Raw genomic sequence first — 101,204 nt, forward strand, 5'->3', positions numbered from 1 at the left:
AGATCTTAGCTGATAGATGATAGCTTTTAGCTGCTTGCTGATAGATGATAGCTGATAGCTGATAGCTGATGACCCATAAATTACGTTATGTTACATAGACTGAAATAAATTAAAGTGGGCGTAATCATACGAACTAGCCCACTTTTAGAAGGGTTTTGAGGTCTTAATTTAGCTCTGAATCTACCCAAAATTTAGTGCCTTTTAGTACGGCTTGTAATGCAAGGCCATTTTCGGTTAATGAATAAACAGTTACTTGATCTGCAATGGCTTCGGCAACAAGTGCACCGCCTTTATCTTGGTATTTTGCCGCTGCATCGGCATTGCCACCGAAGGCCCAACCATTTTCAATAAAACGATTTAACGCAGCTTGATTATGAAAAACCATTACAACGTTAAAGTCTTTAACACCTAAACCAAGTCCTAAACCAGCTTCACCCATATTCATATAAGTGGATTTACCCGTCAAATTATTTTTAACCACACCATAGCCGCCACCAAAGCTGGCTAAAACAACATTAACATTAGCATTATCAAATACTGCATAACCAGCGGCATTTTTAATTTGCTCTTTAACATCTGGTTTTTCTTTGTATAATTTACTGAGTGTATCTGCTCGCATATTTTGCACTAGATTACGCTTTTCAGTTGGAGAAGCACTACCTGTTGTAGCACAACCAGACAGGACTAATGTTAGTGCAACTAAACTTAAAACTATTAACTTTTTCATATGCCTTCCTTAAACCAGCAACATTGCTTTGATATTATCTGATCAGCTTAACAATATAATCATTCACTAAGTCCAATACTAGACAGTATCGGACTTTAAAGTTAAACTGTAACTACTTTATTTTATTAGAAATAACTATATTATGCTTGTTGCTTTGGTCGATACATTAAAACAATTACGGTATCAAATTGCCCATCTTGAAGATGATACAATGCAATCAGAATACCCAGAACTTGCCACCTTTATACAGCAAGTTGGCTTGACTGTCGCTGAATCTAAGCAAGAATTAGTATTTTTGTATCAATTTTTATATGTTTATGGTCGAAAATCAGAAGCGACCTATAATCGTTTTCGTAACGAACTCGAACGCTTTTACCTATGGTCTTGGTTAGTCGCAGAAAAATCAGTATTTGAATTAAAACGTGAAGACATAGAAGCCTATGTCGATTTTATGGTCGAACCCGATAAAAGCTGGGCGATGACTTCAGTGCAATGGCGCTATAAAGATGAGCAAGGGATCCGTAGATTAAACGAAAATTGGCGCCCTTTTATGCTCAAAGAATCTATTGCTAGCCAACAAACATTAGCTGCCATGTTTACTGCTTTAAATGTATTTTACAAGTTTGCTATTTTAGAAGAAAAAACCTTTGCTAACTTTGTACCGGTTGTAAAAAAGAATAGCCCTTATTTAGTTGTGCAATCACAAATAAAAATTCCTGATACCTTGAGTGATATTCAATGGGAATATGTATTTGGTGTCACACGTGATAAGTGTGAGCAACAACCTGATCTTGAAAGAAATTTATTTACCTTAGCGTGTTTAAAAGGTCTTTATTTACGGATCTCTGAACTATCAGAGCGACCACAATGGTCGCCTGTTATGTCTCATTTTTGGCAAGATAATGATGGCTTTTGGTTTTTAAGAATTATGGGTAAAGGAAATAAATTACGTGATGTCACACTCAGTGAAGATTTTGTAACTTATTTAAAACGTTATAGGTTGTACCGAGGTTTACCAGCCCTGCCCCGCGTTGATGAATCTGATCCATTGGTGCATAAAATTCGTGGTCAAGGCGGAATGACCGTTCGACAAATTCGTCGCTTAGTTCAACAAAGTTTTGATTTAGCCAAACAATCTTTACTTGATGATGGCTTTACTGATGATGCCGAGCAACTAGAATCGGCAACAGCGCATTGGCTCAGACATACTGGTGCTACGCATGATGCACAAACTCGCCCTTTAAAACATTTATCAGAAGATTTAGGACATGCAAAAATTGCCACCACCGATCAAATATATATTCAGACAAATATCAAAGAACGAGCAAAATCTGGACTTAAAAGGAAAATCTAAATGGAATATGTTGTATTAGCTGCAGTGGGTTTAGCCTTTTTAATTTATTCATTATCTATGCATCAATTAGAGCGAGCTGAAATTACCGGACCTATGTTTTTTGTTATTATCGGTGCGTTGATCGGGTTTATGCTACCAAGTAAAACGGCATATTTAACCAGAGACTTAGATCACTTATTACCTTTAATAGAATTAACACTGAGCATATTTTTATTTACTGATGCGGCAAAAACCAAACTGATGGTTTTAAAACACAGTTTTCAATACCCTAGCCTATTACTTTTTATTGCTTTACCACTTACTTTGTTTGCTGGAATTATTATTGCGAGTTTAATGTTTACCCAGCTGACACTTATTCAAGCTGCACTAGTTGCAATAATATTAACGCCGACAGATGCAGCGCTTAGTAAAGGATTATTAAATAGCAGCGCGGTGCCTGAAAAAATTCGTGAAGGGATCAATACTGAAAGTGGTTTAAACGATGGTTTATGTGTGCCAATATTTTTAGTCTTGATGTTGTTAGCAAAAGAGCCTGCATCTACATTTTCGGTTTTTGATACGGTCATTGTTTTTGCGCGTGAATTAGGTGTGGCTATTCTGGTTGCAGTTGCTGCAATGGGATTGATCATTCCCTCGATTAAATTTGCCATGCAACGTCATTATTTTTCAAATAATAGTAGCCCATTTTTAGTGGTTGGTATGGCAATGGCCATTTTTTCAATCGCACAAAGTTTGCATAGCAGTGGTTTTATTGCGGTGTTTGTTGCTGGATTAATTTTTGATAGATTTACCGATCAGGCTTTACGCTTAAAACTCGTTGAAGATAGTGAACACATCGCGGACTTTACTGGTTTGTTGATCTGGTGTTTATTTGGTTTTGTATGCAGCTATTTAGTTTTGCCAGAATTATCATGGGCACTTACTGTATTTGCACTACTGAGTACAACGCTTATTCGAATTATCCCTGTGATGTTGTCATTACAATTTACTAAATTAAAAATGAAAGAACGTTTTACTTTTGCTTGGTTTGGCCCGAGAGGCTTAGCATCTATTGTATTTACTTTAATGGTGATCGATAGCGGCATCGAAAATAAATACCTTATAGCTACGATTGCTATGACAACTATTTTATTTAGTGTTTTTATTCATGGTATGAGCACCAAGCCTATTGCTGATAGTTATTTAAAATAAAAAAACGATATAAAAAATGCCGCAATCCTTTTTAAAAGCGTGCGGCATTTTTATATTAAATGTTATTGCTTAGCTTATCTGCTAGTAGTTCTATTGGGTGTTTTGGTTTGAATTTTTCATAGCGTTTAACTTGGCTACGACAAGAAAAACCGGTTGCTAATAATTGCTCAGGTTTATTTTTCTCTACAACACCTTGCCAACTCATTTCATATAATGCTCGAGAGTTTTTTTGGTTTTGCGCTTCATGGCCATATGTACCTGCCATACCGCAACACCCTGTTGCTGTTGTATTAAGTTTTAGGCCTAAGTCAGTAAAAATTGTTTGCCATACATTCGCCGCTTTTGGTAATGCGGTTGTTTCAGTACAATGACTTACTAACGTAAATGTTATATTGCTATCAACTTTGTTAGCTAATGATTTAAAAGATTGTGTTGCTAACCATTCATGAGCAAGTAGCACTTCAAATTCACCACGTTCATCACCTAAAATAGAATTATATTCATCCCGATAACACATTACTAATGATGCATCTAAACCTACAAGTGGTGCATTTATTTCAGATAATGAATTTAAAAATGTTGCTGCATTTTTTGCTGTGATCTTAAATTCATTTAAAAAACCTTTAACGTGTTGCGGTTTTCCATTTGGCTTAAACGGTAACAGTATTGGCTTCTTGCCTAGTGCGGAAATTATTTTTATAAAACTTTCTACCAGCTCAGCTTCATAAAAACTGGTAAACGGATCTTGCACAATTAGTACATACTCACTTTGTTGCTCGGGAGATAAGCCTGAAAGTTGTGCAAAATTAAATTCGTGCGTTTTATTAATTCGTTTTGTTAAACGTGGTGAACTAAGCACGGGTGTATCAACATAGCCAACAGATTTTTTTATTAATGAGCTGACTAATTTAGTTTTTACAATTGGATTTATTACATTTGAAAATTTGGCCATTAATGGTGCACTGGCTTCAATATTACCGACTAGATAATCTTTAAGTGGGCGCGCGTAGTAACTGTGATAATAATTTAAAAAACGTGATCTAAAAGTCGGTACATCAACTTTTATTGGGCACGCTGTGGTACATGCTTTACACGCTAAACACTCATCCATTGAGGCTTTAACTTCATGAGAAAAATCATATACGCCTTTCTTTTTATCGCGGCTATGTTGAAAACGTTCCCACCAGGTGATCACTTCACCTTTATTAAGTTCTTTTTCAACCTCAATTAAATCAATCTCTTTTGCTTCTTGTAATCGTAACCATTCGCGCATTAAACTTGCGCGACCTTTAGGTGAATTACGACGATCACCGGTTACTTTATATGATGGGCACATTGGAGAGTTTTCATCATAGTTAAAGCAAATACCATTACCATTGCATGTCATTGCATTATTAAAACTAGTTTTAACATCAACCGAAATTTGTCTGTCGAACCACGAACGCTTTTGATCGTCAACGCTAACTAGTGAGTCCTTACTTTCAATTGGAGTACATATTTTACCGGGATTAATCCTATTGTTAGGATCAAAAGCTGATTTTATAAGTCGTAATTGCTTAAATAAATGCTCACCAAAAAACTCAGGGCCATATTCACTTCTATACCCTTTGCCGTGCTCGCCCCACATTAAACCACCGTATTTAGCTGTGAGTTTAACAACTTCATCAGAGATCACTCGCAGTAATTTTTCTTGTTCGGGATCACACATATCAAGTGCCGGTCTAACATGTAATACACCGGCATCAACATGACCAAACATGCCATATTGTAAATTATGGCTATCGAGCAAAGCTCTAAATTCAACAATATAATCTGCAAGATTCTCAGGTGGTACGGCGGTGTCTTCAGCAAACGCCAAAGGTTTTTGTGCGCCTTTAACATTACCTAACAAGCCAACTGATTTCTTACGCATGGCATAAATTTTTAAAATATCAGCCTTACTGCTGGTAAGTTGATAACCAATTACGCCATTTTTTTGTTGTGCAACGCAATCATCGAGTAATGCACATAGCGATTCAACTTTGTCTTTTATGTCATCAGGCGATACAGCATTAAACTCAACCATGTTAAGCCCTTGCATATCCTTATTTGGCACATCGGTTATTAAGTCCGATACTGAATGCCAAATTATATCTTCACGTGCAAGATTTAAAACTTTGCTGTCAACGGTTTCAACTGAGGTAGCACGAGCATCGACCAAAAACGGTGAATGACGCAGTGCCGAATCAAAGCTATCATACTTGATGTTGATTAAGGTTTTGAATTCAGCAATAGGAGTGATGTTTAATTTAGCCTCAGTAACAATACCAAGCGAACCTTCTGAGCCAGTTATTAGCCTACTCATATCAAAGGTTTGTAAGTCTTCACTTAGCACATGTTCTAGGTCATATCCGGTTAAAAAGCGATTTAAACGTGGAAACTTGGCTAAAATTGCATCCCGCTCAGACAAACAAATATCAAGCACTGTTGCGTACAGTTTACCGATTGTAGTGTTTTGTTCGGCAATTAGTTTGGCTTTATCAATGTCAATTGGTGTCGTTGACATTTGTGTGCCATCGACTAAATAAGTGGTAAGTCCTAAAACATGATCGCTAGTTTTACCATACACCAGTGAGCCTTGTCCTGATGCATCGGTATTAACCATTCCGCCGATTGTTGCGCGATTACTCGTTGATAAATCAGGTGCAAAGAAAAATCCATAAGGGCGTAAAAAATCATTTAGTTGATCTTTAATCACGCCCGTTTGCACTCTAACCCAACCTTCTTCAGGATTAATTTCGAGGATTTCTCGCATATAACGTGATAAATCGACTACGATCCCGGGAGTTAATGATTGACCGTTGGTGCCTGTACCACCGCCGCGAGGTCCAAAAGTCAGCGATAGATAAGGGTCTTGTGCAGCAGTTTGCAGAGCAATTTGAATATCTTTTTCAGTTTTAGGAAAAATAACACTTTGCGGTAACTGCTGGTAAATACTGTTATCAGTTGATGCAGTTATACGAGTGGCATAGCTTGCATCAGTGTCGCCAGTAAACCCTTGTTTAATTATAGTTTTTAAGTAACTTGCGACTAAATCGGTCGCGGCATCTTGTTGGCTAATAGTTGCTATCATGACGGTAGTAAATTAAGGCATTTGTTCGATTATATCATGCTAAAGAGCAATAGAAATTGAAGATTTTACAGTTTGTAACACTCTTTTTATCGTAAAAAGACTGTGATTACTTATACTCATAGTAGATGCTTAATTGCGAGGGAATTGAAATGAAAAAATGTGTATTAGTTTTAGTCGGCAGTTTATTTATGTTGCTGGGATTATTTTTTGCTATTGTACCAGGCCCTTCTTTGATCTTTTTTATTGCAGGGCTTATGTGTTTCTCTTTTTATTACCCTAAAGCACGCCATTATTTAGCAATTTGCCAAAAAGCGCTGACAAAATCTTGCGCGTTCTTAGATAAGAAGTTAGCCCGATAAAAGTTATAAATAGGCTATAACATATTGAGTAAACAAAAATGCCAGCAATAACGCTGGCATTTTTTATACTTTAACGATTATTTTGCTAATTTTTTAGCAAGGTATAACCAAGTTTCAAGTACTGTATCTGGGTTTAGTGAAACAGAATCAATGCCCTGCTCTACTAACCACGCAGCAAAATCTTCATGATCTGATGGACCTTGACCACAAATACCAACATACTTTCCTTTTGCTTTGGCAGTTTGAATTGCCATAGAAAGTAGTTTTTTGATTGCAGGGTTACGCTCATCAAATAAATGGGCAATTAATCCTGAGTCACGGTCTAAACCAAGCGTAAGTTGCGTTAAATCGTTTGAACCGATTGAAAAGCCATCAAAATGTTCTAAAAATTCATCAGCAAGTAATGCATTTGATGGAAGTTCACACATCATGATTACTTTTAAGCCATTTTCGCCACGTTTAAGACCATGCTCTTCAAGTAATTCAATAACACGTTTACCTTCTTCAAGGGTACGTACGAATGGGATCATGATTTCAATGTTGGCCATATCCATGTCGTTACGAACACGTTTGATTGCTTCACACTCTAGTGCGAAACAGTCACGGAAATCTTCCGAAATATAACGTGCTGCGCCACGGAAACCAATCATTGGGTTTTCTTCTTCAGGCTCGTATTGTTGTCCGCCAACTAAGTTAGCATATTCATTTGATTTAAAATCAGACATACGAACAATTACACGCTCTGGTGCAAATGCACAGCCTAAGGTCGAAATACCTTCAACTAATTTAGCAATATAGAATTCAACCGGTGATTCATAACCTGCAATCATCTGTGTGATTTCAGCTTTTAACTCATCTGTTTGAGCATCAAAATTTAGCAATGCTTTAGGATGCACACCAATCATACGGTTGATAATAAATTCAACGCGCGCAAGACCAACACCTGAGTGTGGTAAGCGTGCAAAATCAAATGCACGATCTGGGTTACCAACGTTCATCATGATTTTCATTGGTAGTTCAGGCATTTTATCGACACGTGAAGTGAGGATTTCAAAATCTAAAATACCTTCATAAATAAAGCCAGTGTCGCCTTCAGCACATGATACGGTTACTTCTTGGCCAGCTTTAATTAGGTCAGTTGCATTACCACAGCCTACAACTGCTGGAATACCTAACTCACGGGCAATAATTGCCGCGTGACATGTACGACCACCACGATTAGTTACAATCGCTGCAGCACGTTTCATGATAGGTTCCCAATCTGGATCAGTCATGTCGGTTACTAAAATGTCACCTTGTTGAACTTGATCCATTTCTTTAATCGAATCAAGTACACGAACAACACCTGAGCCAATTTTATGACCGATGGCACGTCCTTCAACGACAACAGCACTGCTGCCATTTAGTTGAAAACGCTCCATAACATTCGTATCTTCGTTTGAACGAACTGTTTCAGGGCGAGCTTGTACAATGTATAGCTTGCCGTCATTACCGTCTTTTGCCCACTCGATATCCATCGCGCGGCCATAATGTTTTTCGATGATCACAGCTTGCTTTGCAAGCTCTTGAACTTCGGCATCGGTAATTGAGAATTTATTTGAAAGGGCTGCATCTACATCTACGATTTCTACTTGTTTACCATGCGCTTGATCGGCAGAGTAAATCATTTGAATCGCTTTTGAGCCAATATTACGGCGCACTACAGATGGCTTACCTTTATCAAGTGTTGGTTTATGAACATAAAATTCATCAGGGTTTACTGCGCCCTGTACAACCATTTCACCTAGACCATAACTTGAGGTGATAAACACGACATCTTCGAAACCTGATTCAGTATCAATACTGAACATAACGCCAGACGATGACTTATCAGAACGTACCATGCGTTGAATACCCGCAGATAATGCTACGCCGCGATGATCATAACCCTGGTGAACACGGTATGAAATGGCACGGTCATTGAAAAGCGATGCGAACACATGCTTGATGGCGACCATTACTGAGTCGATACCACGTACATTTAGGAAGGTTTCTTGTTGACCTGCGAATGATGCATCAGGCATATCTTCAGCTGTTGCTGATGAACGTACTGCGAATGAAACATCGTCTGCTGCATTGCCGTGGAGTTGGCTGTATGCGTCGCGAATGGCTTGGTCTAAATTAGGTTGGAATGGGGTGTCGATAATCCACTGACGAATATCAGCGCCGACTTTTGCTAGTGTATTTACATCTTCCACGTCCAGTGTGTCTAAAATGTCGTGGATCTTTGCATTTAGTCCTGATTGCTCAAGAAACTCATTAAATGCGTCTGCGGTAGTAGCAAAACCACCTGGGACTTGTACACCAGCGTTTGCTAGGTTAGAAATCATTTCGCCGAGTGAGGCATTTTTGCCGCCAACACGAGGAACATCTTGCATACCAAGCTCTTGATACCAGAGAACGTATTCTTGCACGGATCTTTCTCCAAAAAACAAATTGTAGTAATAACTGTGAGAGTTAAGAAAGAAAACCTTCTAAAAAGGTCACCTTCATTCTACACTGGCAATAGACCTTACGTAAACCGTAGGGAGGCTATTTTAACTATTAAACGTAATAAAAAGGTTAATATGAGAACTGCATTTTATATTTCTGACGGTACAGCTATCACTTCTGAAGTATTTGGCCACGCCACTTTGTCATTATTTCCCGTTGAATTTAATCATAAAACTATCCCTTTTGTTGAAACTGAAAAAAAAGCGAACGAAATAAAAGCATTGATCAATGCAACGGCACAACGCGAAGGCGAAAAACCATTGGTTTTTTTTACTTTTGTTAATCACAATTTAAGTGAAATTATTCGCTCATCGACCGCCGTTACTTATGATTTCTTAACTACATTTAGTGAGAAAATTGAGCAAGAACTAAAAGTAGCGCCTGTGCCTAAAATTCATCGTACTCATTCAATGCATGAAAAAAGTTATGACTTTAGAATTGATGCCGTGAACTATGCGCTTACTAATGATGACGGCGCTAATATTAGTAACTATGCTGAAGCCGATATAGTTTTGGTCGGCGTAAGCCGCAGTGGTAAAACGCCAACTAGTTTATATTTAGCGCTACAGTATGGTATTAAAGCAGCTAATTACCCTATCACTGAAGAAGATTTAGATTCGGGTAACTTACCACAGTGCTTAGTAGCCTATAAGCATAAGCTGTTTGGTTTAACGATTGATCCAGTCAGGTTGGCTGATATTCGCCAACGCCGTATGGCTAATTCAAAATACGCATCACTTAAGCAATGTCGAATCGAAGTACGCGAAGTTGAAATGCTGTATAAAAAACATAAGCTGGCGTATTTAAATTCGACCCATCACTCTGTAGAAGAAATTTCCGCTAAGATCATTTCTGATACTAACCTTGAGCGACGTAAGTACTAACTTCAATATAGCTAATTATAGTTACACAAGGTATAAAAATAATATCGGACATTAAAAAAGCCGCAGATGCGGCTTTTGATTTTTTGGGCTAACTCTACTTACGTGCGTCTTTTAATAAATCTGCAACTAAGAAGCCAAGTTCTAATACCTGATCAGCATTTAAACGTGGGTCACACTGTGTGCGATAACGCTGTGCTAGATCGTCATCAGATAATCCGTAAGCACCACCAGTACACTCAGTAACATGTTGGCCAGTCATTTCTAAATGAACACCACCTGCATACGAGCCCTCAGCTTTATGAACTGCGAAGAACTGGCTGATCTCACGCAAAATATTGTCAAAGCTTCGGGTTTTATACCCTGATGTCGCTTTTTCAGTATTCCCGTGCATTGGATCAGAACTCCAAATTACTTTACGGCCTTCTTGTTGAACGCGACGTACTAAGGCCGGCAACTTTTCAGGAAGTACATCAGCACCCATACGTGTAATTAATGTTAAGCGCCCTGGGATGTTATCTGGATTAAGCGTATCAATTAAACGAATTAAGTCGTCAGGATCCATTCCTGGGCCAACTTTTACCCCAATTGGATTTTTAATACCTTTAAAGAATTCGATATGTGCATGATCAAGTTGGCGAGTACGTTCACCAATCCAAACAAAATGTGCTGAGCAGTCATACCAATCGCCAGATAGATGATCACGGCGAGTAAGCGCTTCTTCATACCCCAGTAATAACGCTTCATGAGAGGTGTATAAATCAGTCTCTTTAAGGCTTGGTGCAATTGTTGAGTTAATACCGCACACTTCCATAAACTCAAGCGCATCTTGAATCTTATCCGCAAGTTGTTGGTATTTTTCTTTAAGTGGGTTTGCGGCAACAAAACCCATGTTCCAGCGATTTACCTGATGTAAATCTGCAAGTCCACCTTGTGCAAATGCGCGTAATAAATTTAATGTTGCTGCACTGTGATGATAAGCCGTCATTAAGCGTTGTGGATCGGGAATACGCGCTTGTTCAGTGAACTCAAAATTATTTACGATATCACCACGGTATGAAGGTAAAGATACCCCATCAATGGTTTCTAAATCTGCTGAGCGTGGTTTAGCATATTGCCCTGCCATGCGCGCAATCTTAACTACAGGGCACTTACCGCCATAAGTTAGTACGACTGCCATCTGTAATATTGTTTTAAATGTGTCACGAATATTAGCGGCATTAAAGTCACTAAATGATTCAGCACAATCACCACCTTGAAGTAAGAAGGCACGGCCTTCACAAACGTCTTCTAGTTGTTTAAATAAACTACGGGTCTCTTCTGCGAAGACCAGTGGCGGTGCACTCTTTAATTGGCCTTCAACAGTTTTCAGCGCTTCTTGATCTGGATACTGTGGCTGCTGAAGTATTGGGAGCTCTCTCCAGCTATTTGGGTTCCACGACTGCATATTAATTTCCTCATTCCTACATTTACCTGATAGATGAAAATTAACGTATGCAGTGCCCCTGTTCAAGGACTATATTCGCTAATTATCAATTATTTAGTTATGAGATAAATATTATTGATGATTTGCACTGTTCTGCCACCTTTTTATTTTTTAAAATATGCACAGGGTGTTTTTTAACTTATTAATATAAAACATAAAATTAAATAACACAGCGAGACAGTAGTAAATTAATCAAGTGCCTACTCTACAACTAAAAATAAGAACACATCATACTTATATTGCAATCCTACGTAACCTTAACTTTACAGTTAAAATTAGATTATTTTTTATATCAAATGGCTGAAGTTTAAAATATGTGCTAAGGGTGCTGAGTAATACAGAGGTATAGCTAAATTAAATGAAATTCAGTTTGCCTGATGCCGCTTGTTACTAGCTTGTTTGATTCATGTTGGCACGTATCTCAAACTACTGATAGTTGTCAATTCAAGCCTAAATGATACTGCAATTTAATTAAGCAATAGTATGTAATTGTAATATTCGAGCGCTGATTTTGACTCCAACACCTATACATCTTATTGGCCTATTTCTCAGCGTTCATACAACATTTTATAATGTCTGATTTGAACTAGATAGATTTAGCAGCTTGTTATCACTGTAGTTCAGCTCTTTAACTATATCGACGTTTGCTTAAGCTTAATGTTATAAAGTCTTTATGCGCTGTTTATCTTTGTGCTTACAGCCATCAACTTACTCACTGTAACTGCACGACTGATAATTTGTAAGCTATTTCAAATTAGATAATCCCCTGAAGTAAAATTGAAATAGTCTGCCTAAGAGTAATTTATAGAATTAGTCACATCAATAAACTCCCGTAAATTATTGCATTGATATACCAGTATCCATTGGCAACTGAAAACTACAATAGAGTTAGTCCTCACCCTTTAATTACACAACTTATACTTGAGGTAAATACCTCTATCGCATCGGAGATTATACAATTGCAGCAACATGATGTACTTAATCATCAGCTCAAAGGCAATATTTAAACATACTTATTTAGAGATGATCGAACTTTTAAGTTAGAAAAACTATCAACCTATCCGTTATAAGGTCCTTACCAAGAATAAAGAACACATCATACATTAATTGATTTATAGTATATACTTAACATCGAGTAAAATTAAACGATAAATAAACAGGTGATTGTGCGCTGCTTTGTTTTTAGTTTAACTGCGGCTATGGTAGACTATTATCATCTATATTGTATGATGTGTTCTTATGGTAACTAAAGTACAAATTCGCAGTCAGTTCGATTTACTTAGTGATTTAACTAATCACTTTATTGATGATTTAATGCAATGCGATTATTCAAAGGCTGATTATTATCAATTGCCTGATATTGATAGTAACGATGAAAAGATAGTCCCTCAATCGATCAATGTTACGAAAATTACAGGTGCTACGGGCCAAAAGTTGATTTTAAATTCATTTAACGATATCTATAAAAAATCAGGCTTAAGTAGTCGTGTTTTAAAACGTCACCCTGGGTTACTGGTAATAAAAAATGCGGATCAAAAACAACTTGTTGCTCGAATTCAACAATTAAATAAAGCTAAAGCTGCATTTAAAGAATGTATTCTAGCCATTGATAATAATGATGCTCGCTTTGAAGCGGTTCATAATGCGATACCAAATTTAATAACACTCGCCGCGTACCGTAAAATTCATTTTGAAGTAAACTCCCCTTTTTCTGTTCGTTTTACCTGGATGCATAAACACGCGACTAAAACACTGACAAAAAAGATGGCACTAGCCATGCTCGAAAAATCAGCCGGTTATTCCAATCCTAGAATGATAGATCAACTCAGTTGGCAAACACTCGTTGCTCAAGAACAATTACGTGTCGCTAGTTTAGGAGATAAAGATAAGTTACGAATAAGACGCCCCACCCGCGTTAGCCCACAAGTAAATGTGAGATACACCGCGCAAAATCGTTATCATGTTAGTGCCGCACTACCTTTTATTTTGATAAACCCTGAACCGGATGTAAAACTAGGTACGTTATCAGATTATCAAAAACCACAAAGCCATCCGCGTAAACGAGAGTATGATTTTCTTGTTGATAGATTATATTTGGAACAAGTTGATAAATAATTATGTTAAAAAGGCCGCTATATAGCGGCCTTAGTCAGAATAAGCTTAAGCGGTAAGTTAATCTTTAACTATTTCTTCAATTTTATCTTCGTCGATTAAAACTGCATTTTCAACTATGCGTTTACCACCTTGAATTTCAATACGTTTGTTATGCTTATTCAAAGTAAGTATTTCATCACAAAACTGATCTGAAGGATGCATCTCGTATGTATAATCGACAATGTTGCCAGTTTTATCATCTTTAACATTAGTAATGCTATATTCTGAAATAGCACCTTTTTCGATAAGATCTTTCATCGTAGTGGTCATATCACGACGCAATGCTTTTAATTTATTTTCAGTGATATCGTCAGTTGAATAGATTGAGCCATATTTTTCCATGATAGATAACAATCTAAAATGATATGTTTTTCCTGGTGCCGCATAGCGCCAAAGATGATAAAGACGCAACATCATCCAGCGAGATAATCCGCGCTTTAATTCTTGCGCGCTATTGAAATAGTAACCTTTGTATTCAAGGTTATCGATCATGTTATGGACAAACGCATTCAAGCACGCAACACATTTAACATTACCGCCCTGCCCTTTTTTACCACTAAAGTGCAAAGAAGAAAGAAAGTTCATATTTGATTCGTAAAATGAATCATCAATATTGGTATTTTTAGTATCTGTCGCTGAATACTTAAACGATAGCTTAGAACCTTGCAGTGCTTCTAATGCTTCTTTGATTTGTGGGTAAGGCATTGATTGCCCAACAGCTTTAAGTTCTTGCGCTAATTCGTTCATCGAAAAAACCACGGCATATTGAATACCGGACTTAAAATTGATTTTAACAATTTTACCTTTAGAAGCTAAACGGATTAATGCACGTTCTACTTTTTCTTCACGATCTGATGGCCAAACTAAATATTCAACATCTTCACCGTCTTTACGGGTACTTACTACCGCTGGAGTAATTTTAATTTCACCATCATACAAAATGCCATCCACTTTTTCGGATATTTTTCGAGTAATAATGGTTTTTTTAGGCGCTTCTTCGAGTGGTAATTTTTTATGGCCTGAGCGAACAAAACGTCCCCACAAATCATAATGATTAAAAGTATTCGAATAGGCCCTTAGTCCATGCGCTGCATTTTCTAATGAAACTCGCACATCTTTATTGTCTGTAAATAATGCGAGGCTTTCGTTATCTATTGCACTTTCCACCCCGTGGATCTGACCCCGTAATGTATCGGGTAAGTTATCTACCGAGATGTTGACCTTTCGGTTCATTGTTCTTATTTCCAATTTTATTGCGACAGCTAATAACAACACATTAAACAGAAAAAGTTAAATGTTTAAGTTAGTACAAAACTGATCTGGGATTAAAATATATGTTCAGATCACTATTTTACTAAGTAACCTTAATGATCTTGATTTTCAGATCAGTTTTTTACTAACACTACGGTTATAAGTCTAAATTTTACTAACTCACGCATATTTTTGTCCGTGTATTTTTGTTTTTTAACCAAAAATACACGACATAAATCTAATTTTTACTAATGCCTGTGGATAATCATCGAATCAGTTAGCATAGATCTGATCTATACCTACTACAGATCAGATCTATACTAATTGAACAGCCTATTTATCCCGATCGTAAGTGGATAAGTTCTTAATTATCTTAGTAAAAAACTGATCTCAACAGCGGTTTTTGTGCGTAAACCTGTGTTCAAACTGTGCATAACTTAAGTCTCAGATTCAGAGTTAGTAAAATTACGATCTGTCAGTTACTAAAGATCTGATCTTAACCAAGTATAAACCTGATCCACTTTTTTTACTATTATTTATATATATCAAAAACTTAGATGTGTATTTTATGCCCTTAACCTTTACTACCTTATACATTTAACCACCTTTAAACTTCTTTATTTATACTAAGCAATTTTAAAATTACAAATTAATTCTAAATGTCTTGTTATTAAAAGCCATGTCGTCATAAATAGTTGTTTACAGTCAATTGAATGGACATTATACTTAATACCTAACTTTGAGGAATAAAGTATGTCAATTCATAATAATGCGCTATCCACCTATCGGCTTTTAAAAGCAACTGCAGAAGTCGCAGAAAAATCATTAGCAGGACGTATTCAGCATTATCGTGCCCACTTAAAATCTGAAGAAAAAGAGCTTCGAACTTACACTCAAAAAGCAGCAGCAGATCTGTTAGGCTGTAACAATCGTACCTTAAAACGTCGCCATGACAATGGTGATTTTGATGAGCTAAACATCAAACGCGGTGCAAACGGCCATTACGCTTACACTTTGGTAAATATATTTGCTATGGCAGATATAATGGATATTCAGCCAGATCACCGCAATGTTGACGATAAATTACAAGTTATTGTTATCAACTCTCTAAAAGGCGGCTGTGGTAAAACAACCAGTATGGTAAATATTGCTGCAGCCCTAGCTACGACTAACATTAAACGTTACCGTATTGGTATTATTGATTTAGATCCGCAAGGGTCATCATCAAGTTTTTTCCCACCCAGTGAACCTGAACCGATCACGGTCGGTGATTTAATGCGAGATTGCATTGATTTAGATCCAGATGAAACTTGGCAGCAACTTGTTACAAATGCTTTTTTGCCTACGCATATCCCAAATATACGCATTTTGCCTTCTGGTATGGATGACTTTTACTTTGAACATGAAACTGCAACGTTGCTAAAAGATAGTTCAAGTTATGAAAAAACCCGTCATTACCATAAACTATTAGAAAAAGTTATTGATCCGGTCAAGGATCAGTTCGATATCATTTTAATTGATACAGCTCCATCTCTTAACTTCATGTTTTATAATGCTTTAATGGCATCTACGGCAATGCTGATCCCGGTGCATCCTGAGGCCGTTGATTTCGATGCTAATAACAAATATTTAAAACGTTTAGGCGAGATCTATCATACCGTTGCATCTTTAGGTCATGAAGGCTGGGACTTTATGCAATTTTTAGTAACTAATTACGTAAAAGGCAATCATTCACAGCGTGACATCGTTAAAGATGTACGCAGTGCATTTGGTCGTCAGGTAATGAGTTACCCAATTAACCACAGCTCGGCAATTACAGCGAGCTCTTCGTCATTCAATACTATTTTTGATCAAAAAACATCTGACAGCTTAGCAAGTAGAGAATCACTGATCAGAGCTCAAGAAAATATAAAAGATGTTGTTGATGAATTAGAAATGCTGATCCGTTCAAACTGGCAATCAACACAATCTCAATTGAATGAAACTAAGTAAGGTAGTTAACAAAAAATGGCTAAAAAACGTAAAAATGACACCAGCTTAGATCCTTTTGCTACTTCAATTGGTAATAGCAATCTTGATGAATTACTAGAACAAGCAAACGCAGGCGATGTGATCAAAATGCCTGCACCAAGCGATCCTAATCGTCAGATCACACTCGTTTGCAAAGTGATCCCGCATGCTGAAATAGAAAGTACCACCAAGGTGTACGCAAAAAATCGTCGTGTTCAAGTATTACTCAATGAAAAGTCTGTCGCTGATATACTCCCTGCAATAGCCGAGGATGGTCGTAACCAACACCCCGCCCTATGTTGGGACAAAGGTGATGAAACGCTGGTATTAGCCGGCTCACGTCGTCGTATGGCATGTATAATCGGCAATGCTGACTACATGGTTCTTAGTTCGAGTGATTTTACAGATTTAGATGCTAAGATTTTAGCGGTATCGTCAGACCAATATATTGCCCCTAGCCTCTGGGAACTTGGACAAGCATATCAACAAACAAAAGATGAGTTAGTTGCACAGGGAAAAAAAGGCTCTTACCGTGAAGTAGCCGCCATTGAAGGTGTATCGCATACAGCTATTGCTGATGCAATTAAAGCCTTTGAGAAGCTTCCTGCTGCTGTACTTGCCCTTTATCCAACAGCGAATCATGTTGGCCGTGAAGTAGCTAAAAAACTGATTGCAGCAAAAGAACGTGATGAGCATAGTTTTAATCAGCAAGTAAATCATCTGACACACGATAATAGCTTAGAAGAGATAATTGGTGATGATAAGCGTGCAATGGCGATCACTAAATTGCTTACCGCTGAGCCACAGTCAACTCAACGTCGAGAAGCACTACTAGAAAATAATTACATTAGCTTGCAACGTAATTTAAAAAGTGGTGATTTATCAATCAAAATTGATAATAAAGTGATGACTGACAAGCGCTTAGAACAGCTAACTAAGTTATTAAATGCATTTAACTAGTTAATAAAAATCTGATCTGAAGGCTTTTTTTGTTAGTAAAATTCTGATCCCAAACTGTGTTTTGTTAGTAAAATAATGATCTGAAATATCAATAAACCTTACTATTGAGCTCATAGATCATTTTTTTACTAACTGATTAGCTATATTTTTCACTCTTACCGCTATTTTTTTATAACTTAGTAAAAATGTGATCTGTAAACGCGCTTAATTATTAGCAATATGTTTATAACTTGTGGGTTTATTGTTGGTTAGTTGTGTTTAACTATTAAATTCAGCTGTTTTTGTATTGAGATCATTTTTTTACTAACTTATCAGCTCCAACCAGTCTTTTTAATCATTTTAATGCTTTAGCTCGACGCCGATAAATCATATACTGGTAAAATTATTTTTATTTTTTACTGCCCTGAGCAATATGTCTGCTAACTTATCTAAGAATGACCTACTCGCTATTTTTGAAGAGATCAAGCAAGAGCAAGCGACTCAATTTCCTTTATCTGAACGATTTATTAAACAGCTGTTTAAGCCTCATGTGCTCAGTAAAGCAAAAGAGTACGTTGCAAATGGTCAAATTAACTGGTTAGAGCATAATCATGATTTCTCTGTCATTGATGCCTCGGTGTTTGGAAATCAAGGCAGTACTTTTACCCAACACATAGAGATAAAGAAGTTAGCCAATGGTTTTGCAGTTGATCGACACTGTTCATGTAATGCCAAAACTAACTGTCGCCACTTGGCTGCTGTATTGTTAAAGCTGAAGATTGATCATTCTGGTGATTACGGCCAAGACTATATAATGAATGATTGGTTTGAAGAGCTAACAACACTTAAGCAAAACCAGTCAGCACAAGCTAAAAATGTACTTTTATTTGTGCTTGATGTAGAAAACAATCGGGTTATTTTAACACCAAAAATTGCCGCTTTCTCTGCAGAACATCAGTATACCCTCGGTAGAAACCTTACTGATCAGCAGCTTAATAGTTTTGTAACACCATCCGATTTACTCGAAACTGATTTTCGTTTATACAGTTGGATCCGTTCTCAAAATGCACTTGGTAATTTAGAGCTTAGAGGGCAATGGGGATTTAACGCATTACAGCAGTTGATTGCTTCTCAGCGTTTGTTTTTTGGGCGTTCTCGTCAGTCGATTAAAGCTGATAGTGCTGAAGATCTGAGTTTTTCGTGGTCACACAAAAAAGATCTTATTCAATTAAATGTAAGTTTAACGGGTAAACAATCCTGGTTCTTACTTAAAACCACACCACCAACTTACCTTGATACAGAGTCACTACGCATAGGCCGTTTACGTACGCCACTAAGTGGTGAAGAAGTTGCTCATATCAGAGCGATCCCAGCCATTCATACAGCTAATTTTGATCGTGTCTATAAGCAATTAGCTGCAAATTTTGGTGACGGTGTGATACCCCATTACCAATCATCTGAACGTAAAAAAATAAAACGGGTAGCAGATACTTGCGCGGTTATTGATGTTAGTAATAGCAATAACCAATTAAAGCTTACGCTTACCTTTAACTATCAAGATGGTAATTACGCTCCAAACTCAGCACCAGCAAATATTCTCAATGCATCGCTTGAAAATACCGTTATCACAGAGCTCACAAATTTAGGCTTTGAACTATGTAAAGGGGCTTTACAAAATGAGTTTGTTTTTAATAAACAATCAGTTATTCATCAGCATTGGTTTAAATACGAGGTTTTGCCTAAACTTCGTCAGCGTGGTTGGAAGGTAACTGATAAAAAACTAGTGATTAAAAAATCAATCACTAATGTCAGCTTGGATGTTAAACGTGGCAAAGGTCATCAAATTGTTAGTAAAATAATGATCTCAAACGCTAAAGCTGCCACCGTATTAGCAAACGATAATTCAGAATTTCAATCACTTAATCGTCAAAGCGAACTTTTTTATTATTATGCAAATGGTAAACAGTTTGGAGTAATAACAAAACCAGCTTTTGATACGCTTACTGATTTTAAAGATCGTTTTGAGTTTATAAAAACACGCGATGAATTACTTATACCTTTATCATTTTTAGTGCATTTAATAAAGATGAGCTGTTTTGCGGTTAACTTAGTCGACGACAGCTTAGAGTCTTATTTAGCTGAGCTAGATGCACCAACTACTGCCACTACAGTGTTACATGGCTTGAATGCGGGCGTGCGGCTTCGCGAGTATCAACAGCAAGGCGTTCAGTGGCTACAGTTCTTAAAACGCCATCAGTTAGGCGGAATACTAGCCGACGACATGGGATTAGGCAAAACCTTACAAGTTATTGCATTTTTAGCTAACGCACGGCAACGAGAGCAAGCAGGCCCAACGTTAATTGTCTGTCCAACGAGCTTGGTAAGTAATTGGCAAAATGAAATGGCTAAATTCGCCAGTAGTATTAAAGTGACGACCCTATTTGGTAGCGCGCGGATTGAGCAATTACAACATTTAGCCCAGGCAGATTGCATTCTTACTACTTATCCATTACTCAAGCGTGATATCGCTTACTACTCACCGTTGTATTTCGAGAATATTATCCTTGATGAAGCGCAGTATATAAAGAATGACAGTGCGCAAGTATCTCGTTTAGTTAAGCGTTTAAATGCTCAATTTAACTTATGTTTAAGTGGTACACCGATTGAAAACAATTTATTTGAATTGAAATCATTGTTAGATTTTGCAATGCCTTCCTTGCTTGGTTCACAGGCTCATTTTAAGCAGCATTTTCAGACTCCGATTGAGCGTGACGCTGATAGTGATCGTGCTAAAGAGCTTAAATCACTGATCTTGCCTTTTATTTTACGTCGAACTAAAGCTGAAGTAGCACAAGAGCTACCACCGAAAACAGAGTTGATCAAAGAGTTTGAATTCGAAGCACAGCAAAAAGATATTTATCAAAGCATTACTGATTCTCTAGAAGAGAAAATGGTCGACCTGTTTGCTTCCCAAGGCGCGCAAAAGAGCAAATTAGCCTTTTTAGAGGCGTTATTAAAGTTACGACAAATATGTTGTCACCCGCGTTTGATTGACGAATACACCTCAGCTAGAAGTGCAAAACTTGACTGGTTGAGTAGCCATTTACCAGTGATGTTAAGCGAAGGTCGTAACATTATTATTTTTAGCCAGTTTACTTCTGCATTAGATATTATTGCGCAGCAGTTAGCATCATTGGAGATCAATTTCAGCCTGCTTACAGGGCAAACGCGCCATCGCGATAAAGTGATCGAAGAATTTACCAGTGGTAAAACGTCGGTATTTTTGATCAGTTTAAAAGCTGGCGGTACAGGGCTTAATCTTACTCAGGCGGACACTGTGATCCATTTCGATCCTTGGTGGAATCCAGCAGTAGAAAAACAAGCGACAGATCGTGCTTATCGAATCGGTCAAACAAATCCTGTTTTTGTTTATAAACTGATAATGGCGAATTCAATTGAGCAAAAAGTATTTAAAATGCAACAACATAAGCAAGCGCTTGTTGATGCATTATTTACTGAAAAATCAATGAGTTTTACAAAGTTTGACGAACAACAAATGCTTTCTTTGATAAAAAGTTAGCATTATTTCAAATTAGCCTGATTTATTTTGAACTAAATTAGCGTGAGGGCGTCTACTTCTTTGCTTGTTGTTGAATTGCAGTTTACACAAGCATCATTGTTGATTTCCCCCTATTTGGTTACTAGTTTTAGTAATGATTGAGCCAGCCCATTTTGAGCTGGCTTTTTTTATGCCTGCTATTTGGTTCACGAGTTATTTTCAACAAATTTAAATTTATTTTGAACTAAAGTAGTTTGAGGGCGTCTACTCTTTTGCTTGTTGTTGAATTGCAGTTTACGCAAGCATCATGTTGATTTCCCTATTTGGTTACTAATTTTAGTAATGATTGAGCCAGCCCATTTTGAGCTGGCTTTTTTTATGCCTGCTATTTGGCGTATGCAGTATTATTTTTATCAATTTTAAATTTATTTTGAACTAAAGTAGTCTGAGGGCGTCTACTCTTTTGCTTGTTGTTGAATTGCAGTTTACGCAAGCATCATGTTGATTTCCTAGTTTTAGTTACTTATTTTAGTAATATTAGGCCAGCTCACCTTGAGCTGGCTTTTTTTATGCCTGCAATTGTGAGCTGCTGCATTATTTCAATAAATTTAAATTTATTTTTGAACTAAGTTAACTTAGGGGCGTCTACTATTATGCTTGTTGTTAAATTGTAGTTTCCGCAGGCATCATGCTGATTCCCAAGTTTTAGTTACTTATTTTAGTAATATTAGGCCAGCTTACCTTAAGCTGGCTTTTTTTATATTTCACTCTTTTTACTTATCCCTTTAATAAAAGATTGCTGTAATAGTACGTAATGTTTATTTTGCCTTTTTATTTCTAAAATACTGTTATCTAGCCGCAATTGTTTGCGGATAAATCTATGAATTCATTAAATGTTAATTTTTTGTTTCATTTTGATTTGGTTGTGTCTATTATGGAGAATTGATTGTAATATCAATAGTTAGACACATACCTCGTCATTCTTTAAAGGTAGTGATAATGGCTTATTTAATTAATAAACATACAAGCGAATATTGTTTTTTATATGCGCATCATAGTTTTGGGCGGTTTCAATATTCTGTAGATACACTTGTCAACGATCTAAGCGTGTCGAAAATACACACCATTATTGAGTGGTTGAATGGGAAGTGGTATATCCGTGACTTAAGCCTGAATGGTACTTGGTTAAATCATAAGCGTTTGGTGAAGGATGACTCTGAAGAATTAAGTATTGGCGATAAGATTTATTTTGCCGGTAATTCAGAGGTTACTTATGTAGTTAAAGATCTCAGTCCACCTACAGATCAATTAATTAAGTTAGATGACGAGCAAAGTAAAACAGCCGAGACAATTAAGCTTAATCATTACCACCTATTGCCAGAGCAGCAACCTGATAGCGTGGTTGTTTTTGAGCAAAGTAGCGGCCAATGGTTGTTAGAATCATTACACGATGATGAGTTTACGATACGAGAAGTCTTAGAAGATCATAGTATTATTACCTTAGGTGGCGAACAATGGATGTTTCTTTCTAGCCATCTGGAAGTTGCAACCCAGATGAGCTCCGTACCACAATTGTATATAAGTGATTTAGACTTTATTTTTAACCTAAGTTTGGACGAAGAAACATCAGAATTAAAAGTTCAACATCACAATAATAATAAAGATTTTGATTTGCATGTTCGCTGCCATCACTATTTAACCTTAAATTTAGCGCGCTATAGAGCTTTAGATGCTAAAAAAGGAGTATTACCAGCTAACCAAGGTTGGGTAAATACGGAGCAATTAGTGAAAGATTTAGGTGTCGACATGCGCTATTTAAATATACAGATACATCGTGCTCGTAAGCAGTTTTCAGAAGTTCTAGTCAATGTTCATGATGCTGAAAATATAATCGAAAGACAATTGCGAAAAGTGCGGTTTGCTGGTGCATCCTTTATGATTTATAAAGGGTGTGAATTAGAGAGTACCTCGGATGTCGTTAGAGCATGAAACAGTATTAAAATTTAATAAAGTCATCACTAACTATAAATTAATTAAGCTACTTAACCAAGGAGGAATGGGAAGTGTGTATCTTGCAGAGGATACACGTTTAAAGCGCTATGTTGCGATTAAATTATTAAAGCCTACTGAGCACTCAGTAGAACATAGCGATCCCTTGGTTGAAGCACAGCTGCTTGCCCGTTTAAATCACCCAAATATTGTACAAATACACGATGTACTTTTGTATGAGCAGCAAATTTGTATTGTAATGGAGTACTTAAAAGGTAAAACATTACAGCAGTTTCAACATCAGCACGTCACCACACTCTCCGAAAAGCTTAATTTATTAGCACAACTGTGTGCTGGTCTAACCCATGCCCATAGTCAAGATGTAATGCATTGTGATTTAAAACCTAGCAATATTTTAATTGATAAAAATGAATTGAAAATCACCGATTTTGGTATTGCAACATTACAAAATAAGCCGCTTGGTGAGCAACGTGATGAATCCAGTTTTGGCAGTGCTAGTGCGATGTCCCCTGAGCAGCTTAATAAACAGCCGTTAGATTTTCGCAGTGATTTATTTTCTTTTGGTATGCTGGCCTATATGTTTATTAGTGGCCGTCATCCATTTGGTGAAGGATCTGCGCAAACGATTGCTAATAATATTGCCAACGGTAAAGCGTGTAATGCACATGAGATCATTCCCAAGTTACCTAATGAATTATGTGATTTACTAAATCAATTATTACAACGAAAAAAAGACCGCCGCCCTGTCGATGCCCAAAGTGTAGAGCGTAAGTTACAAGCCGTTATTATAGCTATTAAACAGCAAGAAATTTTGGCGCAAGACACAGTTCCACTAGAGCAACTCGCATTACAAAAAAAACCGCCTAAAAAGACTGTTTTTTTAGGGACTTTGCTTTGCATAGCCGTGGTTGCAACAGGCTTAATGTATAAGCTGCAAGTACATAAACCAGCAGAGCACTATGTTGCATTTTTACCTCCGGTGGTAAAATCAGCCGCACTGTTATCTGCAGATACAAATATGCTCAAAGCCACAATTGATGATGCTATTAGGCAAAGTATTATTAATAGTAAGCAGTTAAATCTTATTTCGCAGGATGAGGTTGCGCCTATTGTACAAAGCGGCAAGGCTAAACTTACTTTTGTAGATAAGTTACATAAATTAAAGCAAGCAACGGGAGCACAAGAAGTGGTGACCGCTGAGCTTAATTGTATGCAACCACAATGCTATTTAACGTTAGTTCGGCTCGAGGCGCCAAATTGGACGGTAAAAGCGCGCAAGCAATGGCCGATTATTACTGATAACTATAGTCAAATGTACCATTCAAGCAGTCAGCAATTAACAGCTCTTTTTCCTGATTTTGATAGTAAATATATTGCAATGGCGCAACTTAGTGACAAAGTACAAATTGAGCATATAGAGCTTTATCAAAAAGTGCAGCAAGTAGGTGATTACACTGAGCAATTATTTATGCGTATTAAAGAGGCTATTGAACAAACCCCGCAGTTATATGCCAATTATGAGTTACTACGTGAAGTCGCACTGAGTTTGTATCAGCAATCACAGCAAACAGAGTATTTAGATATTGCCAATAAGTTACTTTTTAACTCACCAACTGCGTATCAAAACACCCCTGCATTTGCTAAAAATGCAATGCTAATCGCGGTTGCTAGACAAGATTGGTTAGCGGCTAAACAGTACTTGACTAAAGCTGAGCAAGTTGGAGCTAATACATTAACGCTTTATGAGTTACAGGGAACCCTTTACTTACAGCAAGACCAGTTACCTGAAGCACAACAGGCATTTGAACTTGCATTAAAAATACGCGTCAGTCCAATTATAAAGCTGAATTTAGCGCAAGTACTGTGGTGGCAAGGTCAAATTGAAGAGGCAAAGCAGCTGCTTAATGAAGTTATAAACGTTAGTCCTCAAAACTACATGGCAAATCAATTATTGGCCGATATTGCTCTTACCGAAGGGGACTTAGTAATTGCAATAAAGCAATATAAACAGGCTATTGAGATTAAACCTGATAGCATAGATTTAAGTAACTTAAGTATTGCGTATTCGTTACAAGGAGAGTTTGAGCATGCATTAGTAGTTGCCCAACAGGCGGTTGATATAAACCCAGAGCATATCAGCTTTCGCCTTAACCTTGCTGATATTGAAAAAGCTTTAGGGCTTAGTGAATCATACCCAGCTAATTATTTAAAGGTAGTTGAGCTTACGCAAAATCAACACACCCTTGATAGTTATTTAGAAGTCGCGCAAGCATATAGCCAACTTGGCGAAGCTAAACTAGCCTTACAAGCATTAAATAAGGCAATTAGTATTGCGTCAGATCACAATGAATATGTGTTCACTGCAGCGCTTGTGTATAGTGTGATTGGTGAATATCAGTCAGCATTAATGTATATAGAAAAGTCATTAGTGATAGGCTATCACCCGATGTGGTTTAATTTACCCTGGTTTAAACCTTGGTGCCAAAAAGAAGAGTTTATTGCGTTAATACTGCAATATGACCCTTCTTTTAGTTGTGCTAGCGTTTTAAATTAAAGGGTATTGCCAGGCCTACGAACAACAATTTTTGGATCTTGTGACATATAAATCTTGCCCGAAGGTACGTGTTTAGCTGTATACCTAAACGAAATAGGTAAATACTCAGTTTCTTTGCCTTCGGTTACTTCAACAACTTTTTCAAGGTTGTCTTTATCAACACCTAAAAATTCGTAGGTTGGTTCTACTTGAGCAATTGTTAAAACTAAAGTGTTGCCATCTGTGATCTCGGTAGAGATATTATATTGGCAATTGCTATCTGCACCACAATATTCAACGCCATTCCCATAAAATTCCCAATCGGCAGCCACTGATGGATCTAGGCTGATAATAAGCTCTACATATTGTTTTTTCTCAATGCTTTTTGCATCGTTATTTTTAGCATTATTAAATAAAACACTTAGTGATTCAGTTGGGTTTGTTTCGCTATTGAAAAACGTTAACCAATTTTCTTGAGTATGAGGTAAAACAGTTAAAGTTTTAACGGAAAAGTAGTTATCTGCTTTACATTGCACTTCAATATTTGGGGTATTGATTTCGTTCATTTTTTCAGTCCTTGTATTGTTGTATAAGTAAAAACCACTTGTTGGTTTTTATAATTATTCTGAGTGTAGAATAAAATAGTTTATATAACGAATTAAGATGAGTATTTTGTAATGTCCTGTAATAATTTTTAGGGTCATAAAAAAGTAAAAAAACCTATCTTGGTATTTTTAGATTGGCTATCATGAACTGTCTTTTGGCTAATTAAAGTTTATTTATGTATATACAGTTACTTACAGACATTGATTGGGTAAGTGTTGGAATTGGTTTTAGTGTTGGCGCGGTGCTTTTTAGTGTTATTAATGCAAGCCGTAGTAAGCGATTAACAGCAGAGCTAAGTGAGCAGCAGCAACAACTAGCTTTATTGCAAACACAGTCCAATGAAAAACAGCAGCAATATACTGCCTTGATAGATGAACACGATTTACTTAAACAAAGCCACCAAGAACAACGCGACGAAACTCAGCACTATAAAACCCGCTTCACTGAGCAAGAAAAGCAAAGCCAGCAATACAATCATTATTGGCGCAAGGCTGAAGCTGATTTAACAACACTACGAAGCGAATACAATGCCCGTGATGTTGAGCTCAATAATATGCGCACTATGCTTGAGCAAAAGCAAAGCCATTTTGAGCAGCAGTTACAACATATTAAAGAAAGCAAAGAGCAGCTTAAAAAAGAGTTTGAAAACCTTGCTAATCAAATACTCGAAGAAAAATCGCAAAAATTTAAAGTCCTTAATCAAGAAAGTATTGAGCAGCTGTTAAAACCTGTCCAAGGTGAGCTAAAAGGCTTCAGGGATAAATTGGAATCAATTCATGTTGAAGATGTAAAACAACGTGAAGCTCTGAAAATAGAGTTATTACATCTACAAGCGAAAAGCCAAGCAATCACTGAGCAAGCAGACAGGCTCAGTAACGCATTGCAAGGGCAAAAGAAAACCCAAGGTAATTGGGGCGAATTAATGCTTGAAAACGTGTTAGACAGCGCAGGACTGCGCGCTGGTACTGATTATAAACGCGAGGTATCGTTTAATACCGAAGAAGGCCGCCTGCGCCCTGACGTGGTGGTGTATTTGCCTCAAGGTCGGCATTTAGTGATTGACGCTAAAACTTCGCTAAACGCTTACACTCGCTACGTAAATGCAGATAATGAACTGCAGGCTCAACAAGCAATTAAAGAGCATGTTGAGGCTGTAAAAGCGCGTATTAATGAGCTGGCGAGTAAATCATATGATCGCTTACCTGGGCTTAACTCTCCTGAAGTGGTGGTGATGTTTGTGCCGATAGAATCAGCTTTTGTTGAAGCCCTTAAATACCAAAGTGATATTTACCAACAAGCGATAGAAAAGAACATTCTGGTTGCCACCCCCACTACCCTCTTAACCAGCTTAAATATCGTGAAACAGTTATGGCGCTTTGAGGAGCAAACTAAATACTCCAAAGAATTGGCAAACCGCGCCGAACGTTTTTATAACAAGCTCAACGGCTTTTTAACCAGTATGGAAGGCGTTGGTAAGCAACTAGATAAAGCCAAAGAAAGTTATGACAAAGCGTTTTCGCAGTTATATCGCGGAAAAGGCAATTTAATTAAACAAGCATCTGAATTTAAAGAGTTAGGGGTGTCGGTGCAAAAAGAGTTACCTCAGGAAAGTGTTGAGAGAGCTCACCTTGAATTGGATCAATAGAGAAAATGAAACAGCTGTTAAACAAAGGAATTGCAACGCTAAAATCGGTATCAGATAAGTTTACTGATGAGCTTAATAAAGGCTATGTTTTAGCCAAAGAAAAGGTCAATGGATTACCTATTTTCATATCGTTAGAACATTGTGGAAAAGTAAGTCCGATATCATTTGACGAAAAGCACTATTTTGTAATTCCTTTTGAATTATCAGAGTATAAGTTTGCTTTACATACTATGCGTTGTTTACCTAACGGTGTACCAGAAGTGAATAATCTACCCAAGCGGCGCATTTTTCATTTTCCTAATGAGCATGCTGAAGCTGGGCTTAGGCTGTACATGTTAAATAGTACTAATGAAATAATGCTACAGCAAGCTGCAGAGCGCACTAACACCTTGCAATCACTTGCCAATGACATCGACGCGTTAGATCGAAAGCTTACTTATGGCATGTTATTAGTAGGCGGCCTTGCTGCCATTGCAAACCCTGCTATTGGTGCGGCGATTGCTGCAAAAGCGGTCTTACCTAGTTTTACTGGGCTATTTAATAAATATGGTATACGCGCATCTGGCGATAAGTTATCACAGTATCAGCTCGAAAAAGCAGTAAAAGAAGCACAAAATAGTATAATACAAGAGTTTGAAGCCTCGAATACAGTGCAAGTTATTAACCCTATTTTACAAGAACTAGCACTTACATTAAGAACAACCGAAGCGGAACATGATCCCTTAACTAGTTTTAACTTAGCTGATGGATCTATTCCTGAATTAGCTAATGATACTTGGCGAGAGCTGACTGAAGCAGCTATTTGTCATGTTTATAAAGAAGTTTATGATGACTCGTCGCTACATAAACAAGCGCACTTAGATGCTAAAGATTTAAGGTGGTTAAAATTACTGTTTGACGTGAATGAAGCAAAGTAGATAAGGCAAGCAAGCGATGAACATTGGTATTTATATTTACGATGATGCCGAAGTGCTGGATTTTTCAGGCCCATTCGAGGTGTTTAGTACCGCTAAACGACTCGCTAATAACGATTGGCAGGTGTGTCTTATTGCTGAAAACAATACACCTGTTATGGCGCGCGGTGGTTTTAGTGTAAACCCCCATTACAGTTTTGTTGATCACCCCGCTATTGATTTGCTCATTGTTGTTGGTGGTGTACACACTGTTGAACTTGAAAAACCTGCCGTAATAAACTGGATACGAGAAACCGCTGGTGCTACTGCTAAAGTTGCCTCAGTGTGTACAGGCGCTTTTTTACTGGCCAAAGCGGGTTTACTCGATGGCTTAACGGTTACCACGCATTGGGAAGATCTTGCGGATCTCGCTAATATGTTCCCTCGGTTAAATGTGATCAGTAATAAGCGCTGGGTATCACAAGATAAATTCACCACTTCAGCGGGTATTTCTGCAGGAATTGATATGAGCTTGCAATTAGTTGCTGAGCTGGGGAGCCCTGAGCTTGCAGAGCTTACGGCAAAACAAATGCAGTACCAGTGGCACAAAAAAATTTAACTGTTCGGTAACTGTTCACTGATAAAGTTATGCATATAATCTCTAAGACAAACCGCTTTTTTACTAAGTAAACGACCACTTGGCCAAATGGCATAAATTTCTCGCGGCAGGCTTTGCCATAGTGGCAATACTCTAACTAACTCTTTTGTTTGTAGCTCATTTATAATTTCAAAGCGCGGTAACAAACCGATACCTTGATGATCCGCAACTTGATATTTTACAAAGCCAGTATCGTTATAAATGCTTTTAAAGCGGCACATGTGTGTGTAAGTAGCACATGATTGCGTGTTCGTTAATAGCCATTTATTTCTAAGTGTTGTACCAATTAAACGGTGATGTTTTAAATCGTTCGGTTCAACAAGTTTTGCTGCATTTGTTAGGTACTCAGGTGATGCGACTAAGATAGAGTCGGCTTCTGCGAGCTTTTTTTGCTGTAATAACGAATCAGCTTGAGGGCCGATCCTGAGCGCTAAATCAGCTTGGTTTTTAATAATATCGTCAAGTTGATTACTTAAAATCAGCTCCAACTGAATATCAGGGTATTTCTTGCAAAACGACAACCACATCGGCTTTAAAAAACCATGACAGATATTCAGTGGCGCGAGCACTTTTAGCTTACCACTAAGTTGTTCTTTTTGTTGATTGAGTTGATAACGAGTTTGTTCAAATTGCTCAACTAAGTTGGCATAACTTTGATAGTACACCTGTCCTTGTTGTGTGAGTGTGCATTGGCGTGCAGAGCGATGCAGCAGTTTTTGCCCAAGGCGAGATTCAAGGCGCTGTAAACGCCGCGTAACTGTTGCCGCAGGCAGCGATAAATACTCCCCCGCTTGAGACAATCCTCCTTGTTGTACTATGTGCACAAACAGCACTATATCATCTAGCATGATTCCACTTTTGCAATTTAAGTTTGATTAAAGCTTTATATTTAACATTTTAGTAAGTCTATATCATTGCTCTTAGGTTTTCTTGTTAAAGAGTATTTTTATGGAACACAGTATTAATTGGGTAGCTGTTATTGTTATCGGTGTAGGCGCAACAGCAGTGCTTGATAGTTGGTCGCTATTACTTGCGAAAGTGTTTGGCGTGCCATCTTTAAACTTTTGTATGGTCGGTCGCTGGATAAGCTTGATGCGAAGTGGTCAATTTAAACATACAGCAATAAACAAAGCGCCATCGCAAAAAGGCGAATGCGCAATCGGTTGGTTTATCCATTATGTAATAGGCGTTATTTTTAGTTTTACTTTTTTATTGGTTATGTCAAATGACTGGCTAGTATCCCCCCGCCTAATACCCGCCCTTATATTTGGTTTAGCCACAGTATGTATGCCTTTTTTTATTATGCAACCTGCGCTTGGGCTGGGTATTGCTGCGAGTAAAACGCCAAGACCAGCGTCGGCCAGAGTTAAAAGCTGTGTATCACATTGTGTATTTGGTGCAGGAATTTATATCAGCTCGCTTGTTTTATTGCTATTTTGAGGAGCTACTATGTCTGCTGATTATTGGTTAAATCGTTGGAAAAACAATGATATTGGTTTTCATGAAAGCCGAGTAAATCCATACTTAGATCGTTATTTTACTAACTTGAAAATTCCTCAAAATGGCCGAGTTTTCGTGCCTTTATGTGGTAAAACAAACGACATTGCATGGCTACTCGAGCAGAATATACAGGTTGTGGGCGTTGAGCTCTGTGAAAGCGCCATTAAACAACTATTTGGCTCTTTAAATGTTACACCTACAGTAACGGTGCACGACAAGTTTAAACTGTATAGTGCGGATAATTTGGCTATTTGGGTGGGAGATATTTTTGCACTAACCGCCAACTTACTTGGATCTGTTGATGTTACATATGATCGCGGATCATTAGTAGCCCTGCCTTTTACACTACGTAAAAAATATAGCAGGCATGTAGTGATGATCACACAAAAAGCACCACAGCTACTTATTTGTTGTGTATATGATCAGTCTAAACGCGATGGCACACCATACAGTATTAGCGCTCAAGAGGTATTTGATCACTATCACCATGCTTATTCGCTACAACTAATTAGATGTGAAGCTATTGCGAATGGAGTTAAAGGCGTTGTACCGGCAAATATAGTTGTTTGGCAGTTAAACAAAAAAGATTAAACTTTATGTTGTATATTGCATGTAATGTTTGGGGTCAATGGATGAATGCTTGCGATGAACGTTCTGATCTTATATGCAAACTTTGCTAAAGTATCTGTAGTTAACCTTGCTCAGTTTTACGAGCGAATCATTTTGTCACTTCCTCAACCATTTGAACAAATACAATAACTAATAACAGCACTTTTAGGATCATATAATGAATATAATCAAAACCTCAGGGCTTGTCCTGTCGGTATTGGCTGGGCTGTCGCTATCAGGCTGTTCGGTAACACACAACGTCACGGCTACAACAACGATGAATCAAATTAGCAATCCACTGTCGCTTGAACAAATCTATAAAGATAAATATTTCAAAGCGCAGCGTAGCACTTACTTTAAATGGCTTGATGATGGCACCGGCTACACCGTGCTTGAAGAACGTGGAAGCGAAAAAGATAAAAAAGACGACGCTGAAAATGCCAAAGCAGATGACGAAAAAGAGCACGGTGTAAAAGGCAACGACATTGTATTTTACAACGCCGATGGTACTGGCCGCAAAGTTCTAGTTGAGTTTGAAAAACTACTGCCAGAGGGCGCAGATGAGCCATTTGCAATCGAAAGCTACCAGTGGTCAAAAGACGGCAAATGGTTGATGGTATTTACCAATAGCGAGCAAGTGTGGCGCTCTCGCAGCCGTGGTGATTTTTGGCTCTTAAACCTTGAAACCAATAAATTACAGCAACTCGGCGGTGAGCAACCAGAACCTAAAAAACTGATGTTTGCTAAATTCTCACCAGACAGCTCAAAAGTAGCTTACGTGCGTGATAACAACATTTATATGCAAGCGGTTGGCAGCAACAAAGTAACAGCGCTTACAACCGATGGCAGCGCTAAAATCGTTAATGGTAACTTTGATTGGGTTTACGAAGAAGAATTCAGCATTGCTGATGGCTTTCGTTGGAGCCCAGATAACAAATCAATCGCCTATTGGCAGCTTGATACCAACGGCGTTAAGTTTTTCACCATGATCAACAACACCGACGAGCTTTACCCTACTTTAAAAGAGTTTCCTTACCCAAAAGCCGGTGAAACTAACTCGGCAGTACGCGTGGGGGTTGTTAGCCTTGCTGATAAGAAAACCCGCTGGGCCAAACTTGAAGGCGATAATCGCGACCGCTATATTCCTCGTATTAGCTGGGCAGGCACCGGTAAGGAATTAATGATCCAAGACTTAAACCGCCCGCAAAACCACAACAAGGTTTGGCTGTTCGATTGGCAAAAACAGCAATTGACCAAAATTTTAGAAGATAAAGACGATGCTTTTATCGAGTGGTTTTACAAAGCCAACTGGTCAAAAGATGGTAAGTTCTTTATTTGGCACAGCGAGCGCGACGGCTGGCGTCACCTTTATCGTGTATCTCGCGATGGTAAAACCATTATCGATTTAACCCCAGGTGATTACGATATTGTTGATATGCTGGCGCTAAACGAAGATAAGAACGTGATGTATTTTACCGCTTCGCCAGACGATGCAGGTCAACGTTATTTATTTAGTACGTCTTTGGATGGTAGTAGTAAACCTGTACGCGTAACGCCTGCTGAATTTCAAGGTTCAAACAGCTATTACATGTCTAAAGATACCTCATGGGCAATGCACACTTACTCACAATTTGGCACGCCGCCAACTAAAGAGATCATTAAAGTAAGCGATCACAGTAATGTTAAAACCTTAGTTGAAAATAAAGAGCTGAAAGAAAAACTGGCTGAGCAAAGCTTACCAAGCCATGAGTTCTTTAAAGTGAATGCGAGCGATGGCACTGAGCTTGACGGCTACATTATGTTCCCTGAAAACATGGATAACAGTAAAAAATACCCAATCGTTTTTTACGTGTATGGCGAACCGTGGGGCTCAACAGTGCAAGACCGCTTTGAAGGCGACAGCTACTTGTATAAATCACTATTAACGCAAAAAGGCTTTATTGTGGCATCGGTTGATAACCGTGGCACGCGAGCACCAAAAGGCCGTGATTGGCGTAAATCGATTTATAAAAAAATCGGCTCAGTCACTGTACAAGACCAAGTTGATGCGCTTGATGCCATGGCAAAACGCTGGGATGTAATAGACACCGACCGTGTTGGTGTATGGGGTCACTCAGGCGGTGGCAGCTCAACCCTTAATTTATTGTTCCGCCATGGCGATAAGTTTAAAGTAGGTATTGCCTCAGCACCGGTGCCAGATATACGTTTATACGACACTATTTACCAAGAGCGTTATGCGGGTAACCCAAATACCGATCCTGAAAGTTACGACAACACCTCGCCAATTACCTTTGCCAAAAACCTAACCGGTAAGCTATTGCTTATTCACGGCACAGGGGATGATAACGTTCATTACCAGGGCTCAGAGCGTTTAATTAACGAGCTTGTTAAGTACAACAAACAGTTTGAGTTTTTCTCATATCCAAATCGCTCACATAGCTTACGAGAAGGCAAAGGTACCACCTTGCACTATCACACTATGATGGCCGATTTTTTTGAAAAGAACTTATTGAATAAGTAATCGCTTTAAAAAAGTTAGATGCTAAAAAGCCACACACTAACAGTTAGTGTGTGGCTTTTTTAATCAAAATGGTGTGAGGTTTATAAAATAAAGTTAAAGGTCAAAGGTTTGAGTCGTTTTAGTGTTAAACGTACTTTACGCAAATAAAAAAGTAGCATCCGTGCCACTACAAGTGCGATATTAAGAAAAATTAAGAGCTTGGTTGCGAAGGTTGATACTTACTAACGAGAATTTGCTGCAAACTTTTTAGTGCCCGCTTTATAGCTTGTAGCATGTTCCTTCCTTTGGTATTTACATTTATGCTTGGCAAACCAGGTAGAAGAATATTGATTTTGCATTGCTGCAAAGTACCCAGCCGCTCGTTTAATAGATCATTAATTTGAATATCTACTTTACGAATATTTAAAGCATGTTTTGCCAACTGGCTTTTCACTAATTTCAAAATTGACATTTTTTCACTTGAGTTAATTGTTTTGTTTTTAACCGTAAGTTTTAGCTTCATGCAATTACACCTTTAGTAGCACCTGTGTTGCAGGCATGGATGTAATCTACTAACTTAGTAACAAAGGATAAAGCTGATTATTTCTGATTTAAAGACAGTTTTTTTGAATGATAACCAACATAAACTACAATCACTTATACTATTTTTGGCAAGTGAGTAAGCACGGCAGTATTGCTGCTGCCAGTAAAGTACTCAACTTAACGCCGCAAACGGTCAGCTCTCAAATTACCAACTTAGAGCAACGATTAGGTAAGCCACTGTTTATTCGCCAAGGCAGAGGGCTAAGACTAACTGAGTTTGGCCATGTCACTCAGCAATACACAGATGATATGTTTGCTATTGCCCATGAATGGCTAGAAACTACCCAAGGTGATATTGCGCAATTGTCACGAACACTAAAAGTAGGCATTTCGGATGTATTACCAAAATCATTAGTTTCTAAGTGGCTAGCCCCTTTAATTGATAACGAGCGTATTACAAACTTACATTGCATTGACGGTCAGCAAGATGAGCTGCTCGCGCAAATGACGGTTCATAAGCTCGACTTAGTTTTAGCTGATAAACCGCTTGATACCACATTACCATTTAAGGCTTTTTGTCATGAAATAGGAAAAAGCCAAATAGCTCTCTTTGGCAATGCAACATGGCACTCGCAATTATATAAACAGTTTCCACAATCTCTTAATAATAAGCCTTTAATTCTCCCTGCAAAAGGAAGCCCAGTCACACGTGCTATTCATTATTGGCTGCAAGAACAGGGTATTGAAGTATCAATAGCAGGCCATGTTGATGACAGCGCATTAATGAAAGCATTGGGTGAGCAAGGATTTGGGGTTTTCCCTGCGCCTATTTTGGTCAGAGCCGAAGTTGAGCGCCATTATGACGTTAGCTATATTGGTACAATTAATAATGTTTATCAGCATTATTATGCCTTTACTCCCGACAGGCTAATTAAAGACAGTATTTACGATGAATTTATTAAGCATGCCCAAATGACGTAAATTTTAGCTAATAGCTTTACACGCGTTAAAACACTAAAAAGCCAGACTTTAATTGCTCTGAAGTGTGGCTTTTTTAATCAAGTCGTAATGGGGGTTTACAAAGGTTGGGTAGAGTGCAACGAAACCCAAAAAAATTTGTAGGGATTGGCTGAGGGAATAAATGACCCATGGCATTTTAGTTATTGTTTCTATATTTTAGAGGTACTGTAAGGCTTTAATTTTTTTAGCTCTCTAGATTTGTTAACTAAACTTTCGATAAAAGGTAAATAGTTCTCTTCTGATGCCAGTACTTTTAATAATTTTTGAGCTATACCTTTTACTTCTTTAGTCCACTCCCTGTCCTCAATATCGTCAGTAACTTGTTGGAAAAACTGTATAGCTTGGTCTATGTCACCACTTATTAAACATACCATACCTCTATTATATTTTGACCATATAGAGCTATTCTCATTGAGTTTGTTAATTACATGCTCTTTTAAAGATTTTTTATCGGAAAATAAATTTCTAATGTGTAAAATTATAGGCTTTGCTTCATCTACTAATACTTGAACTTGATGTTTAAATTGTTCTTCTGATTCAAACTCAACAAACTTTATTTCTCTAAAAAAGCGTACATCAAATGAGTAATATTCTTTTGGATACCATTGAAAGCATACCGCAATATTGAGAGAGGTGCCTTTTTTCCACCTTGAGGGCTGGAATTCTATTACAGTTGTCCAAAGGCCATTATCATCAAGCCAGACTCTTGATTGTCCTTTTCTTTTAACTCCTATTGGTTTAAATGCTTCTCTTACAATTGTATTAATAATCTTTTGATGCGGTGAAATGGGCATGCTTTTCCCTCATATTGTTATCCTTTATGGTCAGTACAGCTTTCGTAATTTGTATTATTTCAATAGCACTTTGCGATAAGGACATGCTTAATAGTATAATTTAGCAATACGTGTTCAAATCATAGGTTAAACAAGTTTTGTCGTTTGTTGCCATTAAACATAGTTTAACTCAACTTCCCAACCATTTCTTTAACCACTAAAAACTGCACTTCTCTTAACATTCTTAACTCCGCTACGCGCACATCTGCAGGTGGCATATTTTCAACTTCTTGGTATAAGTTACTAAATTCACTCTCTATATTTTCTACAAAATAACTTAGCTGCTTTACTGCTGTAGAGTTTGGAATACCTAGCTCTTTTGCAAAAGCGATAACATCAGCTTTGTTGACATCACAGAAACGTTTTTTATCATTTATGGGAACAGGTAAGGCTTCTTCTAGAGGCTTTGCACCTTCTGGAACATAAATAATGGTGCTTAATAAATCATAAAACGGTGTTATTTGCGCAGACCCGTTTTCGTAATAAAAACTGATATTTTTTAAATGCGCATCCCCGTTACCGACTAATAAATTATAAATAATCCATTGATATAATTTAATGGCCGTTGCAGCTTTAGGACGTACGTTATTGAGTATTTTCTGGTATGTTTCAACCGTTGATGCAGAATATTTGGAGTGCCTGCTATAACTTAATAACTGGCAACTATCTATAATATGCTTACGCTCTTGATCAGGGTAACTTCCTGTACGGTCAAAGAAATAGGCTGGCTCGGCGTATAAATGAGTTCTACATTCGGTACATCTAACCCTAATCGTCCCGCTAGTTTCATCATAAACCACTCATTGCATGTCGTTTGCCAATATTGGTCTGGCTCAGAATGATCGGGTTTGAGTATATGTGTTGAAGGTGTGCCTTCGTTTCCTTCAAATAACTCATCACCGAGCTTAATAACCAGCATTTTATGTTGCGGCCCAGCAAGTGACATACGGCTACTTTGGCGGCTATTTAACAGTGCTCTGGGCAAGTTTTTGATACGACTAGATAACTCTGAAAAAGCTAATGGTATAGCGCTTGGGGCTGGAAAATCAATATGCTCTGGTAATAGGGTTAAAGCACCAGCAGATTCAATACCGGATGCAGTTAGTAGAGCAAATGAATCCTCATGATCAACTCTCACTTCTTTAGCTAACAATTCACGAGCATTTTCTTCTGGCAGTAAATTATCAAAAAACTGTTGCACAGGACGAGTAGTACCAGAATCAAGAATCACATGCTCTTGCAGTGGAATACTGGGAGTTATTGCAAATTTATTCGCCGAGTTAAGCCAAGCTTGATCATATTTAAAAGACCAAAAGCCGTTACTATCTTGTAATTGGCCCATTAGCTGTTTGCCAGCATAAACATCGAGTGATCTATTATTCATGGCCAGCCACCATGTTCTGGATTTGAGTTATTAATTTATTTTTAGCTTTTTCATCGTGTTGAGGTACAACTACGTCTATTTTTACCTCTAAACCTAAAGCTTCCATTAAATCGAACGCGCGGCCAATCGATAGCGAACCTGTGCCATTTTCAAAGTCACTCACTGTATTAATGCTAATACCGGAAAACTCCCCTGCTGTTTTTTGATCAAGTTTTTGGCTTTTTCTCACTATACTTGCCAATTTACCTAATTGTTTTGCTGACTTTATCGTGACTTCCATTACCTATCCAAAATTCACAGTATTCTGTGAATTATTCCAGAAATAACCATGAGATAGCATAAATTCATAATAAACTGTGAATTTATGGTGTTTCATAAATCTAACGGTATCAATCCAACAGTCCTTCTACCCATTCTAAAACTAGGCGTGTATCTCGGGTTTGAAAGCGCTGTTTATTGGGTATGTAATAACAAAACTCAGATTCAACCGCGTGAGTATTAAAGTTTTTAAGTAACTCGGTGTTTAAAAGTCGTTGCACAAGAGTGGTTGAGCAAAACACCAGTCCTGAGCCTGCCATAGCTTCTTGAATGCCAAATAGCTCTTGGTCAAAGGTTTTAATAATAAATAACGCAGGATCTAAGTTGTTTTGAGTAAGCCATTGTTTAAGTGGTGGCTCACTCAGGGCGTTGTTTTTCCATTTTGTGGTATACAGCGTAACAGGGCCATTTTGCCATGGGATATCGGCTGCTTTGTGTGAGCCAAATAGATTAAATTGTTCGGTTTTTATAATGTCATCTGCGTTTATATTGCGCTGCTGGCCAAAGCGAATGGGTAATGTGTGCAATTGTTTATCAACGGCTTCACTGGTTGATATATCTACCTCAAGATTAGGCTGGTTTATAGATAATTCCTGCAATGCGGGTATTAAGCGCAGGGCGGCCAGTGACGAGGTGGTGGTTATTTTAACTGTTGCCCCTGTGGCTTGCACAGTTGTCAGTGCTTGGTCGATGCGGTTAAAGCCGTCACTTGTGGCCGCACTTAAATATTCACCAGTGGGAGTGAGAGTGATCTTTCTTACTTGGCGGTAAAATAAATCCACATTTAAACGGCTTTCAAGATTATTTATATGGTGTGAAATCGCGGTTGGCGTGAGTGAGAGTTCATCAGCGGCGGCTTTAAAGCTGCCTAAACGCGCCGCAGCTTCAAAGGCTTTAAGCGCTTGTAGTGATACTTGCATAAGTGATATTCGCAAATGATGAAATTAATTATAGGTGAGTATAACTTACTTATAGTTTAGGTTAACTCGTTTGTGAAAAGCCGCTGTTAGTTAGATGATTACTGCACAATTACTAACAGGATAAACAGCATGACCACCCTATTACACATTGATGCAAGCATCAGAGCCGTTAAAAATGACAATCCAGATCACGATTCAATCTCTAAAAATATAGCTAAGCGTTTTATAGAGAGCGTTACTCAGCAGCAAAGCATAGATGAGTATATTTATCGTGATGTAGGTGTTAATCCGCCGCCTTTTATTACCCAAGACTGGATAGGTGCGGTATTTACCCCTGACGATAAAAAGACTGCAAAACAACAACAGTTACTGGCCTTGTCAGACACATTAATCGCTGAAATTGCAGCCGCTGATATTATTGTGATTTCCTCGCCTATGTATAACTACGGTATGCCCGCACAGTTAAAGGCGTGGTTTGATCAAGTTGTGAGGATCAACAAAACCTTTGATTTTGATCTGGCCCGTGGAGACTTTCCATTACAGCCTTTACTAGGCGGTAAAACATTGGTTGTGATCACCTCAAGCGGTGAGTTTGGTTTTGAGCAAGGCGGTATACGTGAGCATATGAGCCATTTAGTGCCCCATTTACGTACTTTGAGCAAATATTTAGGCGTGAGCACAATTCATGAAATTGCTTCTGAGTATCAAGAGTTTGCCGATATTCGTCATCAGCAATCGTTAAGTAATGCTTACAGTCAAGCAACAGAACTGGCACTACAACTTACCAATATGGCTATTTAGAATAGCTAAATATTACTCGCTTTCCTGTAGTATTTTTAGCCAAGTTGTAATGGGGGTTTACAGTCTATTTTATTTTTACAAATACGAATTTTCGGTTTTTGACATAAAAAGCGCGAGAATATTAACTCTCGCGCTTAAGTTATACATTTTTTGCTTTAATTAAATATCAAAGCGGTCTGCGTTCATTACTTTCACCCATGCATTAACGAAGTCTTGTACAAAGCGCTGTTTGTTATCGTCTTGAGCATAAAATTCAGCAAGGGCGCGTAAAATAGAGTTAGAGCCAAACACTAAATCTACGCGAGTAGCGGTCCATTTTGTATTGCCGGAGCTGCGCTCAATAATGTTATACGTGCTTTTACTTGCCGGTTCCCAGCGATAGTTCATATCGGTTAGGTTAACAAAAAAGTCATTGCTTAATGTGCCTACATTATCTGTGAATACACCATGCTGGCTGCCACTGTGGTTAGTGCCTAGTACACGCATCCCACCAAGTAGTACCGTCATTTCAGGGGCAGTTAACCCCATAAGTTGTGCTCGCTCTAAAAGTAGCTCCTCGGCTGAAACGGCATAATCTTTTTTCTGCCAGTTTCTAAAGCCATCATGAATTGGTTCTAATACATCAAACGACTCTGCATCGGTCATGTCGTCGCTCGCATCGCCGCGACCTGCTGCAAATGGCACAGTGATATCGACACCCGCGGCTTTTGCAGCTTGTTCAACTGCAGCAGTACCGCCGAGTACAATTAAGTCCGCTAAACTCACGGGTTTGCTTAAACTTGCTTGCACTTTTTCAAGAGCCGTTAATACCTTAGCAAGTTTTTCTGGCTCGTTACCTTGCCAATCTTTTTGTGGGTTTAAGCGAATGCGTGCACCATTGGCGCCACCGCGATGATCAGAGCCACGATAAGTACGGGCGCTGTCCCATGCAGTGCTGATCAAGTCACTGGTGCTAATGCCTGCATTTAGCAGTTTGTCTTTAAGCTCGCTAATTTCAGCATCAGATAAGGTGTAATCGACGCTTGGGATGGGATCTTGCCAGATCAAATCTTCACTTGGTATATCTGCACCTAAATAGCGAGATTTAGGGCCTAAGTCACGGTGAGTGAGTTTAAACCAAGCCCGTGCAAACACATCGGTGAAATAGTCAAAATCATTATAAAAACGTTCAATAATTTTGCGATAGCTTGGGTCCATCTTCATTGCCATATCGGCATCGGTCATAATCGGATTTAGGCGAATTGATGGATCTTCAACATCAACAGGTTTATCTTCCTCTTTAATGTTTACCGGCTCCCACTGGTTTGCACCCGCTGGACTTTTGGTAAGCTCCCATTCGTAATTTAACAGCAGATAGCAATAACCGTTATCCCATTTAGTTGGGTGAGTTGTCCACGCACCTTCAATGCCTGATGTCATAGTATCGCGGCCTATCCCACGCGTTTTATGGTTGTTCCAACCTAGGCCTTGCTCAAATACATCTGCGGCTTCAGGCTCTGGGCTAAGATTCTCTTCGCTGCCATTGCCATGGGTTTTACCCACCGTATGGCCACCCACCGTGAGCGCTGCGGTTTCTTCGTCATCCATCGCCATTCGAGCAAACGTTTCGCGTACTTGTGCCGCAGTTTTGAGTGGATCTGGCTGGCCGTTTACGCCTTCTGGATTAACATAAATTAACCCCATTTGTACTGCAGCTAACGGGTTTTCCATGGTGTCTGGTTTTGCTACGTTGTCGTAACGTTCATCACTTGGCGCAAGCCATTGCTTCTCCGCGCCCCAATAGACGTCTTTTTCTGGATGCCAAATATCTTCACGCCCGCCGGCAAAACCAAAGGTTTTTAAACCCATTGATTCATAAGCCATATTGCCTGCTAAAATAATTAAATCGCCCCACGATAACTTATTACCGTATTTTTTCTTGATAGGCCAAAGTAAGCGACGTGCTTTATCAAGGTTAGCGTTATCAGGCCATGAGTTCAAAGGAGCAAAGCGTTGGTTACCTGTACCGCCACCACCACGGCCATCAGCTAAACGGTATGATCCTGCTGAGTGCCACGCCATACGGATCATCAAGCCACCATAATGACCCCAATCGGCAGGCCACCAATCTTGGCTTTGTGTCATCAGATTTTTTAAATCGGTTTTAACGGCTTCAAGATCTAATTTTTTAAATTCTTCAGCGTAATTAAAGTCATCGCCATAGGGATTAGGTTTAGTATCGTGTTGATGAAGAATGTCTAAATTTAAGGCCTTTGGCCACCAATCAGTATTGGAATTAGACGATTGTGTGTTGCTACCATGCATGATTGGGCATTTACCCGCACCTGAATTGCTCATTTTTAGCTCCTTTATCGGAATATAAAACTCGGTCTATAACTCACTGTGTTTAAAAGCTTAGTTCATAACAATTAACTTGCTACTGAATGTAATATATTGATTGATAAACCCTGTTTAAGTTCATCCTTTGTACCAATATAGAAGATTAACGATTAAAAACTAGTGCTAAATCACGATTTAAAGCGATTGCAGCTATCGATTAATCTGATGTTTATTGTTAAAAAATAGTGGCAGTAAAATGGCCACACGTATATTGAGTTATTTGATAAGCTGTCTGAATTAATTATAAAAAAGAGTTATTAATTAAAAATGGTTAATTTGAAGTGTTTAGTTTGCTTTCTTATTTTGTTTTCAACTTTTAGCAGCGTTGCTGAGCAATCGTTTGAAATCCCCAGAAGTGCGGTTATAGAGCTTACCGATCAGCAGGCAAAGCTTAGCTATCCTTTATTTATAAAGCTCCCGCGCAGTTACAGTCGAAATAAAGATAAAACATACCCTGTTGTTTACCTCCTTGATGGCTCGTATGCGTTTCAAGTGGCATCCGGGGCGACGCATTTTGCTATGAACAGTGGCGCCATGAATGAAGCAATACTCGTTGCAATTGGTTATTCGCAAGGCTCTAAAGGGTCATCAAGCCGTATTAGAGATTACACACCAAGTAAAGCAAATGATTGGCAGCTCGAAACGGGTAAGGCCGAGCAACATGCTGCTTTTATTCGTGATAATGTGTTTGCTTATATGCAAAGTAATTACCGTGTGACCTCTAACCAACGTACTTTAGTAGGTAATTCATTGGGGGGCTTATTTGCTGCTCATGTACTTTTTACCCAGCCTAATATGTTTGAAAGTTACATTATTGGTAGCCCGTCGGTGTGGTTTGATAATGAGAGCATAATATCTCAGCCGATTACTAAAGCTAAGCAAGACGTTAGGGTTTACTTATCGGTAGGTAGTAAAGAAACACCTGAATTTGGCGAAGGGCAAGATATGATAACTGGAGCTAATAAGTTAGCGAGTAAAATACGTCAAGGGGATGCTAAAAATATACAGCTTGAGTTTTCTATCATTGAAGGAGCAAAGCATGCGACGGCATTTCCAACCACGCTGATCCAAGGTTTAGATTGGCTATACGCAAAACAGCGCAGATATTAATACCAATCGACTTAAATATTTAGCCTTTCTAGCGTGCTAAATAAAGCGCTAACGGCGTTATAAATTTCATGTAGAACAACCACTTATCAAAAAAATATCAAAATTTATGCCTTGTTATCACTCTATTTATCCGTCGCTATAAACTACCAATAACTTAACACGATTGGTATAAAAAAACCCACTGATAAATTAATATCAGTGGGTTTTTAATACGTTAAAACGTATTAACTAAAACAATCGTTTAGATACAAACGATGTTTTCAGCTTGTGGGCCTTTTTGACCTTGAGTAACAGTAAACTGTACACGTTGGCCTTCAGCTAGAGTTTTGAAGCCGTCACCGCTGATAGCGCTGAAATGAGCGAAAACGTCAGGACCTGACTCTTGCTCGATAAAACCAAAACCTTTTGCTTCGTTGAAAAATTTAACTGTACCAGTTGTAGTTGTAGACATAATAGATATCCTAGATATTAATAAAAGTGTGCCTAAAATCAGGCGGTTTAGCTGAAAAAACAAGTATTTAACTGAGGATAACGCGATGAATTATTACTAATAACAACGTGGTACGTACAAATAAACAGAATTTCTTTCAAACTTATAGTGCATTAACGGGTTATTACTAACCCATTAATTAAAAATTAGATGCTAACGATATTTTCAGCTTGCGGGCCTTTTTGACCTTGAGTAACAGTAAACTGTACACGTTGGCCTTCAGCTAGAGTCTTAAAGCCATCGCTTGAGATTGCGCTGAAATGAGCAAAAACGTCAGGGCCTGACTCTTGTTCAATAAAACCAAAACCTTTAGCTTCGTTAAACCATTTTACTGAACCAGTTGTTGTATTAGACATAATAGTATCCTAAGAATTAATAAAAGTGTGCCTTAATTTAGGCAATTTAACAGGAAGAAAACAAGCATTTAACTGAGGATAGCGCGAAGGATTATTACTAATAACAACGTGGTACTTACAAATAAACAGGGCTTTCTATCAACCCGATGCAGAGCAGGATAACAGTAACTTAAACCATATAACAAGCTTTATTTACTTTTCTTTTTAAAGCCAAGTTAATTTTGTGAACATATATTGATTAAATAAGAAGAGTCGTAGCCATGCTTACCGTCTCTGCATTCGCTTTGTTAAAGTGATCTAGGTATGGAGTGTAGACTTATTTTTAGTGGGATTAAATTTAGTTGAATGAGATAATATTTTTAATTGGGGAAGTGCGAAATCCCACACTCCCCCCCACGAAAAAAAGGAACTCAGCGCTCATTTGAACAGCGACAGACTCCTTATTTATTCAGCAATTGCGATCGCTATTTCTACTTCAGTTGCGGTTTTATAATATTCATAGTCGCTGGTATAAGTACGAGTGTAACGACAATCATCTGAGCTAAAGTATTGCCAAATTTCACCCCATAAATCAATTATAGCGTCGGGCATTTCGCCTTCGCCACTAAAGACTAAATAACTCCCTGCGTGCGTTGTAACTGTTACTGAATCACGAAGGTTAATTGATTGCTCATCGCTACAGGCAATGACATCAAAATCACCGGTCACATCGCTCTCGTAGTTAGTGTAAACACCAAAGACTTTACTGTCTTTTGTGAGTTTTGAGGTATATTTTTCGCCAAATTTTTGCCAAAGCTCAGCTATCTTTGCTGTGCCAGTATTCATTTCATTGGCATTGCATGTTCTTACTTTTAAGCCGGTTAAGGTCTTACTTGCTAGCTGTTTTACTTCCATTGAGACTATCCTTTAGCATTAATACTCAGTATTAACTTAACAGAAAAAGCATGAAGTATTTAATAAATACGCTATAAAAAGGGTTTATTTTTTGTTGGTGACTAAACCTTTTGTTGCAACGACTTCACTTTTTTGCAAACAGTTACAGCCCAGCTTTGATCACCTCGAGCACTTTACTCATTCGTTTTGCCAAAGGCCGATTACGGTGATAACACACATAAATAGATTCGCTGATCGGGTGCTGTAATGGATGGACGTTAATCAACTGTGGTTTACTAAATGCACTCACAGCATGTGCCGGTAGCACAGTAAAACCTAGACCAAGGCTGACAGGTTCAAGAATTAAATTAATTTGGTTTGAAAAACCAGAGCGCTTTATTTGATCAAGGTGTTCAAATTCCGCGTAGTTTTCGCTTAACAATAATTGCGCATGATGTTTTGCATCAGGGTGAGCAATGAAGCCAAGTTCGCATAAGTTTTGCCAGCTTGGAGTTTGGTAACCGGTTGGTGTAATTAATAATAGTGCATCTTGGCCGATTTTATGGCTGGTAACCTCGCTGAGTGTTGGGGCTTGAGTTAAAAAACCAATATCAGCATTGTGATTAGCAACGGCCTGTTCCACGCTTTCGTTTGGGGCAAAGCGATAATCAATAGTGAGTGCTTTATGTTGCCCTTGTAAATCAAGTAATTGATTATAAAACTTAAGCCCGCAACTGCCTGGTGATTGAATCTTTATATTGCCACTGTAGGGTGAGTCGTCATGCAGTTGTTGCTCTAAAAACTGCCACTCTTTTAGTAACTGGCTTCCTTTTTGATATAAGCCTTGCCCTTGTGCGGTAAGGGTAAACTGCTTGCCATGGCGTTCAAGCAATGCGCAATTAACCTGCTGCTCTAACTTTTTAATGTGTTGGCTTACGCCTGACTGGGTCATATAAAGGCGTTCTGCAGTTTGGGTAAAGTGATTTACTTCCACCAAGGTGCAAAAGGTATGTAACCATGTAGGATTTATCATTATAAAACGTACTCAAAATGATGATTAATGATAATTTTACTTAATACAGGTCGGTTCGTAAACTAACTCCATCAACTAAGCATAGTTAAACAGGAGCATTATTATGAGTCATACCTATCCACGTAGTTTTTCGCACATTGGAATTTCGGTCCCCGATGTTGAAAAAGCCGTTGAGTTTTACACCAAAGTAATGGGTTGGTACACCATTATGAAGCCGACTTTAATTACCGAAGACAAAAGCCCAATAGGCGAAATGTGTACTGAAGTATTTGGTGAACAATGGGAAAAATTTAAAATAGCGCACCTTTCAACAGGTGATCGTATTGGTGTAGAAATTTTTGAGTTTAAAAATCAAGAAAACCCAGCTGACAACTTTGAATACTGGAAAACCGGTATATTCCATTTTTGTGTTCAAGATCCAGATGTAGAAGGCCTTGCTGAGCGTATTGTTGAAGCTGGCGGTAAAAAGCGTATGGAAGCACCCCGTTACTACTACCCAGGTGAAAAACCGTATCGCATGATCTACATGGAAGACCCGTTTGGTAACATTCTCGAGATTTACAGCCACAGTTATGAGCTTATTTACAGCGCAGGTGCATACTAAATTAATTGGCATCAGTGTTAAATTGTAACAGCCGCAGCTTAGTTACTGCGACCTCTGATACCGAAAATGCACTACTGGGTTAGTAGTGCTAAGCGTTATAACCACACATGTGATTTATTTGTTTTCTTATGCTGGCTCTTCTATGCTATTGCGAGCATTTGTGGTTAAGGCAACAAGCGCTTTTCGCACTGCTTGTGGTGTCTCGCACACGTTTTCAAAGCTAATAAAATAATTACGTTGTTGGCTTTGAATATAAAACCCCTGTGGCAGTATGCCACTCATAACCGGTGCATTATCTGATACGCAATAATGCTGAGCTAATATTAGAGCCATTGCATTTTGATGATCTTCATTCATGTGGGTGATCATGCTTTGTTCTTGATCTTCGTCCCAGCTTTTAGCAGCGCTTTGCCACTCATCTTTTTCAAGCCAAAATATTTTCCCAAAACCGCCAATAAAGCGAACTCGCACAACATCTAATTGCCATAATTTAAAGTCGTGGGCGTTCCGATAACTGTCAGCTTCTGGGTATAACGCTATGTATTTGTTAAGCAGTATTTCGGCCTGAGGGCCTGCAACTTCACAACCATCGCCCACCAATGTGACTCGGCCATGCTCGTTTTGGTCGCCACGGTCAGCGGCATCAAAAATAGTTAAGCTCATACGAGAATCGTGCTTTAAGTTTTTAGTGTGTTGGGCTATATCGCTAATAAAAAAGTAGATGCGGCCTTGCTCATCACACATATAAGGGGTTACCGAACCAAACGGATAACCTCTTAAGTTGTAAGAAATAGTCGACATAACACCAGCATGGGTTTTAAAAACCAGCTTTTGTGCATCGCTTAATGCTTGCTCTCTCATGAAAACTCCTGACGTTGAGAAAAAACCATGGGTGCATTGTTATATGGATGAGAATTAACATGCAGTTTCATGGCGTACATTTGTTGTAAATTAGATTCTGTAAGTACTGTGTTTATTGGCCCGCTATCGAGTACTTTTTGATCGTGTAATAAAATAGCGTTGGTTGCGTAAAGGCTGGCCAAATTTAAATCGTGAATAGCTATAATGGCACTGTTACCCTGCTCTACAAATGCTTTAACACAACTCAATAGAGCATGTTGATGGCGCATATCTAGTGCTGATGTAGGTTCATCAAGCAGCATCAATTTAGGCTTGGTATGAGTAGAAAAAGCATCTAATTGAGCCAAAGTACGCGCCATATGAACGCGCTGTTGCTCACCGCCTGAAAGCTTACTGACACGGCGGGATAAGTACTGGGTTAAGTCCATGAGTGCGGCATACTTGTGGACTTTTTCAGCTTGCATTTTAAGAGACTCGGCATAGGGGTAGCGTCCCATTGCAATGAGCTCAAATACACTAAAATCAAAGCCAACAAGATTGCTTTGCATCATTACTGCTCGTTGAGTGGCTAAGTGTGCTTGAGACAATGTACTCAGAGGATAATTGTTAAACCGTACTTCGCCTTTAAAGTCATAATGCCCGGCTAAAGCATGCAGCAGTGTTGATTTTCCTGCGCCATTTTCGCCTATCAGTGCTACTAGTTGAGCTTTTGCAATGTGCCCACTTATGTTTTTTAAAACACTGTGATTGCCAAAACCAACACTTAGGTTATTAAAAGTAATCATCATTACCCTCGCTTAGTTTTAATGATCAGATAAATAAACAAAGGTGCGCCAAGTAGCGCGGTAATAATACCAATGGGTAACTCTGCAGGCATAACAACTAAACGTGCTAACCAGTCAGAAAGCAGCAGCACAACAACGCCTAATAACATGCACAGCGGTAACATTTTACGTAAATGCGGGCCAACCATTAAACGGGCAATGTGTGGCACAACTAAGCCAACAAAACCTATCAAGCCAGTAAGGGCTACAACGGCACCAACACCTAATGCCACGAGTATAATTACATACAGTTTAAGCTTGTCTGTGTTGACACCTAAATACTGTGCTTGAGACTCGCCAATCAATAGTAAGTTCATCGGTTCTTTGAGTCGCCACAGACCAAGAATACTCAGTAGCAATAATGGTGTTGCTTGAGTTATTGCATCCCAATTGGCACCACCTAATGAGCCCATCGTCCAGTAGTTAATTAATCTAAGCGCACTATCGTCAGCGAAATAGCTTAATAAGCCAATAACAGCAAAGGATAAAGAATTGATCGCAACCCCCACTAAAATTAGTGTGGTTATATTGACCTGCCTATGCTGCTTAGCAATTAAATACACTAAAGAGGTCACTAACAATGCTCCTAAAAATGCGGCATAAGGTAAATAGTATTGAGCATTAAAATTAAACTGGGCGCTAAATGCTATAAAGGCGACCGCGACCATGGCAGCGCCTGCGCTAATACCAATAATTGATGGATCAGCCAAAGGATTACGACACAAAGCTTGCGTTGCAGCGCCAGTTTGGGCAAGCACTAAGCCAACCAATACAGCTAGTACAAATCGAGGTAGACGTATTTGCGTGACCACATTGATTTGCAGCGCATCAAATTGATTAAAATACTCTGGGGCAATCCATGCGATGGCTAAACGCCAATCCCAGCCTGCGGGGCCATATCCTATGCTCAGTAGTGCTAGAGCAAAAATACACACAGTAATTAGCAGCATCCACTTTTGGTTTGCAGTTATAGAAACAGGCTTAAAACGGCTCAAAGTTAATGTGTTCATAAGGTAGCTTTATAGTCGCTTAATTCTTTAATACCGGTGGCTATGCGCGGCGACATTCCCAGTGATAGCAGGCTATCCATCACCAATAATCGGCACTGCTTTGCAGCTGTTAATAAGCGCAGTGTTGGTTGATTACAAAAAGCCTCTTTACCGCCAAGGCTATAAACAACATGGGCTGGTGCGATTAAAAAATCGGGCTGTTTTACGGCAAGTACTTCGTTATTTATTACTTTAAAACCTTTGTGCGTAGCGCCTAAATTAGTCACTCCAGCATAATCAAGTAATAAGTCAGCAACCGTGTCAGTGCCCGCAGCAACAAGCCCGCGCTCATTAGCTGAGAGTAAAAATAAAGCGCTGTGTGTTTCGGTGCTCGCTTTTGGAGGTAATGAATTTTTTATTTGTGCTACGAGGGCTTGAGCTTTGTCGTTCGCATTTAAGTCTTTACCAAGGCGTTTAACAAGATTTAGTAAGTCATTAATTGAGTTGGGTTTTTTATAGTGGATAAGCTCTACACCAGTGGCTTCTATTTGTGCAAGCGCTTGTGCTCGTCCTGCTCCTTCAAGTGCTAAGAGTTTAGTTGGGCGCACCGAAAGTACACCTTCTGCGGCTAAATCACGGTAATAACCAATTTGATCGAGCTGTGTCGCTTGTTTTGGATATAGGCTCGATTGATCCACCGCGACAAGGGTATCTTGCTTATCTAAGGCAAAAATAATTTCAGTTAATGTACCGCCAGCACTCACTATACGCTCCTGCGCGCTTAGGGGGGGAACAGTCAATAAAATCAATATAAAAAGGTATCTCATAAAAAAACTCCAATCATTATTTTCGATTATTATACTCAACTAAATGCAAATGAAAATGATTATCATAAATAATTGATCTTGTTTTTAGTTAGTTGTAACATCCCTCCCCTACTAAATAACAACAATTATCATTTGGAGTTAATGTGAATTTTCCTTCTTTTCAACTTACTGCTTTAGCAACGTTACTACTTGGTTCGGGCTCTGCCATTGCCGAGGAGATAATTGGTGAGCATATTGTTGTCAGCGGTTCTCGGTTTGAACAAAAACTTGAAGACGTAACAGGCTCTGTAACTGTGATTACAGAGCAAGACATAGAACGTAAATTGGCTGTTGATTTACAAACAATGTTTCGTTATGACCCCAGTATATCAAGCACGGGCAGTGGCTCTGCGGCTCAAACGCTTTCAATTAGAGGAGTCGGTGGTAACCGCGTGGTGTTTATTAAAGATGGCCGTCGAACTAACGATGGTTATGCTGGCGGAGACGGCTATTTGGTTGGTCGTAGCTATTTTGATGTCGCTGGGATAAAGCAAGTTGAAGTCGCCAAGGGAGCCGCGTCTTCATTGTATGGTTCAGATGCACTGGGTGGTATTGTGGTGATCACCACTAAAGATCCGAGCGATTATTTATTAAACGAAAATAGTTTTGCTCAAGTGGCGCTTGGATATCAGGGTCAGAGTAATCAAATGTCGGTAGATATTACTGCGGCTAAAGATTTGGGAGATTTAGGTGTTAGTGCCGTTTATAGCCACCGAGATAGCGAAGAAGTACAAAACTTTACTGAAAACCTACCTGGTTATGATGCTAAGTCAGATTCGTTATTGGTTAAACTAGAGCAGCAACTTGATGAAAAGCGCACGTTAAAATACACCTTAGATTATTTTAATCAAACTACTGAACAAGTAATCACCAAAGCGAGCCAAGAAACTAAAGACGAAAATACTAATTGGTCGCTAGCGCTGGATTACGACTCAAAAGCGGCCACAGCAGCGTTTGATCAATGGCATTGGCAAGTATCGTTTAGTCGTTATGAGCAGCAAAGTGATCAAATTAGTGCTACAGCAGCGCATACCGATTACAACAACTATGGCTTTGAACAAGATATTTTAGGGTTAAGGGCTGTATTTAATAAAAAAATAGCCTTACAAGATGCGACCCACAACTTTGTTTATGGTGCTGACGTAGATATATACGATACAACACGTCCACGTTATAAAACACGCTTATTGGCTGATGGAACAGTCGATTTTACAGATCAAAAACAAAAAGCTTTTCCTGGCGCTGATACCTCTTTAGTGGGCGTTTTTATGCAAGACAATATTAAATTTGCAAATAGCGCGTGGTCTTTGATTGCAGGTGTACGCTTTGATTATTATTCATTAGCAGCTAAAGATGATGAGCTTTATAGCGATGCTGAGCTTGATGACATTACCGAATCTGCGTTTTCACCAAAACTTGGGATGATTTATCAAGTTAATGATAATTTATCATGGTATGGGCAATATGTACGTGGTTTTAAAATTCCCCCGCATGATCAAGCGTATCAAAGCCATGGTGTTGAACCATTTTATCAAATATTACCAAACGCAGATTTAGCACCCGAAAGCAGCGACTCATATGAGCTTGGCATGCGCTTTTCTGGTAATGATATCAACGTTACTTTAAGCGCATTTTACGCCGCTTATGATGACTTTATTGATGTTGCAATTGCAGCTGTTGAGCCAACGTTCATACCGAATGTAAATAAAACTTTTTACCAATACCAAAATATTAGTGAAACACAGATCAGCGGTGTTGAAGCGAGCTTGTTGATGCATGTAAGCGATAATGTTTTAGTTGAGGCAAATGTTGCATATGTTGAAGGCGAAAACAAAGAAACAGACGAGCCGTTAACCAGTATCAGTCCATTAAACGGTTCAATACAATTAACAACAGCACTTGGCGATATTGATTGGACCGCAGCATGGCGCTTTGCTAAATCACAGTCTGATGTAGTGCGAGATGCAAGTGGTGATAAAACAACGCAAGGATATGGTTACGGTATTGTGGATTTATACGCAAGTTATGAATGGCAAACATGGCAGCTAAATATTGGTGTAATTAACCTGCTAGATAAAAAATATGTACCCTTTGAACTGATTGCAGGGCAATCTCAGGGGGCTGATTTTAGCCAATATACCCAGCCCGGGCGTAACTTTTCTGCCCGCGTAAGTTATCAGTTTTAAAAGGTAATCAACGCTGCGCGTAAGTGCAGCGTTTTAACCTTACTGCTTTTTTACTTATTCATTGAGCCTTTGCCTAGATGATATAAAAGAGTCGTGGTTTTAAAGTTAATAAAGGCTGTAAAGGGGGTTAACAGTTACTAAACAACACGCATCATATTTGCGCATTAATACTTTTGCAGGCTAGCGAAATTAATCCCTATTCTCTGATGGCTGACTTTATGTTGCCCCATAACTAAAGTGAGACTGTCTTGGTTTATAAAAGTAGCTGTGAGTTATGTTGGCTCGATTAATTATTACACTGGCGGCTATGTTTACATCACGTTAGTATAGTGCTTCAAATAAGTTACAAAATGATAATTACATGACTTTAAAAACCAATGCTTTAATTTATTTTTTAGCCTTTAGTAGCGGCTTTAGTATTATGGGAATAGAATTACTTGGCGGGCGAATTTTAGCGCCTTTTTTTGGTAGTAGTGTGCATATTTGGGGCAGTATTATTACTGTGTTTATGCTCAGCTTATCGTTTGGCTATTTATTGGGAGGAAAGCTTTCAATTCGCCAGCCTTCGTTAACCAAATACGGTTTAATATTTTTAGTTGCCAGTATTATGGTGCTGCCCATTGCATTATTTGCCCAGCCAATTATGGCGTATATTTTTTCTCACATAGAAGACAGCCGTTATGGCTCGTTATTGGCCTCTACAGCGTTGTTTTTTGTCCCTACTATTATTTTAGGCATGATTTCGCCTTACTCTGTGCGTTTATTAGTGACCGATAGCGAGCACAGCGGCCAAGTTGCTGGCGGCTTGTATTTTGTCAGCACCTTAGGCAGTGCCTTAGGGACTATTATTACCTCGTTTTACATGGTGCTAGCGTTTGATGTGAATACCATTATTTTGGGTTTCGCGACGACATTAGGGCTATTAGGTTTATTGGCAATTGGCGTAAATCAATTAGCTAACAAGGAGAAACACAATGTTTAAGTATTTGCTCGTGACCTTACTGTTAATTGGGTTTAGCAGCCAAGCTAAGGTGATCCATCAAGAGCGGTCGCTTTATCGTAATATTTTAGTTGAAGAGACCGGCGATTTACGCTGTTTAAAGTTTGACGAAAAAGCCCGTAAAAGCAGTCAAAGTTGCATATATAAAAGCAACCCACAAAAGCTAGTGTTTAATTATACCAAACTCACTTTTGCCAGTTTACTACTGATAGACAATCCAAAAAATGTACTTATTATCGGGCTTGGCGGCGGCACCTTATCAAATGTGATCAGCGAGCTATACCCTGACGCCATGATTGAAAATGTTGAAATTGATCCCGCAGTTATAAAAGTGGCGCGTGATTATTTTGCTTTTAAAGAGAACGATAAAGTCACTTCGAAAGTTCAAGATGGGCGTATTTTTATTAAACGCGCAGCAATCCAACAAGCCAAGTATGACTGGATTATTCTTGATGCATTTAATGGTGATTACATCCCTGAGCATTTACTTACTAAAGAGTTTTTTGCGGAAGTGAAAAGTGTACTGGCTGATGGTGGCGTAGTAGCGGCAAATACCTTTTCATCAAGCAAACTTTATGAGCATGAATCTGCCACTTATGAAGCGGTATTTGGTGACTTTATTAATGTGAGCACTGAGAAAAATAGTAATCGAATTATTTTAGCTGGCTTTAATAAATTTCCAAGTCCTGTGCAGCTAGCACAGCGAATAGAAAAGCTAACCCCGTTATTAGCCCCCTATCGCGTTGATATCAAAGCGGTGAGCGAAGGGATGATTTCGACCAAAGATAATAAAGACTGGCCTAGCGATACAAAAGTACTCACTGATCAGTACTCACCCGCAAACTTACTCAATTTCTAAAGTTTACGCCCATTTGTTACTACACTTAGGCCAGCTTGCTGGCCATCAAAGCTAACTGCTAATTCCCCCTTTTTAAGTTAATACCCGATTAAATTTGTAATCGAATCTTCTCTCATAGATTAGTTTAAGGTTCCTGCTGCTGCAATGATAGATAGTGTGCTTTGAGCGAAAGTTATAGTTAGGCTTGTCTTAAGTATTTCTTAAGAATTGCCTGCTATTGTTAAACTAATTATTTTTCTAGGTATTTTTAGGGGCTTAAAAAGTGGTGATTATTCCTCGATCTGTATCACGGTTTATGCTTGTGACGGCACTTTTTACTGCTATGGTGAGTGCGCCAGTGTTAAGTAAAGAAACCGTTGTGCCAGTTATCTCCAGTCAGCAACAACTAACCGATAAGTTAGCAGAGCTTAAAGGCCAAGTGGTATTTTTAGATTTTTGGGCTTCGTGGTGTACACCTTGTCGTAAGTCTTTTCCTTGGCTTAATGAAATGCAAACAAAATACCAATCGCAAGGCTTTACGGTGTTGGCAGTTAACTTAGATGTTGAGCATCAAGATGCGGTTGATTTTTTAGCACACACTCCTGCTGATTTTCCCATTATTTATGATCCTGATGCACTAATAGGCAAACAATTCGATTTACTCGGTATGCCAAGCAGTTATGTGTATGGCCGTGATGGCAAAATAAAATATCGCCATATTGGCTTTAAGAACAGTAAAAAAGCGCAATACGAGCAAGAAATAACTCAGTTATTAGCCGTTCAGCCTTAAGAGGTAATGATGAAAAAATTAATAAAAAATAGTCTCCTAACGATGTTAATACTATCTGCAACTGGGTGTGTCAGTATTGGCGTAGAACCGTGGCAACGAGATCTATTAGCTAAAGATGAAATGTCACTCAGTGGCGGATTAGATGCTGCGGTTGACGATCATGTTTACTTTAGTAAAGAAGCCTCCAGTGGTGGACGCAGCTTTGGTGGTGGAGGCTGCGGATGCAACTAGTCGACTCACAAACCGAAAAGAACCAAACCAGTAATATTGCTTCAGCACTAGGGCTGGCTGCTTGCGCATTACTAGGCACAGCGCCTGCAGAGGCGCAAATAAACAAAGATTGGCAGTTTGACACCGCTGTGTTGTATTACGGTGAAACAGATCGTGTTATGGCAACAGAGGCGATGATCAACGCCAATAAAGAATTTGCTGACGAGCACTTTTTAAATTTACGGCTCACCTTAGATACATTAACGGGTGCCTCAGCAAATGGCGCGGTAGCACAACCGAATGTACAAACATTTACCCGTCCTTCAGGCAATGGCCAGTATGATATTCAGCCTGGTGAAACACCGCTGGATGATACCTTTCGTGATACGCGTGTACAGCTTAATGCCCAGTGGACTCAACCCTTGGCGCAGGATTATACCGTCAGTGGTGGCGTGCATATTTCAAAAGAGTATGATTATTTATCGTTAGGTGTTAATGGTAACTTAGCCATCGACTTTAATAAAAAGAACACTACTTTGTCGTTGGGCGGCAGTTATTTTAGCGATACCTTTACCCCCGAAGGTGGTATCCCGAAAGCATTTGCATCTATGCCAATTGGTGACAGTGAAAGTGCGGTTTGGGACGACACTTTTAACAATACGCGACGCACAGATCAAGATGATAAAACGACCACCGATTTACTTGTCGGTGTCACGCAAATCATCAACCGTAGAATGCTAATGCAGTTTAACTATTCATATTCAATGGTGGATGGTTACCAAACGGATCCGTTTAAAGTGCTTAGTGTGGTAAATAATGATGGTTTAACACAAGATTATCAATACGAGAACCGCCCTGATGAACGTACCAAGCAAAGCCTATATTGGCAAACCAAATACCATTTTGACAACAGTATTGTTGACCTTTCATATCGTTATATGTGGGATGACTGGGAGATAACATCGCATACGGTTGATTCACGTTGGCGTCTATTACTGGGGGACGACAGTTACCTAGAACCGCATTTTCGCTACTATCAGCAATCGGCGGCAGAGTTCTATCAGCCATTTTTAAATGCAGCAGCGGCTGTACCGCAGTTTGCTAGTGCTGATTATCGTATTGGTGAAATGGATACTTACACGCTGGGTTTAGAATACGGTACTAAGCTTAGTAATGGCCACAGTATGTCGGTACGTGCTGAATATTACACTCAGCAGCCTACCAATAATGGGTTTGAGCAACCTGGTGCGCTGGCATCACTTGATTTATTCCCAAGTGTGGATGCGGTAGTGCTACAATTTAGTTATTCATTCTAACGAGTTATAGGTTAAGTTACTAACGTGGCTGCACAAGCAATATCAATCCATCCGCAAGCCGCTGGTCTAAGTGTAAAATTTAACGCTATGGCCAGCCCTTGTGAATTGTTAGTCGATAGCGTCGATCAGCAGCTTGGCGAGCAACTTGGGCAGCTGGTTGCAAACGAAGTGTGGCGTATTGAACAGAAATACAGTCGTTACAATACTCAAAGTGTTTGCTCTGCTATAAATCAAAGCCAAGGGCTGCCACTTGCCATCGATGACGAAACCTATGCTTTACTTAATTTTGCCAAGCTATGCTTTTATTTAAGCGACGGGCTGTTTGATATTAGCTCGGGTATTTTACGGCGTGTATGGCATTTTGATTGTTCCGACAACCTGCCAACTCCGGCACAAATAAGTGCATTATTGCCTAATATCGGTTTCAACAAAATTGTGTTTGATCAGTCCAGTATTACCTTGCCTAAAGGTATGGAGCTTGATTTTGGAGGGATTGGCAAAGAGTATGCAGTTGATAAATGCATTCAGTTACTCCAAGCACACAGCCCTGTTGCAGCGTTAGTTAATTTAGGGGGCGACTTAGCTGTCACCACTGAGCGTAGTGACGGTCAAGCCTGGCAAATTGGCATTGAACATCCGGGCTTTGTACAACAACAAACTATGGTGGTGTCTTTGCGCAGCGGCGCTCTGGCAACCAGTGGCGATGCTAAGCGTTATTTATTAAAAGACGGCATTCGTTATAGCCATATTCTTAACCCTCGCACTGGCTGTTCGATCACTGATGCGCCGCGCTCAGTTACCGTCGCTGCGCCGCAATGTATACAAGCAGGCATGTTAGCAACTCTGGCCATGCTACAAGGTCGCGATGCGCAGATATTGCTCGATTCACAACCCCTCCCCCATTGGATCATTCGCTAATTTGCTCAACACAGTGATATTAAATCGTTTTTAAAGCCCTCTTTGCCGTTATTTTTTAGATCATTTTGATATTTACTTAGCATGCTAAGTAATGTTAAACTAGTTAGCATGCTAAGTAACTAGGTACTATTATGATTTCATCACCTCCTTTTCATGAAACTTTAGATTTAAGTTTATGCGGTAGCATGGGGCGCGTTTTTCGACTCTGTCGCGATGCCGTTACTCTCGCTGTTGAGCCTTTAGGGTTAACACAATCTCGTTGGACTGCGATGATCCATATCCATCATTTAAAACAAGGTGTTACACAACAAGAACTGGCTAGCAGTTTGGGGATTGAAATGCCTTCACTAACGCGAACAGTTAAACAGTTAGAGCAACAAGCGATTATTGTCCGTCGCATTGACAGCGATGATAAACGTAGTCGTAAAATCTATTTTACTGAGCAAGGGTTACTATTATTAGATGCACTTAAAGACATTATGGCTGAGGTTAAAACACAACTTTATGCAGAACTTACAACGCAGCAGCTTGATACTATGGCCTATGGTTTAGTGCAAATGGAAGCCAATGCTCGACGTTGTATTAGCCACTTTTCTGGAGAGAAATAATTCATGACACCGGATCAGAAATTTGCCCGCTATGTAAAAATATCATTAGTTGGGTTTATTTTATTGTTCGCTTACTTTGTCGTTGCCGATATGTTTTTACCGGTTACTCCGCAAGCGCGCGTATATCACCCTGTAGTACAAGTAACGCCACAAGTAAGTGGCCGCGTGAACCAAGTATTGGTGAATAATAATCAAGCGATTAAAGCGGGTGAAGCGCTATTTTTAATAGAAGCAGCCCCTTTTAAATTAGCACTAGAGCAAGCACAACTGGCTTATGCTGATGCGCAGTTGCAAAACCAGCGCTTAGATAGCAGTGTTAAAGCGATACAGGCTCAGCTAGCCGCTGGAAATGCCAAGCTGCATGAGCAACAGTTGTTATTTGATCGCAGTGAATTGTTATTGAAAAAACGGTCTATTTCGGAGCAAGAGTACGAAACAATTAGCGCTAATTATCAATCAAGTAAAGCGAATGTCGCAGCTATTGAAGCACAGTTAACCGAGGCAAAACTGGCACGTGGGCAATTAGGCGAAGACAACCTAGCATTACGCCATGCGCAAAACCAACTGGCACAAGCGAAACTCAATTTATCATACAGCATAGTGACTGCTGATGCTGATGGTAAAGTCGCAAACTTGCAAGTAAGCACCGGGACATTTGCTAATAAAGGTCAACCGATGTTAGCTATTGTGGCCAATAAAGCTGATTTAGTGGCTGATTTTCGTGAAAAATCGTTAGTTAATATCAAAGTGGGCAGCAAAGCAAAAGTAACGTTTGATGCTCTGCCAGGCCAAGTATTTGCAGCTACAGTGAGCTCTTTTGAAGCTGGCGTAAGTAATGGGCAGCTCAATGCTAATGGCTTATTAAGCAGTACTGAAAGCAGTAATCGCTGGGTTCGTGATGCGCAGCGCCAACGTATTCACATTGATTTAGAGCAAGCACAGCTATTAAGTAAACTACCTAGTGGTGCACGTGCAACAGTGCAGCTACTGCCTGAGTCAGTAATTGGGCAATGGTTTGGTGTCATGCAAATTCGCTTTATCAGTTTACTGCATTACATTTACTAATAAGGCTTTATTATGTCTGCATCAGTCCCTGTAAAACTAGACCAGAATGGCCTTCGGCAAGCGTTGCGTATCGCTGGCGGCAGCGCGTTGGGATTTAGTTTATGTAAATTGATGAATTGGCCAAATGGTATTTTCTTCACCGTTTATCCTATGTTGTTATTAGGATTAGTGCCGATTTTAAATGCACATATCATTCGTCAGTTTTTTGCCAGCGCGGCATTTAGTGGGTTATTTGTATTAATAGTACAGGGTTTATTTTCTCATTTACCAGTGGCGATGACCTTGCTGTGCTTTTTAGCGTTTGCATTTTTGTTTTATCAAATGAGCTGTGGTGCTAACTTTTTGTTTGGTGCTTTAAGTGTCGTTAGTTTATCTATTCAACTGCACTTTTCTAGTTATGTTGGTAATGGCACGAGTATTTATCCGTTGATCATCAGCAATGGTTTAGCAGTCGTAGTGACCGTGTTAGCGGCGGTATTAATGCACTTTGTATTTCCTGATGTTGCACCACGCCAAGGTCGGGTGATGCCAACAAAAGCAAAAGAGAGTATTCGCCACGAAGTACTGTTGTGCGCTACAGTTGCTACACTGTCGTTTGTGATTTTTCAGGTATTTGATTTACAAGATTCAATTTCAGCACAAGCGGCATCGATCTTAATTTTGTTTCCTTTGTGCTGGAAAGCCGCTGGCATGGCTGGCTGGCAACGAGCAATTGGCACATTAATTGGTTGTAATTTAGCGTTAGTATCGCAGCTGTTTTTGTATAATCACACCGATATTCTGATTTTTCCGGCGCTGATCTTGTGGATTTTAACTTTTATATTTAGCCGTTATCATATTTTAGGTGGCGGTATTCCTGGTGTTGGATTTGGGGTTATTACCACATTTGGAATTTTATTTGGTCAGTCTCTCGGACCTGGGCAAGACTTGGTTTACAGTGCGCTTTATCGGTTTTCGTCTGTATCGGTTGCGATAATCGTGAGTTTATGTGCGGTGTATATTATGCATCATATTCTTAATCGGTTTAGTGTCACCCGTCATCATACTTTCGACTAATATAATAACCGCCTTAGTCAGTTCCTTATGCACTAGGGCGGTTATTACTTTGTTATACTAACTGTGTTTAAATAATGATCACTTTAGGCGTGAGTTTATAAACCACTAATTAACACAATCGCTACTCAACGATGCGTTAAGCTGATTTATTGCGAGTGTTATTTTCGCGGGATCAACCATAAAGTCAGCGCGCCTAACAATATCCCCCAAAATGCCGAGCCAATAGAAAATAAAGTAAGATCAGAGGCGGTGACCAAAAAAGTGATCATTGCCGCCTCAGTGTAGTAACTATCAGACAAAGCTTGCTGTAAGCTCGAGGCAATGGTGGTGAATAAAGCAATCCCCGCCAAGGCTAAAATAAGTGCTTGTGGCAAACTTGCCACTAAACCCACTAGAGTCGCTGCTCCAATCGCCATCAGGATATAAAAACCACCGCCCGCGATACTTGCCCAGTAACGCTTTTTAGGGTCGCTGTCGGCATCTTCACTCATGCAAATTGCCGCAGTAATAGCAGCTAAATTAATGGCATAGCCACCAAAAGGGGCAATAAGGATATTACTAAAACCAGTGACATTGAGCGCTGCAGAGACGGGTGCAGGGTAATTATGTGCTTTTAACACTGCAATGCCTGGCAAGTTTTGTGAAGTCATGGTGACGATATAAAGCGGAATACCAACGCTGATCATCGCTTGTAAATTAAATTCAGGAGCGATAAACGCAAACTCGCTCATTTTCCATTGCCAACTGCTGGTATCTATTTGCCCTGTAACGCCAGCCATTACAAACCCAGCAATCAGTACCATAAGCATCGAAAAACGTGGCATTAAACGCTTACAGACTAAATAAACCAGCACCATCGCACCAATTAGCAATGGTTTTTCACCCATAAAGTTAAATACATCTATGCCAAAAGTCACTAAAACACCGCCAAGCATTGCACAAGCAATTTGACTCGGGATACGTTGCATTATTTTTTCAAACCAGCCAGTGATCCCTGATATAAATACCAGTAAAGCACTGAACATAAATGCGCCTACAGCTTGATTTAAACTATAACCTTGGGCACTGGTAATGAGTAAAGCGGCACCGGTTGTTGACCAGGCAATTAAAATTGGGATTTTATAGTAGTACGATAAGCCAATTGAAGTGACACCCATCGCAATACCTAACATAAGTACCCAACTTGCAACGAGCTCCGCTGTGCCACCTAGCACAATAACGACTTGGTAAATAAGTGCGATAGAGCTGGTAAAACCGATGATCACCGCAACTAAGCCCGCAGTTAAACGGTTTAATAGTTGATTTGAGAGTTGCATGTGGTTCCTAAATCGTTGAATTCAATCGTTCTATTTATACACAAATATTACTTTGATGCTAGGGCGTGTTTATCTTTCGAGGTTACTTATGACTAAGGTCTTACTGGTTGGAGAAAGTATTGATGTTCTGAGGTAGTGATAAAGTGTTAGATTTGTAATGGCGACGGTGTAACAGTTTTCACACGTCACCAATGACAGCTTAGTATACAAAGCAATAGTCGTTATTTACGACTAAAATTTTACTGTACTACAGCGCTTAATATGGGGCTTGGAGTAGGCTGTTCCATCGCTGCTTTACTGTCTTCATCCAAGGCTAAGCTTAAATTCTCTGGGCGGTCAAAAATACCCAAGCGAATGCGAATAAAATGCAAGATTTCACGAGCCACATTGATCCCCAGTGCAGCTTCTAAGCCTTCAAATCCAGGGCTTGAATTTGCTTCGCAAATTTTAAAGTGATTATCATCAAATAATAAATCAATACCAGCAACGTCTAAATTGAGTACATTAGCTGTTTGTGTAGCTAACCATTCAATCTCTGGAGTAATTGGGTGCGGTTTACCAGTGCCACCTGCACTCACGTTCGCTTTAAAGTTTTTACCGCCAGAGTTTCGCTCCATACATGCGACAGCACGGCCACCAATAGTGAGTACTCGCAAATCACGACCATGGCTAGATTTAACAAACTGTTGCAAGATGATATTAGCTTGCGGGTTGGCGGCTTCAATTAATTGCATTAAATCGTCAAATTCGCTTTTTGACTTTGATAAAAATACGCCACTGCCCTGCGAGCCTGAAAGTGTTTTAATCACCACTGGAAAGCCTATTTGCCTATCTACTAAGTCGATATTTACTGGAAATTTTACCAGCATAGTATTTGGTGTAGGTAAGTTACGCTCAGCTAAAATTTGCTGTGCAAACAGTTTATCTTTTACCGTCTCAATTGATTGTGAGCTATTAACGCAGTACACCCCTAGTCGCTCGAGATGGCGAATAATTGCTAGTGCAAAATAGGTGGTGCTGGCGCCCATGCGAGGAATAACAAAGTCAGGCAAAGTTGTGGTTACACCGTCAATTAGAATGCTTTTGCCATCTTCGCGGGTGATAGTTAAATCAAATTGATCGGGAGAGAAAACTTGTAAATCGATACCTTCTTCTTTTGCTGCGGCCAGTAAACGCTCTACTTCGTAGGTCTCTTGTTTTAGTAATCCAGCACTGTCTTTATAAATGATCCAGCCACGCATGGTATTTCCTCTTGAGTATTGATCCGCAGCTCACAGAAAAAATAGGCTCACTACGTTATAGATGTTCACAGTCACTTATGATGATGAGAGTCTGCGGCAAAAGACGCGGAGTATGAGGTTCATCTGATGTGCAGTAAAACAAATAAATTTTATCGTCACGATAATATTATTTTTCATATCTCATTTTGGTTAATCAATAGTAGGTGTTTTTTTATTGCAATAAAGTATGTAACTACAAAAGGTATAATTGATAAGTTAATGTTAACTTAACGCGTTGTATTTTTAGTATTAAAGTTATTCATTCATAACTTTTATATATTTAATTTATTAACTGTAAGATTAATATGATAAATATTGAAAGTTTCGTTTTTGTTTTCGGTAACAAATTTATGCTTGCGATTTAATTTACTCTGATGTAAAAATAACAATATATTAACCTTTAGATCTAAAAGAGAGACAAATGAAAAGGGCTATTGCATTTATTGTTATCGTTCCGATCAGTGCTTTTTTGCTATATGAGTTCGTTATCTACAAAGAAAGCAATGTAACCCATTCGGTTCCTACGAGTGACGTTCAGTTATCGACTATAGCGCCTAAGTTAGGGGCTAAAACATCACCAGATATATCGTTACCAAGAGTTTTAGCTAAACCTAAAGTAGCTGTAAATCAAACACATGATGAATTTGATGCTATTAATCGACTCTCAGAGAAAGCAGAGCAGATTCTCAAAGCCTCAGGATTTTTGCCTACAGATTTACATAATGAGGTTTATATAGAATTTGACTTAGTTGCGCTCAGAAAGCTAAAGCAAGGCGATAATTTTGATCTAGCTATTCCACAAACCGCTGAAACCTTTAGCGCAGAGGTTACCAATGTAATTGCTGCTAGCAATGGTGATAAAAGTATTTTTGGCCGAGTGCTTGGTGCTGATGGGCGATTTCATACCACCGTGATGACTATTGGCGCAGACGCTATATATGGCCAATTAACTGCACCAAGCGGTAATTATGTATTTGAAGGTAAAGGGCAATATGGTTGGCTTGCGGCAAAGCGAGATCTTTATAAAAACCACATGGAACATCAAGTCACTAATCAACCCACATTAGAGCCAAGCAATGGTGAGGATCCGTTTGCACCAAAAGCAGAAGGTAATAACTTATAGAAATTTTTCAGAGCAGACTTTAACACAGTAATACAACACAACCTGACAAGGAACTACTATGAATAAACGACTAACTACTTTAGCTGCATTATGTGCATTAGGTATGACTGCAACTAGCCACGCCGCGACTATTGATATTGCGATTTTATATACAGATCAAGCGGCGGCGGCCACTGCAAACATTAATACTAAAATTAACCAGTATATTGCTTTTAGTAATCAGGTTTATAGCCAAAATGGTATTGATATTTCACTGCGTTTAGTAGGCAGCGAAAACTTAGGTAATCATGCAATTACACCTTCTAGCAGCTGGCTAAATTCAGTCACTAACAGTAGTTATATTCAAGGTTTACGCAATAGTTGGGGGGCAGATATGGTTGCGGTGCTTGGTACTGGTCAAAGTGCTGGCAGTAACCTAATTTCGTGTGGTATTGCGTGGGTTGGCAATGGCAGTAATGGTAATTTATATAGCTCAGTAAGTAACAGTATGTACAGTATTACAGCGGTAGATTGTGGAGCAACAACCTTTGTACATGAATTAGGCCACAATCAAGGCTTAGCACACTCTCGTAAGCAAGGTGATACATCAGGTGGTGTTTATGTTGATGGTATGGGCCATGGCGTACAAAATCAGTTTGCCAGTATTATGGCGTACCCTCATGTATTTGGTAGTGCCACGCAGTATGATTATTTTTCTAACCCGAACTGGAGTGTTAATGGTATTCCTTACGGTGTAACTGGTGAATCGTTTGCATGGCGTACAGTAAATGCCACTAAAGACAGTATTGCTAACTTTAAATAGCGTTTATTTTTAGTGAACAGTTTTTCCCTTTTGAGCGCATTAGCGCTCTTTTTATTATTTAATTTAAAGCAGGCCAAAGTGTTGCGCCATCGCCATCGATTGCATTGAGTACTTTAATTCCCAGTACTTTGGCAATAAGTGGGTAAACATCTAAGTTATTTACTTCATCGATTACTAATGAATTTTTAAATGCTGGGCCATTGGCAATAAAGGTTGCCGCCATATCTTCGCTATAAGCATAGCCATGGGTACCTAAATAGCTTACTTTACCGGTATCAGCAAAACTTCTTGGTGCTGTGGTTTGTAAAATAATATCACCAGTTCGGCCATTGTTAGCATAGTGATAAAGCTTACGTTGTTCATCACTTAGTACGGTATAGCGCCCTTTTGCTGCTTTCGTTAAGTGTTGTTTATATGCTGTGATCTCAGCTTTTGTAGTGCCTTTATTAGCATAGATCAATACTCTCGGTCCGGTATTTTTAACCATAAACTTGTCGTCTTTCGGTAAGCTACTGATAGCAATACTTTGGTTTGGCTCAACCGTACTCATACCATGATCGGAGACAATCACTAAGTTAACATTTTGCTCTAGTTCATTGAGGCGTTGCTGTAATTGCCCCATTAATACATCTACTTCTTTTACCGCTTGCTTGGTTTGCTCCGCATCAGGCCCATATTCATGGCCCATACTATCTACCAGTGAAAAATAACTAACAACTAATTGCGGGCGCTGCGCTGCTGGCAATGTTAGCCATTGAATAATTTGATCAACACGATTTTGATAATTACTGTGTTTTGAATAATGGTAAAAGTAATTCGGCAGCATGCCATTAAATCGCGCATCTGATTCGGGCCAAAAATAAGCGGCTGATTTTAATCCCTGCATCGACGCCAAATTCCACAGTGGAATGCCGTTGAACCATGTGCTGTCGTCTTTCCCTTTTCCCATGCTATAGCATTCATTTCTTTGTGTATCGCAAAAGCGGTTATCTACTACGCCATGATTAATTGGCAATAAACCAGTAATGATAGATATATGATTAGGAAATGTTTTAGTCGGATATACCGGGCGCATTTTAGTTGCGCGAACTCCCGATTTAGCTATTGCGGCTAAATTTTCAGCACCGTGTTTTTCGATGTAATCCCAGCGGAATCCATCAAGAGAAACAAGTACTACGGTATTATTAGCAGAGTTTCTATCGTCTTTAGCGTGGCTAAAAGAGCCATAAATGAGCAATGCTAATAACAGAAAACTTAAAATAGGCTTCATTGTATTAATACCTTTGTTGGGCGTTATTGGTAATCAGAAAATAAACAAATACGTTACGATATGCTTATGTTTAATATGCAGTGTACCGCTATTTTATGACCGTGATAATTATTAATAGATAAATTTATGTGCGAACAGCAGTCATAGATATTAATTTAGTAAACAAGCTGTTAGATTAAAAGTAGACAATAAAAGGAGCGTCTATGATCGATTTCAGCAAAAAAATAACGTCAGCGCGTGAGCTGCGCTCAACCCCTAATTTACAGATGGCGTTAGAAAGCGATCGTGGCCGTATCATCAATAGTGCTGCAATTCGCCGCTTACAACAAAAAACGCAAGTGTTTCCGTTGGAGCGCAATGCTGCGGTCCGCTCGCGGTTAACTCACTCCCTCGAAGTACAACAGGTTGGGCGTTTTATAGTGCAACGCATCTTTGCGAATTTAACGGCCAAACAACAAGCTGAATATGGCCTAACAGGGTTAGAGAGGCCGCTAGAAAGTCTGGTTGAAATGGCCTGCTTGATGCACGATATAGGTAATCCACCGTTTGGTCATTTTGGTGAAGCTGCGATTAATCACTGGTTTAACGCAAATTTAGCAACGCTTACCCCTCAGCGCTGCGCCGATCCACACACGGGAATTGGCTTAATATTTAAACATTTAGCACAAGATATTTGTAACTTTGAAGGTAATGCGCAAGGTATCCGTATTGTACACTCACTGTTATCACTTAATTTAACCTATAGCCAAACGGCTGGTATTTTAAAATACACGCGTCCGGCAAGTATGGCTAAAGAAGATATACCGCGAACTAAAAATTATTTGATGAAAAAAGTAGGCTTTTACTACAGTGAAAAAAACTTTGTTGAAAGATTGCAAAAAGAGCTATTGATAGAGCCACAATGTCGCCACCCCGCCAGTTATATAATGGAAGCGGCTGATGATATTTCATATTGCTTAGCTGATATTGAAGATGCCGTAGAAAAGGGCATTATCACTGTTGAGTTATTATGCGATAAACTCAAACAGCATTATCAAAAAGTGTTAACTAATCTTACTATTGACGATGCAGAACATCAGCACGTGGTTGAAAAAGCAGTTAACTATGCCCTCGATAAGGCCGCTCAGCAACCTTATAACTTTAATAGCGAGTTTTTTATTTATTTACGGGTAACTCTACTCCACCCTCTGGTTAATTATGCGGCCAAACGTTTTATAGATAATATTGAAGCGGTTTATCATGGTGATTTTAATCAGGCCTTGTTAGAAGACCGCAGTCATTTACACGCTATAACCACCACTTTGAAACAAGTGGCGTTTGAGTATGTGTTTTCACATAAGGAAGTCGGTAAACTTGAATTACAAGGCTATCGAATTATCAATGGATTACTTGATTGTTATAAGCCATTACTGCTGTTAAGTCATGATGACTTTAAACGGGTGATCAAAGGGGATGATCGTTTCTTAATTGAAACACGGTTGCTCAAAAAGCTTTCGAAAAAGCATTTAAATAGCTATTTACAAGCCATTGAAGCGATGCAAGCAGAACCCGATCATGTACTCGCTTATGAGTTTTATTATCGCTGTCGATTTATTCAAGATTATATCAGCGGCATGACAGATCAATTTGCTTACGATGAATACCGTACCTTGATGGTAATTGATTAGCAAAACACACTGCTAGATAAATTTGCGCACAACTATTAAACTGGGTTTATTGTGTTTGTTTAATAGATTTATGATGGCTCACGTATTACGACTTTGCTTATTTATTTTATTTACTTTTAGTTTCAATAGCTTTGCTAAATACAGTGAAGCTATGTGCATTTTGTATAAACAACAAATGCAACAATACAGCGATAATACAAGTAGCCGTAGTTATCGAAATGCGGCAAAAGATTATAAAAACAACTGCAGTAACCCACCTCCAGCGTCTCAAGCGAAACCAGCACCTGTAGTGGTTGCACCAAAAACACATGTTGATAATAAAATAAAATCTACATTAGAGACGCAAAACTCGACTGTAAACCCCCTTGACAGCAATTCGTCAGTAGCCAAAAATGAGCCAGCAGAAGTTCAAAGGGAGGCGTCTGTAATTGTTGAAAATGTTGAAAATGTTGAAAATGTTGAAAATGTTGAGAATGCCCAAAGTATTGAAGTTGAGCAAAAGAGCAGCGCAGAAACCACAGTCGAACAGCCGCTTGGGCAAAACAATGATGTAGTTGATGCTACACCCGAAGCAGTAATAACAAGCGAACCTGCGACGATAAAGGTAACAGCCCCAGAACCAGTGCGCACTGAGTCGGATTCGTTATTAATGCCAAGTTTATTGTTGTTAGTAGTTTTATTATTAGCTGCAATGTTGCTGCTGCGCTTACGGGCTAACAAAAAAGCAGTTGAAACTGCACCGCTAATTCCTGCAACTGATGAGGCTTCAAGTACAGAAGCCGCTGTATCAAAATTAACCCCCGCAAAAGCTGAGCCCGTAGCAAGCGAATCCACTGTTGCGCCAAAAAAAGCGGTTATAGCAGAGCAAGTAGTGATTGCAACTCCACAAACTGAAGTGATAAGTGCAGACGATGTGAACGTAAAAGTTGAGCTAACGCAGCGGCTTTTTAAAAATGAGCATGATTTTAAAGAGCCTGAAGTGCGTATGTTTGATCCTGATGCGCCATTACCAGGTCAGAAACCACAACAACCTAAAGATGTCATAAAGTCTGCGACGATAAATGTTGAAGCTGATCTTGATACTAATTTAGAACCACACCAAACGACCACAACAGAGCTCGATAGCGAAGCTGAGCTATTACCTAAAATGGATGATGAAAACGTTATTCATTGCGCAACGAATGAAGTAGCAAATGAAATTGTCCATTCGGATGCTGTTAATAGTAGTGGCCAAGTGCTCACATCAGGCCTTTCGCAAATGAGGGAAGTTGAGCTATCAACGACCGTGGATGTTCAACCACAAGCTGATACTTTAACGGTAACTGACAGTGATGATGAAATAGCACAGGCGCTTGCTGCATTAAACGATGAATTAGCAGCAGAGCAGCATAGTGTATCAGAGCAAGATGAAAGAGATGATATATCTGGCGCATCTGTAGCAGATCCAAATCAGCGAAAAGCTAATCCATTTGCTAATTTATCACTCGACCCTACTTGGGATCCAAATTCAAAAGAAAAGCCGACGATTGTCCCGAAAAAAACAGTGCCAAAATCAGCCAAATTAATTGCAGCACAAGAGCGTGCAAAACAGTTAAAAACCGACGATTAATTTATTAATTGTCGCTGGGGGTTGTTTATTCTCCAAAGCTCAGACTATTTCGTTTAGTAGCAGCCTGCTCTGGGCTGTTACTTGCTGCTATAAATTACTTTATTTGTATGAGTTAAGATTACGAACCGCTTCACCCTTTTAGCATGTCGCCAACTAAAAAATAAAATCACAACGGTAATAAACAAACAAATACAGACAATCCCCATTAATGAAGAAGCATGTTGTAATAAGCTTGTTTGGGGGAGTGACTTTACGTTTTGAGTAGCTAAACTAATCGATTGCATGCCTTTTCTGGGTAGGATGATTTCATAGACATGATCATTAGGTTGTACTTCGGCACGTTGTAAGTTGCCCGCTGTTTGCCATTGTAACTCAAACTGTTGGCGTTTTTTTCGCTGATGCTCCGTACACCAAAGTGCATTAATGGTGGCGTTTTCTTTAGTTTTACAGCGCGCTGGCAACTCATAAAAATTGCGCCATGCAGTCTGTTTTGCCGTGTTGTTATATGAGTGTAGATAAAAACCAGCTGTTATTGGTGATTCAATTATATTCGCGAAGCTGTCTTTATCGGTTGATGTTGTGATGTTTTCTCTGCGATTACAAAAATCAGCTAGTCGAGTTAATAGTGTTGTGTCAGGTTGTTCTAATTGCGGTTGTGTCAAAGGGGAGTAAACAGCGGATGCAGTACATAGCGGGCTGAAACTGAGGGAGATTAATATAAAAATCCATTTTTTCATTAGTTACGTCCTGTAAAAGATGAACTTACAGCCTACCATTATTTTTTGTTATTGCAAACTTTATAGGTACAACCAAATAAGACGGTAACCGTTAAAAGCTTATATTTGGCTTAAAAGCACATGAAAAAATTATTATTGATTCTAAGTGTGTCAGTACATTGTTATTAGTGGGATGATACACAATCCCAAGTAATGGTGGTTTTATTAGACCTAATACGAGTCTATTTGGTTAGGGTAAGATATTGAAAAATAAAGTGTCAATATTAAAACCGTTAACCAGCGTTGGGTTAACGGTTTTAAAAATGCTTTAATGCATGTCTAGGAAGTAATACAGCATTGTGAAAGGTAAATTATTAGTTTACGTTTAGCGTTTTTGTGCCACATAACCACTAAAACCAAGTGTTTTAAAATACAACTTGCCACTATTGAAGCCTGTTTCATCGAGTAAGTCGGCAAGACGAATTCTATCAAGTGGGAAAAACTCATGCTCAAAATTATGCTGCATGCGCTCTACCCCTGTTTCAGTTAAGCCTAATTGTTTGCTGAGTATCAATTGGGCATCACGCTCAAAAAGTGTTTCTGGACGCATTAAATCGGCTAAATATAATTGCCCATGTGCTTTTAGCTGTGTGCTAATTGCTTGCAACATGGCTTTTTTATCGCCGTTATCTGCCACAAAGTGCATCACTAATAAGCATAATGCGGCATCCGCTTGTTGTTTAAGTTCGGATGGCGAGCCTAAGTGTAAAGTAACCCGCTCACTGATCCCAAGCTCAACAAATCGTTGCTTTGCGATATCGAGCATGTCTTGTGAGGTATCTTGTGCAGTAAAATGCCATTTAGGCTGCAAGGCAGCAAGGAGGGCGACTTCTTTACCGGTACCGGCGCCTATTACCAAAATATGTGCTTCATCGCCGAGCGTTGCTTGTAGTTGCGCTGCGGTACTGTTGTGCAGTAATTCATACCCCGGTACTAAACGAGGAATGCGAGAATCATACTGCGTTGCTTCGTCTTGTGTAAATGTTGGCATTACTATTCCTTAAATAATTGTAACAGTCGAATAGCCACCAGGTTTCTTGGCGACATGAACTTGGGTAGCAACCCGTTCTGTCATTTGAGATACATGGGAGATCACGCCCACTTTGCGCCCCTGCGCTTGTAATGAATCAAGTGCATCCATGGCAATGCTTAATGTTTCACTGTCTAACGTACCAAAGCCTTCGTCAATAAACAAAGAGTTAATACTTACTTTATTGGATGACAAAGATGCAAGGCCCAGCGCAAGTGCCAACGAGACTAAAAACGACTCGCCGCCGGATAAGGTATTAACTGAACGTTGCTCATCGGCCATGTCCTTATCAACAATGGCGATATCCAAGGTTTGCTCAATAGCGGTAAGTTCATAGCGTTTGTTTAACGTTCGTAAGTGGCTGTTTGCATAGTGTAATAATATTTTCAGCGTTTGCGTTTGTGCTAAGTTACGCATTGTTTTACCCGTTGCATCACCCAACACTTTATTAAGTACATGCCATTGCTCGACGTGTTTTTGCAAGGTTGCCAATTCAGTTTGTTTGCCTTGCAGCGCCTGACGGTTTTGATTGTGCTGTTCAAGTACAGTATTGGTTGCAAGCTGTGTTTTGTGCTGAGCAGCTTGCTGATCGTTTAAATTGGCTAACTGTTGAATAAGCTCAGCATGACTTTGCTTAGGTTTATCGCTGTTTTGATGCTGTAAGTAAGCGTGTTTGTGCTGCTTTAACGCGGCATTTTCATCTATTAAAGCTTGCGCTAATTGTTCATGTTGCTTTAAATGCGTTTTAATTTCATCGCTACTTAGTGTTAGTAAAATTGTGACCTGTTCGTGGCTTGCATCGCTGTAGCGGCTTTTAAATTCAGCAAACCATTGATTATAGCGAGTATCGAGGTCGGCTTGTTCTTGCGCATTTTCAAGTAGCCGTTGCTCGAGGCCTTGCAGCGTTATCGCGTGCTCGTCGCGTTGTTTTATCGCGTTATCGTGCGCTTTTTGGCTGTGCTGAAGCTGTGCTTGGCATTGCTCTTGTTGAGCAGCTAGCTTCGTTTGGTAGTCGTCAGCACTAATGTGTTCATTATTAAATAGCGCTAAGCGCTCACTTTGCGAGCTGCTATGTTGTTGCTGTGCTTTGGCTAAATCATCATTTAGGTTTTTTAAGATCAGCTCCGCATCACTGATCAGCGGTGTAAACTGCTGCATCTGTTGGTCAGCGCTATCGAGTTGTTTTTGCGCTTGCTCAAGCTGCTCTTGGTTGTGCTGATATTGCTCAACTTGCTGGTTTAACTCAGTTAAATCAAGCGTATTATTTTGCAGTTGTTGCCAAAATTGAGCCTCTTGAAATTGTGAACCAAGGGTCGCGGTTAGCTCATTAATTTGTGTGCTTAGCTCACTTAGCTTGCTATTGAGCTGGCTTTGTTGATTGCTTAGTTCAACGTGGCGTGTATGTAACTGTTGTTGAGCTTGCTGCTCATTTTTAAAGATACTTTGCAGTTGGTTTACTTGCTCTTGCAAGTTGCGCTGTTGCTTTTGTGTTGCATAATACTGTGTTTTTTGTTCATTGAGCGCAATGTAACTGGCCTCCAATTGCTCTGAGGTTAAGTCATTAAGTTCAGTGCGGGCCGCTTGCATGGTATGTTTTATTTCAAGCTGTTTAGTCTGTGCAGTCTGTACCGCTTGGCTGTGTTGTGTGTGTTCAGCAACGAGCACAGCATGCTGAGTTTGATGCGAGTGAAGCTCTGCTAGGGCATTTTCGTAGTGCTGTTTTGCAGTTTTATAGTCATTTTCAAAAGCAGCGATTAAGTTAGTTAATTGCTGATCTGCGAATGGGTGTTCGGTTGCCCCACATACCAAACAAGGTTCATTTGGCGTAAGTTGAGCACGTAAATGTTCGACACTTTCGCTGGCACGTAAGCGAGCTTGATTTAGTGCGTATTCACTGTGTTTAAGCGTTTGTTCTCGTGTTACAAGGTTCTGGGTTAGCGTTGTTTGTGTTTGCTCGCCCTGACTTAGTTTGCTTGCAATAACACTTTGTTGTTGCGTGCTTTGCTTTAGCTCTTGATTAAACTGTTTGTAACGCTCGCGTTGCTCTTTTAAGTAATCGATACTTTTAAGTTTGGCATCACATTGCTCAATATTAAATTGGCCGTGTTGCTTGTTGAGTTGATCAAGCTTTTGTTGTTCGCTTAAAAGTGTTTGTTCGCTTAGCGTCAGTTTTTTAGTTTGTGTTTCCAGCTGCTCGTTTTGCCGTATAAGCTCAGCTGCTAACTGTGTACTTTGTTCAGTCGTTGTTGCAAATTGCTGCTTAGCGTGCAAAAACTGATTAAAGCTATGCTGATAGTAATTCCAATCACTCGCTAGTTGCTTAAGTTGACTATGCTGGGTTAGCCATTGCTGATGTTGCTCGGAATGTTTTTTTGCTTGTTGATGACTTGCTTGGCTTTGTTTAAATTGCTGCTGTAAATGAGTAAGTTGTTTTTGTTCTTTTTCATTTTGCCTTGTAATACTGGTTATTGTTTGTGTTTGCATCGCAAGTTGATTGTCGAGCTCACGTGCTTTAGCAATGATTGGTTCTGCGCTTTTTTGTTGTTTTTTCGCCGTTTGCAAGCTCTCGTTGTGCTTTTCAAGTGCGCTGGCAAGATCAGTAATGAGTGCCGCGTGATCAATACTCTTTAAATCATTTACCTTGGTATTTAGTTCATTATTTTGCGCCGTTAAGCTTTTAAAACGATTGCGATTGTCTTTAATTTCCAGTGCACTTTGCGCTTGTTTAGCCTGTTCACTTTGTGTTGCAATGGCTTTAAGCGCTGTACTGGCTTGTTGTTGATTTTGTTGTGCTAGATTCAGTGCTTGCTCTAAACTATTGGCTTGCTTATACCAGTTTATACCCTGCTCGATGCCAGCTAAGGTTTTTGTAGTATCTTCAATTTGCTGTTTTAAATCATCAAGTAGTTGAGTTTTCGCGGCAAGTTCTTCGTCAGTGAGTAAGGTATAACTGGCTAAACTGGCTTTGAGCAATTCGAGTTTATTTAGCTGTTCTTTATGGCGCTCAAAAATACGTTTACCAATCAAGCTAAATTTATCTGTGCCAGTTAAGCATTCTAAAAGCTGGGCTCGTTCATCACCCGTGGCCTTTAAAAATGCCGCAAACTCATGTTGCGCTAATAATACCGCCCGCGAGAATTGTTCAAAGTTGAGCCCTATTTTACTTTCGACTTCTTTTATGGTGTTGCTTTTATCAGCTATTAGCGTTTCGTCTGGCAAAGTATAGAGGCTGTGCTCAGCTACTTTTAACTTGCCGGTTATTTTTTTATGAGTTCTTTGAATGGTATAGCGCGCGCGATAGAGCTGTTTATCTTGGCCTAAAAAATCGACCTCGGCAAAACCTTCCCATTTACCCTTACGTAATAAGTTACGTGGATCATTTAACTTTATACTGTCGCCATTAAAATCTATTAAGTTACCTTTATCACCTCTTAATCGAGCTGTTTTGGTATAAAGGGCTAAGCAAATCGCATCTAAAAAAGTGCTTTTTCCTGCACCGGTGTCGCCTGTTATGGCAAATAAACCAGCATCCCTTAACGGTGCTTTGGTAAAGTCGATTTCGGCGTCAACAATTGAGGCTAAGTTATGGATGCGTACTGCGGTTATTTTCATAGTTGTTCTTGCTCCGCAAGTTCGCTTATTACATCGTTTAAAAGGGCTTTTAGCTCATCCGGGACAGCTTGCCCCGCCATGTCTTTGTTATTGGCAAACGCTTGCTCTAATAACATTTGCGGGTTGAGCATTTCGACTTGGCTTAAATCTTCAAAGACAGTTAAACGCTGCTCTTTATTTTGCTGACGAACGCGTTCTATGCCGCAAAAGCGCACTTCTTTGTTCTCTAGTGCTTTTTCAATTTGCTCTCGAAAAGTTGTATCGGTATCCCCTGCACCGAGCTTTACTCTTAAATACGGAGCTTGGCTATATTGGCTTAGGTCTAGGCTCGATAGTTGTTGGCATAATTGTTCAAGAGGTACGCACTCTCCTTCAGGTAATAGAATCACTTCTGTTGGGCGAGGAATGTAAAGGGGGTTTACAGTCACTGCAATCGTATCATCAGTGGTGGTTGTAAACTCAGCAACACATACTTGGTGTTTATAGTTACGCTCTGAAAACGACATCGGTATTGGTGTACCGCTATAGCGGATTGTCTCGGACTTTGCGACTATTTGCGCTTTATGCAAGTGGCCCAGCGCAACGTAATCAGCATGATTGCTAAACACGTTTGCTGTGACTGATTCTTCTCCGCCAATTATCAAATTTCGCTCAGAATCACTGGAGATATCGCCGCCCTTGGCATGTAAGTGCCCCATCACTATCAGCGGCGTTGTTGCAGGCTTATCAATGAGCGCATGATCAATACTTAGCTGGTACGCCTTAGCTATGCCTTGAGCGTAATCGTGACCGTTTTCAGTGTGACTAAGCGAACTAACATCACTGGCACGTAAAAATGGCATTGCAACGATATGAGCTGTTACAGAGTTGCTATTTAAACGCAGTACCACATCTGCTGGGCTGTTCGCATCAAAACGGCCTACGACCTGAGTATCAAACTGAGCAAGCAGCGGCTGGGCGGCCATTATGCGATTTGCAGAATCATGATTACCGGCAATAAGCACTATTTGTAATGCAGGGCAGTGTTTTTTGGCATCTTTTATAAATTGGTAGAGTTGATTTTCACTGCTAGCAGGTGGGGTAGCTGTGTGATAAATATCACCAGCGACTAACAGAAGATCTATTTGTTGTGTGACGAGCGTGTCTATCAGCCAACTGAAAAACACCTGATGCTCTTGGCAGCGATTGTGTTCGTAAAATTGTTGGCCTAAATGCCAATCTGAGGTATGTAAGACTTTCATGTCACGCTCTTAAAAAACAGTTAAGAGCGTCAATATACCCAAGCTAAATTAAGATGCAAGGGCACAAGCTTAATCTTTAACTTGTTAGGTTATACCAAGCAAAGATCACCATGGGTAAAGCTAACAATGCCAGCACTAATGGTACTTTGAGTGCTTTGGTTTGTTTGGCCTGCAGTACTTTTAACGCATTCGTTTCGTTACAGGCAGCTACTTTATCAATATAAAAATAACCTGAATCTAAATACTGTTTACAACTTTGTTCATCTGCTGGAATTGCAATTACTTCTTGTTGTTTTTTTAGGATATAAAAATCCATATGCCCACCGCATTTTACTAGTATGTTGAAACACTTTTGAGGAGAAAAGCGATGCTTTTAACCCCCTCAAATCAAAAAAGTGGGCGATTTTAAATACAAATGACTATAAAGGTCAACTAAAGAATTCATTATTTAGCCATTAATACAAAAATAGCCGAAATTAAGCTAAAAGTTATGCTTATAACCACCAAACTACTGCATAAAACAAGCCACTTTTTACGTTTTTTACTATGTTTTGGAAAGCGAGCGAGTGCGTCGTTTTTATCGCAAGCCGCAACGACTTCAACAAACTCAAAGCCCCGCTTTTGATATTCATTTAGTTGCTCAGTCTGAGCTGGAATTGCCGCAACACTATTATCTTTTTTTACAATGTAAAATTTCATCGGTTACCCCTGCAAGCTGTCAGCTAACTTATTCAATACTATGGTAAGAGGGTTTACTACTCATCGTTTAGGTTAACGTGTTTACAAACTGTAAAGCTAACTGTAATTGACTTGCATTAATTAAGCCTGAATTTCGTACAAAAGTTGCTGTAAACCCCCTTTACAATAATTGCCTTGTTGTTAATCATCAGTATTTAAGAATAAGTTATTTTTTACCCTATAAATGCGGCGGTTTATCGCTATTTCATTGAATATATCTCACTATTTTGACAAAGTATGCTTACGAAAAATTAACAGGATTAATTATGAAAAAAGCAGTTGTAACTTTAGGGGCTATATTTTTACCGTTAGCTCTCTCAAGTACTGTTATGGCTTCTGCAGTTGAGCAAACAAAAGGCAGTTATGTTGATAAGTTTCGCCAACTTGATGAAGTGCTGCCTACACCGAATGTTTATCGTAGTGCAGCAGGTGAGCCAGGTGAAAAATATTGGCAGCAGCATGTTAATTACGACATCGATGTAAAGCTTGATGAAAATGCACGTCGCTTAACAGCAAGTCAAACCATAGAGTATAAAAATAATTCACCGCACACACTCAAGTATTTATGGTTGCAACTCGATCAAAATATTTTTAAAAGCGACTCTATTGCAGAACGTACTGCTACATTTAACGGCTCTGCCCTACAGGGAGATCCACAACCAAAAGCAACTAAATTAAGTTTAAGTCAGTTACGTCGTCAACAATTTATGAGTGACAATGAACTTGGCTTTACAATTGCTAATGTTAAAGATGATAACGGTAAAGAATTAAAAGTCACAGTTGTTGATACACTAATGCGTATTGACTTAAATGAACCACTGAAACCAGGCAAAGACACTGAATTCAGCATGGACTTTGCTTTTAACATCGTCGAAGAAGATGCCGTTGGCGCTCGCTCTGGTTACGAGCATTTTGAAAAAGATGGCAACGACATATTCTTACTTGCTCAATGGTTTCCGCGTTTAGCTGCTTATACAGATTACGAAGCATGGACTAATAAAGCCTTTTTAGGCAGTGGTGAGTTTACGCTAGAATTTGGTGATTATGATGTTGAGATCACTGTTCCTGCCGATCATATCGTCTCTGCAACGGGTAAGCTTGATAATGCTAGTAGCGTGCTGACCCGTACTCAGCGAAACCGTTTAGAACAAGCCAAAAATACAAAGCGCCCAGTATTTATCGTTACTGAAGATGAAGCCTTAGAAAATGAAAAAGAAGGCACAGACAAGACCAAAACATGGCACTTTAAAGCGGAAAATGTGCGTGACTTTGCATGGGCGTCGTCGCGTAAATTTATGTGGGATGCAAAAGGTTATCAACAAGGCGGTAATGATCAGCCATTAGTGATGGCTATGTCATTTTTCCCCAAAGAAGGTGGCGATCTATGGAAGAAGTATTCGACCGAAGCAATCGTACATACAATGGAAGTTTATTCGCGCTTTTCATTTGATTATCCATACCCTGTTGCGCAGTCAGTCAATGGTCCAGTAGGCGGTATGGAATACCCAATGATCACATTTAATGGCCCACGAACTGAGTTACAGGATGACGGTTCGCGTACTTATTCACAAGCTGAAAAGCGCTTTTTAATTGGCGTGGTGATCCACGAGGTTGGTCATATTTATTTTCCAATGGTGGTGAACTCTGATGAGCGCCAATGGACTTGGATGGATGAAGGTTTAAACAGCTTTTTAGATGGTGTTGCTGGGCGTGAATGGGATCCAACTATTCCATGGGGGGTTGAACCGCGTGACGTTGTTGCCTACATGAAGTCTGAAAATCAAGTGCCGGTAATGACTCAGTCAGACAGCGTACTGCGTTTAGGGCCTAATGCTTATACCAAACCTGCGGCCGCACTAAATATTTTGCGTGAAGTGATTTTAGGCCGTGAGCTGTTTGATTTTGCGTTTAAAGAGTACGCCCAGCGTTGGAAGTACAAGCGCCCTACCCCTGCTGATTTTTTCCGTACCATGGAAGAAGCATCAGGTGTTGATTTAGATTGGTTCTGGCGTGGCTGGTTCTATAGCACTGATCATGTTGATATCTCGCTCGATAAAGTCTATCAATTACGTTTAGATACTAAAAATCCTGATATAGATTTTAATCGCCTACGTGATATTGAAGCGGCTAAACCTATGCCACTATTTGTGGAACGCAATAAGGCTGAAGCTAAAAAGCTATGGGTTGAAGAAAACTCCGACGTAACTGATTTCTACGATGAAAACGACCGCTTCACTGTTACTAACAAAGAGCGCAACTCGTATAATAAATTTTTAAAAGGCTTAGAGCCATGGGAGCGTAAAGTACTCGATCGCGCAGTTGCAGAAGATAAAAACTATTACGTGCTTGAATTTTCGAATTTAGGCGGCCTAGTAATGCCAATTTTACTTGAGCTTACCTATGAAGATGGTACTAAAGAAGATCGTATGATCCCTGCCGAAATCTGGCGTCGCAACCACAAACATGTGCAAAAACTTATTATTACTGATAAGAACAAGCCTTTGGTATCTGTAACGGTTGATCCTCGTTGGGAAACTGCAGACGTAGATGTTGAAAATAATAACTACCCTCGTCGTATTATTCCTTCACGTATTGAAGTGTATAAAAAAGAGCAAAGTAAAGCCAAAGTCAGCCGCGATATCATGCATGATATTAAAACTGAACTAAAAACAGATGACGAAAAAGATGACGCTAAGGAACAAGAATAATGCGTTTTATGCTTATTATTCTTGCTTTTATAGTTGCTATGCCTGCGACGGCACATCAACTTAAAGCATCAGTAACTACTGTTTTATTCAATAAACGTACTAGCAATATTGAGCTAATGCATCGTTTTTATTTACATGATACCGAGCATGCTGTGGAGCATTTATTTGCCGGTGGCGCCGATATTATTAGTAATAAAGAAGATCAACAACGCTTTGTAGATTACATCGAATCACATGTTGCTTTACAAACACTCGATGGAGAGCCGCTAGTGTTGAAAGAAGTGGGTGCGCAAGTTGATGGTAAGTTTTTTTGGGTTTACCAAGAAGCACCGATCCCAAAGGATATTAAAGGGATCCGTATGAGTCACGGCGCGCTGCGCGATTTATGGCCTGCGCAAGTGAATATGGTTAATGTTGAAGGTAAAGGCAAAGTGAAAACACTGCACTTTACCCAAGATGACACTTGGCTAGAAGCGCGCTTTGAACCAGCTAATACAGCGGTAGAGCAAACAAAGTAGGCAAGTTTAATAGTCCCCCAACCGACGCGCACAGTGGTTTTGTGCGCGTTTTTTATTAATTTTTAATTAAATACGAATATGTTTCTTTTCATATCCAATTGCTTAAACTATCTTAAAGTAAGTAATTTGGATGAAAATTAAATCATATACAAGGAGTGGTATGAACACGTATCAAAGTGCAGTAGCTGGGGTTATTTTTGATTTAGATGGCACCTTAGTATCATCTGAACTTGATTTTACTCTTATCAAAGCTCAAGTCGGGTGTCCTGACGAGCTTGATCTACTTAGTTTTATTGATGGTCTTCCTTCGCCTTACATGCGTGAGGAAGCAATGAATATTGTCCATCAACATGAGCTTATAGATGCTCAACATGCAACGTTGTTACCCGGCGTAGCGCAAGCTATCGCGTGTTTAAAAGAGCAAGCAATACCAATGGCAATCGTGACTCGCAATTACGATCGCGCTACTGCGCTGAAATTAAAAAATAATCCGTTGCCAATTCAAACAGTACTCACGCGTAGTGATGCCCCCCCTAAGCCAGATCCTAGTGCTTTGAATGCAATTGCAACGTTATGGGGAATAGATCAGCAACACATACTTTATGTTGGTGATTATCTTTATGATATCCAGGCTGCACATAATGCCAATATGCGTGCTTGCTTATATGCACCGAGTGATGTGCCTGCATATGCAGATCAAGCTGATTATATTCTGCACCATTTTTCTGAATTGCCTAACTTAATAAATAATTTAGGACAAACACGACAATCACGTATTTTAAATGTCTCCATTTAAAGGTATTAAATATGTTATGTTAAATAGTGCGTTGTTTAACTTTTATAAACATGAGTACTGTCAAATGAAATGTCATAATTGTGATTTTGCAGTCATTTAATCACTAGCTCAATACCGCGCTAATTGTTAAAATGTTGCCAATATCGAGTTTCCAATAGAGGCATAAGATGGGCAGAGCATTTGAAGTACGTAAAAGCTCCATGGCGAAAACAGCCAATGCTAAAACCAAAGTTAATTCTAAGTACGGTAAAGAAATTTACGTAGCAGCAAAAAATGGTGAACCTGATCCAGAAGTAAACCAGTCGCTAAAACGCTTAATCGAACGCGCAAAGCGAGATCAAGTACCAGCACATGTCATCGAAAAAGCGATAGAAAAAGCTGCTGGCGGAGCTGGTGAGGATTATGCAACAGCCCGTTACGAAGGCTATGGCCCAGGTAACTGTATGGTGATTGTTGACTGTTTAACAGATAACCCAAATCGTACTATTAAAGATGTTCGCTTACCGTTTACTAAAACTGATTCAAAAATAGGTACGCCAGGCTGTGTAGCACATATGTTTGATCATTTAGCTGTACTTGGCTTTAGTGGTGACGATGATGAAGTGGTACTTGAAGCTTTAATGATGGCTGATGTTGATGTAACCGATGTAGAAGTTGAAGATGACAAAGTATCGGTTTTTGCTCCACATACCGAATATTACAAAGCAAAAACAGCATTAGAAGAGGCGTTTGAAGGTATTATTTTTGAAGTTGACGAAATCACCTTTGTACCACAAGTGCATATAGAAATTACTGATGCCGATGTTATCGCTAATTTTGATAAATTTATTGCAATGTTGGAAGATTGTGACGACGTACAAAACGTTTATCATAACGCCACTGTAGTGAATTAGGCTGAAGTTATAAAGTTAGCAAGTTAGTAGTTTCGAGAAGATGCAAAAGCGCATTTCATTGTTGGAATGTGCTTTTTTGTTGTTGATAGCTTATTTTTCTGAATGCTGATTATTCAGGAAAGTTATGGTTAAAGGATAATTTAAGCAAAAAAAAACCAGCCCGAGGGCTGGCAATATGACACTAACAAACTCGAAGGGGAGCTATTGTTGCGCTTTATATCTTATACGAAACGCATGCAATAATGGTTCAGTATAACCACTGGGTTGTTTAACTCCTTCTAATACAAGGGCTAATGCAGCTTGATATGCAATACTTTGTGCTAAGCTTTGCACTGAATCGGCCATATTAACATAAGCCGGATCCCCTTCATTTTGGCCATCCACTACTTTTGCCATTTTCGCCATAGTAGTTTCTATTTGTGCCTGCGTGCATACACCATGCTGCAACCAGTTAGCCATATGTTGGCTTGAAATACGCAGTGTAGCCCTATCTTCCATTAATCCTATATGGTTAATGTCAGGCACTTTAGAACAGCCTACACCTTGATCAATCCAACGTACTACATAACCTAAAATACCTTGAGCATTGTTATCCAGCTCTGCCTGAATATCTTCTTTGCTCAAACTATTAGGATCAACCATCAAAGGCGGAGTTAATAGTTCTGTTAAACTAGCTTGTTGACGCTGGGCAATCGCTTTTTGACAGGCAAACACATCAACGTCATGATAGTGCATAGCATGTAAGGTGGCTGCAGTAGGGGAGGGCACCCAAGCAGTATTAGCGCCTGCTTGCGGATGGGCAATTTTTTGCTCCATCATCAACGCCATTTTATCGGGCATTGGCCACATACCTTTGCCTATTTGTGCGCGACCACTTAACCCGGTTTGCAAACCGATATCGACATTTCTGTCTTCATAAGCATTGATCCAAGGTTGTTGTTTAATGGCTGCTTTTGGTAATACTACACCTGCTTGCATTGAGGTATGAATTTCATCACCTGTACGGTCTAAAAAGCCAGTATTGATAAATACCACACGTTGTTTAGCAGCATTAATACAGGCTTTTAAGTTCACCGATGTACGGCGCTCTTCATCCATAATGCCCATTTTGATGGTGTTTTTGGGTAACTGTAAAAGCTGTTCAATACGACTAAATAATGTATTGGTAAAAGCAACTTCTTCAGGACCATGCATTTTCGGTTTGACGATATTGATACTGGCTGCAGTTGAATTTTTTACCGGGCTATTGCCATTTAAGTCATGCAGTGCGGCAGTGACCGTGATCATTGCATCCATGATACCTTCAAATACGTCGCGGCCTTGGCTATCTTGAATCGCAGGGTTTGTCATTAAATGGCCAACATTACGCACAAACATCATACTACGCCCTTTTAGACTTAGCGGTTTGCCATCAATACCTGAATAACTGCGGTCTTTAGCGAGTGTACGCTCAATCGTTTTGCCATCTTTTGTGAATGACTCAGCGAGAGTTCCTTTCATTAAGCCTAACCAATTTTGATACACTTGCACTTTATCTTCGCCGTCAACGGCGGCAACGGAGTCTTCACAATCCATAATGGTGGTAAGTGCAGCTTCGAGGAGGACGTCTTTTAAGCCCGCTTTGTCGGCTGCACCAATGCTATGATTATGATCTATTTGTAGCTCTATATGGAGGCCATGACTGAGTAATAAAATTGCACTGGGGTTTTGTGCTTCACCTTGAAAACCAATAAGTTGCGCTGGTTGTTTTAAGCCTGTTTGTGAGCTATCACGTAAGGTGATGATGAGCTGGCCATTAACTACCGAATAATTAGTACTTTCAATATGTGAGCCATTTTCAAGTGGTAACGCTTTATCTAAAAACTGCCTTGCGTAGGCCATTACTTTAAAACCGCGAACAGGATTATAGTTGCTGCCTTTTTCAGCGCCATCTTCTTCGCTAAGTACATCAGTGCCGTATAAGGCATCGTATAACGACCCCCAGCGTGCGTTAGCGGCATTAAGTGCAAAGCGTGCATTACTTACTGGCACAACCAGCTGAGGGCCAGCTGTGCGGGCTATTTCAGGCTCAACATTTTCTGTCTCAATGCAAAAATTATCGGGCTCAGGGACTAAATAACCAATGTCAGTTAAAAACTGTTGGTATTGCGCTGCATCCCAGTGTTTATTTGCTAGGTGATAGCTATCAATTTGGTGTTGTAGGTCTTCACGCTTGACTAATAATGCACGGTTAAGCGGACTAAGGTCATCAATAATTTCAGCAAATCCTTGCCAAAAGTGTTGTTCGCTAATACCTGTACCGGGTAGCAGTTGCTGGTTAACAAAATCGGCTAATTGGTTATCTACGGTTAATCCAAATTGGCTGTGAGAGAGTGTCATAATCGATATCCTTTTAAACGGTCGCGGTGCAATTGACTGCATGTGAGCAATCTTTTGTTAACCATAACCTAAAAATACGCAATAGGTGTTCTTTTGGCCATTCACTAAATATATAGCCAGCATAACAACTATAAATTTACTAAATCCAATAAATCGGCCTAATGTTGATTTAAGCGCTACAGAGCATTAACTCTTAGCCTCTCACACAACCATATAAATAAAATTTAGTTTTAACCCGTTCAGAGGATTTTTTATTATGACTACTTATCAACGTGAAACCGATACTTTAGCTACACTTTGTCAAGCACAAGGTAAAACATGGCAAGCAATTAATCCTGAATACGCAAGTCGTATGCGTTTGCAAAATCGTTTTCGTACGGGATTAGACATCGCTCAGTTTACAGCTGACATCATGCGTGAAGATATGGCTGCATATGATGCTGATACCAGCCAATACACACAATCGCTTGGTTGCTGGCATGGTTTTACTGCCCAACAAATGATGATGGCGATTAAACGTCACCAAAAAACCACTAAGCGTAGCTACGTATACCTAAGCGGTTGGATGGTTGCTGCGCTGCGCTCTGAGTTCGGCCCACTACCGGATCAAAGTATGCACGAAAAAACCTCAGTACCGGCGTTGATTGAAGAAATTTATACTTTCCTAAAACAAGCCGATGCTCGTGAACTTGACCATTTATTTAAAGACTTAGATAACGCCAAAGCAACTGGTGGTGATGTACAAGCGGTACTTGATAAAATAGATAACTTTGAAAGTCATGTGGTGCCGATCATCGCAGATATTGATGCTGGTTTTGGTAATGAAGAAGCAACCTACTTACTCGCTAAAAAAATGATTGAAGCGGGGGCATGTGCTATCCAAATCGAAAACCAAGTTTCAGACGCGAAGCAATGTGGTCACCAAGCAGGTAAAGTAACTGTGCCACACGAAGACTTTTTAGCAAAAATTAACGCCGTGCGTTATGCCTTTTTAGAACTGGGTATTGATAACGGTATTATTGTCGCACGTACTGACTCACTTGGTGCCAGCTTGACCCAAAAAGTGCCGGTATCACAAACACCTGGCGACCTTGCTAGTCAGTACAATGCGTTTTTAGAAACCACACCAATTAACGGTGTTGAAGATTTAAATGAAGGTGATACGGCAATGAAGCTGAACGGCCAACTATGCAAGCCGACTCGCCTTGATAATGGTTTATACCAATTCCGCGAAGGCACAGAAAAAGACCGTGTTGTACTAGATTGTATTACCAGCTTGCAGTCGGGTGCTGATTTACTGTGGATTGAAACTGAAAAACCACATGTAAAACAAATTGCTGAACTGGTTAATCGGGTTAAAGAGCAAGTTCCTGACGCTAAACTGGTTTATAACAATTCACCTTCTTTCAACTGGACATTGAAATTCCGCGAGCAAGTTTATCAACAGTGGTTAGACGAAGGCAAAGACTTATCTGCTTATCCAAGTATTGATGATAATAAGGCGCTAATGGCACCAGAGATGGATGCAACTGAACTTGCAGTCGCAGCAGATGAGTTAGTACAAAACTTCCAACGTGATGGCGCGCGCGAAGCTGGTATTTTCCACCACTTAATTACGCTACCGACCTATCACACGGCTGCATTGAGCACTGATATTCTGTCAGAAGGCTACTTTGGTGACTTAGGTATGCTGGCTTATGTACGTGATGTGCAGCGTCAAGAAATTCGCCGCGAACAAGCATCCGTTAAGCATCAAGACTTAGCAGGTTCTAACATGGGAGATACCCATAAAGAGTACTTCTCAGGTGAAAATGCGCTTAAAGCTGGCGGCGAAGCAAACACTATGAACCAGTTCTAACATAACAGTCCAACTCAACAATGTTACAAAGGGCCGTAAGGCCCTTTTTTTGATGCTAGCAATTACAGAGGATATACAGCTTTACACCTGCTAACTTTACCGCTCAGATCAGATTTTAACTAAGGCTTGGATCAGTATTTAACTAGCATCAGATTTATTTTCAATTTTTGGATCAGAGTTTAATCAAGTGAATTTTTTGGCGGTATTTTTTATCAATTTAGCGATTTAATCAGCTTTTAGCTCTTTGGAAAGGGGGGATTTTGATAAAAATGGCCGTTATTAGCCATTAATCAGAAAATATAAACCGATTTTTTACCAACTCTAACCGACTACAAACCACTTTTTTACCAACTTAAACGCCATAAACAGTGACTCAAATCGATTTTTTACTAACTCAATGACCAAAAAGTGTCATAAACCGAAATTTTACTAACTCGATTTTTTACAAAGTCCGATATTTGTGTAAACTTTAGAATATGTGAATGAGCACTCACTTTTTGTAAAGGGGGTTTACAGGGGATTTGACTAGTGACAAATTAGCGAGAGTAAAAGTTGCTAAGGACCAAGCTACGGTTTCTAGCTTCACACTTGCAACTTGTTAACTTTACTCTCGCCGCTAACTAATTTCTATTTACTATGTTTATCAAACCACCATTGAATATAAGCGACTTTAGCCATCAAGTTTGACGGCCGTTTTGTTATGCCATGTGATGCATCAGGAATACGTACCATTGCTGTATCAACTCCTTGTAGCTTTAATGCTTGATAAAATTGCTCGGTCTCAGAAATAGGAGTGCGGTAATCCGCTTCACCAGTGAGTAGCATGGTTGGTGTTTTAACATTACCAACATAGCTAATTGGCGAGCGCTTCATATAATGCTCAATATGATCCCATGGCTTACCTGGGAACCAGTAATCGGCAAAGAATGGGTAGAAGTCAGCAGTTAGTACAAAGCTGATCCAATTGATCACCGGCTTGGCAACAACAGCGGCGGCAAATCTGTCGGTATGGCCTACAATCCACGCCGTAAGTACACCGCCACCTGAGCCACCGGTTACAAACAGTTTTGACTGATCAATAAAACCTTTGCCAATAAGCGCATCAACGCCAGTCATTAAGTCATCAAAATCGTTACTAGGATAATTGTGATGAATAGTTTGCGCGAACTGCTTCCCGTATGAATCACTACCACGCGGGTTCATATATAAAACCACATTACCTTTAGCGGCAAATAATTGTATTTCAGCGCTAAAGTGTGGACCGTAGTTAGCGACAGGGCCTCCGTGTATTTCTAAAATAAGGGGATATTTTTTACTACTATCAAACCCAGGAGGGTAGGCGACCCAACCTTGAATTGGTAAGTCGTCATAACTTGATTTCAGCCAAATTTCTTCTACTTTTGCCAGCTGTTTATTACCAAGCGCGTCGTCATTTAATTTTGTTAAACGTTGTGTTTTACCATTTTTAACTATTGCTATATCAGCAGGGCGTTGGGTATCAGCAAGCGTGATTGCCACATCACCATCGTCGCTTATATCAAAGTCACCACCAGAATAAGGGCGACCGAAGGAAACACTCCCTATTTTTTGTGTGATCACTTTTCGTTTGCCGCTACGTGGTTGATAAGCGAGTGCGGTTTGGCCTTCACTGGCGTAACTAAAATAAAGCCCTTTAGAGTTATCAGCCCATTTAATTTGCTCGACACTGCGGTCAAAATCAGCGGTTAAACTTGTGGTATCACCCGATTTTAAATCGCGAATGTATAGCTGGGTATTTTCATAATTGGTACGTTTATCATCATAACCGGTATAGGCAAGATAACGCCCATCTGGTGATATTTGCGGTTGCTGATCAGGACCTTCTCGGTCGGTAAGCGCTGTTATTTGTAGATCATTTAATGTCAGCTGATATATTTCAGAATTTGTTGGTTTGAGTTTAAAGTCAGCATGGCGATTAGCCGAAAAATAAAGGCTGTTACCATCTTCAGAAAAGCTAACTGGCCCGCCATGATCAAAGTCGCCAGAGGTTAACTGACGGGCATTACCGCCATTGGCTTCAATAGTAAAAAAATGACGAAAACCAGGCTTGGTATAACCGCCGCCATCGGCACGATAATATACGTCATCAATAAATTTAGCAGGCTCTGCCCAGCTGGCACCTTCAGGCTTGCCTGGTAAGTTAATAGGAGAACTAACTTTACTCGGTACAAATTGGCTAAACAGTAATTGCCGACCATTAGGTGACCACTGCAAACTTGCAGGGCTTTGAGTAAGATTACTAATTTTTGCAACAGCGCCTGTTTTTAGCCATTTTACATAAATTTGGCTACTGCCATCACGAGTTGAAATAAACGCTAAACGTGATTGGTCTGGCGACAAGACAGGGGAGTAATCCATATGTACACCCGATGTAAGCGGTTGTAATTGCTTTGAACTACTGTCGACAGACCAAATATTACTAACTTTACTATCTGATTTAATGTCCATCCGATTACGAACAAAGTAGACGGTTTTACCGTCGTTAGTCATTTCAATTTGATTGGCATATTCAAGGTCGAATACATTTTCTAGTTGAAAAGTTTGCAGGTTATCATTGGCTAATACTGAAAAACACAGCGAGGTTAGGAGGGCTGCGGGGGCAATCAATTTCATTTTAATTCCTTGTTATTAATTATCGCACCTAACCGTTATAGAATAACAAAACCCAAAGGTACACCATCATGCGATGAATACCTGATTGATTATTAGTGGCTACTTGCCGACATTAATATTTTTGAGTGGTTGAGCTGCGATAGTAAATTCACACTCGGTGAGTACTACACTTTTATTACATTGATAGAAAACGGTTACGTAAGTGTCTTGAGGCACTTGCTCTGCGAGCGTTTTAGTAATTTTAAACTGCAATTGTTGCTGATTAAAAGCAATTAGCTGTGCAGCTTCAAAACCAAAAAATTGCTTTACGCTTGGATATAGTGCTTTAAAAATACTTTCTTTTGCTGAAAAAATGACGGTTAATGGATGTGAAAGCTGCCCAGCCAATCGCCTAAACAGTGGATATTCATCAGGATGCAAAATTTGCTTTTGTAGCTCTAGCTCTTGTTTGGCACTCATTAGTTGCTCTATATCAATACCAATTCCAGCGATATCAGTGTGCTGACATGCTATAGCCATTGCGATCCCTTGCGTATGGGTAATGCTACCAATAATGTTTTTAGGCCATATGGGCGCGCGATCGGGGCCTGAGATAATATCAAAACAGGGGATATTGAGGGCGGTTAACACCTGTTTTGCGCAAAAACGGCCGGCGAGGTATTCAGCTCTTCGTTTAACAACAGCCTTTTGTAGTTGTTGCGGTAACACAATCTGATAATTTAAAAAGTCACTGTCAATAAAACTACTACTGTCAAACTCACAACAATAACTATTATGACTAAGTTGTGGGCTCAGTTTAGTATAAAGAGAAAAATCCATAACATTTTGCTGTTTTGTTTAGTGTCATTAGTAAGACTTTGATAATACGCTAATAACTTCATAAATAAAGTAAAGGCTATGACTATTTAAGCTGAGCTTTGGTTAAGAGATTTACTAACATATTTATTTTAGCATTAATATTATTTTACTCCCCAGCCGGAAATTTTCAGGGATAACAAAGCGATTGAGCTTGGCGCTACTGATAAGGGCGCAGCCGGTCTACGTGAAATGGTAAGCGTTCAGGCGTGTCAATTAAAGCAATTAGGCATTATGAAAGTATAGGTCTACTGACAAACATAGAACGTCAAGGTTGTTACCGTATTTATGATAACGCTGATGTGGAATTTGTTTCGCTTATAAACGTGCACAATTATTAGGGTTAAGTTTAACTCAATTAAAACAGCTAAAAGTCACTAGACATGACTTAGATTGGCCTGCGTTAATGGCTTTGCCTTTCAATATCAACCTAATAAAAGCATTCCTGAAAAACTTCTTAAAGTACTTACCGCAGAAGTTGTACTAACGCTTGATACCCCCGTTTATTATCGTTATTTTCAAGGAGACTGTGTGACAAAGCAGTTGAAGCACACAATTTTAGGCTTGTGTGGCATTAAAGTGCTAAAAATAACGCATATTGGTCCAATCATCAGTTCAACGACAAAGTAGCGGGCTAAGTGCTTAAAACAGATGGCTAAAATGGCGATGAAATGAGAGTATAGACTTTACTTTATAGCTTGTAAGATCTTTAAGTACCGTTTAATAACAATAATATAAGTGAGAATACGTGTGCGCTTTTGTATTTTAACACTCGTTTTAATAGGGATTTTATCGGCACTGGTTGGTTGCTCAGGAGAGCCAGTTTTTGAAGCTCCATCAACATCACAATTTCGCCATACGCAAGAAATTGTTGAGTCAGCGGCGTTATCTAATGATGGCCAGCTAAGTGTTGTCTCAGAGCAAGGTAAGGTATGTGTATGGGATAATAAGATAAGCAAAACCTTGTTTAGTTGCATTTCCGGTGATGATGCAAAACATATTGAACTGCTTGGCTTTAGTGATGATAAAACTAAGTTTTATATTTCTAACCGCATGTCAGTACATTTATTTTCAGTTGTAAATGGTCAACTACTGGGTAGTTGGTCAACAGGGAAAAACATTGCTCGTGATATTGCAATATCAGCAAACGGTCAGTTAATAGTGGTAGGCTATCGTAGCGGTGAAGCTGATGTGATCAACTCTCTAACGAAGCAAAATACGCTATTTCAAGTTCATCGCCTTGATATTAATTCTGTAGCACTATCTGCCGATGGACAAACAGCATTAAGCGGTTCAAGCGATAAGTTTAGTTATTTATGGTCAACGAAAGATGGCACTATTTTAAAAGAGTTCAAATTAGCGACTCGTGTTAATCATGTCAGTATAAACGAAAATGCAAGTTTAGGTTTTGCGATAGATTCTGTTGATGATCGTATATTTCTTGATTTAAACACCGGTATTAAAAAAGCTGAGCTAAATATATTTACTAATTTTATAGAGTTTAACCACTCGCGGTTTGTAAATGATGATAAATGGTTTTTAACCGGCTCACCGAAAAGCACGATACAATTATGGCGTGTAAAAGATGGTACATTATTGGCTGAGTATAAAGCGACACAACTGCGCATTCGTGGCTCAGTTTTAGCTGTAGCGTATGATAAAGAAAATAAAACAATTGTCAGCGAAAGCAGTGATGGAGTACTAGAAGTTTGGCCGTATCAGCCTAAGTAAGCGACAATTTAATTGGATTTTAAAAGCCGTGTTTACTTAACAAACCCGGCTTTTATAATTACCGCTTAGCGCTATTAATAATCAAACTTATGTTCAGTAAATAAGCTCTGTACTTGTTGCCATATTTTCCCTGGTTTGCCATCAGCGACCAGTTGACCGTTGAGTTTTACCACTGGGCCAACTTCTTTTGTGGCACTGGTGATCCACACTTCATCGGCTGCAAATAGTTCCTGCTTAGTAATAATACGTTCTTGAACTTTAAAGTCACTGTGGCTGTGTAATATCGTTAAAATTAACCAGCGAGTGATACCCGGTAAAATTTGGTTATCCAATGGGGGTGTGCTGATCACGCCATCTTTAACAATAAACACATTACTTGAGCTTGCTTCGGTAAGCTCATCTAAGCGATTGTATAAAATGGTTTCTTTATTGCCAGCCGCCGCACCATGCTGGTAATGAATCACGTTGCCGAGTAATGCGGTTGACTTGATGTGGCAACGCTGCCAGCGCTTATCTTGCTCAACGGATACAGTATAAGTCGTGGCGTTGTCGATATCACTAACGGGTTGTGCTGGAATTTCAAAGGCGTAGGCAAATACCGTTGGCGTAATACCACTAGGGTAGGCATGAGCACGCTTAGTATCAGCGCCACGGCTAACGTGCAAATAAATACCAAGGTTTTCGCCGTGATTTTTCTCACACAGCTGCTGGCAGATTTCACGCCATGTATCAGCTGTATAATCGAGTACAATTTCCAGTTCATTTAAACCATTTTTCATGCGTTCAATATGCGCTGCAAAGCCAAGCATGTTGCCATTATAGGCAGGGATCACTTCGTAAATACCATCGCCAAATAAAAAGCCTCTGTCCATTGGCGATATTTTTGCGTGCTCTGCGTTCATATAGTCGCCGTTTAAATACACCGTACTCATTATAAATCCTCATTCTGATTGGCAACATCGCTAAGCTGACGTAGTCTTGCGATGAGTTGTTGGCCATGCATAGCATGTAAGCCATCTTCGGTTAATTCGTTTTTGTGAGTAACGCCATCTACACTGCCACGTTCACTCAAATATTGCAGGATTGCTAAAGTATCGACTTCTGCGAGTAAGTCTTGGCTATGCCAGCGGCTTAAAAACGCAATAATGCCGTAAGCTGCCCAGTTTGATACATCCGCTAACAGCAGTTCATCGCAGCAAGTAAGGCACGGCATAATGCTCAGCTCAGTCATATATTGTGATAAATTGCCCATCCCTATTTCGTTACCGCCATCACCAATAGCTACAGTTGGGCAGGAGGCTTGGCTGACAAAAAAATCAAAACAACCACAATCAGCCGAAATATCAATACCACGCATATTGTAATATTTATTGCCGTGACACAGCCCGGGGCGCTCGATAGACAATACGCAATCTGGCTTTAATTCAGCCAGCGCAGCTTTGCTAAAAGCCATTGCATCAGTAAAATTATTCAGTGGCAATTCAAAACAGTTAAATTCATTTTTCAGTGCACTGTAAAGGGGGTTTCCACAGACTAAAATAGGATTTTTACCCAGCGTAATTAAAGCATTGTATAAAGCAATGGCGCCTACAGGGCCATCGGTTTCAAAGGTTTGCTTGACGGCAAAACCGGTACCAATGAGTACCGTACTTTTGGCATCAAATAACGACTTTGCAGCGCGCAGATAAGTACCTGTCTGTTGATAGGCATAGAGATTTTGCATACCACGTAGGTTTTGTTCTACCATCATGGTTTCGATTGCTTGACTTAATTGTTCATCACTTAACGAGTGTGGCATAACGCTTTGATCTCTTGAATAAGGGCAATGCCTGCAGCGTTATCGCCATGCACACATAAACTGTCGGCGTGTAAAGGCAGTTGTTTGCCCGATTGTGTGGTTACGCAGCCGGTGGCGAGTAACTGTTTAACTTGCGCTATTAGCGCAGGTTTATCATGCACACTACCAGCAATTTTCCGTGATACTAATTGACCGTCATCGGTATATTGGCGATCAGCAAATGCTTCTAAAATTAATTCAAGGTGATATTGTTGAGCAAGTTGTTGATGTTGCTCTGCTTTCGCAGTGGCGAGAAGCATTAGTTTTAAAGGGCTCGGGTAACTGGCAACAGCTTGCATCACAGTGGTCAAAATTGTTTTATCGGCCATCATATCGTTATATAACGCGCCATGTGGCTTCACATACTCTAAAGTGAGGCCTTGTACTTTTGCCATACCTTCAATTGCGGCTATTTGATAATGCAGGCAATTGCTTAGCTCTTGTGGTGTTAATGCCATGGAGCGACGACCAAAGCCCTGTTTATCAGGATAGCTGGGGTGCGCGCCTATAATGACGTTATGTTGTTTAGCAAGCATCAGGGTGCGTGCTAGAACATCACTATCACCGCCATGAAAACCACAAGCAATATTAGCCATATCAATATGCGGCATTACCTCTTCATCAAGGCCCATTTGCCATGCGCCAAAGCTTTCCCCTAAATCACAATTGAGCTTCATCATTATTTCCGTTTAAAAAGCCGAGATATGGGCGTTTTGAATGTCGGTGATCAGCATATGACCTGGGCTATGTGTAATGCAAAAATCAGGCGCAGCATTAGCGATGGCTACTTGCGGCGTGACACCACAGGCCCAAAATACCGGTACTTCACCGTCTTTAATGGTGACAGATTCACCAAAGTTAGGGCGATTAATATCTTTAATACCTATTGCAGCTGGATCCCCAAAGTGAACTGGCGCTCCATGCACATCTGGAAAGCGACTACATATTTGGATTGCCCGAATCGCATCTGCCGGCTTCATCGGTCGCATACTAACGACCATGTTAGCATGAAATATACCGGCGCTTTCGCAAGGAATATTAGTCATGTACATCGGTACATTTTTATTTTCCGTAATATTACGTATTTCTAGGCCCGCCAACTTTAACGACTCTTCAAATGAAAACGAGCAACCAATTAAAAAAGTGACCAAGTCATCGCGCCATTGCTCTTTGATATTCGTTACTTCTTCAATCAATTGGCCATTTTTAAAAATACGATAGCGAGGTATGTCAGTCCTAATATCTAAATCATGAGCAACATTTGGAATGCTGGTAGCTCCAGGCGTGCGGCTACTTGCTACAATTGGGCACGCTTTTTTGTTTGCTTGGCAAAATTGTAAAAAATCAAACGCATAGCGCTGGGGCAAAATCACTAAATTAGCCTGTACAAAGCCGGGAACAAAGCCCGATGTACTACCGGTATAATCTTCATTCCTGATCATATTACGAATAGCGTAAGGCGTAGTAAGTGATGCGTTATGTTGCATAGTATCCTCGTAAACTTTTAGTTGTTGTTAATGCCACTGACGGTAACAGGCAAAGTACCTTGCGCTGGCTTTTTACCAACTAGTACTTTTGCAAGAGCAGTAAAAGCTGGCCCTGCTACTTTAACATCATTATCTACATCTATGTTATACGCATAAGTTGCTAAAATTGCATCCGCATATTGGCCAAATGTGGCAATATCGTATGGTGCTCGTAAACTAACAAAAACGGTTTTCTTATCAGCTTGTTGCGCTTGCTGAAGCAGTTTTTCAAGTGCCGGACCTTGCGCCGATTTTGCAATTGCAAATGCAGGGTTATCAGCAAGGTCATCCATGCCGCCAATTTCTACCGCGCTTTGGTTTGGTGATGCATTGCCTGCAATGATGATATCCGCTTCATTGATTGCTTTTAACGTCGCAGTGGGCTCAAAGCCTTGTAAACTGGTGCAGCTAAATGCAAGTGGTTGCTGAGTATTTTCTGCAATTGCCTGTTGTAGCGCCAAACACTTGCGGGTATCAGGCATGATGATATGTACTTTACTATTTGCCGTCAGTTTAATCGGTAAAGTGTGCTGGTCATTTTTAACTTGGGTAATGGCGGCAAGAGCCAGCTCAGCTTCGACTTTGCGATGATTATCATCACCGAGAATAAGTTGTGCTTTTTGCATTGCTAACGATTCGTCAAGCTCTGTGGTCAGTTTAAATTTACTTTTTAAATTGATGATGCGTTGAGCAGAGATAGCGACTTCGTCGGCTTGTAAATTACCTTTTTCAACTTCGCTCACTAAGCGGCTGATCAGTTTATCTAATACGACTAAATCTTTTGGACTACGAATTTCAATTGGCATCAAAGCAATATCAACCCCGGCAGCAAAAGTATTTACAACGGCTTCAATTGGTTCGAAAAAGTGGCTAATACCAGCCATATCTAGCGCATCGGTGATCACTACACCTTGATAGCCCATTTCATCGCGTAATAATTCGCTGATGATTTTATGCGACATCGTCGCAGGTTTGATCATGGTTTTGCCATCTTTACTAACAAATGTGCTGCTATCCAGTGCTGGGTACTGAATATGCGCAGTCATGATCATGCCAGGGTTTTGCTTTTTAATAATAGTTTGAAACGGAGGTAAATCTTTTTCCCAGATAGTTTCTTTATCGTGCATTACTTTTGGCAAGCCGGTGTGGCTATCAACGTTTGTATCACCATGGCCTGGAAAGTGTTTCAGTGAGGTAATTACGCCATTACCTTCAAAGCCAGCAACTTGTGCGCCACCTAAAATACTCACAAGTGTTGGATCTTCACCGTATGAGCGCACATTAATAACCGGGTTATCAGGGTTCATGTTTACATCAACAGTTGGTGCATAGTTAACATTCACACCAATGGCTTTTAATTCATCAGCAATCACTTGTGCAGATTGTGTAGCAAACTTGGTGCCGTGAACCGCATAACTTGCGCCAATCGACATATTACCAGTAAATGAAGTGGCAATATCACGAGGAATACGTGCAACACGTCCGCCTTCTTGGTCAATTGAAATAAATAATGGTGCGCCTAAGCTCGACTTTGCAGCAGCTTGTTGCATAGCATTATTTAATTTAACGATTTGCGCAATATTATCGATATTTTCAGCAAATAAGATCACCCCACCAATATTATGTTTAGTGATCACCTTGGCTAAATCTGCAGGTAATTCAGTGACTGCATTACGGCATTTTTGCTCAGGTGTGTTCTCGCTGTCTTGCTCACAATAATAACGAAAATCGAGCATCAGCTTTTGGCCAAGCTGTTGCTCAAGGGTTAAATTGGTCGCTGCAAAGGTCGATTTCATTGGTAATAAACACCCTAGTCCAAAGAGAATTGATGATATGGCAAACTTATTTAACACAGTAGGCTCCAAAGCTGAATTGCTTATTTTATTTATGAATATTTTATTCCTGATGGTAATGCCATTTTGGATTAAAATACAACATATTTTTGTCACATTAACGGTTTTTTTGCAGAACTGCAAAAACCACCGACGAATCACATGCTTGCCTGATCATTACATAAATATTAAGAGTTAATAGTTATTTAGATGAAAAAAAATAATATTAGACGAGCTTTTATTAATGGTAATTCGCTCTTATTTCAAGTAATAATATATTCCATAATGCTTGGTGGGTCGCCAAGCGAGTAAATTAACAGAACGCAAAGGGGCAAATAATGGCAACAGCACTGACACTATTTCAACAACAACTCAGTGATAAGCTGCCTGCTTCGGCGTTTATTGAAGATTACCCTAGGCGCTATGCTTTTGGCACTGATGCCAGCTTTTATCGTTTAGTGCCGCAATTAATAGTACTGGTTGCTGATCAGCAACAAGCGCAACAGGTCATCAGTGCCGCTGCAACATATAAAGTTGCCATTACTTTTCGTGCCGCCGGTACTAGCCTATCAGGCCAAGCAATTACAGATTCTGTATTAGTGCTGCTTAGTGATTGCTGGTCTGGTTATCAAATTGAAGATAACGGCGCTGCCATTCGGTTAGAGCCAGCTATTATTGGTGCTCGTGCCAATGCCGTACTTGCGCCTTTTGGCCGTAAAATTGGCCCTGATCCCGCTTCAATCAATAGTTGTAAAATCGCTGGCATGGCAGCCAACAATTCATCAGGTATGTGCTGTGGCGTGGCACAAAATAGTTACCATACAGTAAAGGACATGACCTTAATCTTCGCTGACGGTACAGTGCTTGATACACGCAGTGAGCAAAGCCGTTCTAAATTTTTACATAGCCATCAACCGTTTATTAACGATATCACTGCGCTTGCCCAGCAGGTTACAAATAATCCTGAGTTGGCACAGCGTATCGCTCATAAATACCGCTTAAAAAATACCACGGGTTATGGTTTAAACGCGCTAATTGATTACACTGATCCGATTGAGATCATTAAGCATTTAATGATTGGCTCTGAAGGTACGCTGGGGTTTATTGCTGATATTACTTACCACACGGTGATTGATCATGCTCATAAAAGCTCAGCGTTTATTATTTTTGATGATATAAGCCAAGTCTGTGAATTAGTAAAGCAGCTAGCAACGCTTGATGTAGCGGCGGTTGAGTTATTGGATAAGCGCTCGCTCCAGTGCGTCGCGCATCATGACATCATGCCTAAAGATGTTCATAACTACCCAGCAGATAGTGCAGCATTATTAATCGAAGTACGTGCAGAAGACGCAACAAAATTAGTTAATTTACAACAACAAGTGGATCAGCTTGTCGCACATTTTAGCGCCCATCAATTAGCGATTATGGCGTTTTCAACAGATGCTAAGCGCAATGCATCATTATGGAATATTCGTAAAGGTACGTTCCCGGCAGTCGGTGCAGTGCGCGAAAATGGCACCACTGTGATCATTGAAGACGTGGCTTTTGAGCTGGATGTATTAGCTCAGGGTGTTAAAGCTCTGCATCAATTATTTGATAAATACAGTTACGATGAAGCGATTATTTTTGGCCATGCCTTAGCGGGTAATTTGCATTTTGTATTTACCCAAGCGTTCGATACACCAGCGCAAGTAGCGCGTTATGAGCAATTTATGCGGGACGTGTCGCAACTGGTGGCGGTTGAACTGAATGGCTCATTAAAAGCTGAGCATGGTACTGGGCGAAATATGGCGCCGTTTGTGGCAACTGAATGGGGCACTGATGGCTTTGCTGTGATGCAACGTATTAAACAATTGTTTGATAAAGACCACATTTTAAACCCAGGAGTGATCATCAATACCGATGAAAACTGCCATATTCAACATTTAAAAACCATGCCTAGCAGCGACGATATAATCGACAAATGTATTGAGTGTGGTTTTTGCGAAACCGTATGCCCATCAAAAGGACTCACCTTAACGCCGCGCCAACGTATTACGCTGTGGCGACGTCGCACTGAATTGGTTAATCAACTTAGTAACACCGGTGATATTAGCGAAAAACAGCACATTAATCGTCAGCTCAGCAGTATCGAAAAAGATTTTCAATATTTAGGTATTGATAGCTGTGCAGCAACCGGGCTGTGTGGCATGAAATGCCCCGTTGGTATTAACACCGGTGAATTTATAAAATCCCTGAGGGCAAAAAAGCAACTCAATGCAAAAGTGGCGCCGGGCATAGCCAGTTTTGCGGTCAAACATTTTGCGGTATTAGCAAATACAGCACGCTTTGGTTTAACCAGTATGGCGATGGTGCGAAACATCATTGGTGCACAGGCACTGCGTACTTTAACCAAACCTACTAATAAGCTGATTGGCACCCCACTTTATTATTCAGCGTGGCCAAGGGGGGAGCAGCCAATTAATCACAGCATAGTACACGCACAACAGCCTGATAAAGTGGTTTATCTTCCCAGTTGTGCCAGCAGGGTGTTTGCTGCCGATGAGCAAGCGGATGATCGCCGCTCAATTATGCAAGTTATGCATAGCCTCGCGACTAAAGCGGGAATTGAACTGTTACTGCCGATGCAAATTAATGAGCTATGTTGTGGCATGCCCTTTGCCAGTAAAGGTTTACCTGAACAGGCAAAAAGTAAAGCTGAGCAGTTACTCGATATCGCGCAGCAGGTGTCTGAAAATGGTCGTTACCCGATTATTTTTGACGCCAGTCCATGTGCATTAACAAGCAATGAAGCAGCGCAACAGCGCGGTTTAACAGTACTCGAAAGCGCTGAGTTTGCTTATCAATATTTATTGCCTAAGCTGACCATCACAGCCCAACCAGAGCCGGTTATGTTACATGTTACCTGTAGTAGCAAACGCCGTGGCAGTGAACAACAACTTGTTGCCGTAGCTAAAGCATGCAGTAACGAAGTGATTATTCCGGCTGATATTGAATGTTGTGGCTTTGCCGGCGATAAGGGCTTTAACTTGCCAGAGCTAAATGCTAATGCATTAAAAACGCTGCGTAACCAAGTGCCTCAAAATTGCAGTAGCGGTATTTCTAATAGCCGCAGTTGTGAAATTGGCTTAACTCAGCACAGTGGTATTAACTACCAATCTGTGCTGTATTTATTAGATAAAGTGAGTCAAGCAGCCTCTTGATGAGGCTTAGACATTATACTTTCCAAAAAATCCCGCGTTTATAGCACGCATACATCACTAGATAAGAGGCGAGTAAAAATAGCAACGAATAGCTAAAAGAGCCTAAATAATTACCAAATAGCGGTTGTAATACTTGATTAAATATAGCACCTTTTAAACTTGTATCAGCCACTGGGATCATAATTAAAATACGCGCTACGATGCCAGCAAACATAAAGAACAAAATAGCGTTAGCGCCAAACACTAAAAACGGCGCACTCCACAAGCGAACTTTACGAATATCGAGAATATAGCTACACAGTGCATAGCATAACATCGCTAGTCCTGAGCTGATTATTACATAGCTTGGTGTCCATAGTGCTTTGTTTATTGGTATTAAAAGTGAAAGTAAGCACCCGCAAACAATGCTTGTAATAGCCACTAGGGTAAATATTCTGACTTGTTTGCCAAGGTTTTTTTCAGTGCTTATATAGTATCTGCATAATATTCCTGATAATGCCGTTGCAATTGCAGGTAAGGTTGAGAGTATTCCTTCTGGATCAAATGCTAAAGGTTTTGCTGTGGCATAGTAAACATGATTTGCACCGAGCAGTAAATTATCAAGCCAAGCGCTGAGGTTATTACCATGCAGCCACAGCCCTTTAACGATTTCACCGTTAGGCAATGAATAGGGCGTATATATCATTAACGCGCCGTACCCGATGAGTAAGCTCACAAAGGTAAGCGCAATATACTTTGGTTTTATATAAAGGTAACAAGCTAAGGCAATCAGATAAACTAGACCGATGCGTTGTAAAACGCCCATGATCCTAATACCTGCTAAACGTTCATCTAGCCAGCTGAAATTAGGATCGCGAAAATTATAGTAGAACAGGGCTAAAAACCAACCTAATGCAACTAGCTTTACCGTACGCACTACACCAGATCTGAGTATACTTTGTTTAGTCACTCCTTTTGTCAGCATGGCATTAACCGATAGTGTGATCGACATCCCAACAATAAAAATAAAAAATGGGAAAATTAAATCAGTGGGTGTTAGGCCATGCCAATCAGCATGTTTAAGCGGCCAGTACAGAGATACCCAAACCACCTCAAGATCCGAGTTTCAGTTGGAATTAAAAGCGATGTAGGCAAGGCATTGATTGCAAGTAATAGTGGTTCTATTGTTAAAATCAATAACGCAGTATAAATCGCTTTTAAACCAACCCGTTGGGCGTTTCACAGGCACTTACTCTCATCGTTGTTACTTCTT

Annotated in this window: 82 protein-coding genes; 42 read left to right on the forward strand and 40 right to left on the reverse strand. The window is 39.7% G+C overall.

What is annotated here, in order from left to right:
- Nucleotides 1-163 precede the first annotated feature (163 nt).
- Nucleotides 164-727 carry a YSC84-related protein gene (locus H5203_RS09360; protein WP_145239042.1) on the reverse strand — a complete coding sequence of 188 codons (564 nt, stop codon included), beginning with the start codon at nt 725-727 and terminating at the stop codon, nt 164-166.
- Nucleotides 728-869: 142 nt separating this feature from the next.
- Between H5203_RS09360 and H5203_RS09365 the strand changes: the two genes are divergently transcribed.
- Both H5203_RS09365 and H5203_RS09370 read left to right on the forward strand, forming a co-directional pair.
- Nucleotides 870-2,081 carry a tyrosine-type recombinase/integrase gene (locus H5203_RS09365; RefSeq protein ID WP_149980295.1) on the forward strand — a complete coding sequence of 404 codons (1,212 nt, stop codon included), beginning with the start codon at nt 870-872 and terminating at the stop codon, nt 2,079-2,081.
- Nucleotides 2,082-3,272 (forward strand): sodium:proton antiporter, encoded by a 1,191-nt coding sequence (locus tag H5203_RS09370; protein WP_182819638.1) that lies wholly within the window; start codon nt 2,082-2,084, stop codon nt 3,270-3,272. It begins immediately after the preceding gene.
- A 55-nt stretch (nt 3,273-3,327) separates the two neighbouring features.
- Here H5203_RS09370 and H5203_RS09375 read toward each other — a convergent pair whose 3' ends face one another.
- Nucleotides 3,328-6,384, reverse strand: a complete 3,057-nt coding sequence (locus H5203_RS09375) for an FAD-binding and (Fe-S)-binding domain-containing protein (RefSeq protein WP_182819639.1) — start codon at nt 6,382-6,384, stop codon at nt 3,328-3,330.
- A gap of 149 nt (nt 6,385-6,533) precedes the next feature.
- On the opposite strand from H5203_RS09375, the gene H5203_RS09380 reads away from it, so the two are divergent.
- Nucleotides 6,534-6,743 carry a PGPGW domain-containing protein gene (locus tag H5203_RS09380; RefSeq protein ID WP_145239030.1) on the forward strand — a complete coding sequence of 70 codons (210 nt, stop codon included), beginning with the start codon at nt 6,534-6,536 and terminating at the stop codon, nt 6,741-6,743.
- A 77-nt stretch (nt 6,744-6,820) separates the two neighbouring features.
- On the opposite strand, the gene ppsA is transcribed toward H5203_RS09380, so the two are convergent.
- Nucleotides 6,821-9,196 (reverse strand): phosphoenolpyruvate synthase, encoded by a 2,376-nt coding sequence (gene ppsA / locus H5203_RS09385; protein WP_182819640.1) that lies wholly within the window; start codon nt 9,194-9,196, stop codon nt 6,821-6,823.
- Nucleotides 9,197-9,349: 153 nt separating this feature from the next.
- Here ppsA and H5203_RS09390 point away from each other — a divergent pair, with 153 nt between their 5' ends.
- Complete coding sequence (locus H5203_RS09390; protein ID WP_182819641.1) at nt 9,350-10,159, forward strand: pyruvate, water dikinase regulatory protein; 810 nt, start codon at nt 9,350-9,352, stop codon at nt 10,157-10,159.
- 94 nt (nt 10,160-10,253) lie between these two features.
- Here H5203_RS09390 and H5203_RS09395 read toward each other — a convergent pair whose 3' ends face one another.
- On the reverse strand, nt 10,254-11,603 hold the full coding sequence (locus tag H5203_RS09395) for a class II 3-deoxy-7-phosphoheptulonate synthase (RefSeq protein WP_182819642.1): 1,350 nt from the start codon (nt 11,601-11,603) through the stop codon (nt 10,254-10,256).
- A gap of 1,278 nt (nt 11,604-12,881) precedes the next feature.
- Here H5203_RS09395 and H5203_RS09400 point away from each other — a divergent pair.
- Nucleotides 12,882-13,757, forward strand: coding sequence for a DNA replication terminus site-binding protein (locus H5203_RS09400; RefSeq protein WP_145239018.1), 876 nt, complete (start codon nt 12,882-12,884; stop codon nt 13,755-13,757).
- 57 nt (nt 13,758-13,814) lie between these two features.
- Here the strand turns inward: H5203_RS09400 and H5203_RS09405 are convergent, their stop codons facing one another.
- Nucleotides 13,815-15,029, reverse strand: a complete 1,215-nt coding sequence (locus tag H5203_RS09405; RefSeq protein WP_145239015.1) for a replication protein A — start codon at nt 15,027-15,029, stop codon at nt 13,815-13,817.
- Between the two features lie 771 nt (nt 15,030-15,800).
- Here H5203_RS09405 and H5203_RS09410 point away from each other — a divergent pair.
- The 5 genes from H5203_RS09410 to H5203_RS09430 all read left to right on the forward strand — a co-directional run bounded on the left by H5203_RS09410 (nt 15,801) and on the right by H5203_RS09430 (nt 26,119).
- Complete coding sequence (locus tag H5203_RS09410; RefSeq protein WP_145239012.1) at nt 15,801-17,039, forward strand: AAA family ATPase; 1,239 nt, start codon at nt 15,801-15,803, stop codon at nt 17,037-17,039.
- Nucleotides 17,040-17,054: 15 nt separating this feature from the next.
- Nucleotides 17,055-18,017: a transcriptional regulator gene (locus tag H5203_RS09415; RefSeq protein WP_182757810.1), complete on the forward strand. Its 963-nt coding sequence runs from the start codon at nt 17,055-17,057 to the stop codon at nt 18,015-18,017.
- 412 nt (nt 18,018-18,429) lie between these two features.
- Nucleotides 18,430-21,576, forward strand: a complete 3,147-nt coding sequence (locus tag H5203_RS09420) for a DEAD/DEAH box helicase (RefSeq protein ID WP_182819643.1) — start codon at nt 18,430-18,432, stop codon at nt 21,574-21,576.
- Between the two features lie 978 nt (nt 21,577-22,554).
- Nucleotides 22,555-23,544, forward strand: coding sequence for an FHA domain-containing protein (locus H5203_RS09425; RefSeq protein ID WP_145239003.1), 990 nt, complete (start codon nt 22,555-22,557; stop codon nt 23,542-23,544).
- Entirely contained in the window at nt 23,528-26,119 is a 2,592-nt protein-coding gene (locus H5203_RS09430) for a serine/threonine-protein kinase (RefSeq protein ID WP_182819644.1), read from the forward strand. The genes H5203_RS09425 and H5203_RS09430 overlap by 17 nt, the downstream gene beginning before the upstream one ends.
- Here the strand turns inward: H5203_RS09430 and H5203_RS09435 are convergent.
- Complete coding sequence (locus H5203_RS09435; protein ID WP_145238997.1) at nt 26,116-26,664, reverse strand: hypothetical protein; 549 nt, start codon at nt 26,662-26,664, stop codon at nt 26,116-26,118. The genes H5203_RS09430 and H5203_RS09435 overlap by 4 nt on opposite strands.
- A gap of 215 nt (nt 26,665-26,879) precedes the next feature.
- Between H5203_RS09435 and rmuC the strand changes: the two genes are divergently transcribed.
- The 3 genes from rmuC to H5203_RS09450 are packed head-to-tail and all read left to right on the forward strand — an operon-like array spanning nt 26,880 to nt 29,861.
- Nucleotides 26,880-28,349, forward strand: coding sequence for a DNA recombination protein RmuC (gene rmuC / locus H5203_RS09440; RefSeq protein WP_182819645.1), 1,470 nt, complete (start codon nt 26,880-26,882; stop codon nt 28,347-28,349).
- A 5-nt stretch (nt 28,350-28,354) separates the two neighbouring features.
- Entirely contained in the window at nt 28,355-29,266 is a 912-nt protein-coding gene (locus H5203_RS22890) for a hypothetical protein (protein WP_259397117.1), read from the forward strand.
- A 16-nt stretch (nt 29,267-29,282) separates the two neighbouring features.
- Nucleotides 29,283-29,861 (forward strand): DJ-1/PfpI family protein, encoded by a 579-nt coding sequence (locus H5203_RS09450; protein WP_145238987.1) that lies wholly within the window; start codon nt 29,283-29,285, stop codon nt 29,859-29,861.
- Here the strand turns inward: H5203_RS09450 and H5203_RS22895 are convergent.
- Nucleotides 29,858-30,748: a LysR family transcriptional regulator gene (locus tag H5203_RS22895; RefSeq protein WP_257326690.1), complete on the reverse strand. Its 891-nt coding sequence runs from the start codon at nt 30,746-30,748 to the stop codon at nt 29,858-29,860. The two genes, H5203_RS09450 and H5203_RS22895, sit on opposite strands and share 4 nt — an antisense overlap.
- A 100-nt stretch (nt 30,749-30,848) precedes the next feature.
- On the opposite strand from H5203_RS22895, the gene H5203_RS09460 reads away from it, so the two are divergent.
- The 3 genes from H5203_RS09460 to H5203_RS09470 all read left to right on the forward strand — a co-directional run bounded on the left by H5203_RS09460 (nt 30,849) and on the right by H5203_RS09470 (nt 34,530).
- The gene (locus H5203_RS09460; protein WP_145238984.1) at nt 30,849-31,340 is read left to right on the forward strand and encodes a DUF2938 domain-containing protein; all 492 of its coding nucleotides are present in this window, start codon (nt 30,849-30,851) and stop codon (nt 31,338-31,340) included.
- 9 nt (nt 31,341-31,349) lie between these two features.
- Nucleotides 31,350-31,991, forward strand: coding sequence for a thiopurine S-methyltransferase (gene tmpT / locus H5203_RS09465; RefSeq protein ID WP_182757816.1), 642 nt, complete (start codon nt 31,350-31,352; stop codon nt 31,989-31,991).
- A gap of 196 nt (nt 31,992-32,187) precedes the next feature.
- Nucleotides 32,188-34,530 (forward strand): S9 family peptidase, encoded by a 2,343-nt coding sequence (locus H5203_RS09470; RefSeq protein ID WP_182819646.1) that lies wholly within the window; start codon nt 32,188-32,190, stop codon nt 34,528-34,530.
- A gap of 190 nt (nt 34,531-34,720) precedes the next feature.
- On the opposite strand, the gene H5203_RS09475 is transcribed toward H5203_RS09470, so the two are convergent.
- On the reverse strand, nt 34,721-35,032 hold the full coding sequence (locus tag H5203_RS09475) for a hypothetical protein (RefSeq protein ID WP_145238975.1): 312 nt from the start codon (nt 35,030-35,032) through the stop codon (nt 34,721-34,723).
- A 107-nt stretch (nt 35,033-35,139) separates the two neighbouring features.
- Here H5203_RS09475 and nhaR point away from each other — a divergent pair, with 107 nt between their 5' ends.
- Entirely contained in the window at nt 35,140-36,033 is an 894-nt protein-coding gene (nhaR, locus tag H5203_RS09480) for a transcriptional activator NhaR (protein WP_145238972.1), read from the forward strand.
- A 188-nt stretch (nt 36,034-36,221) separates the two neighbouring features.
- On the opposite strand, the gene H5203_RS09485 is transcribed toward nhaR, so the two are convergent.
- The 5 genes from H5203_RS09485 to H5203_RS09500 form a co-directional block, all read right to left on the reverse strand.
- Nucleotides 36,222-36,866 (reverse strand): hypothetical protein, encoded by a 645-nt coding sequence (locus H5203_RS09485; RefSeq protein ID WP_182819647.1) that lies wholly within the window; start codon nt 36,864-36,866, stop codon nt 36,222-36,224.
- A gap of 164 nt (nt 36,867-37,030) precedes the next feature.
- Nucleotides 37,031-37,678, reverse strand: a complete 648-nt coding sequence (locus H5203_RS22900) for a HipA domain-containing protein (protein WP_310736553.1) — start codon at nt 37,676-37,678, stop codon at nt 37,031-37,033.
- Nucleotides 37,573-38,289: a HipA N-terminal domain-containing protein gene (locus H5203_RS22905; protein ID WP_259401932.1), complete on the reverse strand. Its 717-nt coding sequence runs from the start codon at nt 38,287-38,289 to the stop codon at nt 37,573-37,575. The genes H5203_RS22900 and H5203_RS22905 overlap by 106 nt, the downstream gene beginning before the upstream one ends.
- Entirely contained in the window at nt 38,282-38,569 is a 288-nt protein-coding gene (locus H5203_RS09495; RefSeq protein WP_145238966.1) for a helix-turn-helix domain-containing protein, read from the reverse strand. The genes H5203_RS22905 and H5203_RS09495 overlap by 8 nt, the downstream gene beginning before the upstream one ends.
- Nucleotides 38,570-38,678: 109 nt before the next feature.
- The gene (locus tag H5203_RS09500; protein ID WP_145238963.1) at nt 38,679-39,527 is read right to left on the reverse strand and encodes a LysR family transcriptional regulator; all 849 of its coding nucleotides are present in this window, start codon (nt 39,525-39,527) and stop codon (nt 38,679-38,681) included.
- Nucleotides 39,528-39,656: 129 nt separating this feature from the next.
- On the opposite strand from H5203_RS09500, the gene H5203_RS09505 reads away from it, so the two are divergent.
- Nucleotides 39,657-40,328, forward strand: coding sequence for an FMN-dependent NADH-azoreductase (locus H5203_RS09505; protein WP_145238960.1), 672 nt, complete (start codon nt 39,657-39,659; stop codon nt 40,326-40,328).
- Between the two features lie 159 nt (nt 40,329-40,487).
- Here the strand turns inward: H5203_RS09505 and katG are convergent, their stop codons facing one another.
- Nucleotides 40,488-42,665, reverse strand: a complete 2,178-nt coding sequence (katG, locus tag H5203_RS09510) for a catalase/peroxidase HPI (protein WP_145238957.1) — start codon at nt 42,663-42,665, stop codon at nt 40,488-40,490.
- Between the two features lie 345 nt (nt 42,666-43,010).
- On the opposite strand from katG, the gene H5203_RS09515 reads away from it, so the two are divergent.
- Nucleotides 43,011-43,817 carry an alpha/beta hydrolase gene (locus tag H5203_RS09515; protein WP_259401933.1) on the forward strand — a complete coding sequence of 269 codons (807 nt, stop codon included), beginning with the start codon at nt 43,011-43,013 and terminating at the stop codon, nt 43,815-43,817.
- A gap of 241 nt (nt 43,818-44,058) precedes the next feature.
- Here the strand turns inward: H5203_RS09515 and H5203_RS09520 are convergent, their stop codons facing one another.
- The 4 genes from H5203_RS09520 to H5203_RS09535 form a co-directional block, all read right to left on the reverse strand.
- Complete coding sequence (locus H5203_RS09520) at nt 44,059-44,268, reverse strand: cold-shock protein (RefSeq protein ID WP_016706518.1); 210 nt, start codon at nt 44,266-44,268, stop codon at nt 44,059-44,061.
- A gap of 185 nt (nt 44,269-44,453) precedes the next feature.
- On the reverse strand, nt 44,454-44,663 hold the full coding sequence (locus tag H5203_RS09525; protein ID WP_145238950.1) for a cold-shock protein: 210 nt from the start codon (nt 44,661-44,663) through the stop codon (nt 44,454-44,456).
- 444 nt (nt 44,664-45,107) lie between these two features.
- Complete coding sequence (locus H5203_RS09530) at nt 45,108-45,557, reverse strand: GyrI-like domain-containing protein (protein WP_145238947.1); 450 nt, start codon at nt 45,555-45,557, stop codon at nt 45,108-45,110.
- 142 nt (nt 45,558-45,699) lie between these two features.
- The gene (locus tag H5203_RS09535) at nt 45,700-46,569 is read right to left on the reverse strand and encodes a LysR family transcriptional regulator (RefSeq protein WP_145238944.1); all 870 of its coding nucleotides are present in this window, start codon (nt 46,567-46,569) and stop codon (nt 45,700-45,702) included.
- 103 nt (nt 46,570-46,672) lie between these two features.
- Between H5203_RS09535 and H5203_RS09540 the strand changes: the two genes are divergently transcribed.
- A complete protein-coding gene (locus H5203_RS09540) occupies nt 46,673-47,173 on the forward strand; it encodes a lactoylglutathione lyase family protein (protein ID WP_145238939.1) in 501 nt (166 codons plus the stop codon).
- Nucleotides 47,174-47,299: 126 nt separating this feature from the next.
- Here H5203_RS09540 and H5203_RS09545 read toward each other — a convergent pair whose 3' ends face one another.
- The 4 genes from H5203_RS09545 to H5203_RS09560 are packed head-to-tail and all read right to left on the reverse strand — an operon-like array spanning nt 47,300 to nt 50,674.
- On the reverse strand, nt 47,300-48,034 hold the full coding sequence (locus H5203_RS09545; RefSeq protein WP_182717315.1) for a HugZ family protein: 735 nt from the start codon (nt 48,032-48,034) through the stop codon (nt 47,300-47,302).
- Entirely contained in the window at nt 48,031-48,822 is a 792-nt protein-coding gene (locus H5203_RS09550; RefSeq protein ID WP_259398248.1) for a heme ABC transporter ATP-binding protein, read from the reverse strand. Before H5203_RS09550 ends, H5203_RS09545 begins: the two co-directional genes overlap by 4 nt.
- The gene (locus tag H5203_RS09555) at nt 48,822-49,868 is read right to left on the reverse strand and encodes an iron ABC transporter permease (protein ID WP_145238934.1); all 1,047 of its coding nucleotides are present in this window, start codon (nt 49,866-49,868) and stop codon (nt 48,822-48,824) included. The genes H5203_RS09550 and H5203_RS09555 overlap by 1 nt, the downstream gene beginning before the upstream one ends.
- Entirely contained in the window at nt 49,865-50,674 is an 810-nt protein-coding gene (locus tag H5203_RS09560) for a hemin ABC transporter substrate-binding protein (RefSeq protein WP_182819648.1), read from the reverse strand. Before H5203_RS09560 ends, H5203_RS09555 begins: the two co-directional genes overlap by 4 nt.
- A 143-nt stretch (nt 50,675-50,817) precedes the next feature.
- Here H5203_RS09560 and H5203_RS09565 point away from each other — a divergent pair, with 143 nt between their 5' ends.
- From H5203_RS09565 to H5203_RS09610, 10 genes are all read left to right on the forward strand, one after another.
- Nucleotides 50,818-52,899, forward strand: a complete 2,082-nt coding sequence (locus H5203_RS09565) for a TonB-dependent hemoglobin/transferrin/lactoferrin family receptor (protein WP_182819649.1) — start codon at nt 50,818-50,820, stop codon at nt 52,897-52,899.
- Between the two features lie 361 nt (nt 52,900-53,260).
- Nucleotides 53,261-53,881, forward strand: a complete 621-nt coding sequence (locus H5203_RS09570) for a fused MFS/spermidine synthase (RefSeq protein WP_145238924.1) — start codon at nt 53,261-53,263, stop codon at nt 53,879-53,881.
- A complete protein-coding gene (locus tag H5203_RS09575; protein WP_149980333.1) occupies nt 53,874-54,758 on the forward strand; it encodes a spermidine synthase in 885 nt (294 codons plus the stop codon). Before H5203_RS09570 ends, H5203_RS09575 begins: the two co-directional genes overlap by 8 nt.
- 295 nt (nt 54,759-55,053) lie before the next feature.
- Nucleotides 55,054-55,527 carry a TlpA disulfide reductase family protein gene (locus H5203_RS09580; protein WP_182819660.1) on the forward strand — a complete coding sequence of 158 codons (474 nt, stop codon included), beginning with the start codon at nt 55,054-55,056 and terminating at the stop codon, nt 55,525-55,527.
- Nucleotides 55,528-55,536: 9 nt separating this feature from the next.
- Nucleotides 55,537-55,758, forward strand: coding sequence for a DUF4266 domain-containing protein (locus H5203_RS09585; protein ID WP_182819661.1), 222 nt, complete (start codon nt 55,537-55,539; stop codon nt 55,756-55,758).
- On the forward strand, nt 55,749-57,053 hold the full coding sequence (locus H5203_RS09590; protein WP_182819650.1) for a DUF3570 domain-containing protein: 1,305 nt from the start codon (nt 55,749-55,751) through the stop codon (nt 57,051-57,053). The genes H5203_RS09585 and H5203_RS09590 overlap by 10 nt, the downstream gene beginning before the upstream one ends.
- A 24-nt stretch (nt 57,054-57,077) precedes the next feature.
- A complete protein-coding gene (locus H5203_RS09595) occupies nt 57,078-57,971 on the forward strand; it encodes an FAD:protein FMN transferase (RefSeq protein WP_310736552.1) in 894 nt (297 codons plus the stop codon).
- 131 nt (nt 57,972-58,102) lie between these two features.
- On the forward strand, nt 58,103-58,579 hold the full coding sequence (locus H5203_RS09600) for a MarR family winged helix-turn-helix transcriptional regulator (RefSeq protein ID WP_145238912.1): 477 nt from the start codon (nt 58,103-58,105) through the stop codon (nt 58,577-58,579).
- 3 nt (nt 58,580-58,582) lie between these two features.
- A complete protein-coding gene (locus H5203_RS09605; protein ID WP_182819651.1) occupies nt 58,583-59,644 on the forward strand; it encodes an HlyD family secretion protein in 1,062 nt (353 codons plus the stop codon).
- A 12-nt stretch (nt 59,645-59,656) separates the two neighbouring features.
- A complete protein-coding gene (locus tag H5203_RS09610) occupies nt 59,657-60,700 on the forward strand; it encodes a DUF2955 domain-containing protein (protein ID WP_145238906.1) in 1,044 nt (347 codons plus the stop codon).
- A 158-nt stretch (nt 60,701-60,858) separates the two neighbouring features.
- Here H5203_RS09610 and H5203_RS09615 read toward each other — a convergent pair whose 3' ends face one another.
- On the reverse strand, nt 60,859-62,016 hold the full coding sequence (locus tag H5203_RS09615) for a benzoate/H(+) symporter BenE family transporter (protein WP_182757826.1): 1,158 nt from the start codon (nt 62,014-62,016) through the stop codon (nt 60,859-60,861).
- A gap of 239 nt (nt 62,017-62,255) precedes the next feature.
- Nucleotides 62,256-63,257 (reverse strand): RimK family alpha-L-glutamate ligase, encoded by a 1,002-nt coding sequence (locus H5203_RS09620; protein WP_145238901.1) that lies wholly within the window; start codon nt 63,255-63,257, stop codon nt 62,256-62,258.
- Between the two features lie 460 nt (nt 63,258-63,717).
- Between H5203_RS09620 and H5203_RS09625 the strand changes: the two genes are divergently transcribed.
- Nucleotides 63,718-64,419 carry a hypothetical protein gene (locus H5203_RS09625; RefSeq protein WP_145238898.1) on the forward strand — a complete coding sequence of 234 codons (702 nt, stop codon included), beginning with the start codon at nt 63,718-63,720 and terminating at the stop codon, nt 64,417-64,419.
- Nucleotides 64,420-64,477: 58 nt separating this feature from the next.
- Nucleotides 64,478-65,221, forward strand: a complete 744-nt coding sequence (locus H5203_RS09630; protein ID WP_145238895.1) for a zinc-dependent metalloprotease family protein — start codon at nt 64,478-64,480, stop codon at nt 65,219-65,221.
- 58 nt (nt 65,222-65,279) lie between these two features.
- Here H5203_RS09630 and H5203_RS09635 read toward each other — a convergent pair whose 3' ends face one another.
- Complete coding sequence (locus H5203_RS09635; RefSeq protein ID WP_145238892.1) at nt 65,280-66,491, reverse strand: ectonucleotide pyrophosphatase/phosphodiesterase; 1,212 nt, start codon at nt 66,489-66,491, stop codon at nt 65,280-65,282.
- A 203-nt stretch (nt 66,492-66,694) separates the two neighbouring features.
- Between H5203_RS09635 and dgt the strand changes: the two genes are divergently transcribed.
- Nucleotides 66,695-68,158, forward strand: a complete 1,464-nt coding sequence (dgt, locus tag H5203_RS09640; RefSeq protein ID WP_145238889.1) for a dGTPase — start codon at nt 66,695-66,697, stop codon at nt 68,156-68,158.
- A 55-nt stretch (nt 68,159-68,213) separates the two neighbouring features.
- The gene (locus tag H5203_RS09645) at nt 68,214-69,767 is read left to right on the forward strand and encodes a hypothetical protein (RefSeq protein WP_220495298.1); all 1,554 of its coding nucleotides are present in this window, start codon (nt 68,214-68,216) and stop codon (nt 69,765-69,767) included.
- A gap of 77 nt (nt 69,768-69,844) precedes the next feature.
- Here the strand turns inward: H5203_RS09645 and H5203_RS09650 are convergent, their stop codons facing one another.
- The 6 genes from H5203_RS09650 to H5203_RS09675 all read right to left on the reverse strand — a co-directional run bounded on the left by H5203_RS09650 (nt 69,845) and on the right by H5203_RS09675 (nt 77,125).
- Entirely contained in the window at nt 69,845-70,504 is a 660-nt protein-coding gene (locus tag H5203_RS09650; protein ID WP_182739343.1) for a hypothetical protein, read from the reverse strand.
- A 364-nt stretch (nt 70,505-70,868) separates the two neighbouring features.
- The gene (locus H5203_RS09655) at nt 70,869-71,534 is read right to left on the reverse strand and encodes a class I SAM-dependent methyltransferase (protein WP_149980345.1); all 666 of its coding nucleotides are present in this window, start codon (nt 71,532-71,534) and stop codon (nt 70,869-70,871) included.
- Nucleotides 71,535-71,543: 9 nt separating this feature from the next.
- Complete coding sequence (locus H5203_RS09660) at nt 71,544-75,185, reverse strand: AAA family ATPase (RefSeq protein WP_182819653.1); 3,642 nt, start codon at nt 75,183-75,185, stop codon at nt 71,544-71,546.
- Entirely contained in the window at nt 75,182-76,426 is a 1,245-nt protein-coding gene (locus H5203_RS09665; protein ID WP_182819654.1) for an exonuclease SbcCD subunit D C-terminal domain-containing protein, read from the reverse strand. The genes H5203_RS09660 and H5203_RS09665 overlap by 4 nt, the downstream gene beginning before the upstream one ends.
- A gap of 76 nt (nt 76,427-76,502) precedes the next feature.
- Nucleotides 76,503-76,742 (reverse strand): hypothetical protein, encoded by a 240-nt coding sequence (locus H5203_RS09670; protein ID WP_145238872.1) that lies wholly within the window; start codon nt 76,740-76,742, stop codon nt 76,503-76,505.
- A gap of 128 nt (nt 76,743-76,870) precedes the next feature.
- Complete coding sequence (locus H5203_RS09675; protein ID WP_145238869.1) at nt 76,871-77,125, reverse strand: hypothetical protein; 255 nt, start codon at nt 77,123-77,125, stop codon at nt 76,871-76,873.
- A gap of 305 nt (nt 77,126-77,430) precedes the next feature.
- On the opposite strand from H5203_RS09675, the gene H5203_RS09680 reads away from it, so the two are divergent.
- From H5203_RS09680 to H5203_RS09695, 4 genes are all read left to right on the forward strand, one after another.
- Nucleotides 77,431-79,872, forward strand: coding sequence for a M1 family metallopeptidase (locus H5203_RS09680; protein ID WP_145238866.1), 2,442 nt, complete (start codon nt 77,431-77,433; stop codon nt 79,870-79,872).
- Nucleotides 79,872-80,390, forward strand: a complete 519-nt coding sequence (locus H5203_RS09685) for a DUF6702 family protein (protein ID WP_145238863.1) — start codon at nt 79,872-79,874, stop codon at nt 80,388-80,390. The genes H5203_RS09680 and H5203_RS09685 overlap by 1 nt, the downstream gene beginning before the upstream one ends.
- 160 nt (nt 80,391-80,550) lie before the next feature.
- Entirely contained in the window at nt 80,551-81,186 is a 636-nt protein-coding gene (locus tag H5203_RS09690; protein WP_145238861.1) for an HAD family hydrolase, read from the forward strand.
- A gap of 167 nt (nt 81,187-81,353) precedes the next feature.
- Nucleotides 81,354-82,079 (forward strand): YebC/PmpR family DNA-binding transcriptional regulator, encoded by a 726-nt coding sequence (locus tag H5203_RS09695; RefSeq protein ID WP_182819655.1) that lies wholly within the window; start codon nt 81,354-81,356, stop codon nt 82,077-82,079.
- Nucleotides 82,080-82,280: 201 nt separating this feature from the next.
- Here the strand turns inward: H5203_RS09695 and H5203_RS09700 are convergent, their stop codons facing one another.
- On the reverse strand, nt 82,281-84,458 hold the full coding sequence (locus H5203_RS09700) for a malate synthase G (protein WP_182779275.1): 2,178 nt from the start codon (nt 84,456-84,458) through the stop codon (nt 82,281-82,283).
- A 256-nt stretch (nt 84,459-84,714) separates the two neighbouring features.
- On the opposite strand from H5203_RS09700, the gene H5203_RS09705 reads away from it, so the two are divergent.
- A complete protein-coding gene (locus H5203_RS09705; protein ID WP_145238853.1) occupies nt 84,715-86,316 on the forward strand; it encodes an isocitrate lyase in 1,602 nt (533 codons plus the stop codon).
- A 627-nt stretch (nt 86,317-86,943) separates the two neighbouring features.
- On the opposite strand, the gene H5203_RS09710 is transcribed toward H5203_RS09705, so the two are convergent.
- Together H5203_RS09710 and H5203_RS09715 are read right to left on the reverse strand one after the other, a co-directional pair.
- Nucleotides 86,944-88,968: a S9 family peptidase gene (locus tag H5203_RS09710; RefSeq protein ID WP_182819656.1), complete on the reverse strand. Its 2,025-nt coding sequence runs from the start codon at nt 88,966-88,968 to the stop codon at nt 86,944-86,946.
- Nucleotides 88,969-89,067: 99 nt separating this feature from the next.
- Nucleotides 89,068-89,787 carry a 4'-phosphopantetheinyl transferase gene (locus H5203_RS09715; RefSeq protein ID WP_145238847.1) on the reverse strand — a complete coding sequence of 240 codons (720 nt, stop codon included), beginning with the start codon at nt 89,785-89,787 and terminating at the stop codon, nt 89,068-89,070.
- Between the two features lie 245 nt (nt 89,788-90,032).
- Between H5203_RS09715 and H5203_RS23190 the strand changes: the two genes are divergently transcribed.
- A complete protein-coding gene (locus H5203_RS23190) occupies nt 90,033-90,164 on the forward strand; it encodes a MerR family transcriptional regulator (protein ID WP_222428961.1) in 132 nt (43 codons plus the stop codon).
- 409 nt (nt 90,165-90,573) lie between these two features.
- The gene (locus tag H5203_RS09730) at nt 90,574-91,554 is read left to right on the forward strand and encodes a WD40 repeat domain-containing protein (RefSeq protein ID WP_182819657.1); all 981 of its coding nucleotides are present in this window, start codon (nt 90,574-90,576) and stop codon (nt 91,552-91,554) included.
- Between the two features lie 74 nt (nt 91,555-91,628).
- On the opposite strand, the gene H5203_RS09735 is transcribed toward H5203_RS09730, so the two are convergent.
- Genes H5203_RS09735 through H5203_RS09755 form a run of 5 tightly spaced genes read right to left on the reverse strand, consistent with a single transcriptional unit; the run spans nt 91,629 to nt 96,713 of the window.
- Nucleotides 91,629-92,486, reverse strand: coding sequence for an aminotransferase class IV (locus H5203_RS09735; RefSeq protein ID WP_145238837.1), 858 nt, complete (start codon nt 92,484-92,486; stop codon nt 91,629-91,631).
- Nucleotides 92,486-93,352, reverse strand: a complete 867-nt coding sequence (locus H5203_RS09740; protein WP_182717338.1) for a glutamate cyclase domain-containing protein — start codon at nt 93,350-93,352, stop codon at nt 92,486-92,488. The genes H5203_RS09735 and H5203_RS09740 overlap by 1 nt, the downstream gene beginning before the upstream one ends.
- A complete protein-coding gene (locus tag H5203_RS09745) occupies nt 93,337-94,068 on the reverse strand; it encodes a 5-oxoprolinase subunit PxpA (protein ID WP_182767388.1) in 732 nt (243 codons plus the stop codon). Before H5203_RS09745 ends, H5203_RS09740 begins: the two co-directional genes overlap by 16 nt.
- Before the next feature lie 12 nt (nt 94,069-94,080).
- Entirely contained in the window at nt 94,081-94,878 is a 798-nt protein-coding gene (locus H5203_RS09750) for a putative hydro-lyase (RefSeq protein ID WP_149980357.1), read from the reverse strand.
- Nucleotides 94,879-94,895: 17 nt separating this feature from the next.
- Nucleotides 94,896-96,713 (reverse strand): glycoside hydrolase family 3 protein, encoded by a 1,818-nt coding sequence (locus H5203_RS09755; RefSeq protein WP_182735469.1) that lies wholly within the window; start codon nt 96,711-96,713, stop codon nt 94,896-94,898.
- 374 nt (nt 96,714-97,087) lie between these two features.
- On the opposite strand from H5203_RS09755, the gene H5203_RS09760 reads away from it, so the two are divergent.
- Nucleotides 97,088-99,952 (forward strand): FAD-binding and (Fe-S)-binding domain-containing protein, encoded by a 2,865-nt coding sequence (locus H5203_RS09760; RefSeq protein ID WP_182819658.1) that lies wholly within the window; start codon nt 97,088-97,090, stop codon nt 99,950-99,952.
- Nucleotides 99,953-99,965: 13 nt separating this feature from the next.
- On the opposite strand, the gene H5203_RS09765 is transcribed toward H5203_RS09760, so the two are convergent.
- Nucleotides 99,966-101,042, reverse strand: a complete 1,077-nt coding sequence (locus H5203_RS09765; protein ID WP_182819659.1) for a DUF5009 domain-containing protein — start codon at nt 101,040-101,042, stop codon at nt 99,966-99,968.
- Nucleotides 101,043-101,204 lie beyond the last annotated feature (162 nt).

This window comes from Pseudoalteromonas sp. SG41-1 (assembly GCF_014164575.1).
Lineage (GTDB): Bacteria > Pseudomonadota > Gammaproteobacteria > Enterobacterales > Alteromonadaceae > Pseudoalteromonas > Pseudoalteromonas rhizosphaerae.

Bases quoted from the DNA above. Each gene is read 5' to 3' on its own strand.
- H5203_RS09660 (WP_182819653.1), bottom strand. From the start codon at position 75,185: ATGAAAATAACCGCAGTACGCATCCATAACTTAGCCTCAATTGTTGAC.
- H5203_RS09570 (WP_145238924.1), top strand. From the start codon at position 53,261: ATGACTTTAAAAACCAATGCTTTAATTTATTTTTTAGCCTTTAGTAGC.
- nhaR (WP_145238972.1), top strand. From the start codon at position 35,140: ATGATAACCAACATAAACTACAATCACTTATACTATTTTTGGCAAGTG.
- H5203_RS09365 (WP_149980295.1), top strand. From the start codon at position 870: ATGCTTGTTGCTTTGGTCGATACATTAAAACAATTACGGTATCAAATT.
- H5203_RS09705 (WP_145238853.1), top strand. From the start codon at position 84,715: ATGACTACTTATCAACGTGAAACCGATACTTTAGCTACACTTTGTCAA.
- H5203_RS09475 (WP_145238975.1), bottom strand. From the start codon at position 35,032: ATGAAGCTAAAACTTACGGTTAAAAACAAAACAATTAACTCAAGTGAA.
- H5203_RS09605 (WP_182819651.1), top strand. From the start codon at position 58,583: ATGACACCGGATCAGAAATTTGCCCGCTATGTAAAAATATCATTAGTT.
- H5203_RS09415 (WP_182757810.1), top strand. From the start codon at position 17,055: ATGGCTAAAAAACGTAAAAATGACACCAGCTTAGATCCTTTTGCTACT.
- H5203_RS22890 (WP_259397117.1), top strand. From the start codon at position 28,355: ATGAAACAGCTGTTAAACAAAGGAATTGCAACGCTAAAATCGGTATCA.
- H5203_RS09540 (WP_145238939.1), top strand. From the start codon at position 46,673: ATGAGTCATACCTATCCACGTAGTTTTTCGCACATTGGAATTTCGGTC.
- H5203_RS09600 (WP_145238912.1), top strand. From the start codon at position 58,103: ATGATTTCATCACCTCCTTTTCATGAAACTTTAGATTTAAGTTTATGC.
- H5203_RS09695 (WP_182819655.1), top strand. From the start codon at position 81,354: ATGGGCAGAGCATTTGAAGTACGTAAAAGCTCCATGGCGAAAACAGCC.
- H5203_RS09755 (WP_182735469.1), bottom strand. From the start codon at position 96,713: ATGAAATCGACCTTTGCAGCGACCAATTTAACCCTTGAGCAACAGCTT.
- H5203_RS09545 (WP_182717315.1), bottom strand. From the start codon at position 48,034: ATGAGAGAGCAAGCATTAAGCGATGCACAAAAGCTGGTTTTTAAAACC.
- H5203_RS09520 (WP_016706518.1), bottom strand. From the start codon at position 44,268: ATGTCTACAACTACAACTGGTACAGTTAAATTTTTCAACGAAGCAAAA.
- rmuC (WP_182819645.1), top strand. From the start codon at position 26,880: ATGTATATACAGTTACTTACAGACATTGATTGGGTAAGTGTTGGAATT.
- H5203_RS09585 (WP_182819661.1), top strand. From the start codon at position 55,537: ATGAAAAAATTAATAAAAAATAGTCTCCTAACGATGTTAATACTATCT.
- H5203_RS09390 (WP_182819641.1), top strand. From the start codon at position 9,350: ATGAGAACTGCATTTTATATTTCTGACGGTACAGCTATCACTTCTGAA.
- H5203_RS09700 (WP_182779275.1), bottom strand. From the start codon at position 84,458: ATGACACTCTCTCACAGCCAATTTGGATTAACCGTAGATAACCAATTA.
- H5203_RS09370 (WP_182819638.1), top strand. From the start codon at position 2,082: ATGGAATATGTTGTATTAGCTGCAGTGGGTTTAGCCTTTTTAATTTAT.
- H5203_RS09735 (WP_145238837.1), bottom strand. From the start codon at position 92,486: ATGAGTACGGTGTATTTAAACGGCGACTATATGAACGCAGAGCACGCA.
- H5203_RS09745 (WP_182767388.1), bottom strand. From the start codon at position 94,068: ATGAAGCTCAATTGTGATTTAGGGGAAAGCTTTGGCGCATGGCAAATG.
- H5203_RS09525 (WP_145238950.1), bottom strand. From the start codon at position 44,663: ATGTCTAATACAACAACTGGTTCAGTAAAATGGTTTAACGAAGCTAAA.
- H5203_RS09590 (WP_182819650.1), top strand. From the start codon at position 55,749: ATGCAACTAGTCGACTCACAAACCGAAAAGAACCAAACCAGTAATATT.
- H5203_RS09740 (WP_182717338.1), bottom strand. From the start codon at position 93,352: ATGCCACACTCGTTAAGTGATGAACAATTAAGTCAAGCAATCGAAACC.
- H5203_RS22895 (WP_257326690.1), bottom strand. From the start codon at position 30,748: ATGCTAGATGATATAGTGCTGTTTGTGCACATAGTACAACAAGGAGGA.
- H5203_RS09430 (WP_182819644.1), top strand. From the start codon at position 23,528: ATGTCGTTAGAGCATGAAACAGTATTAAAATTTAATAAAGTCATCACT.
- H5203_RS09750 (WP_149980357.1), bottom strand. From the start codon at position 94,878: ATGCAACATAACGCATCACTTACTACGCCTTACGCTATTCGTAATATG.
- H5203_RS09535 (WP_145238944.1), bottom strand. From the start codon at position 46,569: ATGATAAATCCTACATGGTTACATACCTTTTGCACCTTGGTGGAAGTA.
- katG (WP_145238957.1), bottom strand. From the start codon at position 42,665: ATGAGCAATTCAGGTGCGGGTAAATGCCCAATCATGCATGGTAGCAAC.
- H5203_RS09650 (WP_182739343.1), bottom strand. From the start codon at position 70,504: ATGAAAAAATGGATTTTTATATTAATCTCCCTCAGTTTCAGCCCGCTA.
- H5203_RS09635 (WP_145238892.1), bottom strand. From the start codon at position 66,491: ATGAAGCCTATTTTAAGTTTTCTGTTATTAGCATTGCTCATTTATGGC.
- H5203_RS09710 (WP_182819656.1), bottom strand. From the start codon at position 88,968: ATGAAATTGATTGCCCCCGCAGCCCTCCTAACCTCGCTGTGTTTTTCA.
- H5203_RS09435 (WP_145238997.1), bottom strand. From the start codon at position 26,664: ATGAACGAAATCAATACCCCAAATATTGAAGTGCAATGTAAAGCAGAT.
- H5203_RS09760 (WP_182819658.1), top strand. From the start codon at position 97,088: ATGGCAACAGCACTGACACTATTTCAACAACAACTCAGTGATAAGCTG.
- H5203_RS09550 (WP_259398248.1), bottom strand. From the start codon at position 48,822: ATGATGATTACTTTTAATAACCTAAGTGTTGGTTTTGGCAATCACAGT.
- H5203_RS09685 (WP_145238863.1), top strand. From the start codon at position 79,872: ATGCGTTTTATGCTTATTATTCTTGCTTTTATAGTTGCTATGCCTGCG.
- H5203_RS09630 (WP_145238895.1), top strand. From the start codon at position 64,478: ATGAATAAACGACTAACTACTTTAGCTGCATTATGTGCATTAGGTATG.
- H5203_RS09580 (WP_182819660.1), top strand. From the start codon at position 55,054: ATGCTTGTGACGGCACTTTTTACTGCTATGGTGAGTGCGCCAGTGTTA.
- H5203_RS09380 (WP_145239030.1), top strand. From the start codon at position 6,534: ATGAAAAAATGTGTATTAGTTTTAGTCGGCAGTTTATTTATGTTGCTG.
- H5203_RS09530 (WP_145238947.1), bottom strand. From the start codon at position 45,557: ATGGAAGTAAAACAGCTAGCAAGTAAGACCTTAACCGGCTTAAAAGTA.
- dgt (WP_145238889.1), top strand. From the start codon at position 66,695: ATGATCGATTTCAGCAAAAAAATAACGTCAGCGCGTGAGCTGCGCTCA.
- H5203_RS09485 (WP_182819647.1), bottom strand. From the start codon at position 36,866: ATGCCCATTTCACCGCATCAAAAGATTATTAATACAATTGTAAGAGAA.
- H5203_RS09680 (WP_145238866.1), top strand. From the start codon at position 77,431: ATGAAAAAAGCAGTTGTAACTTTAGGGGCTATATTTTTACCGTTAGCT.
- H5203_RS09560 (WP_182819648.1), bottom strand. From the start codon at position 50,674: ATGAGATACCTTTTTATATTGATTTTATTGACTGTTCCCCCCCTAAGC.
- H5203_RS09610 (WP_145238906.1), top strand. From the start codon at position 59,657: ATGTCTGCATCAGTCCCTGTAAAACTAGACCAGAATGGCCTTCGGCAA.
- H5203_RS09400 (WP_145239018.1), top strand. From the start codon at position 12,882: ATGGTAACTAAAGTACAAATTCGCAGTCAGTTCGATTTACTTAGTGAT.
- H5203_RS22905 (WP_259401932.1), bottom strand. From the start codon at position 38,289: ATGAATAATAGATCACTCGATGTTTATGCTGGCAAACAGCTAATGGGC.
- H5203_RS09675 (WP_145238869.1), bottom strand. From the start codon at position 77,125: ATGAAATTTTACATTGTAAAAAAAGATAATAGTGTTGCGGCAATTCCA.
- H5203_RS09690 (WP_145238861.1), top strand. From the start codon at position 80,551: ATGAACACGTATCAAAGTGCAGTAGCTGGGGTTATTTTTGATTTAGAT.
- H5203_RS09405 (WP_145239015.1), bottom strand. From the start codon at position 15,029: ATGAACCGAAAGGTCAACATCTCGGTAGATAACTTACCCGATACATTA.
- H5203_RS09360 (WP_145239042.1), bottom strand. From the start codon at position 727: ATGAAAAAGTTAATAGTTTTAAGTTTAGTTGCACTAACATTAGTCCTG.
- H5203_RS09395 (WP_182819642.1), bottom strand. From the start codon at position 11,603: ATGCAGTCGTGGAACCCAAATAGCTGGAGAGAGCTCCCAATACTTCAG.
- H5203_RS09495 (WP_145238966.1), bottom strand. From the start codon at position 38,569: ATGGAAGTCACGATAAAGTCAGCAAAACAATTAGGTAAATTGGCAAGT.
- H5203_RS09505 (WP_145238960.1), top strand. From the start codon at position 39,657: ATGACCACCCTATTACACATTGATGCAAGCATCAGAGCCGTTAAAAAT.
- tmpT (WP_182757816.1), top strand. From the start codon at position 31,350: ATGTCTGCTGATTATTGGTTAAATCGTTGGAAAAACAATGATATTGGT.
- H5203_RS09450 (WP_145238987.1), top strand. From the start codon at position 29,283: ATGAACATTGGTATTTATATTTACGATGATGCCGAAGTGCTGGATTTT.
- H5203_RS09375 (WP_182819639.1), bottom strand. From the start codon at position 6,384: ATGATAGCAACTATTAGCCAACAAGATGCCGCGACCGATTTAGTCGCA.
- H5203_RS09460 (WP_145238984.1), top strand. From the start codon at position 30,849: ATGGAACACAGTATTAATTGGGTAGCTGTTATTGTTATCGGTGTAGGC.
- H5203_RS09620 (WP_145238901.1), bottom strand. From the start codon at position 63,257: ATGCGTGGCTGGATCATTTATAAAGACAGTGCTGGATTACTAAAACAA.
- H5203_RS09500 (WP_145238963.1), bottom strand. From the start codon at position 39,527: ATGCAAGTATCACTACAAGCGCTTAAAGCCTTTGAAGCTGCGGCGCGT.
- H5203_RS09470 (WP_182819646.1), top strand. From the start codon at position 32,188: ATGAATATAATCAAAACCTCAGGGCTTGTCCTGTCGGTATTGGCTGGG.
- H5203_RS09615 (WP_182757826.1), bottom strand. From the start codon at position 62,016: ATGCAACTCTCAAATCAACTATTAAACCGTTTAACTGCGGGCTTAGTT.
- H5203_RS09665 (WP_182819654.1), bottom strand. From the start codon at position 76,426: ATGAAAGTCTTACATACCTCAGATTGGCATTTAGGCCAACAATTTTAC.
- H5203_RS09670 (WP_145238872.1), bottom strand. From the start codon at position 76,742: ATGGATTTTTATATCCTAAAAAAACAACAAGAAGTAATTGCAATTCCA.
- H5203_RS09420 (WP_182819643.1), top strand. From the start codon at position 18,430: ATGTCTGCTAACTTATCTAAGAATGACCTACTCGCTATTTTTGAAGAG.
- H5203_RS09410 (WP_145239012.1), top strand. From the start codon at position 15,801: ATGTCAATTCATAATAATGCGCTATCCACCTATCGGCTTTTAAAAGCA.
- H5203_RS09715 (WP_145238847.1), bottom strand. From the start codon at position 89,787: ATGGATTTTTCTCTTTATACTAAACTGAGCCCACAACTTAGTCATAAT.
- H5203_RS09575 (WP_149980333.1), top strand. From the start codon at position 53,874: ATGTTTAAGTATTTGCTCGTGACCTTACTGTTAATTGGGTTTAGCAGC.
- H5203_RS09625 (WP_145238898.1), top strand. From the start codon at position 63,718: ATGAAAAGGGCTATTGCATTTATTGTTATCGTTCCGATCAGTGCTTTT.
- H5203_RS09555 (WP_145238934.1), bottom strand. From the start codon at position 49,868: ATGAACACATTAACTTTGAGCCGTTTTAAGCCTGTTTCTATAACTGCA.
- H5203_RS09655 (WP_149980345.1), bottom strand. From the start codon at position 71,534: ATGCCAACATTTACACAAGACGAAGCAACGCAGTATGATTCTCGCATT.
- H5203_RS09425 (WP_145239003.1), top strand. From the start codon at position 22,555: ATGGCTTATTTAATTAATAAACATACAAGCGAATATTGTTTTTTATAT.